We start from the raw sequence: 115,343 nt of genomic DNA on the forward strand, positions 1-115,343 counted from the left end.
AGAGCCCGGTGGTATACCGAGCTCTGATACAAAAAACTTAATTTTGTAAACTGTCTAACTTTTGGGGGTCACATCAATATGATGCAGCCTTTTTTTTTGGCTATGATACGGATGTTTGTTATTGCAACTGGCCCAAGGCTTTTTTAATACGTTTTACGGCTTCTATCAATTTATCTTCGGCGGCGGCATAAGAGATACGGATAGATTTAGGATCGCCGAATGAATCACCGCCAACTACGGCCACGTGTGCTTCTTCCAGCAGGTAAATGCTTAGTTCATCGGCATCGTTAATAACCTTATCATTAAATGATTTGCCAAAGAACGAGGTTACATTAGGGAAGAAATAAAATGCACCTTCGGGCAGGTTAACTTTTAAGCCTTCTACTTCCTGCAATAAACCATAAACCAGGTCGCGGCGTTTTTTAAACGCGGCGCGCATTTCCAATACCGAATCTAACCCACCCATATAAGCCGCAATACCGGCACGTTGGGTAATAGAACAGGTACCTGATGTAATTTGCCCCTGCATTTTGTCGAAGGCCGTAGCCAGTTCTTTGCTCGAAGCACTGTAGCCAATTCGCCAGCCGGTCATGGCGTATGCTTTTGAGAAACCGTTGATGATAATCACTCGGTCTTTAATACTGGCAAACTGCGCAATCGACTCGTGCTTATCTACATAGTTTATGTGCTCGTAAATCTCGTCGGAAATGATGTAAACCTGCGGATGACGCTCAAAAACCTCAGCCAATGCGGCTAATTCGGTTTTGCTATATAAACTACCGGTAGGGTTAGAGGGCGATGAGAACATGAACAGCTTAGTTTTATCTGTTATGGCGGCCTCTAATTGTTCGGCATTAATTTTAAAATTTTGTTCAACCGTGGTATTAATATACACACTTTTACCTTCGGCAAGTTTTACTACCTCAGAGTAGGATACCCAGTAAGGAGTTGGAATAATTACTTCTTCTCCCGGGTTAACCAAACATAGTATGGCGTTGGCAATGGCCTGCTTGGCACCGGTTGATACCACAATGTCGGTAAAATCATAATCGAGGTCGTTTTCTGTTTTGAGCTTATGCACAATAGCCTTTCGCAGTTCGGGGTAACCAGCTACAGGTGTATAGTAGGTAAAATTGTCATCCATGGCCTGTTTGGCTGCCTGTTTAATGTGCTCAGGGGTATGAAAATCAGGCTCGCCAAAGCTGAGGCTAATTACATCAACACCCTTTGCGGCCAGCTCGCGGCCCATTTTTGCCATTTTAATGGTCTGTGATTCAGACAAATTGTTAATTCTGTCACTAAGTGCGCTCATAGTAAAAATTGAAGTTGCGGCAAATATAGAAAATTACTTTACCCGTATTTAAACAGCTTATGATTAAATTTGACCAGAATTTATATCATTGAAGGAAAAACGGAATATTATAATTGTAGCGCTGGTAATGAGCGTGGTATTAATGCTGGCTAAATTCGGCGCTTACTTTATTACCGCATCCAACTTTGTGTTAACTGATGCTGCCGAAAGTATTGTAAATGTAGTTGCCAGTTCATTCGCATTTTTCAGCATATATATATCCTCTCGCCCGCGCGATGAAAACCACCCTTACGGGCATGGTAAAATTGAGTTCTTCTCCGTGTTTTTAGAAGGTGCCTTAATTTCCATCGCCGGGATTGGTATCCTGTTTAAATCGGTTTACGGACTTTTTTATCCGCAGGTAATTCATGATTTGTTAACGGGTGCTGTTATTATTGGTTTAACCGGGGCTGTTAACGGTGCTTTGGGTTACTATATGATTCATAAAGGCAAAGCGTTAAAGTCTGTAACTTTAGATGCCGACGGCCGGCACCTGCTTACCGATATGGTAACCAGTGGAGGCCTGGTTTTAGGCTTAGTGTTGATCAATTTTACCGGGCTTATCTGGCTGGATGGTGTGCTGTCTATTGTGGTGGGTTTATATATTTGTTTTAGTGGTTACCAGCTCATCCGTAAATCGGTTGCCGGGTTAATGGACGAAACGGATTTTGCCGTGGTAGAGCATATTATAAAAGTGCTAAATGATGAGCGCAAGCCCGAATGGATTGATATTCATAACCTGCGTGCACAAAAATACGGACATGAATTGCACCTGGATTGCCACATGACCCTGCCTAACTATTTTGACTTAAACAGGGTACACCAGGAAGTATCATTAGTAGATAAACTGATTAACGAAAAAGCGGGTGTACCCACCGAACTCTTCATACATACCGATCCTTGCGTGCCCGAGTGTTGTCACTATTGCAGCATGCCCAACTGCCCTATACGGTCGGAAGTTAAACGCGTGGATATTGAGTGGACTATGGAGAACATCATCCGCAACAAAAAACATTACGAATAATGTATTTTAACGTACGGGTTTACGGCTTGCTTATTAACGAGCATCGGGAAATTTTATTAAGTGATGAGCAGGTACAAGGCTACCGGTTTATTAAGTTTCCGGGTGGGGGAGTAGAGTTTGGAGAAGGATTAATAGAAGCACTAAAGCGCGAGTTTGTAGAAGAATGTAATACTGAAGTGGAGGTTTTGAGTCACTTTTATACCACCGACTTTTATGTGAAGTCGGCCTTTAACGATTCGCAGATTATCAGCGTATATTATTTGGTAAAACCGGTTGGCAACCTGAATTTTGTAACGAAGACCGATCTGTTCGATTTTGAGGGTAAAGGCGATAGCCTGCAATCTTTCCGTTGGAAAAAACTGGATGAATTGCAGCCCGAAGATGTAACCTTCCGCACAGACCAATATGTAGTTGAACTATTGAAAACAGCTAAATGAATTTAACCGAACGCGATTTAAAAGTTATATGGCATCCTTACACCCAAATGCAAACCGCTATGCCGCCTATTGGCATTGTAAGGGGCGAAGGTGCTTGTTTGTATAGTGAAGATGGAAAGGAGTATATTGATGCCATATCATCATGGTGGGTGAATATACACGGGCATGCACACCCTTATATTGCCGCACAGGTTGCCAAACAATTAAACAACCTGGAACACGTTATTTTTGCCGGCTTTACCCATGAACCCGCTGTTGAATTGGCCGAACGCCTGCTGGCCCTGCTGCCACATAACCAAGCCAAAGTATTTTACTCCGATAACGGATCGACCGCTGTAGAAGTGGCCCTTAAAATGTGTTTGCAATTTTGGTACAATAAAGGTGAGCAACGCAGCAAAATGCTGGCTTTCAAAAACGCCTATCATGGTGATACCTTTGGCGCTATGGCCGTAAGTGGCAGAAGCGCCTTCACCAGCGCATTCGATCAATTACTGTTCGATGTAGAATTTATTGATTTGCCTACGGCAGATAATATAGAAAGTATAAAGGTGCAAATATCGGGTCTCAAAACAGAACTCGCTTGTTTTATTTTTGAGCCACTGGTGCAGGGATCGGCTGGGATGCTTATGTATGAGGCCAATTATTTGGATGAACTGGTACTGCACTGTAAACAGGAAGGAATTTTTACTATTGACGATGAGGTATTTACCGGCTTTGGTCGCACAGGCAAAAACTTTGCCAGCGATTATTTGCAGCATGAGCCCGATATTATGTGCTTTTCTAAAGGGTTAACCGGCGGTACTATGGCACTTGGTATTACCACTTGCACACAACATATCTATGATGCTTTCTTATCGGATGATAAGTTAAAGACCTTGTTTCACGGGCATTCGTTTACCGCAAATCCAATAGCTTGCGCCGCAGCTTTGGCCAGTATGGATTTGTTCGTAGATCCATCAACCAGGCAAAACATACAACGGATAGCCGATAGCCATGCTGCGTTCGCACTGCAAATAAAAGATCATCCGCGTATTAAAACCGTAAGGCAAACCGGTACTATATTAGCTATGGAATGGAATACGCAGAATGATACTTCATATTTTAATAACCTGCGTGATACCTTGTACCGTTTTTTCTTAGCCGAAGGAATTATACTACGGCCTTTAGGCAATATAGTTTACATTTTACCGCCATATTGCATTACCAACGAGCAACTCAGCTATATTTACGGCGCTATACAAAAAGCCCTGCAAACTTTATAACAAGCTGTTTATGGAACTCAAAAAAATATTTGCCACTATTGTAAACAATAATAACCTGCATGCCCGCTGGTTAAATACACTGTCGCTGATGGAGAACACCGGCGCACGTAAAATATCGGCCAGCGAAGACCCTGCAACGGTTACCTATATCATCCTCAAGCATGCTGCCGAAGAGCACCGCCATGCATTCTATCTCAAAAAACAAATAGAAAAAATAGAGGAGGCTGTGATGCCAACTTATGCACCGCAGTATTTATTAGCCGCCACGCATAGCAAGCGTTACCTTAACCAACTGGATGTGGATGTATGCCGTTACCTGAAAGAGAAGTTAGCCTTAACCGGTAAAGAGCTTCGTTTTGCGGCCTACCTGCTGGTAACTTACGCCATTGAGGTACGTGCCGATGAATTGTACCCCATTTATCAGGACGTACTTAGCGAAGCTAACAGCAAGATCAACGTTAAGTCTATCATATTGGAGGAGGAAGGCCACCTGGAAGAAATGATTAACCAACTACAGCATTTTTCGGCCGATTGGCAGTTACATGCAAGCGAAGCTGTGGCCATTGAAACCCACTTGTTTAATACCTGGGTAAAAGCTGTAGGGGAAGAGATTGAAAGCATGGCATCAATGGTACTTTAACGCCAATTTGTTGTCCCGTACGGTAGTGAGGCATCTTTTGGAATTGCCAAGTTACCACATGTGGTTCTGAAAGCATTGCCCGTTATCACTCAAAATTATATAAAATTCGATGTAACAAAAAAGGTCTTTTCGCAAAAGCAAAAAGACCTTTTTTGTTACATCGAAAACGGCTGTTTATCTGCCGCCGCCGCTCATGGCGCTCAATTCGGTAAGAGTCATTTTATCGAAACCTGCAGGGATAGCAAATGTACCGGCAGGTACTTTGGCATCAGAAATAGTTTTTAAAGTGTTGGTTACGTTGCGGCCCATTTGGCTAATGGTAAACTGAACGGGAAAACCGCCAATTTTAGCATATAAATTGCTGTATGCGCTTGCTGGTGCCGAAATATCGGTAGTTACCCAGGCATCGAAAGTATTGCCGCTCTTCGCATCTTTAGCTACTACTTTTTTACAATTGAAACCGGCAATTTGCTTGGTTTCGGTACCTGGGGTAAAAGTAAAGTTCGGAAGTTTAGATAAAGCTTCTTCCAGTTCGCCCGGGGTTGCAATAGCCGCTTTCTTCATGTTGGCCACGGGTACATCAACTAACACGGCCATATAGTCTTCTTTAAATCCAATTACTTTAATGTTGGCAGGGCCTTGTTGCATGGTAGTGGCCGATGAATCGCCTTTGAAAAAAACTTTGGCTTCAACAGTTTGTCCGTTAACGCTGGCTTCGTAAGTAGCGGTACCTTCAGTGTACTTTTTTTGTGCAGTAGCACTTAGGGCAGTTGCGGTAAGGGCAAGGCCCATAGCAGCAGTAAATAGTTTATTCATGATTGTTTGATAATATGCAGTTAATAATTAATTAAAGTTATTGATTTATATATTTAGATGCAACAATAAACGAATTGTTACGCCTTAATATATTTATTTTTAAGTGAAGGCTATCGGCCTCATGCTGTAGTTGGCTTAAATGTTGGGCTAAGTTGTTAGCATCGGCAATTAAAAGCTTAAAGTTATAATTATTATGTATAAATGTGAGATTGCTATGCGGATTGTGGGTAAAAAATAAATAGTCGATGTTGATTTTTGGGGATAAGACTGCCTTTTGCAGTGAAGGATTAAACCATAGCACAGATTTATTTTTAAACTGCATTAAATGTTCTTGCTTCCGAAAAAATGAGTTTTGCATATTTTTAGCCGGTTGACAAATTATTACACTATCTACACCTAAACTATCTAAACAAGGTTGAATGCTGTACGAATAATTCTTGTCTTGAGGTGTGAGATCGGTTACCAATACCGCTTCCCGTCCCGTTTGAAATAAGATGGCCGAGTTCTTTTTTACATTAAAGAAGATAATATGATTGGCCTTGTGCTTTTGAATGCCTTTCCAACTTAAACAGGTACATAAAATCAACAAACATAATAGAGCCGCTGCGAGTTGCTTGGTATGCTTACAAAGCAAGAAGTAAATAAAGCAACCAATGATGAGGTATAACAGCAAATGCTCCCAGGGCGTGAACCAGATTTGGCCAATACTGGCAAAAGGTAAATGCTCTATGTAAATGAGTGCCTTGTTCATGAGTAATATGGACTGTTCTAATACATAGCCCAGGAAGGCGGTCAAAGGCGATAACAATTCAAAACATGAACTCATTAGGAATACCATTCCTCCAATAACGATCACTTCGGCAGGAACAATAATGAGCAGGTTGCTTATCAGGAAATATAATGGAAACTGGTGAAAATAATAGGCACTTAGCGGAAAGGTGACGAGTTGTGCCGCTAAAGACAAGGCGCATAATTTCCAAAACTTTTTTACCCATTTGTTTTTTAACTCCAATTGTTCTTCAATAATGGGTTGTATGGCTACCAGGCCAAATACGGCTATAAACGACAATTGAAAGCCAACATCGGTTATCAAAAAGGGATTATACAGCAAAAGGGCAAATGCCGAAACGGCCAGCACGTTCAAGGCATGGACGGGCCTACCGCTGGCCTGGCTGATGATAAGCATAGTTAACATAACCGCTGCCCTGCAAACCGCGGGTGAAAGTCCGGTGAGGATGGCGTATCCCCAAATTAAAATTAAAGAGAGTAAGGCATTAAACACACGGCCATAACGGTAATGCCTGAAAGGCTTTAGTAAAAAGGCGATCACAACAAAGATGATAGCCACATGCGCACCTGAAACAGACAGCACATGGATGGTTCCTGTTTTGGAATACGCTTGCAAAATATCGGCACTCATATCGGCTTTATATCCTAATAACAGGGTAGAGGCTATTGCCGCCGCATCTTTATCGTGAATATATAGCTTAATGGAATTGACAAGTTGTTGCCTTACCCTGAGTGAATAAGCAATAACCAGATTCCCCGTATGGCGTTGTAATACCCTGAACTGCGCCCTGGTAATAAAGCTTTGATGATAGATATTTTGATGGGCCAGGTATTGTTTGTAATTAAATTCGGCTGGATTAAAAGGTGGATCAACCGGTTTGTAGTTGGCTGGTATAAGCAATTGGTCGCCGTAATTTACCAAATGCGAGTTACTATCGGCTACCAGTGTAACTAATATTTTGCCCGTAGATGATTGGTATTTGCGGGCTGCAATTGTGTTAGTGACTTTTACTGTAAAGCGGGTGTAAATACCTTTTTGTTGTGGCTCATTAATGATCTGGGCTATCAGGAAATTAGCTTTCGCTTTTGAAAAGTGATCGTTTTTAACCAAATCATTATTTAGCTGACAGCTTAACCAGCCTGCGCAAAGCAAAAAAAGATGCATGGCAATACTGCCAACCCATGAAAATTGGTTTCCGTTAATTTTATTATACAGTAAATTTAAACTGATAAAGAGTAAGCATGCAAATACCCCTGTACCAACCCCAATAGGAAACAGGAAGAACCCCTCACTGTATAAACCAAGCACAATACCCGCCATAAAGGGCAACAGCCAATACAAAATAGAAATTTCGCCTTTGTGTGCCCGGAGCATAAGGTTCAGGAAATATTTAAAGCGTGACTAAAAGATTAAGCCGCCTCTAAAATACAATTATCCCGCAGGAAAAGAAATGGAGATTACAACTGGTCGCGTACTTCGAGCAGGAATTTTTTAAGGTTTTCGAGGGATGTAAGGATACTTTGCTGGCTTTTAGTTTCGCCCATGTTATTTTTCAAATGATCCTTGGCGCCCTGTATAGTGTAGCCTTTATCGCGTACCAAATGAAAAATGATCTTTAGGTTCTCAATATCTTCGTTAGTAAAGTAACGATTGCCTTTTTTATTCTTTTTAGGCTGCAATACATCAAACTCTTTTTCGTAATATCTTATCAAAGAGTGATTAACCCCAAACATGGTAGTTACCTCGCCCATGGTGTAATACATCTTGCTGATATCGCGTTCTTTATATGGCATGCGCAAATATAAATAAAAAACAGAAGCCCCCTCTAAATCTCCCCCGGGAGGGGAGACTTTTAATATTTTTAAAGCCCTCCCTCCCGGGGAGGGTTGGGAGGGGCTGTCTTTTTTATATATTTGGCCTATGAGCAAGAAAAATATTGCCCTTTTGGCCGGAGGCTACACCGGCGAATACGAGGTATCTATCAACAGCGCAAAAAACATTGCAGCCAACCTGGATGCTGATAAATATAACGTGTACACCATTTTAATTAACCGCGACCGCTGGTTTTACCAGGCCGATGGTGAACTGGTGGATATTGATAAAAACGATTTCAGTTTAATGCTTAACGGTATCAAAATTAAGTTCGACAGCGTATTTATTACCGTACACGGTACGCCCGGCGAGGATGGCAAACTGCAAGGCTACCTGGATTTAATTGGCTTACCCTACAATACCTGCGATGCCACCACATCGGCCATTACCATGAATAAGGCTTACACTAAGGTTTTGGTGCATGGCATCAGGAATTTAAATGCCGCAAAATCGGTAAAGTTGTTAAAGAACGATTTGCACGATGTAAGCAGCATTGCGGCTACTTTAAATTTTCCGCTTTTTGTTAAACCTAATAATGGCGGGAGCAGTGTGGGGATGAGCAAGGTGCATAGCGTTGCCGAGCTGCCTGCCGCGCTGGAAAAAGCTTTTCATGAAGATAGCCAGATACTGGTAGAAGAATTTATTAAAGGCCGCGAGTTTAGCCGGGGAATTGCCCGCCTGCATGGCAAGCTGGTGGTGTTGCCCGCTACCGAGATCATTAGCTCGAAAGAGTTTTTTGATTACGAGGCCAAGTACACGCCGGGCGTATCGCAGGAAATTACGCCGGCCCACTTAACCAACGAACAAAACCAGATCATCAGCGATATACTGACCGAGATCTATATCCGCCTAAACTGTCGCGGTATGGTACGTATCGACTTTATTTTGCAAGAAGATACGGGGGATTTTTATTTTATAGAAGTAAACACCACACCCGGCCAATCGGCCAATAGCCTGATCCCGCAACAGGTACGCGCTGCCGGTATGGATGTAAAAAACTTTTATGGTGACATTATAGAAGCATCTTCAATAGGATATTAAGTAGAAAGTCATGCCGGATTTATTTCGGCAATTCACCAGAAAGGTACACAAGCGGTAATCAATTAATTACTTAACACGTGGGATGCCGAAATAAATTCGGCATGACGGTGTACAAAAACATCAACCCAAATTCACGCCCATGCTCCGTTTCGCCAACTTTCAAAAATCATACGGTAACTACCCGGCATTAAGCATTCCCGATTTTGCTATTGATGCCGGTATATACTGGATCAAAGGTGTGAACGGATCGGGTAAAAGTACGTTGTTGAAATCAATAGCAGGTATCTTAGCTTTCAATGGCGATATATTATTGAATGATATTAGTATTAAAAAGCAACCGGTAGAATATCGTAAGCTGGTGAACTTTGCCGAGGCCGAGCCGCTGTTTCCTGAGTTTTTAACCGGGCGTGAACTGATCGACCTTTTTGCATCGGCCAAAAATGCAACCGCAGGGCAGGAGCAGCCTTACCTCGAAAGTATGGGGATGGGCGGCTATATCCATAAACCGGTGGGCACTTATTCGAGCGGTATGCTGAAAAAGTTGTCCTTATTACTTGCTTTTTTGGGCAAACCAAAATTTATTTTGTTAGATGAACCCTTAATAACTATTGATACTGCTGCCTTAACGGTGCTTTACCAATGGATAGCCAGCCATCATCAGCAATATGGTACCAGCTTTTTGTTGTCATCGCACCAAATACTGGATTCGATAGCTTTGCCTGCGCAGGTATTACAGATAGAAAATCAATCCCTGAGCGTATTTACCCCTATATGAAGCAGCCGCTTACCCATATTTTAAGCCGGATATTTGTACGAGGATTTTACCAGGCCCACGCCGGTATGTTCCTGTTCTTTTTCCTGTTCATGATAGGTGCGGTGGATCCGGGGCAGTTATTAAATTACCATAAAACACTGATGCTGGCCTTTATAACCAGTCCACTCATGTTGCTTGTAGTTTTTGCCGCTTGGTTGTTATACACTTTTAAATGCTGGCATTATATTTTAGGGCAAATTGCGGCTCCAACACAGCATTTTCTATTTTACAGTATCAATTCGTTTTCGAGAAAAGAGCAGCTTACGGGTTGGTTTATAACGCAGCTCTATGTGCTGTTACCGGTAATTGCGTACGGTTTAATAGCTGTTGGCGTAGGGGTATCGTACAATTATTATGTAACGCCGGTTAGTATTATATTATACCTGTTGTTGTTGGCCGCTGCGAGTGCTTGGTTGTATGTTACTGTGGTGAATAAGTTGGTTGATAGCGGTAATCCATCGTGGCTGCTCAGGTTAAGCAGTAGCTGGAAAAAGCCTTTTTACAGTTTGTTTATTTATAACTTATTAAACCGGCTCAAAATTCCGTACGCTATTACTAAGGCCTTATCTTGGTTGATTATAACCGGCGTATTCCAACTATTTAACGATGTGAAAACCGATTCGCGGGTGGCCGGTATGGCGGTACTTACCATATCTGTTGCACATGCAGTTTTGGTATTTGAGGGCCAGCGTTTCGAACAAACTCAGTTGAGCCTCTCCCGTAACTTCCCTTATTCATTTATGCAACGCTATGGCTACATTTTTCTCAGCTACTTGTTGTTGCTATTGCCAGAGGCAATTTGGCTGTTCAGCCGGTTTAACCCTTTGCTGGCCGTGCAACTTTTGTTCATGACCGCAAGCATGCTTGTGCTGCTGCATTCGCTCATTTATTATATAGGCCTTAACATGGATAAGTACCTGCAATGGGTAATGGGTTTATTTATTGTGCTGTTTTGGGTAATGATGTTTAAGCTGATCCCAATACTCATTATAGGTAATGTGGTAATTTCTTACCTCATTTTCAGCAGGTATTATTATCGGGACATGCCTGTAGTGGCTCAAAAGTAGATTCAGTCTTTCTGCATTTATTTCAGCATCCTATAATAAGCGGCAGGAGGATGCTTTGAGCGAAAGCAGGTTACAATCTTGGCTCTTCATTCTGTACCCTTTACCTATATCCTGTAATGCTCCACAATATCCTGCGGTATCTTCATGCCCCGGCCGGTTTTCATATCTATCATCACATAATCGAAATAACCATCGCAGCATATTTTTTTAGTGGCTTTATTAGTGAGGGTAAAGGCAACCCGGCAACCTTTGTCGTTTACGCTTTCTATACCGGTACGTACTAAAAAATAATCTCCAATAGTAAGCGCACGTTTGTAATTAATGTGTGCGGTACTTACTACCCAGCCAAAGCCGCGTTCCATAAACTTTTCCATGGCCATGCCATAGTAGGTTTCCATTTGCTCGTAACGGGCAGCCATTATATAATCAAAATACCGGCTGTTGTGCACATGCTGAAACATGTCTATATCATCGGGCCGTACACGGTGCTCGGTTTCAAAGGTGCTGTATGTCATGAATAAATAATAAAGGCGAAAGGTAAAAGGTTTCAATTAATCTAAAACTTTATTAAGTATAAAAGGTAAATTGCTCAAGTAAAAAACAGGTTGTACCTCTCAACTTTACGCCCTTAACCGTTCACCTAATAAATCACTTTTTACTTTCAACTTTAAACGTTACATTTGCACCTTAATTAACAAAAATAATTCACGCTTTAATATTATTCACGTAATGTATTTAAGTTCAGAGTGGAAAACAGAGATTTTCACAACACATGGTGGCGAAGCCACTAACACAGGTTCGGCCGAAGGTCAGGTTGCTTTATTCACAAAACGTATCGCACACTTAACCGGTCACTTAAAAAAGAACAAAAAAGACTTCGCTACTCAATTGTCTTTACAGAAATTGGTAGGTAAACGTCGTGCTTTATTAGCTTACCTGTACAAAAAAGACATTCAAAGATACCGTGCTATCATCAAGGCTTTAGAGCTAAGGGATATTATCAAATAGTACTTACAGTCTTTCAAAAAAGCTGTCCGTTAGCGGATGGCTTTTTTACTTTTACATCAGCAAACAAATAAAAGCCGGTACGCTCTAAAAGATGAAAAGCGTACTATACAAAACAAGATGAGTTACAATGCAATTAAAAAGGTTATTGATTTAGGTGACGGCCGCACCATTGAGATCGAAACCGGAAAACTGGCCAAACAAGCCGATGGTTCGGTAGTTATAAAAATGGGTGATACCATGTTATTAGCTACCGTAGTTTCTTCAAAAGAAGCTAAAGAAGGTATCGACTTTTTACCGTTATCGGTAGATTACCAGGAAAAATATGCGGCTACAGGTCGTATTCCGGGTGGTTTTTTACGCCGTGAGGCACGTTTATCAGATTACGAGGTTTTGATCTCGCGTTTGGTTGACCGCGCCCTGCGCCCATTATTCCCTGATGATTATCATGCTGATACGCAGGTAATGATCTCTTTAATATCGGCCGATAAAGACATTATGCCCGATTGCTTAGCCGGTTTGGCTGCATCAGCTGCATTGTCTGTTTCTGATATTCCTTTTAACGGTCCAATTTCGGAAGTACGTGTTGCCAAAGTTGATGGTCAGTTGGTTATTAACCCAACTTTAAGCCAATTACAACGTGCTACTTTAGAATTCATTGTAGCCGGTTCGGAGCACGATATTAACATGGTGGAAGGTGAAGCACACGAAATTCAGGAAGCTGAATTGGTGGAGGCTATCAAATTTGCACATACCGCTATCAAAATTCAGTGTTTAGCTCAAAAAGAGTTGACTATTGAAGTTGGTAAAACCGAAAAACGTACGTACAGCCACGAGCACAGCAACGAAGACTTGAAAAAAGCCATTTATGCTGCTACTTATGAGCAGGTATATGCTATTGCTGGTTCAGCTTCGGCTAAAGATGAGCGTTCGGTTAAGTTTAGAGAAGTACGTGATGCTTACATCGCCACTTTAGGCGAAATTGACGATATTACGAAATCGTTAGCTAAAAAATATTATCACGATGTAGAGTACGACGCTATCCGTAACCTTGTTTTAGATGAAGGTAAACGTTTAGATGGTCGTCAAACTACGCAGATTCGCCCTATATGGAGTGAAGTTGGTTACTTACCATCTGCACACGGTAGCGCGGTATTTACCCGTGGCGAAACTCAGGCTTTAACCACCGTTACTTTAGGTGCTAAGGATGATGAGCAAATGATTGATGGCGCATTTATCAATGGTTACCAAAAATTCTTGTTACATTATAATTTCCCTGGTTTCTCTACTGGTGAGGTTCGTCCTAACCGTGGCGCTGGCCGTCGCGAAATTGGTCATGGTAACCTGGCTATGCGCTCGTTAAAACGTGTATTGCCTGCCGAAGATGAAAACCCATACACTATCCGTATTGTATCTGATATCCTGGAATCGAACGGTTCGTCGTCAATGGCAACAGTTTGTGCGGGTACATTGGCTTTAATGGATGCCGGTATTAAAATTACCGAGCCCGTTTCAGGTATAGCCATGGGCTTAATCACTAACGAAATGGGTACTAAATATGCTATCCTTTCCGATATTTTAGGTGATGAAGATCACTTAGGTGATATGGACTTTAAGGTTACCGGTACTAAAAATGGTATAGTAGCCTGTCAAATGGATTTAAAGATCAATGGTCTTTCTTACGAAGTTTTATCAAACGCGTTAGATCAGGCTAAAGAAGGTCGTTTACATATCCTGGGCGAAATGGCAAAGACCATAGCTGCTCCACGCGAAGATTACAAGCCTTTTGCTCCACGTATTGTCACCCTTAAAATCGACAAAGAATTTATTGGTGCAGTAATTGGTCCCGGCGGCAAGATCATTCAGGAAATGCAACGCGAAACCGGTGCAAACATCAATATCGAAGAAGTTAACAACATGGGTATCGTTCAGATATTCGGTGATAACAAAGAAGCTATTGATGCTGCCGTTAGCCGTATCCGTGCAATTGCTATGCGACCAGAGGTTGGCGAAATTTACGAAGGTAAAGTTCGTTCGATAATGCCTTTTGGTGCATTTGTAGAAATTATGCCGGGCAAGGATGGTTTATTGCACATTTCAGAAATAGATCACCGTCGTATTGAAACGATGGACGGTGTATTTGAAGTAGGTGAGATTGTTCGTGTTAAGCTAATGGATGTTGACAAACAAGGTAAATTAAAACTTTCCCGTAAGGCACTATTACCGCGTCCGGAAAGAAACGATTCTCCAAGAGACTAAATAATTTGCTTTTTAGCAATTAAAACCACATATCTTGAGATTTTATCAAAGGATATGTGGTTTTTCTGTTTGTTTTTTGTTTCTTTGCAAACCCCCTAAGGTCATTAATTAAGCTATTGGATAATTGTAGATATTGCCGAAACATCTAAAGTCCGATCCTATTGAAAATGACATCTACTGCTAATGATGATCCTTTAGATTTTTTGAGTAACAATGTACAGGGTACAACCAGCGGCACACAGGCCGACCTTATACAACTGTTGCTTTATGAAATTATAAGAGTCAAAGATTTAATAAAATACTACGAAGGTATTCCCAATGGTGCAGGCCAGCTGGGTGCATCCATACTTAATGAACTTGTATCTGAAGCTTACCAATCCCTGGTAAATTATGATACTGTGCTAATGCGTAAATATTACGAACTGTTGCAAAACTGCGACTGATAATTTCTATTGCCTTTCTTTTTTACATCATTACAACTACCAGTTTCTTCTTCATTATTAGCTTAACTGTTTACTTTATAGTTTACTGTAATACTTTTGCCGATATGCCTATATTTGACGGCATGAAGCATTTAATTGCACCCTCTATTTTAGCGGCCGATTTTGCCAATTTGCAACGCGATATAGAACTCATTAACCAAAGCGAAGCCGATTGGATCCATGTTGATATTATGGACGGCCTGTTTGTTCCTAATATATCTTTTGGTTTCCCTGTAGTTGAAGCGGTAAAAAAACATGCCACCAAGCCGCTCGACGTTCACCTCATGATCGTAGACCCCGACCGTTACCTCAAAGCTTTTGCCGATGCCGGTGCAAGTCATATCACTGTTCATTATGAGGCCTGTACTCACCTGCACCGTACCATTCAGGCAATTAAAGAATTAGGCTGCAAAGCCGGAGTGGCGCTAAACCCACATACTCCTGTAGCATTGTTGGAGGATATTATTACCGATTTAAACCTGGTGCTCATTATGTCTGTTAATCCCGGTTTTGGCGGGCAAAAATTTATAACCAACACTTATAAAAAGATAGAACAGGTTAAGGGCATGAGCGCAGTAAGCAATCCCGGATTATTTATAGAAGTTGACGGCGGCGTAAATCTGCAAAACACATCACAATTAGTAGCTGCAGGTGCCAATGCATTGGTTGCCGGTAATTTTGTTTTTTCGTCGGATGATCCGTTGCAAACTATTCAGCAACTAAAGCAAGCTTAACAAACAGATTACATTAGCGCCAAAAATAATTCTGAAATTTTACACAATGGCCAAGCGTTATTTATAAAATAATAATTAACTACCAATTTAATAGGGTAATTATTTAACTTCGGCCAAAACTAAGTAACCTTATTGGTCTTGGTAAATTCACTTAAAGCTATGAAACATAATTTCGGTGCCGGACCAGGCATCCTTCCTCACGAAGTATTGAAACAGGCTGCCCAGGCAGTGGTTGATTTTAATGGTATAGGTTTGTCAATTCTCGAAATATCACATCGTTCGGCCGAGTTTGAGGCAGTTTTAGCTGAGGCCGTAAAACTGGTTAAAGAATTGTTAGAAGTACCGGAAGGTTATTCGGTGCTATTTTTACAAGGTGGCGCCAGCCAGCAGTTTGCTATGGTACCTTATAACTTATTGCCTGAGGGTGGTAAGGCTGCTTACCTTGAAACAGGTGTATGGGCCAATAAGGCAGCTAAAGAAGCCAAATATTTTGGTAACATGGAAATTGTGGCTACCTCCAAGGAAAGCAACTTTACCTACATCCCTAAAGATTATATGGTACCTGCCGATGCAGCTTACTTCCACATCACATCCAACAATACCATATACGGTACCCAATTACAGGATATCAAACCATCGCCAGTACCCATGATTGCTGATATGTCATCTGATATTTTCAGCCGTAAAATTAATGTGGCCGATTTTGGTTTGATTTATGCTGGTGCTCAAAAAAATATGGGCCCTGCCGGTACTACGCTCGTGATCATTAAAGATGAGATACTGGGTAAGGTAGATCGCAAGATCCCGGCTATGTTCAATTATCAAACCCAGATTGAGGGTGGGTCAATGTATAATACCCCACCCGTATTTGCTATTTACGTATCGATGTTGACGCTTGGCTGGTTAAAAGCTAAAGGCGGTATAGCCGCTATGGAAAAGGAAAACGATGCCAAAGCAGCCATGCTGTACCGCGAAATTGACCGTAACCCATTGTTTAAAGGTGTTGCTGCCACTGAAGACCGCTCCAAAATGAATGTATGCTTTGTGGTTAACAATCCCGATCACGAAAAAGCGTTCTTGAAATTGTGCGATGATGAAGGTATTGTGGGTATTAAAGGTCACCGCAGTGTAGGCGGTTTCCGTGCGTCAATATATAACGCCCTGCCTACCACCAGCATCCATGTACTGATAGATGCCATGCAGGAATTTGCAGAAAAAAATAAAGGTTAGTTGATTAGTGAGTGGTTGATTAGTTAAGTGGTTGAATTATTATAAATACAACAACTACATAACCAATTAACCACTTAAAACTCACTACTCAACTACTCACCATTCAACTATTCACCAAACCATGATAAAACTACTCGCTAATGATGGTATAGATCCGGTTGGCAAGCAAATGCTTGAGGCTGCCGGTTTTACCGTTGATACCACTTTTATACCGCAGGATGAATTGCCTGTGAAATTACAAGCCTACGATGCCATAACCGTACGGAGTGCTACCAAAGTGCGCAAAGCTTTAATTGACCAATGCCCCAACCTAAAGCTTATTGGCCGCGGTGGAGTAGGGGTTGATAATATTGATGTGGAATATGCAAAGGAGAAAGGCGTAGCTGTGTACAATACCCCTGCAGCATCATCGGCTTCGGTTGCCGAACTGGTGTTTGGTCACTTGTTTACCGGTGTACGTTTTTTACAGGATGCTAACCGCAAAATGCCGGTTGAAGGTGATACGAAGTTTAATGACCTCAAAAAAGCTTATGCCAAAGGTATTGAATTGCGTGGCAAAACTATTGGTATTTTAGGGTTTGGACGCATAGGCCGAGAAACGGCTAAAATAGCTTACGGCCTGGGTATGGAAGTACTGGCCTTTGATGTGCATCCATCCGTAACCGAACTGGAATTGGTTTTAGGCGGCGGTGTAAAAGTAAACGTACCTGTACAATATACCGAAAAAGATGAGGTAATTGCTAAAAGTGATTTCATTTCTCTGCACGTACCATATAGCCACGAACCGGTGATTGGTGCCCGCGAATTTACTTTAATGAAAAAAGGTGCCGGATTAGTAAACTGCTCTCGTGGTGGAACCGTTGATGAAAGTGCTTTATTAGATGCCCTTAACAGTGGCCAGTTAGCTTTTGCCGGTTTGGATGTGTTCGACAATGAGCCAACTCCACGTGCCGAATTACTACAGCATGCTAAGATTTCCTTAACACCGCATATTGGTGCTTCCACAAATGAAGCCCAGGAGCGTATCGGGGTTGAATTAGCTACGTTAATAATTAATCATTTTAAGCAACTTGCTTAACAGAGTTTAAAATAAGAAACAGAGCCTTAACAAATATTGTTGAGGCTTTTTTGTTGGCGGAACGACTTAATATTAAACCAGATCATCGCCTACAGCAAAGGTAATGCCCTCAATGGCCAGCTCGGTTTTGGGGAACACACTGCGGGCTTCGTCGAGTAATTCGTTAAGGCTTTTGTAACGCGCCGAAAAGTGGCCGATGATCAATGATTTGGCACCTGTTTGCAAGGCTACCTGCCCTGCCTGCCAGGCGGTAGTATGAAAAGTTTTATTGGCCCTATCGAGCATGTTGTGCAAAAAGGTAGATTCGTGGTATAACAGGTCTACATTTTTAATCTGTTCAAAATACCGCTCATTGTAAATCGTATCTGAGCAAAAAGCATAAGATTTGGGTTGATCCGAGTCTATAGTCAGTTCGTGGTTTTTATATGTTTTTCCATCGGCGGCGGTAAATGGCGCCCCCTTTTTAAGCAATGCATAATGTTCTACCGGTACTTCTAAAGCTTCTACCTTTTCTTTGATGATCTTGCGCAAGCGTTTCTTTTGTTTGAACAAGAAACCTGTTGTAGGTATGCGATGATCGAGCGGAATGGTTTCTACCGTTACGTCCTGGTTATCGAGGATAACTTCGGGCGTAATGGAGTTGGTTGGATAGAATTGCAGATCGTAGTTTAAGTACGTATCTGAGTATTTAAACTGCAGATCAATAATTTCTTGCAGTGGTGCCGGGCCAAATAACTTTAACGGCTTAATGCGCCCATTAAGTTGCATAGATGATATTAAACCAATAAGGCCGAGGTAATGATCACCGTGAAGGTGGCTAATGAAGATATGATCTATCTTGCTGGCTTTAACATCAAACCGGAGCATTTGCACCTGTGTGCCCTCTCCGCAATCTACCAGGTACAGATGCTCATTAATATTTAGCACCTGCGCCGTAGGGTTTCTGTTGAATATAGGTGTTGCTGAACTGCTTCCAAGTATGGTTACCTCAAATCTCATAATGGGTAAACACACATAAGTCTTATTTTGCTTCTCTTTTCAATTCTTTTTCTATCTCTTCCATAAAAATATGGTCAATAGCTTCTTCGGTAGTTGGTACAATGGTCAACACATTTTCCAACTGAGAAATGCTTACCAGGCGCGATACCGCATCGTTTAAGCAGGCCAGTATAAAACTGCCTTCGGCATTTTTACATAAACGGTGACCAACCAGCAGGCTGCTTAAGCCCGATGAATCAGCAAATTTAACCTGGCAGAGATCTAATATTATATTACGTTGCCCCTCGGTATTAATGAGTATTAACTCAGATTTTAGTTGAGGTGTGATTAATGAATTCAGCTTTGATTCGTTTAATTTAATCAAAACGTACTTTTCATGTTTATCAACAGAGAATTTCATGTTAAAATAATTATAGGGCTAAAGATATAACTTATTTGTCTATTAATAAAATCACAAAGCACGCAGTGAAAGGTTAACCGAATTTTCTACCCTTGCAATTACATCTTGTGTGCTGCTTTTTTCGAAAGTTTTGCCGGTAATTTGTTCAAAAAGCTCTATATAACGCTCAGATATGGATTGCACGATCTCGGGTGTCATCACTGGTACAGTTTGCCCTTCTTTACCCTGAAAGCCGTTTTCAATCAACCATTTGCGTACAAACTCCTTGCTTAACTGCTTTTGTGGCTCGCCGTTTTGTTGTCTGTGAGTATAACCTTCACTGTAAAAATAGCGGGAAGAATCGGGTGTATGAATTTCATCAATGAGGAAAATCTTACCATCGGCTTTACCAAATTCATATTTGGTATCTACCAAAATAAGTCCCTGCGCAGCGGCAATTTCGGTTCCGCGCTGGTACAAAGCACGGGTATATTGTTCCAGTTGCACATAATCTTCTTCACTTACAATGCCCTGGGCTAAAATCTGCTCACGCGATATATCCTCATCGTGCCCTACAGATGCCTTGGTGGTTGGGGTAATAATAGGCTCAGGCAATTGATCGTTTTCTTTTAAACCCTCGGGTAAGGTTACACCGCAAACCTGGCGTTTACCGGCAGCATATTCACGTGCGGCATGCCCGGCTAAATAACCGCGGATCACCATTTCTACCTTAAAGGGCTCACACATTTTGCCAATGGTAACGTTTGGGTCGGGCACGGTAATAACCCAGTTTGGTACAATATCGGTTGTGGCCTGTAAAAAATGTGCCGCAATTTGGTTCAATACCTGCCCTTTATAAGGGATAGGCTCAGGCAATACCACATCAAAAGCTGAAATACGGTCACTCACCACCATTACCAGTAACCTGTTTTCAATGGTATATACATCGCGCACTTTGCCCTTGTAATAAGCAGTTTGCCCCGAAAAATTATATTGTGTTTGTTTAATAGCTTCCATTTGTTAGGGTCAAGAGTACAGAGTCAAGAGTCAAGAGTACAGAGTCAAGAGTCAAGAGTCAAGAGTACAGAGTACAGAGTACAGAGTCAAGAGTCAAGAGTCAAGAGTACAGAGTGAGAGTCTTAAACAAGTCTTGACTCCTGACTCTGTACTCTTAATTCTCTTTTATTGTATATCCCCGTACGCTTCTAAAATACGGCGTACCAGTTTGTGGCGCACTACGTCATCGCCGTTCAGGTAAATAATGTCGATGCCTTTAATATCGGTTAAAATACGTAGGGCCGTGTGCAGGCCCGATTGCTGCTTTTTGGGCAAATCAATCTGCGTAACATCGCCTGTTACAATAAACTTGGCCGATGGCCCCATACGGGTTAAAAACATTTTCAACTGCATATCGGTAGCGTTTTGGGCCTCATCCAATATTACAAAACAGTTATCTAAGGTACGGCCACGCATAAACGCTAACGGAGCAATTTCAATGGTACGGTTTTCCAGGTAAGTTTTCAGCTTTTCGGGCGGTATCATATCGTCTAGCGCATCGTATAGCGGGCGCAGGTACGGGTCTATCTTTTCCTTTAAGTCGCCGGGCAAAAAGCCCAGGTTCTCCCCTGCCTCAACAGCCGGGCGGGTTAATATAATCCGTTTGATCTCTTTATTTTTCAAGGCCCTTACCGCTAAGGCAACCGCCGTGTAGGTTTTACCAGTACCAGCCGGACCAATAGCCAGCAAAATATCGTTCTTCACAATACTATCTACCATGCGGCGCTGGTTAACCGTGCGGGCTTTCACCATAATGCCGTTATGGCCAAATACGATAACCTCACCCATGTTGCCCGGCTTATCGGTTGCCGGGTCGGCAGGTTTAGGCTCAATATGCTTGGTGCCTAAAATCCGCTCGAGGTCGGTTATGTTCAGGGTGTCAAACTTTTCTACGTGCTGTAGCAGTTGTCCAAACTTCTCGTTAAAAAAGGCCAGTTCCTGTTCGTCCCCCAACACTTTCAACTCGCTGCCCCTGGCAACCAATTTAAGTTTAGGATATTGCTTCTTAATGATCTCAAAATGATCATTGTTAGGCCCCCACAGTACCGCGGGGTTGAGGTGTTCAATTGATATTTTAAGTTCGTTCAACAGAAAATGATTTTTATAGTTGCTGATTCGTTATGGTTAAATTTTTGAATATTTGCACCTTGTTAATGCTTTTACAAGATTAGCAATAAATATTTTAAATACGAATGTCAATAATTACTTTAACAACTGACCTGGGCGATAAAGATATTTATCAGGCTGCATTAAAGGGCAGTATTCTGAGGATATTACCCACAGTTAATATTGTTGATATTACCCACTCTGTTGCCGCCTTCAATATACAACAGGCAGCTTTTATTTTAAAGAATAGTTTTTATTATTTTCCTGAAGAAACCGTACACCTCATTGGCATTGATACCGTTTACAGCGATGACACCCGGTTTTTAGCCATCCGTTACCAAAACCACTATTTTGTGGGTGCCGATAACGGTATATTTTCGCTCATTTTTAACGATGAAAGCGAGGAAATGGTGGAGATAGATATTTTACAGGACCATAAATTTTTGCATTTCCCACTGGCCGATATATTTGTAAAAGCCGCTTGCCACCTTGCCCAGGGCAAACCTTTAACCCAAATTGGTATCCCGGTAAATAGTATTGAAAAAAGGGGCACCCTGCAACCGGCCGTTGAGCGTAACCAGATCAGGGGAATGGTTATATATATCGACTCGTTCCAAAACGTAATTACCAATATTACCAAAGAGTTTTTCAACCGCATACAGGAAGGCCGCCGGTTTGTACTTTACTTTAAACGTAACGAAACCATAACCCACCTGAGCTGGCATTATAATGAAGTGCCTGAAGGCGAAAAGCTTTGCCTGTTTGGTATAAGCGATCACCTGGAGATTGCCATTAATAAAGGCAACGCCAGCGGCTTGCTGGGTTTAAACCTGGGCGATAGTGTGATTATTGATTTTCAGTAATATTAAGGCACCAAAACAACGCTTCGGCCCTTTGGGCTCTTAAACCTGTACTATTTTTTCCGGGTGTTGCCTATGGCCCGCGCTATCCGCTCATACTGCACAGGCCTTAGCCACGGGCCTGTATCCGCTTCTATCGCTAACACGAGTTACGGTTAATGAAGTAGTTGAGTAATTTGTTCTCTCAACACCACTTAACTCATCAACAATTTATTATTCTTCACTCATTACTTTACCATTTCATTATAACGTCAATTTTACCAACAATTACCTTTAAACACGCTTTTAAAGCGTACTTTTACCCGTTAAATTAGTTGAGGAAGAAAGTATTTTATGGCCAGATCACGATTGAATAGTGGGAATGCAGCTGAGAAAGAGTTACCTAAAGCAAAGATCAACAAGCAAAGCCTTCAAAAGATCAGTCAACTCATAGGCTACATAAAGCCATACCGTGCTAAGTTTTTCGGCGGGTTGGTGTTTTTGATAATTTCCAGCTTAACCGGTCTGGCGTTTCCAGGTTTATTTGGTGGAATGATAGATGCTGCACAAGGTAAGCAGCATTTTAGCTTTATACCCGCAAACCTGCGTACCATCGGCGAAATTGCCATTGTTATCCTGTTTTTGCAAGGCTTTGTGTCTTACTTTCGTATTACCTGGTTTGTGCAGGTAGCCGAAAAATCACTGGCCGACATCAGGCGCGATACCTATTTTAAACTGGTTACCCTGCCTATGAACTTCTTCTCTAACCGCCGTGTTGGAGAATTGAACAGCCGTATTTCATCCGATCTTTCCCAAATACAAGATACCCTGACCACCACCTTTGCCGAAATGATACGGCAGATTATTATCCTGGTAGGGGGAATTATTCTATTAGCTATATCATCCATTAAGTTAACATTGGCGCTGCTACTGGTTTTACCATTCCTAATCGTAATAGCTATTTTCTTTGGCAAATTCATCCGCAACCTATCGCGCCAGGCGCAAGATAAACTGGCCGAATCAAACACCATTGTGGAAGAAACCCTGCAAGGTATTGCTAACGTAAAGGCTTTTGTTAACGAAGCCTTTGAGGCCGGCCGTTATACCAAAAACCTGAACGAGGTGGTTACACTGGCCGTTAAAGGTGCCAAGTACCGGGGCTTGTTCGGGGCTTTTATTGTGTTCTGTTTATTCGGAACCGTGTTTTGCGAAATTTGGTATGGCTCGTACCTGGTATCCATTCATGATAACGGCTTAACTTTTGGCAAGCTAACTGATTTTATTATTTATGCGGCCTTCATTAGCGCGGCCATGGGCAGCCTGCCCGACTTGTATGCCAATATGCAAAAAGCCATTGGTGCGAGTGAAAGGGTATTAGAGATATTAGCAGAAAAAGGCGAGCAGGTATCGATACATGAAAGTGAAAATTTAATTAAACAAACTATACGCGGCGACTTGACGTTCAACAACGTTAACTTCCATTATCCTTCGCGCCCCGAAGTAGAGGTACTGAAGGGAGTTACCCTTCAAGCAGATGCCGGGCAGCGGGTGGCCATTGTGGGGCCAAGCGGTTCGGGTAAATCCACCATGGCGGCATTAATACTACAGTTCTACCACCCGCAAAGCGGCACTATGCTATTTGACGGAAAACCGGCAGACGAGTATTCGTTAACCGACATACGCAACCAGGTAGCTATTGTACCGCAGGATGTATTATTGTTTGGTGGTACCATTCGCGAAAACATCGCTTATGGTAAGCGCAACGCTACCGAAGCAGAGATCATCCAGGCAGCCAAACGCGCTAACGCGCATCAATTTATCGAAGGCTTCCCCGAAGTTTATGATACTATTGTAGGAGAGCGTGGTGTAAAATTATCGGGCGGACAGCGTCAGCGTATTGCCATTGCACGGGCTTTGTTAAAAAACCCTTCCATATTGATTTTGGATGAAGCTACTTCTTCGTTGGATTCAGAATCGGAACGGTTGGTACAGGAAGCTCTGGAAGAGCTGATGAAAGGTCGAACATCCATCATTATAGCTCACCGCCTATCTACCATACGCGAGGCCGATAAAATTGTAGTATTAGAAAAAGGCCGTATTATTGAAAGCGGCACCCACAACCAACTGATGACCCAGGAACAGGGCCTGTACCGGTACTTGAGCCAATTGCAATTTGATACAAGTGCATAGGGCACTTGGTTCATGGTTTATAGTTGATGGTTCCATGGTATTATAACACCATGGCATGGCTATGAACAATGAACCATTAATAATGAACTAAAAATGAAACTAACCATACACGGGGCGGCCCGTCAGGTTACCGGCAGCATGCATTTGCTGGAGGTTAACCAATATAAAATTTTAATTGATTGCGGGCTTGATTACGAAAAAGACCGCAATGTACAAGCTAACGAAGATTTCCCTTTTAACCCGGGCGAAATTGATGTGGTGATACTTACGCATGCTCATATAGATCATTCGGGCAACCTGCCTACGCTGGTGCGCATGGGTTTTAACGGGCAAATTTTGTGTACTCCTCCCACTGCCGAATTAACCGAACTGTTGCTCATGGATTCGGTAAGTATATTTTTGCATAAGCAGCATAAAAGCCGCAAACATGGCCGTGGAAAACATCATGGTTCACGTCCGCAACCTTTATACCTGCAAAAGCACGTAATGGATACGGTTGAAAGGTTTGTTACTATTGGCTTTAATAGGCCCTTCCGTTTAAACGGTGATGTGGAGCTGAATTTTATACCGGTTGGGCACCTATTGGGCGCTGCCGCTGCCGTACTCAAGATCAACGATAACGGCGAAGAAAAAACGATAGCATTTACCGGCGATATTGGCCGCAAAAATTACCCGGTGTTAGATGACCCGCAAACTTTGCCCCCGGTTGATTACCTGGTAACGGAATCTACCTATGGAGGCCGGTTTCATTCTAAAGACAAAACCATTGAGGAAGTACTGATTGATACTATTGAAAAGGCTTGTATTAAAGAATCGGGCAGGTTAATTATTCCTGCGTTTAGTATTGGCCGTACCCAGGCACTGGTTTACTCGTTAAATAAGATCTTTAGCAGCGGCTTGTTGCCGCCGGTTAAAGTATTTGTAGATAGCCCTATGGCTAACGCATCAACTAACGTTTTCCGTAAGCACCATGCGTTATTAAATACCGAAGCACAGGATTTTTACCGGGCTAAGGGCGATGAGTTTGAGTTTGATAACCTGAGTTATGTAGAGAACCTGAAGGAAAGCCAGCAGATTTCAAATTACTTTGAGCCTTGTATTATCATCTCATCGGCGGGTATGCTTGAAGGTGGCCGTATTCAGGACCACTTGTATAATAATATTCAGAATTATTACTGTACCATACTCTTTATAGGCTATTGCGCCAAAAACACTTTGGGGTACCGCTTATTACGAGGCGACCCTATTGTGCATATTAAAGACCGCGAAATGTCGGTTTACGCCACCATTAAAAAGACGGATCTTTTTAGTGCCCACGGCGATCATGACGATTTGGTGAATACCGTAAAGCAACAACCGGCAAACCGTTTGAAACAGGTGTTTTTAGTACACGGGGAAACTGAGAGCATGCAAGCCATGGCCGATGCTTTGGAGCAGTACGGCTACCGGGTAATACTGCCCGAGAAAGGTTTTACGTACCAATTGTAAATGCTGATTTATATAAGCATATTTACAAAGGCTATACAATAACAAAACAAACTTTTATGAATATTTTTACGGTTAAAAAAAAGTGGCTCAAACTATTTTTGGGATACGCACTAATAGTACCTGTTTTTGCATCTTGTAGTAAAGATCCTGATCCTGCCGTAATTAAAGTTTCATCCGCGCCTTTGGCCGGTGGTGGTACGCCAACTACTCCTACTACTCCAACCACGCCTACAACGCCAGGTGGCGGTACAACTACCGATCCTGGAACAGCGAATACTAACGGAGATGGTGGTGTTGCCATTGGTAACCCAGGTACTATAATTTATAAATTTAAAGGCACCACTTATACTTTAACCAGTTCATCAACTTATTTGGTTAGTGCTATATCAACTTCTGCGTTAGGTATCAGTTTAACTTCTTTAAGCGGCACTGGCAGTGGTGCTTCAAAGTCTGTAACGCTTGTTATTGGCGCCTTAACCAGCGCACAAGGAGTAACTGATGTAAGTGTTGCTAATTTAGCACTGGCAGATGGAACCTCTTACAGCGGCAGCTTTTCGGGGTATGTAAACTTCAATACTTTTACCTTAAATTCTAACAAGGTAACAACGAAGGGTACCTTTGATGTTATATTAGAGAACGACGCTAATGCAGCTGATAAAGTAAAGCTGAGCGGCTCGTTTAACTTAATGTGATCGTTAAATTGGGCATTAAATAATGTTAATTAAATTTACTACTCCTGCAACAATCATAAATTTAATCCACCAGGCAAAAAAATATACAGGATGTTTCATAAATAATACAGCCTTTTATTATATTGCTTAATCAGCTTTGCGGCCAAACACCGAGAAGCTTACGTAACGTTTGGGATGTGCTTTCAGATCGATAAACAGGTTGTTTAAGTTACCCGACGCTTCATTTAAGTTATTATACATCTTATCGTCGTTCAGCAATAAACCTAATGAACCTTTTCCATTATTTATTTTAGCTACCGTAGTTTGCAGATCGGCCATGGCTTTATCGGCGTTAGCTAAAGTTTGCTTGATGTTAGAATTAGCCAGGTCGGCACTCAGTTTTTCAAAATTAGCCGTAGTTGTGTTTAAACGACCCGTGCTTCCGCGTAAACTAACCGTAATAGCTTCGGCATTAGTCATTATTCCGTTAATATGGGTTGATTGTGCGCCAACCAAACGGTCTATTTTTTTAGTAGTACCTTCCAGCGTTTGTAAAGAATTAGCAATACTTAAAAAGCTGCGGTCAACGTTTTTCTGAAATTCGGGGTTTAGTATTTTATTGATAGCGGCCAGGCTCGAGTCCACTTTTCCCATTAGTAACTCGGCTTTACGTTGTACCGGTTGCAGGCTTTGCGCTAAACTACCTTGTATATCGGCACGCAAGGTATCTTTAGTTTCGGCTAATTCGCGGCTATTGCCCAATTCAAATATAATGGCTTTGCTGCCTAAAAGGTCGGTGCTCTCTAAACGGGCAAGGGTATTAGCCGGTATAGGGTATTTAGGATCTACCTTAAATTCTACCACTGTAAAACCGCTTTCGGTTTGCAGAGTCATGTTAGATACATGGCCTATCTGGAAACCATTTACTAATATGGGCTTGGAAAGGGTTAGGCCTTCTACATTTCGGTATATAGCGTAAAACTTGTTCGATCCGGCAAAAACATCGTTACCCTTGAGGTAACTAAAGCCCAGGATTAATATGGCAATACCTATTACGGTTAAAACACCAATTTTAGTTTCGTTAGATATTTTCAAGGTATATGTACTTTAATGTTATTGAATGTTATTGAGCTGTTTGTTCCAACTCGCGTTTATATTGTTTAATAGCTCTTACAATAGAGTTCACTATTTCTGTTTGTCCTTCTTCCGAGTTTAAATAATCCTCCTCTTCAGGATTATTGATAAAGCCGGTTTCAACCAGTATAGATGGCATGGCGGTATTTGCCAGTACCTGTATGCTTTGCTCTATTACACCAAACGTATTTCGTCCGTCGGTATTCACAAATTCGTTGTTCACTAAATTTGCCAGGTGTATGCTTTGTTTACGATACTTATCACGATAAGTGTTTAACACCATGGCTTCAACCGGGTCAAGCTCCTTAACGGGTCTGTTCGAGTATGCTTTTTCTTCCTCTGCAAACTCGTTTTCACGTATAGCCGCTACCTGCTCGCCCGACCTGCGGAAAGTGTTTACCAGCAACAAAACTCCCCTACCAGAACGGTTAGCGACCGAAACTGTTTTTCCATTCACTACTTTTCTAATGTTTGGCAAAGAGTTGCAGTGTAACGATACATAAATGTTTGCCTTATTTTCATTAGCCATTACTGCACGTAAACCGTTATTTACAAAAACGTCGGTAGTACGGGTCATTAAAACATTAACATCTTTTATTTCTTTTTGTACGGCAATTTGCAATTTTAATGCCAAAGCAAGCGTTATGTTTTTTTCCATCGAATAAGCGCCTAATGCACCGGCCGCGCGGCCGCCGTGACCCGCATCTATAACAATGGTTTTAAGTTTAAAACCTGTTGCAGTAACGGTATCTACACTATCGGAAATTGTAAATGCGAATGAAGAATTTATAAAGCAAAATAGTAATGCCAATAAACCATAAATGAATGTTTTGAAAGCTTTATTTTTCATTATTTTTGAACGCCGTTAAACTTTTTATCTGCAAAAATACTATTCATATCCAATTTTGAAATTTATCAGGTTCTTTTTTCTTATTAGTATTGTTTTGATAGCTAATGCCATAGCTTCTGCAAAACGGCATAGTTATCATAAACCCTTATCGGTTGCCGATACCATCATCAAACTCGACTCCGTTAAAGATAAGAAGTTATTAAGACGTTCGCAACGTTTAGACAAGGGTAAAAAAACTGCTACACGCGATACCACTAAAAAAACAGCCCTTACCGATACGACTAAAAAAAAGTCTGGAGGTTTACAGTCGGAAGTAAAATCAAATGCCGATGACTCTACTTATACCGATGCCGAAAACAAAATAACTTACCTGTTTGGTAACGCGAGGGTCACTTATGAAGATTTTTCGCTGGATGCCGATTATATACGCATTGATGAGAAGAACCACCTGATATTTGCAAGCGGGCGCAAAAACCCTAAAACAGGGGCTTATACCTACCGGCCCATAGCAAAAAATAAAGATGAAAGTCCGGTAACACTGGATTCTATTTACTATAACTATCAAACTAAAAAGATTTATTCGTTTAACGCATCCACCGAGCAGGAAGGAAACTTTATAACCGGCGGCGAATCAAAAAAGTTAAATGAAACAGAGGTGGCCTTACACAATGTACTACTAAGTACCTGCTCTTTACCTATGCCTCATACGCATTTTGGTATTGTAGTAACCAAAGGTATAGCCGAAAAAAACCGCATTATAACCGGCCCCGCCTACTTAGAGATAGCAGGTGTACCGTTACCTATAGCTGTGCCGTTCGGGTTTTTCCCCAAGCCCGACAGCCGAACCTCGGGGGTAATCCTCCCATCATTCGGCGAAGATAACCGGCTGGGTTTCTTTTTACGGAATTTTGGGTACTATAAGGCCTTTAGTGATTATCTCGACTTAACCACCATGGCCAGCTTTTATTCTAAAGGCTCGTTCGAGATCGGTACCACCGCCCGTTACTTAAAACGTTATACCTACCAGGGTACGCTGGCCTTAAATTTTGGTTCACACAACTACGGTGTATCGGGCGATCCGTACACCAAAGATTTTAACATACAATGGTCGCACTCGCAGGATGCCAACGCGCATCCCGGGAGTACGTTCAGCGCGTCGGTAAATGCGGCTACCGCATCTTATTACCAAAACAACACGGCCACTACCAACTACAACTTACAACAGTTAACGCAAAATAACCTGCGTTCGAGTATTTCTTACAGCCGAACGTGGGCCGGTACGCCTTTTAATTTAACTACCAACCTTTCGCACAGCCAAGACCTAAGCCGTAAAACCGTTACACTCGAGTTACCTACCTTTAACTTTAATATGACGTCAATCAGTCCTTTCGATAATAAAGACAGGGTAGGCGAACAAAAGTGGTATCAAAAACTTACGGTAAGCTATACCTTGCAGGGAACTAATAAAATTAACGATGTGCCCGAAGCGCAACTTTTTCAAAAAGAAACCTTAACCAGAAGGATGCAAAACGGTTTTCAGCACACCATACCTATTGGCTTAAACTTAAATGTGTTTAAATATTTCCAATTTAACACAAGCGCCAACTACTCGGAACGCTGGTATTTTCAAAGCATTCGTAAAACTTATGCACGCGGGAGTGTTAGGGGTAACGATGTATTACTTACCGATACAGTAGGAGGTTTTACCCGTGCCGGTGAGTATTCTTTAAATGGCGGTTTTTCTACCAAGGTTTACAACCAACTCAGTTTTAGGGGTGGTAACCTGAAGGCAATACGCCACGTAATGACCCCTTCAGTTAGCTTTAACTACCGACCCGATTTCGGAGACCCCAGCTACGGCTATTATCGCCGTGCTGTAAGTGATGCCGTGGTGCCATATCCGGCAACTTCCCAGTTATATTCTATTTACGAAAGAGCTGTTTACGGCGGACCAGGTGCCGGTCGTTTTGCGGGGATCAGTTTCTCGGTTGATAACACTATTGAAGCTAAAACAAAGGCCCGCAGCAGCGATACCTCGGGAGCCGACCGTAAGATCACCATTTTGCAGGGCTTAAGCTTTTCTTCGTCTTACAACTTCGCGGTCGATTCGTTCCGCTTAGCGCCGGTATCATTTAACGCGCACACCGCCCTGTTTAATCAAAAGGTAAGTGTAAGTTTGAACGGTAGCCTCGACCCCTATGTGAACCAATTGCGCGATTCGGTAAGTAACGGGCAGGTAACCCGGTATGTGAGGCGTATTGATCGCTACACGTTTCAAAATGGTGCTTTCCCTACATTGAGCAACCTGGCGTTTTCTATGAGCTTTAGCTTAAATTCGGCAACTAATAAAAAAACACCCGCGCCCAATACGCTGCAAAATATGACCGTTAACCAGGCCGAACGCCTCGCCATGATAGATAACGACCCCAGTAGGTATGTAGATTTTAATGTACCCTATAATATAAGTGTGAATTTTAACTTCAACTATAGCAATCAAATTACCAGCAAAACTACTTCCAGTACCGTGAGCGCCAGCGGCGATGTTAACGTGAGCCCTAAATGGAAAGTACAGTACACTACTAATTACGATATTAAGGCAGCCAAATTGGGTATAACACAATTTTCCATCTACCGCGATCTGCACTGCTGGGACCTTTCTTTCCGGTGGACGCCCTTTGGTTTATACAAATCTTTCAGTGTAGACTTGCGGGTGAAAGCATCTATTTTGCAGGATCTGAAACTCACCAAACGAAAAGATTATTATAACAATTAATCATGCTTGCAGAAATTATAACCATAGGCGATGAGATTCTCATTGGCCAGATCGTAGATACCAATTCGGCCTGGATGGCGCAGCAACTGAATGCGGCCGGCATTCGCATTAAGCAGATCTCATCTATAAGTGATGATAAGGAGCATATCCTTAAAGCTTTAGCCGAAGCTAAACAGCGGGCGGATATTATTTTGATAACCGGGGGCTTGGGCCCAACTAAAGATGATATTACCAAAAAAACCCTGACCGAATACTTTAATGTTGGTTTTGTTGAAAATGAGGAAGCTTTAGAGAACGTAAAACGGATCTTTGCCAAATATAACCGTCCGCTGCTGGAGGTTAATCGCCAGCAGGCACAGGTACCGGCCAACTGCGAGGTGCTCAATAACCAAAATGGTACTGCCCCAGGTATGTGGTTTAATCAGGAAGGCAAAGTATATGTATCTATGCCGGGCGTACCGCACGAAATGATGTATATGGTAGAGCAACAGGTGTTGCCCAAACTAAAAGCCACCTTTAAACTACCTTTTATCATTCATAAAACCTTATTAACGGTAGGTGAGGGCGAATCGTTTTTAGCTGAACGCATTGCTGATATTGAAGACGCTTTGCCGGCGCATATTAAATTAGCTTACCTCCCTAAGCTTGGCCAGGTACGTTTAAGGTTGAGCGGTTATGGTGATAATGAAGCTGCCTTGCAACAGGATATAGACAACTATGCCGCTTTATTAACAGACCGCTTAGGCAAAGTAATAGCCGCAGAGGATGATATAGCACTCGAAAAAGCCATCATGAATAAACTGGAAGAGCGCGGTCAAACCGTATCGGTAGCCGAAAGCTGTACCGGTGGTTACATTGCGCACTTGTTTACCCAACATGCAGGTTCGTCGGCTACATTTTTAGGAGGTGCGGTATCTTACTCATACGAATTGAAAGAAAGCATATTAGGTGTTAAGAACGAAACACTATGGCAGCATGGTGCTGTAAGCGAAGAAACGGCTACCGAAATGGTGGAGGGTGCGTTGCTGAATTTTAAATCGGACTATGCCATTGCGGTTACCGGTATTGCTGGTCCGGGTGGTGGTACCGACGATAAACCGGTGGGAACCATTTGGATAGGTGTAGCCGGTAAAGGTAAAACACTGGTAAAAAAGTTTACATTTGGTAATAAACGCAAACAAAACATTGAACGCACGGCCATTACCGCGCTGGGTATGTTGAATACTTTACTGACAAGGGAATAAAACTAACAGATAAATAAGTAATTTTACCACCCATCAACTGTAGATACTAAACATGGCCAAATACCAGCTCCTGCTACCTAAAATGGGCGAAAGCGTTGCCGAAGCAACTGTAATAACCTGGCTTAAAAACCCGGGCGACAAGATTGACGCTGACGACGCGGTAGTAGAAATTGCCACCGATAAGGTAGATTCGGATGTGCCATCGCCGGTTAATGGTGTGTTGATAGAGCAGCTTTACCAAAAAGATGAAGTGGTGCAGGTAGGCAGCCCTATAGCTATTATTGAAACAGATGAAGAAGAACCGGCACCTGTTGCCAAGGCTGCACCAGCTGAGCAGCATGAACCGGTAATGGATCCTGAACCTATATCAGAGCCGGAAATACCAGCCGTTGAAAATATTCCGGGCTTAGAACAGTTACCAAAAGTAGATGCCCCGGTTGCGCCAGCAGTGCAATCATCATCGGTACGTTTTTACTCACCCTTGGTACGCAATATAGCTAATCAGGAAAACGTAAGTCAGGCCGAACTGGATGCCATTCCCGGTACCGGTGCCGAAGGTCGTTTAACTAAAGACGATTTGCTAATATACCTGGAAAACCGAAATGCAGGACAGGAAGGTGAAGCATACCCCGCAACCCCGCAACCTTCAACCCCGTACCCCGCAACTACATCCTCGCAACCGACAGCTTTCTCGCACCCGTCCGCACCCATCCGCACCTCTGCTGGCGATGAGATCATTGAAATGGACCGTATGCGCCGTTTAATCTCCGATCACATGGTAATGAGCACACATACATCGGCCCATGTAACCTCATTTGTGGAAGCTGATGTAACCAATTTGGTTTACTGGCGCGAACGCATCAAAGCTAAATTTGAAAGCCGGGAAGGAGAAAAGATCACCTATACCCCAATATTTATTGAAGCAGTGGCCAAAGCCATTGCCGATATGCCGATGATCAATGTATCGGTTAATGGTACGCAGATCATCAAGAAGAAAGACATTAATATAGGTATGGCCACAGCCCTGCCAAACGGTAACCTCATAGTTCCGGTTATCCGCCGCGCCGATACGCTGAACCTGGTAGGTTTGGTAAAAAGCGTGAACGATTTGGCTGGCCGTGCCCGTAACAATAAACTAAAACCCGATGATGCCGCCGATGGTACGTTTACTGTAACCAACATTGGTATGTTCGGTAATATTATGGGTACACCTATCATTAACCAGCCGCAGGTAGCCATACTCGCAGTGGGTACTATTAAAAAGAAACCTGCCGTACTGGAGACTCCAACCGGTGATGTGATAGCTATACGGCACATGATGTACCTATCTATGTCGTACGATCACAGGGTAGTAGATGGAGGTTTGGGCGGTTCGTTCCTGAAACGCGTTGCCGATTATTTAGAGAACTGGGATTTAAACAGGGAAATTTAGATAAAGCCTGTTTAAAATTCAGATAATATTTGTATATTATTTGATGTACTTGTAAAATGTAAGCTTTTTACTTTGTGCGTTTATTTCTATATAGCCGCCTGTAATACCTACATAAATATGCTTTTTATCTTTAACGGCCACCGAGTTTGGATGAAAACCGTACCAAGAAAGTTCTTTAAATATTTCAGTCTGCTGCCAGTTTTCAATCATGTAAAAACAACGGTTAGTAGCCAAATAAATAACATTTTGATGAACAGCCAAGGCCATGGGCGCTTCATTATACTTTTGCATTAATATCCCGTTAATAGAATCATTCCTAAAATTGATTTTATAAATAGCGCCATAACTCAAACTCAAATGTGCCAGCCCTTCCATAAAATATATGCTATCACGATATGTGAAGATATCTTTTACATTACCGTTTTTAATAATCATAGCTTGTTTAAGCTGTTCTTTTAAGGGATCGTTTGTGGCTGTGATTTGTAAGCCAAAAAATGGATCGCCTTTGGTACCAAGCTTACGTGCTTGTCCATTTACATAATATTGCTTACGAGTGGTGTCGTTGGGTTTGTAGTAAAGGCCGCCGCCCCATTCGCCACGGTTAATGCCTAATAGTTTACCTTGCGGTAAAGTAAACTCTTTAACAGATGAGTAAATATACTTGCCAATGTGCAGCTTCCCATTTTCAACTTCAACGGTGTAAGCCTTTCCCGAACGATTTAAATCATACCACTCTTTGGTCTTAACTTCGGGCAGCGGCGTTTTTACAAAGTCGGCTAAGGCGTAGGTTTGGGCTGCTGCAGTTAAACTATAGAATGTCATCACCATACATACTATACACTTGATTTTTCTCATGATGTTGCACTAAGATTCAATGAACAGTAAATCCTTTATTTACACAATTATTTTGCCAGCTGTCTTTTTATTCCCTGTACAAAATCACCCGTTCGTGCAAACTCATACCCTTTGGCCAATCCCCAACTTATAAAATCACTTATGCGTTTGATGAAAGCATCACCTGTATTGCGCACCACATAGCCGGGAAAGTTGAAACGTTCGGGCTGGTCGAGATCGGTAAACTCCCAGGGATGAAAGTAAAGATTTAAGTAGCCATCCTTGCGATGCGTTGCCGCACTTAAAGTTTTAAGTAAGCTCATAGGCAAGTTATGAAAGCTTAACCAAAATAAAGGGAACCTGATCAGCGGCGATACCGACGAGGGCAGTTGCAGCACATTATGATGGTAAAACCAGGTACGTGGCTTGCTGAAATTGTTATACCTGCCCGGCAGCCAGGTAGGGTTGATGGATGAATTATAAACATAACCTGCCTTTTCAATTTCGCGTTCATCAACCGGCATCATGCGGGCCATGCGGTAACCTGTAACGGGTACGCCAGCTATTTCTTCCAGCTTTTCTTTGGATTGCAACAGATGTTGCGGCTTAAAATCGGAATGATAATAGCCGTGCGATGCCAGTTCATGACCCTCGTTTACGATTTGCATTACTATCTCAGGTTTATGCTGGGCATAGTTGGCCGTAGTATAAAACGTGGCCTTAATACCGGCCTGTTTTAAGATTTGTAAGATGCTTAAAGTACCGGCGGTAGATATGGAAAGCTGATCTTCGAACGAGATGGTTTTGCCATACTCAAAGGGCATGTCAAATTCTTCAATATCAAAGCTTAACAGTATCATGGTTTATGCGTTGCAGGTTGGTAGATCGTATAATATAATTAGGGCGCTGTTTGGATTGCATGAAGAGTTTGCCCAGGTACATGCCAATAATGCCCAATACCATGAGTTGTACGCCGCCAAAGAAAACGATGGTAGCCAAAATGGATGTCCAGCCCGATACCACATGACCGGTGAAATAGCTGATAAGAATGTAAGGAATATAGAGCACTGCCACCACAGAAAAGAACAAGCCCACGCCGGTAGCCATGTACAAAGGGCGCACACTAAATGCAGTGATCCCTTGTACGGCAAACTTCACCATCTTTTTTAAATTGTACTTGCTTTTACCCGAAAACCGAGCTTCGCACTGGTAGTGAATGGCAAATTGCTTAAAGCCCAGCCATTTTACCAGCCCGCGTATAAACAAACCGTTTTCGTTCAGGCTGGAGAGAACGTTGGCTACATTGCGGTCTATCAGCCTAAAATCGGCAGTGCCTTTTTCCAGTTTAGTGTCCGACAGCGAGTTCATCATTTTATAGAACAGGTCGGATGTTTTGGTTTTAAAAATGGTAGCCTCATCCTGGTATTCGCGGCAGGTGTACACCACATCATACCCTTCTTCCCATTTCTCTAAAAACTGGGGTATCAATTCGGGCGGGTGCTGCATATCGCCATCCATGCTAATCACGCAATCGCCATCGGCATAATCGTAACCAGCTTTAAGGGCGTTTTGGTGACCGAAATTTCGCGACAATTCCAGGTAGAACAAATTGTTATCAAGGCCCGACAAAGTTTTTAACCGCTCAAGCGTACCGTCCGAACTTCCATCGTCCACAAAAATCACTTCGTAGGTGTAAGGCACGGTTTTCAACACATTTATTAATCGGCTTGCCAATACCTCAATATTACCTTCTTCGTTAAAAGAGGGAATCACTACAGAAATCTTTCTTCTCATTTATACAGCTGCGTAAACAGGTTGCCGGTCAAATTTCCGGGTTAAAGTTTCAAAAATTATTTTGAGCCAAATAATAAAGCAAGGTAGTGCTTTTAAGGCATAAGGTTTAATGTATTCCCGGTTGATTAATTTGGGGAACAAGTCGGATGGGGATAGGCTGGTTACAATTAAAGCAAAAACAAGCAGACTAATTTCCAGCTTGCTTACCGGCCGGTTTAAATTCATAAACCAAACAGCCACGCCCACAAAGGCTATTATATAGGTAGGCGACTCAGACCCGGTACTGAATATCACTGTGAACATCAAAGTAGAAGCCAATAGCAGTAACTGATAGGAGACCTGTTTGTAACTTTTAATATTTAAATAGGAAGCACCGAATAAAGCCAGCGCCGGTAGCATTACTAATACGTTGGAGAGCTGCGGATAATGAAAGATCCGTCGTATCATCCCCATTACGCTGATATCCTGCATGGTGGAGGTCGCGTTTAATGCATTTTTCTCTACCAAACTGGCGTACCAGTCGTAATAGCTTTGAATCACAAAACTGGGCGATGAAAACGGCATAGGCAATATAAAAAGTACAACTCCCCAAAATATAAGCGATAATATAAACTTGATTTTATGCTCCGAAAAGAAGAAAAATGCCAAACCAACAATACCGTATAACTTGATGTAAGTACCGGCCACAATTATAAGCGCGGCCCAAAAATCGTGTTTGTTTTTAATGAAGATATAGCTTAAAGTAATAAACCCTGCCATCATAGGGTTAAACTGCACATTAAAAGAAGCGGTCATTAGTTCATGTGCGCATATAAGCAAAACTACATTCCGTTGCAGTGCGGTAATTGGTAATAGCAGTATAGCACGGTATAACACCCAGGCGTTGAGCATTACCCAAAGTATGGCTCCCAAACCATCGGGCAACAGGGTAAAGGGTGCTATAAACAGGGCAAAAAGGGGACCGTAGTGGTTGGTATCTAAAAAGTACTTTGGCTGCGGAGCATATAAATTAACCTTATGAACCAGGTTTACAAAGGTGTATTTATAGATGTAATAGTTATTAATGTGCCCGTGTAGTACTTGTTTGAGGATGGCAAAAAAGCTTAAACCAAACCAAATTACGGTAACAAAAATACGGTTAGTAAAGAGTTTAAGGTATTTAGACATTGAAGGGGCGCTCGTCATTTACTTGTTACAAATATAATAAAAAAGCCCCAAGCCCCCTCTAAATCTCCCCCGGGAGGGGAGACTTTTAATTTGATTTTGAATTCCCTCCCTCCCGGGGAGGGTTAGGGAGGGGCTTAAACAACAAAAGGTTTCATTGCTGAAACCTTTTGAACTCATAATCAGGAGAAATTCATTAAAAAACTTCTGACTGTAAATTAATATGCCGAGGCTAAACTGACCCCCGTTAGCTGGTCGGCGAAGGCTACGAAAGCCTTACTATCAGATATACGTTGTTGATGGGTGATCAGATTTTGTAAGTTTATTTTTCCGCAAACGTATTTAAAACTATCAGAAGTATAACGTTCGTGGATATGTTTAAAGCCCAATTCTTCTACCAGCTGCTCATCATCGTAACGCAGATAAATGTTCAGTTCCACATGGTTAGTAAAGGTTAAGCCTTGCAGTTCACGCGCTTTTTTGTATTCGTAAGCATAGCCGTAGCGTAAGGCTGCAATGTCTGAAAGTACTGCCGAACCGGTAGGGTAACCACCCGCACCTTTTCCAAAAAAGAACTGCTGATCGGCAAATGCGGCTTGCACCGTTACGCCATTGTACTCGTATTCTACATTATACAAAAACTCGGTTTCATTTACAAATTTAGGAAGCACAAATAAGGTCACATGTTTATCGTCAAGTTCTTTGGCAACCGGTACTAGTTTGATCTTTAACCGTTTTTCGCGGGCGTATTGCAAGTCATGGGCCGATAGGTTCTGAATACCTACGTTGATCACATCATCGGGGTTGATCACAATACCGTAAGCGTGCGCTGCTGCGATAACCAATTTGTATTTAGCATCAAAGCCACCCACGTCTGAAGTAGGATCGGTTTCGACAAAACCTAAATCTTGAGCTTGTTTGAGCGCCGTATCGTAGTCCATGTTTTCAAGGAAACCTTTAGACAAAATATAGTTCGACGAACCGTTAAAGATGCCACTAATGGAGTGCAGCAACTCGTTATCATAATATTCTTCCAGGTTACGGATGATGGGAATACTTCCGCAAACCGCTCCTTCGTAAAGCAGGGAAGTTCCATGCTCATGCTGCAGGTCTAAAAGTTCTTGTAAGTGCAGGGCCAGCATCTTTTTACTGGCCGATACCACATTTTTACCAGTAGAAAGCGCGGTGGATACAATTTCAAAAGCCGCTTCGGTATCGTTTATCAACTCAACCACGGTATTAATTTCGGGATTGTTCAGGATCTCATTTTTATCGGTAGTAAATATATCACCCGGCAGACTACGCTGCTTTTCCGGGTTCTTAATAGCGATCTTTTTGATTTCAATATTCAGGTTTTTGGTTCTGATAATGTCGTACAGGCCTTGTCCAACCACGCCAAATCCAAATAACCCAATAGTTAGTTTTTTACTCATTAAGCAATCTTTTGTAATTCTATGATCTTTCCGCGTACGTCAGTTTTTAAGAACGAGGAAATTATTTTTGTTAAGGTTTCAGTTTCAATTAAAAAGGCGTCATGAGCATAATAGGAGTCGAACTCAGCGTATGCCGCCTTAGGTATATGCTGGAACAGGTATTGCTGTTCTTCAATAGGAAATAAGATATCGGATTTAATGCCGATAACCAGCGTTTGCGCTTTGATAGTGCTCAGCGCATTTTCCAAACCACCACGGTTGCGGCCCGCATGGTGCGAATCCATTACCTTAGTTAAATACCAGTAACTGTAAGCGTTGAAGCGGTTGACCAGTTTTTGTCCTTGGTAACTTTGATAGCTCGCTGCCCGGTAATCGTCGGTTATGGTATCATCGTCTTCGTGCTGTTTAATGTTGTAGGCCTTGTAGCCACGGTATGATAGGAGAGCCATGCTGCGGGCCGCCTTTAAACCGGCGCTGCCACCATCGGGTGTTTCGCTTTGAAATGTAGCATCGGCCTGCAAGGCTAACCTTTGCGATTCGTTAAAGGCAATGCCCCAGGGCGAGTGTTTAGCGTTGGTAGCAATCAGGACCAGTTGTTTAATACGATCGGGTTCCATAATGCTCCACTCTAAAGCCTGCTGGCCGCCTAGCGAACCACCCATTAAAATGTAGATATCTTTAATGCCCAGTTCGGCAGCCAGCAACTGATGCACCGCAACCATATCGCGCGTGGTGTATTGTGGAAAGGTGAGGTAGTAGGGTTCGCCGGTAGCAGGGTTAATGCTCAGCGGATTAGTAGTGCCGTAAGCAGAACCCAGTACGTTGGCACAAATAATAAAATGCTCGTCGGGGTTAAAAAAATCACCTTCGCCAACAAATCCTTTCCACCAATCAAAAACATCAGAGTTGGCGGTAAGCGCATGGCATATCCATACCACATTATCTTTAGCCGCGTTAAGCCGGCCGTAGGTATGGTAACCGATCTCTAAATCGTCCAGCGTTTCGCCCGATTCGAGTTGTAATGTGCCCTGGTGCCTGTAAACTTGTGTACTCATTTCAAATTTTAAAAGCCTCCCCGGTATAATGGGGAGAGACTCTATACTAATCACTAAAAAACTATTTTACCTCTCCCCAGCCCTCTCCTTTGGAGAGGATTATGCGCTAATAATATATTTTCATAGGCACACATGAGGGCTTTGCCGTTTAGGTGAGGTTAGCCAACTCCGCCTCTTGCTGTTTAACCTTAGCAAAGGCCTGTTCAAAGTCGGCTTTAATATCATCAATATGTTCAATGCCTACCGCCACGCGTAATAACGATGGTGTTACACCGGCTGCGGTTTGTTCATTATCTGATAATTGCTGATGCGTGGTTGCCGCTGGCTGAATGATCAGCGTTTTTGCATCGCCCACGTTTGCTAAATGGCTCACCAGTTCCAGGTTATTAATGAGGTGAGATGCATTTTCTTTGCTGCCTTTCAGTTCGAAAGAAAGCACCGCGCCAAAACCGTTCTTTAAATATTTTTTAGCCAGGGTGTGGTAAGGTGATGAAGTTAAGCCCGGATAATTTACCTTTGCCACCTGCGGGTGCTGCTCCAGCCAGGTAGCCAGTTCCAGCGTGTTATCTACGTGGCGTTGAACGCGAAGGGATAGTGTTTCCAATCCTTGAATGAGTAGGAAAGAGTTAAAAGGTGATTGTGAAGGTCCAAAATCGCGCAGACCTTCCACTCGTGCCCTGATGATGTACTGGATGTTACCGAATGGTCCGCCGATGCCAAACACGTCCGAAAACACCAGTGCATGGTAACCTTCGGATGGTTCGCTGAACTGCGGAAACTTGCCGTTGCCCCAGTTATAGTTGCCGCCATCCACAATTACACCGCCTATAGTAGTGCCATGTCCGCCTATCCATTTTGTGGCACTTTCTACCACCACGTTAGCACCATGCTCCAGCGGGCGGAACAGGTAACCACCTGCGCCAAAGGTGTTATCAACAATCAGCGGCAAATCATACTTACGGGCAAGGGCAGCAATCTTGTCAAAATCGGGCACGTTGAAACCGGGGTTGCCAATGGTTTCCAGGTAAATGGCTTTGGTTTTTTCGTTAATCAGCGGTTCAAAGCTTTCGGCCTGGTCGTCTTTAGCAAAGCGGGCTTCGATGCCTAAACGTTTAAAGCCTACCTTAAACTGGTTGTAACTGCCGCCGTATAAAAATGGGGAGGTCACAAAATTATCGCCCACCTGTAAAATGTTGTTCAGCGCAATAAACTGCGCCGCCTGACCCGATGCCGTGGCCAATGCAGCTACGCCACCTTCTAAGGCCGCAATGCGTTTTTCGAATACATCGGTGGTAGGGTTCATTAAGCGGGTATAAATGTTGCCAAACTCTTTCAGCGCAAACAAATTGGCGCCGTGCTCGGCATCTTTAAATACATAAGAAGTGGTTTGATATAAAGGTACGGCACGTGCGCCTGTGGTAGGATCAACCTCCTGACCTGCGTGCAACTGTAGCGTTTCGAATTTTAATGGTGATGCTGACATCGTATAATGATTTAAATGAATATTAAGAATTGAATATGAAGCTACGTGCAGAGGTGGCATGCAAACGGGATATAGCGGTGCCCGGCGCATAAACACGTTACATTATTGCAGTAATTTGCAGTGAATGTGGTTACGTGTTATTGCCTTTAACAGCAGCAACACATGCAAATACAACCGTTGGTTGAGTTGTATAAATGTAATTTACCCGTTTGGGCAACTAACAAATTTGCAGTAGTAAAGTAGTTAACTTGTATCATGGCTATTAACTTATATCCCCCGGCCGTCATATCCTAAACCGGGACAGGAATTGGCACCTTCTCCGCCTATCGGAGGGTTGCCAGCGGGTCATTGAGCCTGATCTCTCGCCGCTTCTTTATAAATCAAAACCTGTTGAGGGGTAATTGATTAATGATGTTTAAATCGTATTCACAAATGTAAGGCGTAATTATTCAAATTTGCAAGAATTATTTGAAAATTTGTTGAGTAGTGGGTAGTTGCTCGAGTTAAGTGGTTGATTACGTTAGTTTTTAAATGTATGATTTAGGGAAGTAATCATGTGAAAGCTTAATATCTACTTCATAGAAATCGTCAAAAAAATTGTCTACTTTGGGTCTTTGCTAAGTACAATCACTGCATACCTGCTAAACAAAGAGCAAGTATCTGGTGCCACTTTTTGATACGCAACGGCGAATCACACATTCTATCCCCACTAACATTGCTAACACAACAACATTATGGAATTGAATTACAGTTTTATTGTAATAGCGGCGATAGCGGCTGTTGCCTTGATCGCCTTCCTGATATGGCGCAACCAAATAGATAAAAAAGATATGGAAGATGAAATCATACGATCGGAATCTAAACCCGAAGGACCTGAAGAGGATGATAGTAGAGTTTAATAGGGAAGTATTAAAGGCATCTGAACCAACTCTGATAGTTACCCCGAACGAGAATGAAAGCAGCCCTCCCGCATCTTTCCCAATAAATATTCTTTAATTTTTTTTTCCGGCAGGGTTTGGAAGAGCTTATTTATCGTAGCAGTTGTATAATACTGCTTTTAATTTGTGATTTACATTAAACAAGTTTCAATGCTGCTTCCATATCTTCCATTAAATCGTCAATATGCTCTAAACCAACCGAAACGCGCAGTAGGTTTTGCGGCGTTTTAGTATCCGGGCCTTCAATGGCGGCACGGCGTTCTATGAGGCTTTCTACACCGCCTAAGCTGGTGGCCGGTGTAAATAGGGTTAGGTGGTTAAGCACCTTTTCTGCAGCCTCGGCACCTCCTTTAACCAGGAACGATAACATACCACCGAAGTTGAGCATTTGTGCTTTTGCCAGCTCATGTTGCGGGTGCGATGGAAGGCCAGGGTAAAGAACCTGTTCTATATTGGGATGCTGTTCTAAGTATTCGGCCAGTAATTGTGCATTTTGTACGTGGCCGCGCATGCGGTAAGGTAGGGTTTTAATACTGCGTACCAGCCAATAGCAATCGGTTGGGGAAGGTATGGCACCACCCATCTGCTGAATGTGTTGTATTCTTTCCCACCAGTCATCTTTTCGCGCAGTAATCAATGCACCACCAGTCAGGTCGCTGTGACCGCCTAAATATTTAGTAGTAGAATGCATTACTATATCGGCACCCAGTATAAGCGGCTGCTGACCCAGCGGACTGGCAAACGTATTATCGCAAGCCACTTTAATACCGTGCTGTTGAGCAATGGCTACCACTTTTTTAATATCAGTGATCTTTAATAATGGGTTCGATGGGGTTTCTAACCAAATAAGGCCTGTATTTGGTTTAATGTGTGCTGTAAGTTCTTCTTCGTTCGTAACGTCTATAAAATCTAATTCGAGTATGCCGGTAAACAGGAGCTTAATTTGGTTGCGCAAACCGTGGTACATATCGTTAGGTGCTATCACATGCGTACCCGGTTTAAGCGATTGAAAAACCGTCATGCCAGCCGCATTGCCCGATGAGAAGGCCGCTGCTTCTGCACCATCTTCCAGTACGGCCAGTACGGTTTCTAAGGCCTGCCGGTTAGGGTTGCCTGCCCTGCTGTAACTGTAACCTTTGCTGTAACCACCGTCTTTGTCGCGCTCAAAAGTTGTAGCCAATACTATAGGCTGTATAACGGCAGCGGTTGATCCATCGGTATGGTTAGCGGCATGGATAGCCAGGGTCTCAATTTTCATTTTGCTGTTGAAGAATCAGGTACGGCAGCAAATGTAATTTTTAAGATCTTGAGTTCAAAGTAAGTGAGGGTAAGTCTTTATATAGTTACATAAGCGCTGGTGCCTGTATGCCCAAATGCAAATCAATTTTGTAACATTAGGCAGTAATAATGCAATATTGTTGGCGGGTTGAATTAATAATCAATTAATATGAATTATACTTTTAAATAATTTAAACTGCTACCAAACCCTCAAGGTTCATACTTTTACAAAAAGTTTATTTTTTTCCTCAAAAAATTAAATAAACTTAGGCTGTTCTTTATTTTCTTTCTACTTTTCGGGCAGTTCTTGCGTATAAAGTATTTGATAGAAAGTTTTACCCTGATGTGGCTAAATTATAGGTGATAAAAACCATTATGATGCTGCTTTTGAGGTTACGTATTTGCTAAAACTCTAATTAATTTAAATGGAAGAGAATATACCTTCAACAGAACCCATCCCCGAGTCGCCTGCTGTAAAATTAACTGAACAGGAAGAGGAGGTTTTTCAACACATTAATAACCCGGTGTTAGGTTTAAAGCCCATTGTAAAGAAATATTTGGGCACACCTAAAAGCGTTGAGCAAAAAGAGAACAAATTCTTTTTTAGTGATGGCGAGGCAACCGTAGAGGTAACCGTTGTTACGGATGAAATAATTAAGGTACGCATGGCTCCGCACGGCGTGTTTCTCGAAGAATTTTCGTATGCCGTGCCTAAATTAAATACCAAAGTTTCGGTGTTTCATTTGCATGACAATGCCGATGAGTACCGCATTTCTACCAACACGGTTAACTGCCATATTAATAAAGCTGATTTTTTCATTTCGTTTTCTGATAGCCAAAACCATGTGACCAGTGCCGATGCCGTGCAGATGCATTGGGAAGAGAATGTGAAGTTTGGAGGATATTATGTTTTCGGTACTAAAGTATGCCATTCCAAAGAAGCATTTTTTGGTTTAGGCGATAAACCCACCGACCTTAACCTGCGTGGTAAACGCTTTGTGAACTGGAATACCGATGCATATTCTTTTGCCTGGAACCAGGATCCCATTTATCGGAGTATTCCGTTCTATATCAGCTTAAACGAAGGGATCTCGCACGGGATATTTTTCGACAATACATTTAAAGCACACTTTGATTTCGGTGCTGAAGACCGTAGCAAAACCAGTTTTTGGGCCGATGGGGGTGAGCTGCAATACTATTATATACACGGCCCTAACATGATGGATGTGGTAAAACGCTACCATTTATTAACGGGCACACACCCTATGCCACCGTTGTGGGCCTTGGGTTATCACCAGTGCCGCTGGAGTTATTACCCCGAATCGAAGGTGATGAAGGTGGCCAAAGGTTTCCGCGAAAACCAGATTCCCTGCGATGGGATTTATCTCGACATAGATTATATGGACGGTTACCGCTGCTTTACCTGGAACCGCAAGTATTTCCCCGATCCTAAAAAGATGATCAAGGAACTGGCTGCCGATGGTTTTAAAACGGTGGTGATTATTGATCCGGGTATTAGAGTGGATGACAACTATTCGGTGTTTAAAGAGGGAAAGGCGAAGCGTTATTTTTGTCGCCGTAGCGATGATTATTTTATGGAAGGCCACGTATGGCCGGGCCGTTGCCAGTTCCCCGATTTTACCAACCCCGAAGTACGGGAGTGGTGGGGTACCTTGTTCGACGAGCTGGTACAGATAGGCGTGGCCGGTGTTTGGAATGATATGAACGAGCCTGCCGTATTTGGTGCCGGTACGTTCCCCGATGATGTGCGTCACCAGTATGACGGTTACCGCGGGTCGCACCGGAAGGCACACAATATATACGGCATGCAAATGGTGCGTGCCACCTACGAGGGTATGCGCAAGCTCATGAAAAATAAGCGTCCGTTTACCATTACCCGTGCGGGTTACTCGGGTGTGCAGCGTTTTACCTCGGTATGGACGGGCGATAACGTGGCCTCATGGGAACACCTGCGTTTAGGTAACGTGCAGTGCCAGCGCTTATCCATGTCGGGCATACCGTTTTGCGGTACCGATATTGGCGGCTTTAGTGGTGAGCCCGATGGCGAACTCTTTACCCGCTGGATACAGATGGGCACCTTTTCTCCATTTATGCGAGCCCACTCGGCCGGCGATACCAAGGAACGTGAGCCTTGGAGTTTTGGCGAGCCCTTTACCGCTATTAACCGCAAGTTTATCGAACTGCGATATAAATTGATTCCTTATTTATATTCCACATTTTGGGAACATCACCGCTACGGTTTCCCTATACTGCGCCCGGTGGTAATGCAGGAGCAGGAGGAGATCAATAACCAGGCTCGGCAGGATGAGTTTACCTATGGAGATAAAATTTTGGTTTGCCCCGTAATGGAGCCTGGCCAAAAGAGCAGACTTGTGTACCTGCCTAAAGGTAACTGGTATTATTACTGGGATAATGAAATGGTGGAGGGTGGTCGCGAAGTGGAGGTTGCAACCCCGTTGGAAACTATTCCGCTGTTCGTTAAGGCAGGTTCGGTAATACCCGAATACCCGGTAATGCAGTACGTGGGCGAAAAGGAAATTGAAGAAGTGCAGTTAAACGTCTATTATAGCGATTTACCTGCCAATTCTTTCTTTTTTGAAGATTATGGTGAAACCTTTGCTTACGAGCAGGATATTTATTCGGAAAAGAAGTTTGTGGTAAGCGGTAAAGGTACTTCCATGACCATACTGCAAAGCATGGAAGGTTTATACACGCCGCGTTATGATAACTATGCTTTTAGCGTAGCCGGTTTACCATTTAAGCCGGTTAAGATTATAGCCGATGGTAAAGAGGTAACTGAGTTTACTTACACCGAGCAAAAGGTATTAGAATTTAAATTCACTAAAACTTTTAAGCATATAGAGGTGATGTAATATAAAACACCATCGTGCTTTGTTATTACTCATAATAATCAGCGAGGTCTAAATAATATCAAAAGGTGTTCTATAAAGGAGCACCTTTTTTGTTTGTATTCTGTTTGAATATCAAACATAGCCCACATCTCACAAAGTAGAATGAATTTTATTGAGGTAACTATGATGTTACCAAGTGCTGGAATATGTATTTAAAAGCTTTAAATGCATATTCCGTTTAAAAACGACCAGTTCACAAAAGACAAAAGAGTAAAGATATAAAAATAAATTAAAATAGTTGTAACGTTTTGTATGTGGTGTCGTCTTATGGATATACAACAAAAATATAAAATATCAAATTACTGATAATCAAAACATTATAATCATGAAAACTCAATTTTTAACCCTTATCACTTTAGTAGCTTTAGTAATATCAACCAGCAATACCGCGTTTGCAACTACCCATACAGAAGATAAAAATGCCATCGTTTTAACCGAAGCAGCCAACTTCAGCAAAATAGAAGTTCGTGGTAATGTGGAAGTATTTATTTCGGATGGTGTAACCGACCAGGTGAAAGTTTATAACAAATATTACAGCGAAAGCGCCATGGTGCAAAACCGTAACGGCGTACTGCGCATCGCCTCTTACAAAAACGAAAAATTAGTGGTTTGGATAACTGTAAGCGATCTGCGCTCGTTAACCGCTTATGATAATGCTGAAATTAAAACTTTTGGTAAACTATCGGCCATTAACCTGGACCTTAACCTGTATAACAATGCAACCGCAAAATTAGATGTGAATATGTTTACTGCTAACATCAACATAAACGACCGCGCTAAAGCCGACATTAAAGGTGATGTACAAGAATGTTATTTAACTCACGATCGTTCGGCTACAGTAAACAGTACTGCGTTAAAAACCGGCAAAATGATATTAAACAACATAGCATATATTGCACCTAAAGCCCAGGAATTAGCCGGCATCTAATCCGCACTTTTAAAGTTCTATATATATTTATGAAAAGCTATCCTTTGTGGGATGGCTTTTTTTATTTTTGGTGTAACTTCAACCGCAAATTAATCGTCACACTACAAAAATATAGTATGAAAAAGCATATCTCATTCATCGCCATTATATTAGCCGGTATCAGCCTTTCTATAATTTCATCCTGCCACATGGGTTGTATTAAAGGGTCGGGCAATAAGGTAACCGAAAACCGTAAGATCGCCAACTTTAGTAAGATCGATATTTCGGGTGGTTTTAAGATCAATATTAAACAAGATAGCTCATTGTCGTTAACCGTTATGGCCGATGATAACATTATGAAATATGTACGCACCCAGGTAAATGGCAATAAGCTGCGCATTTATACCCGTAAAGACTTTTGCGGCGACGGGCCCATTATTGTAAATGTAGGTATTAAATATCTGGAAGAGATCAAAAGCGCGGGTGCAGTTGAACTAACAGCTGAAGGACGTATTAATGTGCAAAACATTAACCTGGATTTTTCGGGAGCCAGTAAAATAGATATGGACCTGAGTGCCGCCGAAGTTCGTACAGAGGCCCGTGGTGCCACAGAAATATTTTTAAAAGGCCAGGCTGCATCGCACCATGTTAAGGTATCGGGCGTGGGCAAACTACATGCGCTCGAATTTATAGTAGGCAATTACAATATTAACTCTTCGGGCTCATCCAACTGCCAGATCAATGTGCTCAAAGAATTAAAAACCGATACCAAAGGTGTATCTGCTATAGAATATCGTGGAAATCCATCTAAAGTAGAAGAGCATAAATCGGGTGCTTCCTCTTTGAATAAGGTACAGTAACCTCACCCCGGCCCTCTCCAAAGGAGAGGGAGTTAAGATTGTATTTTTAAAGTCCTCTCCTTTGGAGAGGATTTAGGTGAGGTTACATAGGCGGATTTGGCGGTGGTGGATTTGGAATAGGGTTGGGCCTGGTATTAGGTACCGGCGATGGCGTTAGCTTTATACTGGGCGATGTGCCGCTCGAATCGGTATTGCTGGTATTGGCCGGCACAGCACTATTTTTTGCAATGGTACCCGAACGGCGCATTTTGCACCCCTCAAATACCGATACAGTTATAATAGTGGCTAAACAAAGCCATAAAACAAATTTTTTCATGTTGTAATTTATAATAAGTTAACACTTAATCTTTATTTAAGTTTACAGCGATATAAACTCAATAATGAAAAATCTGTGTTAAGGAACTGTTGATAAATTAATCTAAATAAAAAATTAATTACATACCTTTGCACTCCAAAACCACAACTGGCTATGGCTGGTATCCGCTGGTTAGTTAAATACTATTATCAAGGTATAAATTATGAATATATCACAGGAAAAGAAAGATAGCCTCAACGCAGTTATCAGGATCAACATAGACACCGAAGATTATCAGGCGCGTGTAGAGAAGGCAATGAAAGACCAGGCTAAAAAAGCCGCTATCCCTGGTTTTCGTAAGGGTATGGTGCCGGTTTCGCATATTAAACGCATGTATGGCAAAAACATACTGGTTGAAGAGATCAACACCCTGTTATCGGATACGCTTAACAATTATCTGAACGAGCAGCAACTGGAGGTTTTAGGTCAGCCCTTACCACAGCTTAACGAAAATAAAATTTATAATTGGGATTTTAATGACAAATTTGAGTTTAACTACGAAGTAGGCTTAGCTCCAGAATTTAATGTTGATTTTTCATCGCAAGATAACCTGCCTGTTTATAAAATTAAAGTAGATGACGAAACGTTAGCTTCACGTATTAAAAACCTGCGTAAGAGCTATGGTAAAATGACAAACCCTGACGTATCGGCAGATGATGACGTGCTATATGCCGAGTTAAAGCAACTTTCGCCGGATGGTTCTGTTTTTGAAGACGGTATTAGCAACATTACCTCTGTACGTTTAGATCAGATTAAAAATGAAGCTGTAAAAGCAACTTTAATTGGTTTAAAGAAAGATGATGTTGTTGAAATAGATCTTCAGGAAGCTTTTGATAACGATGCTGCTAAAGTAGCAGGCTTATTAAAAATTGAAGAAACAGAAGCTGCTGATTTAAAATCGAAGTTTGAGTTAACGGTTAAAAACGTGAACCGTTTATCAGAAAGCGATCTGGACCAGGCGTTCTTTGACAAAATATTTGAAGAAGGTACGGTAACTACTGAGGAAGAGTTCCGTGCTAAGATCACCCATGAACTGGAAAGTATGATGGTTCAGGATGCAGATAATAAGCTGCAAGCAGAAATGTACACTTATGTGCTTAACAAGATCAACTTTGAACTGCCCGACGAATTTTTGAAACGCTGGTTAAAAGCCACTAATGAAAAATTGAGTGACGAAGAATTAGCCGGCGGGTATGATGATTTTGCCAAAAACCTGAAATGGACATTGATAGGTAACAGGATCATTCGCGATAATAACATTAAGGTAGAATATACCGACGTGTTAGACCTGGCTAAACAACGTATAGATGCCCAGTTCAGGATGTACAGTCCGCAGCCTATTGGCGAAGAGCAGTTAGGCCAGTACGCTGTACAATTTTTACAGGATAAAGAAAACGCCAACCGTATTTTTGAGGAGGCAAAATCTCTTAAAGTGTTTCAATACCTGAAAAGTATTGTAACCCTTAATGAACAAGATATCACTTTTGACGAGTTCAGTAAATTATAACCCCACTCAACCCTCCCCTGAAATGGAGGGCTTTAAGTAATATTACAAAAGCAACCTCATTACAGGTTGCTTTTGTTTTTTTCACAACTTAGTTTGCCTGCAATGGTTAGGGTTACGTTTTTTGGAAATAATATATTTCTGTAACCCAATATGTCATTTCGAGTGCTAACGAGAAATCTTGTTCAAACGATAGTTCGAAACTTTGCTAATTGCCCAAGATCTCTCACTGTCGTTACGGGATAACAAACAAGCATTTTTTCTTCAAACAACTTTTGTAGTTTTAAGGTGATATTTTCAAATATTAATGCACTATATAGCTATAAAGTTCAACTAAAAACTATATTTACCGCATGCGCCGGATTGCGCATTTAAATTTAAATATCTTAACATACAATGAACATTGATAAAAACGAATTCCGTAAATACGCGGTAAAGCACCACCGTATCAACAGCATTTTTGTTGATAAATATATTTCGAGCGTGGAGCACAAACAAATGCCTATGGCTATTGCCCACCCGGTTGATATGACGCCTTACATTATTGAAGAGCGTCAATTGAACGTAGCTCAAATGGACGTGTTCTCGCGTTTAATGATGGATCGTATCATCTTTTTAGGAGATGCCATTTATGAAAACATTGCCAATATCATTCAGGCTCAATTGTTGTTCTTACAATCGGCGGATGCCAAACGCGATATACAGATTTATATTAACTCACCGGGTGGTTCGGTTTATGCAGGATTAGGTATATATGATACCATGCAATACATCTCTAACGATGTAGCAACCATTTGTACAGGCATGGCCGCTTCAATGGCTGCGGTATTGTTGTGTGCAGGTTCGGAAGGTAAACGTTCGGCTTTGCCGCACTCACGTGTAATGATCCACCAGCCTTTGGGTGGCGCGCAAGGTCAGGCCTCAGATATTGAGATTACCGCCCGCGAAATTCAGAAACTGAAAGTTGAGCTTTATGAGATTATCGCTAAACACAGTGGCGCACCTTACCAAAAAGTTTGGGATGCATCTGATCGTGACCATTGGATGATAGCGTCTGAAGCCAAAGAATTTGGCATGGTTGATGAGGTATTAGGTCGCAATGGCGATAAATAATTATTGTTAAAAAATTAAACCGGTTTATTTTAGGTTTGTACTTAAAATAGACCGGTATTTATATTTACTTTTGATTACCAAATCTCAATCAGATGACCAAAAACAGCAAGGAAATCAGGTGTTCGTTTTGTGGAGCCGGAAAGCAGGATTCCCTTATGCTGATAGCTGGACTGGATGCACATATTTGCGATAAATGCGTGAACCAGGCCAATGAGATCTTAGCCGAAGAACTGAAAGTTCGTAAGGTTAAATCTTCTTCATCTGCACCTACTGTGCTTAAACCTTCTGAAATTAAAGCCCACCTCGATCAGTATGTAATCGGTCAGGACGATGCCAAAAAGGTATTGGCCGTAGCTGTTTACAACCATTATAAACGCCTTAACCAGCATGTGGAAAAAGACGAGGTAGAGATTGAAAAATCGAACATTATGATGGTAGGCGAAACCGGTACGGGTAAAACCTTACTGGCCAAAACCATTGCTAAAGTATTAAATGTACCTTTCTGTATATCTGACGCTACAGTATTAACCGAAGCCGGTTACGTGGGCGAGGATGTGGAAAGTATTTTAACACGTTTATTACAAGCAGCAGATTATGATGTGGCCGCTGCCGAGAAAGGCATTGTTTATATTGATGAGGTAGATAAAATTGCCCGAAAAAGTGATAATGCTTCCATCACGCGCGATGTATCGGGCGAGGGTGTGCAACAAGCCTTATTGAAAATATTAGAAGGTACCATGGTAAACGTACCGCCGCAAGGTGGCCGTAAACACCCCGATCAGAAAATGATCTCAGTGAATACCAGCAACATCCTGTTTATTTGCGGTGGTGCATTTGACGGTATCGACCGTAAAATAGCTAACCGCCTGCGTACTCAAACCGTTGGATATAGGTTAAAGCACGAGGATAACGATATAGATACCAAAAACCTGTACAAGTATATTACCCCGCAAGACCTTAAATCATTCGGTTTAATTCCTGAATTGATTGGTCGTTTACCGGTACTAACGCATTTGAACCCATTGGATAGGGAAGCTTTATTCAATATATTAACCCAGCCTAAAAATTCATTATTAAAGCAATATAAAAAGCTGTTTGAATATGAAGGTGTAAAGCTGGAGTTTGATAACGATGTGCTCGATTTTATTGTTGATAAGGCTATGGAGTTCAAATTAGGCGCACGTGGTTTGCGCTCTATATGCGAAGCCATTATGATTGATGCCATGTTCGAATTTCCATCTAAAAAGGATGTAAAAAGGCTTGTTGTTAATTTAGATTACGCTTTAGATAAATTTGAAAAATCGGATTTGAAAAAATTGAAGGTAGCTTAATACAAGTTGACTCTTAATTGCGTATATTTGTAAAATCTCATATACAAAACACGAACCCTGGTGAAACGCCGGGGTTTGTCGTATCTATAGATTTTTGAAGGGAAATATCCTTCATAACTGGTTACAAAAGCGCTCATAATGCCCGCCGAATTATTGTAACCAATACATTATAACAACGCTCAGCTAACAGTGATGTCTTAAAATTGTCCGGTAAACCCGGAGGTTTTCGTGTACACCTAACACTTAGCGGCAACAAAACATTAATTAAAAAAGGAGAAAGAATATGAATGAAGAAATGGATGTGAACAAGGATGCTGCGATAGTGGAGCAATCTAAAAAGGTAAAGGAAGTGCAAACGCCTATAAAGAATGGTTTGAAAACCAAGGAATCGATAGTGGAGAACTGGTTACCACGCTACACAGGAAGAACTTTGAAGGATTTCGGCGGATACATTATTCTCACTAATTTTTCCAAGTACCTCACCCTGTTTTCACAATGGCATGATGAGGCGCCTATTATGGGTTTGGATAAACCTATGCAAAGCGTATCGGCCAATGGCATCACCATGATCAATTTTGGTATGGGGAGTTCGGTTGCCGCTACGGTAATGGACCTGCTAACCGCTATACACCCTAAAGCGGTTATATTTTTAGGCAAATGTGGCGGCCTAAAAAAGAAAAACAATGTAGGTGACCTTATTCTGCCTATAGCAGCCATCCGCGGCGAGGGTACATCAAACGATTATATGCCTGCCGAAGTACCCGCACTGCCTTCGTTTGCGCTACAGAAAGCCATCTCAACCACTATACGCGATATGGGCAAGGATTACTGGACAGGTACCTGCTACACCACTAACCGCCGCGTTTGGGAACATGATAAAGAATTTAAGAAGTATTTGAAAGTACTGCGTGCCATGGCCATTGATATGGAAACCGCCACTATTTTTACTACAGGTTTTGCCAATAAAATACCTACCGGCGCATTGCTGCTCGTATCCGATCAGCCAATGATCCCTGAAGGTGTTAAAACAGCCGAAAGCGATTCAAAAGTAACCGAACAGTATGTAGAAACACACCTGAAGGTGGGTATTGAATCGTTGAAGCAACTGATCAATAACGGTTTAACGGTAAAGCACCTGAAGTTTTAAACTTATTTCTATTCCCCTCTTGAGAAGGGTAGGGGTGTGTTAATGGATAACACATCCACATATTTGTCATCTCGAACAGTTATGAGAGATTTTGTTTAAGTAGACTCGGCGTGCCCGTCAGTCAAAACAAGGTTTCTCGTTATCCATTCGAAATGGCATTTTTTGTTTTAGGGAGTAATCGAAAATCAAAGTCCTCCCTCCCGGGGAGGTTTTAGGAGGGGGCTTAACACCTGCAAAATAGCCTGCGCTTTCAATAAGCATTCCGCATATTCCTGCTCGGCATCTGCGTCAAAAGTAATGGCACTACCCACCTGAAATGATAAGTATTGATTAGCTGAATTATACAAAATTGTACGTATTACCACGTTAAAATCGAAATTATCATTAGGGCCTATATAACCTATAGCCCCAGAGTAAACTCCTCGGCGTGTGCGCTCATAATGCTCCATTAATTGCATAGCGCTTAGCTTGGGTGCCCCGGTCATGCTACCCATAGGGAAAGTATTACGGATAGCTTCCACTGGTGAAAGCCCCTCTTGCAACTGGCAGGTAACCGTAGAAATCATTTGGTGTACCTGTTCAAAACTGTAGATGCCAAATAATTCTTCAGTTCGTACAGTTCCGGCTTCTGCCGATCTGGTTAAATCGTTACGTACCAGGTCAACTATCATCACGTTTTCCTGCTGCTCTTTGGTATTACTACGAAGTGCGAGTTTAATCTCTTCATCTTCCTCTATTGTTCTACCCCGCTTGGCCGTACCTTTGATAGGCTGTGAAATAAGTTTATTACCTCGTTTGGCCATAAACCTTTCGGGCGAAGCACACAAAATATATTGCTGGTGATATTTAAAAAAGCTGGCAAAAGGGGTGGGGGAGAGCCGGTTCAGTTCCTGGAAGATTGTTAAAGGATCAACAAAGGCTTCTTCTGCAAAAAACTCCTGACAAAAGTTGGTGACATAAATATCACCGCGTATAATGTGTTGCCTGATGTGGTCAAACGTATCTATATATTCCTGCTTGCTAAAACGCGATTGTAGTTTAAGTTTAGGAAAATGATAGGGAGTCGCAATGTTTTGCTGATGGATAAGTTCCCATACCTGCTGTGTATTATCTGCAATAATCTCTACTTCGTTACTACGGATAATCAACAAATATTTTGGAACAAAAAAGTATAGATCGGGAAATTGGAGGTTGTCCGAGTTTTGAGAGGTTAACTGTTCAAGTTCGTTTTTAAGATCATACCCCAAGAAGCCGGTTATCCAACCGGTATATTTTTGCCGGAATTGTGCCAAAGCTTTAAACGCTTCCCCTGCTTGGGCTGTTACCTCATTTGTTACCCCAACGGCTATTAATGCATCAAATTCAGCGTAAGCACCAGTATGATGATTGCTGTCTAAATAACAGCACACCTCAAACGAGGCAGCCCATTGCATGGCCTGCTGTTTAAAAAGTTGAATATTAGCTGCCTGAAAGATCATTTATGCAAAAATAGTACTTACATTAAAAGGCCGGAGTTCCGGCCTTTTAATGTATTTGGTTGTCATTACTTTGGTACTTGCATGAGGCAGCTTGTGCTGTAAGTATGCGCTTGTTGAACACTTGGCAATGTATAAGCTATTTACAAGCTCAGACACTGACAAACTTACATAGCTGTCATTTTACGTTTTAACTCATGGATTAAAACTCGCATTAACAGGTTGGTTAAACTAATGTAAAACCAAAGTTTGAACCCTATTCGGGCCAACAGACAAATATTTAACCGGCACTTCTAATTCCGCCTCTAAAAAATCGATGTAAGATTGCAGCTTGGCAGGAATCTCATTTAATTCGGTAATGCTGGTAATATCTTCGTGCCAGCCATCTATCTCTTTTAATACCGGCTCGGGCTTTATAGTACAAATATCGTACGGCATGTAATCAATCACTTCGCCCTGGTAGTTATAGTGGGTACAAGCATAAATTTTTTCAAAACCGCTTAATACATCAGCTTTGGTCATTACCAATTGGGTAACACCGTTAAGCATAATGGCATACTTTAAAGCCGGAAGATCTATCCAGCCCGTGCGGCGCGGACGACCGGTAGTTGCACCAAATTCGTGACCTATCTGGCGCAATTCTTCGCCCAAATCATTATCTAACTCGGTAGGGAAGGGGCCGCCACCTACACGGGTGCAATAAGCTTTAAAAATGCCTATCACTTCGCCTATTTTGCTCGGAGCAATACCTAAACCGGTACAAGCGCCGGCTGTAGTAGTGTTTGAGGAGGTTACAAAGGGGTACGATCCAAAATCAATATCCAGCAAAGCGCCTTGTGCACCTTCGGCTAAAACTTTTTTACCTTGTTTCAGGTAATCGTTCACCAAATGCTCCGAATCAACCAGCGGGAACTGTTTCAGCAATTCCAAAGCCTCAAAAAATGCTGCTTCACGCTCGCTGAAATCCACCACATCGCCATACAAGGCTTCTAACATAGACGTGTGTTTTTGTACGAGTTTGTCATAACGTTCTTTAAAATCGGGCAGGGTAATATCGCCTATTCGTAAACCGTTACGTCCGGTTTTATCCATATATGTTGGGCCAATACCCTTTAAGGTAGAACCAATTTTGCCTTCGCCCATTTTTTTCTCGTTGGCGGCATCCAGCAATTGGTGAGTAGGAAGGATCAAATGCGCCTTTTTAGCGATCATCAAATTCTTTTTGGCCAACAGGTCATGACCGGCGTCTTTCAGCTTGTCCAACTCCTTTTTCAGGGTAATAGGGTCAATTACCACACCATTACCAATCAGGTTCATGGTGTTATCGAAAAATATACCCGAAGGGATGGTGTTCAGTACGAATTTTTTGCCGTCGAACTCTAAGGTGTGCCCGGCATTTGGGCCGCCCTGAAAGCGGGCGATCAGGTCATATCCTGCACTCAATACATCAACAATTTTTCCCTTGCCTTCGTCGCCCCATTGGAGGCCTAATAAAACATCAACAGCCATTTAATTTTTTGTCTTAATATATATATTAATTTGTTGTGTAATTTCTTTCTTGATCTTTTTCCATTCTAAATTTTTGAAGCAATGCGGATCAGGTTGCATGTCTGCTTCAACAAAATAAGTCATGGACTTTAATACCATCATTAAGGAATTATTAGGATACCTGTTCTCATAAAAGCTGAGCATTTTGTTAAAATCATAATGATTTAACAATTCGTAAATATCCCAAAAGTCTTTTTTAGCACCACGGCCGGCAATAGCATTGAGTTTGAGTGCAATAATATCTTCTACCGATGCAAATCTAATATCTTCTTGTACATCGCTATTATATGTAAACTTTTCAAAGGTAGTTACAAAGTCTACTTTAACGTTGTTAATGTAAGCGAAAAATAAACGGGGACTTTTTATTTCCTGAAAGGTGAAGGAAGCGTATTTGCTTGAGAGTTCAAAAATAATGTTTTCTTTGTCGAAAGCCGTGTCGGTAAACAGGTCTAAATCTATTGAACTTCGGTGGCCTAAAAATAAAGATAATGCCGTGCCACCAACTAATCTGAATTGTTCCAGTTCCGGTAGTTGCATTAATTCTTTCAGTAAACCCAAAGTTCCGGGTTCAACTGTTTCTTTATGTAGCATTTAAAGTCTCTTGGTTCAAGATCAAATATTGCACAGCAAAAGTAAATTTCTTTATCGCCAATCCAACTTGCATTTACAATTTCTTTCCTGATTTTTTCATTACCGTAAAAGTTTTTTAATGCCAGGAAATCATCAAACGAACCTCGGTCAATTACCTTTTCAATAACGTACCGCGCATGCTTATTATAGTCAATATTGTTCATATCAACATCCCAAAAAGCTTGCTTCGATAGCGTTGGTTTATCCATTATGGCTTAATTTCTTCTATCGCAGTAACCCTCTTTTAATTTACTGCAATTGCCGTATAAATTTAAAGAGTGGTGCTTAATTTCAAACTTCAACAAATCGCCCATCATGCTTTGTATTTGCTGAATGCGAGGGTCGCAAAACTCTACCACTTTACCGCAATCAATGCAAATAATGTGATCGTGCTGTTTGTAGCCGTATGATTTTTCGAACTGGGCCATATTTTTACCAAACTGGTGCTTGGTCACCAAATCGCACGATACCAACAGTTCGAGGGTGTTATATACCGTGGCGCGGCTTACCCGGTACTTTTTATTTTTCATGTGGATGTATAACGATTCCACATCAAAGTGATCACTTCGCGAGTAAATTTCTTCCAGAATGGCAAAGCGCTCGGGCGTTTTACGCAAACTTTTATTTTCGAGATACGCCTCGAAAATTTTTTTAACCATATCAATGGTTTCCTGTAGAGGCATAATATTAAAGTAGGTTAACGAGATTCAAAGGTAGAAAATATACAATAGAATAAAGAGTACAGAGTCAAGAATCAAGACAGGAGAATGTAAAATCGATTAGTGGGATGCATACCCTGCTCTGTACTCTTGATTCTGTATTCTATACTCTTTTTACGACGCTTTTTCGAACGGCCTGGCGCTGGCAGCCGAATCAAACCGGGTTACGCCGGTTACGCCTTTAATTTGTTTGAGGTGTTTAATAAGATTGTCCAGGTGATGAGTATCGTTCACATAAACCATTATGGTACCCTCAAAAATACCGTTATCGCTGTCAACGGTAATAGAACGCATATTCACCTTAAAATCGTGTGATATAACGGTGGTTAGTTTGTTAATTAATCCTACATCGTCTATACCGGTAATGCGTAGGCCTGTTAAAAAGGCCAGTTCATGCTGTGTGGTCCACCGGGCTTTTAAAATGCGGTAACCGTAATTAGCCATTAATTTTGCGGCGTTAGGGCAGTTAGTGCGGTGTACTTTAATACCTTCGCTTACTGTAATAAAGCCGAACACATCATCACCTGGTATAGGATTGCAACACGAAGCCAGTTTGTAATCTATCTTTTGCATGTCTTCGCCAATAAGCAGTATATCACTGTCTTTAGCTTTAACATTACGCATCAGGCTTTGCACCTGTTCCGGGTCTATTTTATCTTGTGGTTTGTTTTCTACCGCACGGTCAATAGCCTGGTATTCTTTCAGGTCTTTAAGGTCGATAATACCCTTAGCCACGTTGTAAAACAAATCCTGGGTAGAAGATAACTTGAAATGATAAGATAACTTATGGATATTATCGGAGTTATAAGTGATTTTTAGCGACTTGAGTTTACGCTCTAATATCTCCTTACCATCCTCCGCTATCTTGCGCTTTTCTTCTTTTAACGATGATTTGATCTTTGCTTTGGCCTTAGCCGTAACCACAATATTTAGCCAGTCTTCCTTGGGTGTTTGCTTACTGGAGGTGATGATCTCCACCTGGTCGCCGTTCTGTAGGTTATAGTTCAGCGGAACCAGTTTATGGTTTACTTTAGCGCCTATACAACTGGCACCCACATCAGAGTGGATCTCAAATGCAAAATCGAGCGCAGTGGCGGTGGATGGCAATTGGATCAAGGCACCTTTCGGTGTAAAAATGAAGATCTCGTCGCTAAACAAGTTCATTTTAAAATCATCCAGAAAGTCGAGCGCGTTACTATCAGGGTTACGTAATAGTTCGCGTACCTTGTGGATCCACAGATCTAAACCGCTATCGCTTGATGACTCTTTATATTTCCAATGTGCGGCAAAACCTTTTTCAGCAATCTCGTTCATGCGCTTGGTTCGGATCTGTACTTCTACCCATTGGCCACGCGGACCCATTACGGTGGTATGTAACGATTCGTAACCGTTTGCTTTAGGTGATGATACCCAGTCGCGCAACCTGTCGGGGTTCGGGCGGTACGAGTCGGTTACTATAGAATATGCCTTCCAGCAATCAGCCTTTTCCATGTCTGTGGCACTATCTAAAATAATACGGATAGCAAACAGATCATATACTTCCTCAAACGGAATAGCCTTTTTCTTCATCTTATTCCAAATGGAATGGATGGATTTAGGGCGGCCGAATATATCGGCGTGCAGCCCCTGGCTTTCCAGCACGCTTTTTATGGGTTCAATAAAATCCTGAACAAACTTTTCGCGTTCGGCCTTTTTCTCGTTGAGCTTTTTCTTAATGAACTGGTAGGTTTCCTGTTCCATATATTTCATAGAAAGGTCTTCCAGTTCCGACTTAATGGCATACAAGCCCAGGCGATGTGCCAATGGGGCATACAAATACACCGTTTCCGATGAGAGCTTGAGCTGCTTATCGCGCGGCATAAACTCCATGGTACGCATGTTATGCAGGCGGTCGGCCAGTTTAATCAAAATCACCCGCACATCATCGGCCAGGGTAAGCAGCATCTTGCGGAAGTTTTCGGCCTGCAGCGAACTATTGGTATCAAAAACCCCCGATATTTTGGTTAGGCCATCTATAATTTTGGCTACTTTTTTACCAAACTCGCGTTCAATGTCTTCTAAGGTGATATCGGTATCTTCTACCACATCGTGCAGCAAAGCGCATACAATAGAGGTGGTACCCAGGCCTATTTCTTCGGCGGCAATTTGTGCTACGGCAATAGGATGGTATATATACGGCTCGCCCGATTTGCGGCGCATGGCAGCATGGCTTTCCAGGGCAATATCAAAGGCCTTACGTATCATTGTTTTGTCCCCTTTTTGCAGGGTAGACTTTGATGCACGCAGTAAAGCACGGTATCTTTTTAATATTTCCGCTTTTTCGGCTTCCAGATCAATCACTAAATCTTTCATTACTAAGCGTTTGTTATCTTTATATCATTTTACCGCAACAAATAAATTAATTGCAGGTTATTTTTAAAACACTAAAAAATAGCACTAATTTTGTATAAGTAAATATATGAAATATATCGGTTTGATGCTATTGTTTTGCTGTGTACTGGGGCCTGCCATGTCTCAAAATCAGCCGCCTCGCCTTAAGGTAGGCAAAAATGATACCATACAAACATATTTAACCGACCTTGACGGGGAATTGGTTCCATGGGTAGTGTTACATGAAGTACCTGTTAACGGCGTAAGGATCTTTAAAACCGAAGCCGACCGCAAAGCTTTTTACCGTTTAAAATACAATGTTTTTAAAGTAATACCTTATGCCCGCATTGCCGGTGATAAATACCGCCAGTTGCAACGCGACCTGGCCGTTACTGCCGATAAGGGTAAACAAAAAGAATTAATTAAAGCATGTGAAACACAAGTAAAAGAGTTGTTTAATACAAAAGTTAAAGACTTAACCATTACCCAGGGCGAAATTTTGATCAAACTAATTGACCGCGAAGTGGGTACTACCAGTTACGAACTGGCCAAGCAATTAAAAGGAGGTTTTCATGCCTTTATGTTTCAATCGGTAGCACGTATATTTGGCCATAATTTAAAAGAAACTTACGACCCTGATCAGGAACGTGATATTGAAGCCATATTACGCCAGGCCGGCTATTATTCCAACAGATACAATTAAATGAACGAACAAAGTATTTACCAGTTTAGCGTTCAAAAGCTAAACGGTGAAGAAGTGAACTTGAACGATTATAAAAACAAAGTTTTATTAATTGTTAACACAGCCTCGCAATGCGGCTTTACCCCACAGCTTAAAGAGCTGGAAACACTCAGGCATGAATTTGAAGGTCAGGACTTTGAAATACTGGCTTTCCCTTCCAACGATTTTGGGGGACAAGAGCCATTAACAGATTCTACCATTGGTAAATTTTGCAGTATCAACTACGGCGCACATTTCCCTGTATTCCGTAAATTGCGTGTAAAGGGGCTTAATGCACATCCTTTATTTCGCTTTTTGGGAAGCAAAAAAGAAAACGGGCGTGTTCAATCGGCACCTATATGGAACTTTCATAAATACCTGGTAGACCGTAACGGACATGTAATAGATTTCTTTTATCCTTTTACTAAACCTACATCTGGCAAAATCAGGAAAAAAATAGGTCAACTGCTATCGGCACAAGAGGTTTATGCAACAACATGATTAAGCTTGATATTTTAGTATTGCCGGTTCACCCCGATGATGCTGAGCTGGGCTGCGCCGGTATTATCCTGAAGCACAATGCTATGGACAAAAAATCGGGTATCGTTGATTTAACCCGGGGCGAACTGGGCACCCGCGGAACGCCCGAAATACGTGCCAGGGAAGCCGAAGCAGCAAGTAAAATCTTGAATTTGGCTGTACGCGATAATTTAGGCTTGCCCGATGGTTTTTTTCAGAATACGCCCGAGTACCAGCTTAAAATAGTGGAGGTTATACGCCGCTACCAGCCCGAAATTGTGATCACCAATGCCTATTTTGATCGTCACCCCGATCATGGCCGGGCGAGCGACCTGGTGCAAACGGCCTGCTTTTTAGCGGGCTTACGTAAAATAGAAACCTTTGATAACGGTAAATTGCAAGAGGCATGGCGACCAAAGCAACTACTGCACTTTATACAGGATATGTATATAAAGCCCGATATTTTAGTAGATATAAGCGATTATTGGGATACGAAAATAGCGAGTATTATGGCATTTGGTTCACAGTTTCATAATCCCGATTGGGAAGATGAACCACAAACCTACATTTCCTCGCCAGAGTTTATCAATAATGTTGAAGCGCGCGACCGCGAATTTGGGAGGTCTATACAAGCCAGGTATGCCGAAGGGTTTACCTCACGTAAAATATTAGGCGTTGAAAGTTTGTTTGACTTGAAATAGAGGAAGGAAAGAGACAAGATACAAGAACCAAGAAAAGGTTCAGTAAAAATTTCTTGTCTCTTGTTTCTTGTCTCTTATTTCTATGTAATTTTTGAGCTTTAAGATGCTCTCACGTATTCAAAACGGTTGTTCTCTTCACTTCGTTCGCGGCGCAACTTACTTTCGTTAGATAATTTTAATAGAATACCCGAAAGTTCAGAAGTTTTAAATTCTGAATCGTATTGGTCTTTACAGTAGGTGGCTATATCGGCAATAGAATGCGGCTTATCAAAAAAATCGGTTTGCAGCAACTGGTTTAAAACTTTAGTAGCACCTGGTTTACGACTACTGGAGTCTTTTTGATGTGCGCCTTCATCACTATAATTTCGTGTTTTTCTACCGAACGGTTCGTCACCATTATCCCACTCTATCATATTATCTAAAAGCCTGTCAATTATTTTTACTTGTACGGCTTCAGATTGGAATGTATTAATTACATCAGAAATTTCGAGAAGCTGTTTTTTCAATTTCTCCGTTTGTTTGCTCATTTTTTACAGGTAGTAGTAGATCCTTAAATTATTTTATTAGTTAAAGTAGCATAACGAATTATGCAATATTGCAATTAGCAGGTATTAAGAATGAATACCATATATTCACTAATAAAACGTGAAAGCACAATAATAGTATCTTACAAATAGAAAAAAGTGGAATGTGTTGTTTAAATAGCAACCTGTAGAATATTATTACAAATAACAGGTGTATAACGACTATTATACATTCTCTGAAATATGGTTAACTAACAATACGTTAAACAAGAATTTTAAACAAATAGAGCTATCGCTATTATATTTGGTAGATAACCTGTTTTTTTATGTCCAATTAATAAATTATACTAACAAAGCATACTTGAATTTGATTGAAGCAGAATTAGATTTTAAGTTATTATAATATGATAAGAGAGTATAATTGATTAATCTGGTTCGGGCATCATAACTGGGGTTGCATAAACATGAAGTATTAATATGCTTAAAAGTTAAACTTGTTTTTCATGCCTAATAGCCCCCATAGGCCGCCGCTATGCACAGCTAAAATATTACTGCCGGGCAAAAAGTAATTGTCAGCAGCCATGTTGAGCAGGGCATAAAGCATTTTACCCGTATAAACAGGTTCTATCAAAATGCCGGTGGTGGTTACAAAGTGGTGTATGAAAGTTATTAGTTCTGGTGTGGTTTTAGCATAGCCGCCAAAGTGGTAGTTGGTGTGCAGTTGATAATCTGCATCAAAATTTAAGTAGCGGTCAATTTCCTGCCTTATAAAACTGCCATTCTTAAAAACTGGTACGGCATGAAATTGAGTAGGTAGCTGGTTGTGATGTAAGCCGGTAATAATGCCGGTAGCGGTAGTACCTGTACCGCAGGCACAAATCATGTGATCGTAAACCTGTGGCAGTTCGGCCACTAATTCACTACAGCCTTGTACGGCCTCGGTGCAAGCCCCGCCTTCATCAATGAAAAAAGCCTGTTCATCTTCACCGAAATGTCTTTCAAAAAAAGCAGGTTTGTCGCGGTAGCTATCACGGTTGGTAAACAGGAGTTTCATACCATGCATTCGGCATAAAAACAGGGTGTCGTTTTGTACTTCTTCACCACGTACTATACCGGTCGACTGAAAGCCGAACCTGGCCGCCGCAGCCGCGGTGGCCAATAAATGGTTAGAATAAGCCCCTCCAAAAGTAACTAAATGAGTTTTGTTTTCGGCTTGTGCTTTGCGCAATATATATTTAAGCTTACGCCATTTATTGCCCGATATTAAGGGATGGATCAGGTCATCGCGCTTTATGAAAACATGAAGCCCCTTTGCGGCAAACAGCGGGTGCTGCCATTGCTGAACTGGGCTGAAAATTTCAAGATCTATATTCATTAATTGGTTTAGATGCCTATACCCAAACCGGCAGTAACCGATTTATACTGACCTAAGCTACCCGAAGCATAAAACTTTAAGAAAGCCATGTCTAACTGGAAACCGGCATCCACTTTAAAATTGCTGATGCTGTTTTTATTGATATTAACAGGATCGGTATAAACGGTGTACGTAGCTAAGCCATTGCTCACAGGGAAATTACCGCGCAGGCCCACATCTGTTTTAGCCGTATTAAAACCTACAGCGGCAAACGGGGTAAAGAACAACAACTTTTTAGAGATAATGGCCTGTACATTAAACCCGCTGAAGTGTCCTTCAAAACGTTGGTTGCTAAAATCGGTTTTAGTGGTGCTGGCTGCATCGGGTACCCTATTGCCGCTTGGTTTTACATCTAAAGGCAGTTCATAGTTAAAACGGGTGTAACCGGCTGCAATGGCTAAATCAAAAGGTACCAATTTGCCGCCTACTCCACCAAAAATGTCATCCATCAGGTTATGTTTTAAGCCAAAACCTATCATGCCAACCGAGCCTATATTATCGCTTAGCTTAGCCTTAGGAATATAACGCAGGGTTAGATCGGTGCTTTTAATCAAGCCCACTGTTAACTGAATTTGCGGTGCGGGAACAATGGAAGTAACCCGGCCAGGCAATTTAAATTCATCAACTTTAACGTTCTGATCATTGTAAATTCCTAAAGTAGCAGGATTCATATCATTACTACCACCAATGGTAGGCGTAATGGTTGGGCTTCCGGCAACCGGGCGAATATTGCTGTTTAGCCCAAGCTTGGTTACATCGAACGATTTATCGCTGGAGGGTACAAACACACCCGATAGTGAAATTCGTGCTTCAAAATGCAGTAATCCTTTGGTTTTTGCGGTGTTGGTCCAGCCATTGTTTAAGCCGGTACCAAATCCTTTAAATAAGGGGTCGGCATAAGCGTTAATTAATTTAGTGGCATCTCCAGGAGCGGTTTTCAATAACTGCGATATACCATCGCCCTGGGCTTGTGCTTTTAACGATGCGAGTGAAACTAAAGTGATAAGGGATAGTAGAAGTTTTTTCATAGCCAAATGTAATAAAAATTTTACGCCCGCGTTAGCCGTAAAAAAACCATTATTTTTGCGTTAATGATAAACGATAACGCACTTAACGAACCCAACGAGCAGGATTTGTACGAGCACCTGCGTATTGTGGTTGATAAGGGCCAGTCGCTGTTGCGCATGGATAAATTTTTGATGCACCGCATTGAAAACGCATCGCGCAACCGCATCCAAAATGCCATTGAACTGGGTAATGTGCTGGTGAACGATAAGCAGGCCAAATCGAGTTATAAGGTTAAACCGATGGATATAATATCGGTAGTATTGCCTCACCCACCGCGCGATACCGAGGTGTATCCCGAAAACATTCCGCTGAATATTGCCTACGAAGATGATGATGTATTGGTAGTGAATAAACCGGCAGGTTTAGTGGTACACCCTGGTTTTAATAATTACACGGGCACGCTGGTGAACGGACTGGTTTATCATTTTCAGCAGCTGCCTACCTTGCCGGGTAACGACGGCCGGCCAGGACTGGTTCACCGCATTGATAAGGATACTTCAGGTTTATTATTGATTAGTAAGAACGAACGTGCCATGACCTGGCTTGCCCGCCAGTTTTTTGAACACACCATTGCCCGTAAATACCTGGCCCTGGCCTGGGGCGATCTGGAGCATGATGGCACCGTAACCGGCTATATAGGCCGCAGCGTTAACGACCGCCGGGTAATGGCCATATATGATGATGAGGAGAAAGGAAAATGGTCGGTAACACATTACAAGGTGCTGGAACGCTTTGGTTATGTTACCTTAATTGAATGCCAGCTGGAAACCGGCCGTACACATCAAATACGGGCGCACATGAAACATATTGGACACCCTTTGTTTAGCGATGCTATGTATGGTGGCGATAAAATATTAAAGGGTACCACCTTTACCAAGTACAAGCAGTTTATAGAAAACTGCTTTGAAATTATGCCAAGGCAGGCACTACATGCACAAAGCCTGGGTTTTATACACCCTACAACCCGCAAGTTCACTTATTTTGAGGCACCATTGCCCGCCGACTTTGATGGGGTACTGCAAAAATGGCGAAAATATATTGCCACCTCGGTAGAGCAAAATGCCTGAACCGTTGTTTAAACTACCAAATGATGCCTTTGTTTATTAATTTTAATGGCCAGCTTTTAGCGGCCGATAGTGCTTTGCTTACGGTGAGTAACCGTGCGTTTAAATATGGCGACGGCCTGTTTGAAAGTATGCGGCTGGTTAACGGGCAGCTTAAATTTGTCGATCTGCATGCTGCACGCCTTCAGGAAGGAATGAAAGCTTTGAAGCTGGAAGGCTACTCTAATATGGATAGCTGGTTTTTGAAAGAGAAAGCTGAGGAATTAGCCGTATGGAACAAAGCCAGAAACGGCCGTTTAAGGCTAACCGTTTACCGTGATTCGGGTGGTTTATACACGCCCAACGGAAACCAATCGGGGTGGTGCCTGGAGCTGGTTCCTGATGAAGTGACGGGATACCGTATTAACCAGAAAGGGCTCATTATGGATGTGTACACCGAAATGCTGAAACCGGTTAATTTCTTGTCAAACTATAAAACTTGTAACGCCTTAACCTATGTAATGGCGGGTTTGTACAAAACCGAGCACAAACTGGATGATGTATTTTTACTGAACCAGCAAGGTTACTTGTGCGAGAGCATTAGCTCTAACGTGTTTGTATGGTATCAGGACCACTTATACACGCCTGCCCTTAACGAAGGGTGTGTGGCAGGTATAATGCGGCAGGTAATTATTGATATTTGTGTAGCCCGAGGCATCCCGGTAACCGAAGCGCAAATAAATCCCGATATATTGCACCAGGCCGAAGAGGTATTTATAACCAATGCAACCCGGGGCATACAATGGGTAATTGGTTATGGTATTAAACGATACTTTAACGGTTTAAGTAAAACGTTAATAGATGAGCTGAACAAGCTTTTGGTTTAGTAGCACAATGCGTACTACTTCAATTATAGAATAAATTAATTGCCACTATTACCTGCCACTCATCTACTCTTCCTGCTTAAAATAAACCTTGTAAAAGCTCATGGCTTTGGCATCGTCAAAACCTTTTTCAATCAATTCCTTATCGCCGTGTATATAAATGTGAAAATTCTTATCCAGCTTTAATACACTTTTGTAAACCCGGGCTTGCTTTTTAACGGCATTGTCCGAGATCTCGAATGTGTCGGGTATCTTAGTTTCAAATTCCTGCTCGTACTGGTTTTTATAATTCTTGAAAGATTCCGCAGCTTCTTTGTTGCCCAGTACTTCGCCCGTAAACTCGTCCAGCTCAAAAGTGTCCTTCTCCTTAAAATACTTCATGGAGCGGTTAAGCAGGTCAATTTTATCGGCCTTGCTCATTTCAAACTCATCGTCCAGCTTTTGGGTGACAAAGTTTTTATAGATGCTAAGGGTATTGCTGGTTTGGTTAAAGTTATCGTTACGGATCTTGAGCTTTAAAAAATCGTCTTTCCAATACACGGCCTCATTGCTGCCGTTAATTTTATCGATCACTACAACCTTATAACCGTCTATTTTATGGGTATTAAAAATTAGGCAGCCTTTATCCAGCTTATTAATGTTAATGGCGTTCTCCTCGTAATCCATTCCAAAGCCGCCTTCCTGCGGGTACACCTTCAAAAAGGTTTCCTTGTTTTCCGATTTAAAAATACCAATGACATCCAGTTGTTCACCTTCCAGTTGTACACCATTAAAATAGCCTATATATACCTCACCGGCCTTAATTTTGGGATGGCCCGATACGCTGTACAAATGCTTGGCAATTTGCTGCGATAGTTCATGAAACTTAGTATCGTCGTCAAAAATACCGGTACAATAATGGTAGATCTCGTTCAGTTCCAGGTCGCCGCCCGGGTGCATCAGGTGGTAAACTTCGTTGGTTTTTTCAAACGGGGTTAAAAAGTACTGCATCAGCAGGCCGGGGATAATCTCGTCTTTTAACGAAAGAGGAGTGTCTGATAGCGCATAGCGTTCATCCTGTAAAGGATTACCCACATGATGAACCGAAATTGATTGGAGCGAAGCCTCGAAATAACTAACCATAATAGAGGCGACAAATAAACAAATATTTAACGAGTAAGGAGCGAAGAGTTGCCTGTTAATTAACCGGTCTGCTGTGCCGCATCCACCTGCTGGTTACGCAATTCGTTCAGTTGTAGCTCGTAAGCACGCATGCGGGCATGTAAAATGTCAACCTCGGTACGCAGCATTTGTATTTCGGTAATAAGCTTGGGCGATTCGGCTTTGTGAACTTTATGATCGCCGCTGCCCAGTATCAGCCATTCGGGCGAGTATTTAAGTTGAAAGCAAAGCTTACGAATAAGATAATAGCTTATTTCCTGCTTGCGGTTAATTACTTTACTAATAAAGCCCTGGTCAACCTCAATGGCTTTAGCCAGGCCTAACTGTCCGCCGTGTTCTTTCACAATAACTTTAAGCCGCTTGATCAGTGCATCGTCAGACATAAAAATGCTTTTCTGCAATTATAAATTATTATTTGCAATAAAAGCACATTAAGTTGGTTAAGTGAAATCAGCAACTCTTCTTCAACTGCTCCATTAAATGATCGAGGCCTTTATTGTAGGTTTTAATACAGATGGTTTCGTTTCTGAAATTTACAGCCAGTTCCTCTAATTTCGATTTGATTTTTTCGTGATGCACGCTCGGCACATTAGGTAATTTGGTACGTATAGTGTTAAATTTATGTTGGGTGGCTCTTTGTAAAAATAGTGGAGGAACATCTTTATTAAGCTGCATTAAATCGGTTACCTTGTTATGCTGGCGGGTAAGTATATAGGTAATGAAAACAATACCGGCAAAACCGGTTACGAAAAAAGCGATGATGATATTATTTACGGTGAACATATTAATTTGATTTAAAAATAAGCAATATTTATTTCTTGGTAAAAATTTATTATACAATTACCTTAAACGATAGTTATACTTAACGGGTTACAAGTATTTCAAAATATTTTTAAATACATTCATATTAAAATATCAGTAAAAAAAACTGATGGTAAGGGTTTAAATGTTGTTGTACATTTAAACTTTACAATGGCGTTGTGGTCTTAAATTAACTTATGTTTAAACTCATGGTTAAGATTGGTTTGTTGTGTAGTACAGCCTTGCTTGTATTAACAGGTGCAAGCGGCATTAAGCCAACTACCGTTAACGAAATATTTAAGAACGAATTTTTAAACCGCATTAATAAAGTAAGGCAGCAGGGTTGTAAATGCGGTACAGTGTACATGCCGCCTGTAGGGCCGTTGGTATGGAACGATGTTTTAACCGATGCCGCCGAAGGGCATGCCAAAGACATGAGTAAGCGAAGTTACTTTAGCCATACCGGTAAAAACGGATCGAGCATAGAAGACCGTATAAAAACCGCCGGTTACACTTATAACGGCTATAAAAGTTTTGCTATTGGCGAAAATATAGCCTTTGGACAAGAAACCATTGCAGAGGTATCGAACGGTTGGTTTAAAAGCGTTGGCCATTGTAAAAATTTAATGAACGCTGACTTTAAAGAAATTGGTATAGCCGAATACAATAAGTATTGGGTGCAGGATTTTGGCGGCCGGGAGGCTTTTACAGTACGCGAAAAGGAGCTCATTAAAAGTGGCCGACTCATTATTCGGCGTAGCGCTGTAAAAAATTAATAGTATAAATATTGGCGTTACTCATATTTATTCAAGTATGGTTATAAAAACTAAACGTATTAAAGTTAAAGTAATCTTATTTTTAATTTTAGCCATATTTGTTTGTGTTTCTTTCAGGCAAATGCCTGTTGATTCTCCAGGCTACTACCACTCTACACCATTTAAGTTTAACTTGCAGCAAAGCGCCTCAACCAGTGCCGGTGTATTTACCGCAAATGGTGTATTGGTGCGCACCTTGTGGAGCGGCATAAAATATGAGGCAGGCACGCATCATGCGGTTTGGGATGGTACTAATAACGATGGTAATTTAATGCCTGCCGCGCCTTATCAAATTAAAGTGCTTTCTAATAATGTAAAATATACCTGGGAGGGTGTGTTAGGAAATACATCGGGCAGGTTTACCGGGCCTACTATATTTAGGGGGCATAATGCTATACAGGGTATAGCTATTGCTGGTAACACTGCATATTACACAGTTGGTTACAACGAGCAAGGCAGTAGCTGCCAAAAATTTAATACCCAATACCCGCAAGGAAAAACAACTTTGGGTAGCGGGGGCATCGAAAGCAATGCCGTAGCCACCGATGGTAAACTGGTGTACTGGGTTTCGTACGAGATTAAAACCAACAGTAATTTTATACAAGCCACCAGCGTAGTTAATGATACACCGGTTTCTTTTGCCGAAGGGCAGGATTTAACAGTTTTCAAGAGCAAAGCCCGTTTGAATGTTTTGGAGAAAGCACTGATGCCCGACAGGATAAAAGCGCTGGCTGTACAAAACACCGGGCAATATCTTCTTTCGGCCCACTCCAACCTTAACCAGGTACATGTTATCAACAAAATAACCGGTAAGTTCATCAGTTCTATCAACATTACCAACCCCAGCGCTATAGCCGTCGATAAAAAAAACCATGTCTGGATATTAGGTATAAACAATGGTAAGCCGGCCGTATTAGGCTACCAAATAGGCAATGATGGCACACTGCAATATGTGAATAAAGTGCTACCAGATTTGGTAAAGCCCTTGGCTATAGCCGTATCGCCCGATGATGCCACGGTTTTAGTGGCCGATGGAGGCGAAAGTCAACAATTAAAGTCTTACAGCACTCAATCGGGGAAATTAATATGGACGCTCGGCGACTTAGGCGGGTACAGCCAGAATGCTACAGTTAGTAACACTAAATTTTATTTCAGCGATATGCGTAGCGAACCCGGAACCTGCCTTGCCTTTGAGCCCGATGGTTCTTTTTGGGTAGAAGACACGGGTAACGCCAGGTTACAGCATTATTCGGCCAGCCGTATTTTCATGAACCGGGTGATGTATTTGCCTACTTCTTACAGTGTAACGGTTGACCGTACCGATGCCGCCCGGGTGTTTTCCGACTACCTGGAGTTTAAAATTGATTATGCTAAAACTTTAGGCCCTCATAACGGTTCGTGGACGCTGGTTAAAAACTGGGGCGCTATGGTACCTAAAGAATGGGACCGTAAATACACCAGGCTAAAGGATATTATTACCCTCAAAAACAGACATACGTATGCGCTTATTGGTGGAGAGGGTAAAATAGTTAGGCAGGTTATAGAACTTACAGCACAAAGTGCGCTAAGGTTTACCGGCAAAATGGTAGCTATGAATTATAGCATGGATAATGATGGAAACCTTTACCGTATCTCCAACTTTAAGCATGGTACACCTAACACCTGGTATAAACAAACATTAAATGGTTTCGACCAGGCTAATAATCCTTTATGGGGCAATGATGCGGCAGTGGCCAGCACCCAACCCGCAACCAACAACGATCCTCTTAATGAAGGGAACGGAACAGTGCTTTACACCGGAGAAAAAACATCTACCGATGTGTTTGTTGCTTTTAACCCGCGGGCATCAGTAGTGAATAATACCAAACCTCATTTGGGTGGTGTACGTATGGGTGATAATAAGTGGCTCTGGCAAACAGCTGCCGGTACCCACCGGGGTTACCGCGGAGATTTTCCTCCAGATGGTTCTTTTGATAATGGAAACGGGGTGCGCTATGCCGGAGGTGCGGCTTTAGCACTTGGGCGCAGTATTTTTTGGGGCTATTACGGAGAGTTTTGGAAAGGTAGCGAAACTAACAAATGGAACCAGGTACATGATGATGGTCTTTTTATAGGGCAGTTTGGTATTACCGGCCCGCAAATGAGCGAAAAAGAGGGGGCTGCATTAATGGCGGGCAACGCTATGGCGGCCAGTGTAGTAAAAGGTGCTAACGGCAATTTATATCTATATCATAACGATGAAGCCACACATAGCGGTGTACACCGGTGGAAGATAAGTAATATTAGCAGTATTGCCGGGCAGGTTATTAAGGTATTTCTCAACTATAAAAAACAAGGTTTGCTTACCGAATGCTTCAACGGTACCCAGCTAAACAACCTGAACCTATTTTATACAGGTTTGAATGCTTCAGCATCGTTTAACACAAGGCAGGTTCCGGCATCGGCTTTAATTCTTAATAAAAATCAGGAAACATCGGTTAGGTTAACCGGTTTTATACAACCAGTCAATACGGCATCATACACCTTTGCAACCGGTTCATTGGCTAATATACGCCTGTGGATAAGTGGTAAACTGGTGTTAGATAATTGGGCGGGTAAAACAAATACTCAAACCAGCACACCTGTACCGTTAAATAACGATGTTGCTTACCCTGTTAAAATAGAGTATAAGCAGGCTGTAGGGTCAACGAGTTTCTCGTTGTTATGGTCGGTAAGTGGAAAAATGCCAACTATCATTCCAACAGCGTGTTTATGGCCGGCAGAGCAGCCCTCGCAAACAACTAATATAGATTTACTGGCGGGATTACCTTTCGACGGAATTGTGGAAAATAATATTTATGGCTGGGAGCGGGGTACATCTGCCGAAGATTATACTAACAAATACAGCCAGTTTTGGACTGTGCGTACCAACAAGCGGGTGTATGATAAAAGATCATCTCCCGATTTGCATGCTACTTTCCGGCAGGCCAACACCGTTAAAACCATTACCCGAAATTTAGGTAATGCTTTACTGCCACTTAAACAGTGGAAAATAAGCGCGGTAGTGAATTTTGAAGACAACTATGCCAATGGCGATAAAGACCTGAGCGAAAAAGGGGGCGGAGGTAGCTATATAGAAGTATTAGACAAATACGGCAGAATAATAACCCGGTTATTTTTTCATGCAGACAATGCTACCGATGCCGGCCGTATGTATGCCAATAATCAGGTTGTTTTTAAAACTACGCGTAATGGCATCAGTAATATAATGCATACTACTCAGCCTTTAACTATTGGGGCAGAGAATGGAATATGCACTTTTCAATATGGCTCTTACCCGGTAGTAAAAACTCCGGTATTTGACCCGGCCAGCCATTGGGAAAAACCTGAAACTTTCAGGATTTATTTTTGGTGTAAAACACAAAACAGCAACCGGGCTATCGACATTGAAAAGATGAGCTATTCATTTAAGTAAGTATTACTGGAGGCAACGCGGTTGTATCATTATCGAACAACTATTGTAGCACATACGAACGATTATTACCTTTAATATTTTATATATGTTATTGATTAATAATGGTTTAAATTTTTGGTATAGATATTTCTTCATACCTGTTATATCGAACTTATAAAAATTTCAACAACTATAAATCTCAATCCAGCTTTATGAAAAAGTATGCAATTATTTTATTTCTGGCTTTAGGTAGCGTTGCTGCAAAAGCGCAGGACAAGTGGAGTACCGAGCCTTATCTCACCAAGTCATTAGCAAAATCGGCTATTAATAATGTGTTTGTAAATACTTCGGGTGGAAGCATATCGGTTATCGGTACAGATGCATCAGAAGCCCGTATAGAAGTATATGTAAGACCCAATAATGATAAGGGAGATGTAAGTAAGGAAGAACTCAAGCAACGCCTGGAAGAGAATTACACATTGGAAATAACCGACAATGATCATGAACTGCATGCTAAAGCTAAATCCAAACAAAATAACATGAACTGGCGCAACTCGGTAAGTATATCTTTTAAAATATTTGTTCCTCGGGTTGTTGCTACTAATTTAACTACCAGCGGTGGCAGCATCAAATTAGCCGGTATTACCGGCGAGCAAAATTTTACCACCAGTGGCGGTAGTTTGCACATAACCAATGTAAGCGGAAAAATTAAAGGCCGCACCAGTGGCGGCGGCATTCAGGTAGAGGGTTCAAAACAGGATATTGACCTGGTTACCAGCGGTGGCAGCATAACCGCCAGCAATTGTGAAGGCCGTATAAACCTGGTTACCAGCGGCGGATCGCTTAAATTAAGCCAGCTTAAAGGTAATATAAGTGCTACTACCAGCGGCGGCAGTGTACAAGGCGATCATATATCGGGCGAACTATTAACCAGTACTTCAGGCGGCAGCCTTAACCTTACACAATTAGCCTGTAGTGTGGAGGGTTCTACCAGTGCAGGTAGCATCCATGTGCAGCTTAACGAATTGGGTAAGTACGTCAAACTAAATACCAGCGCAGGCCATATAGACCTGAAATTACCGTCACAAAAAGGACTTGACCTTGATTTAAAAGGCGGCCGCGTTAGTGCCGAAGTTAGCGGACGTTTTCAGGGTACTAACGAAAAAGACCATGTGGAAGGCAAGCTTAACGGCGGAGGTGTACCGGTTAACGTAAACGCCTCTAATGGCAGGGTTAGCTTGGTTTTAGAGTAACAACTACACGATTGTAAAACAAAAACACCGATGCCATTTGCGTAGGTGTTTTTTGTTTGTAACAGGTATCTCCGATATATAATCAATTAAAGCAACCGCAAGTAAGGTTCATCATAGTTGAACTTACCTTATTTGTTTTAATTTAAATAGATCGTAAAAGAAATATCAAAGGTATTTCTGATTGCCTTATCGCCCAAGCCAGAAAAAAAGTTTCCGGAATTGTAAATGATACCATACGCGGTACGGTCTATAATAACATCTCCTGATACTGTATATTTTCCGTTGTTATGCTGTACGGTCACCGCACAATGAAATGGCAGCTCTTTTTTTCTGATCGTCAGCTTTCCTATAGCTTCCCCATTTACGATTCGGTCGATCACAATCGTGCTGACTGGGAATTTTTGCACATCAAAAAAATCCTCACCGGTCAAATGTCCGAGCAATTGTGCGTTCTCTGTTTTCATGCTCTTCATATCGATCGTAAATTTAGCGTTTTTGATACCTCCCTGATCAATGCGTGCCTCACCATCTTTAAAATGAAGTGTACCTGTAGGCGCGTATTTGCCGATCTCGGCATGCCCCGTCCATTTTACGATGCTGTTTTTTGTGTCTATGTTAAGTTTCTTTTGGGCAAACAGGCTGTTGGCGGCGAGCATAAAAAGTATTACGATGGTATAAGAAGTTTTCATAATTGTTATTTTGAGGTTGATATAGTAGATTCTGTTTCAATTAGTGCGATGCCTTTGTATAACTTACCGGCTTTGTCTTTAGCTATGATATACCAGAGCGCATCTCCGCCATAGGCTTGTTTACCATACCTTGTATTTTTCTGATAAGTGAACGTCCGACCTTTTTTCAGGATTGCGCCGGGGCAGTTAAAGGCTTTGGCAAAATCAACCGGCGAGTAATGCATGTTGTCGTGCCATCCGCTGTCATCGTACCAGATAAAGCTCCCGCATTCCACCACGCTCAGTTCCCGATAAACGGCAGTAGCCTTAGTATTGTGAATCCAATAGAAGGTATCACCGGTTTTGACCGGATAGCAGGGGTTAGGATCGTGTGACATTAAAATGCCCACGGGTAGTAAACGTAGTTTGTCGGGCAACAGGCGCGATTTGTTCGTCCAGGTAGTTTGCGCCTGAACGCTTCCTGTAAATAATAGCAGGGTAAAAAAGAAATTTAGTTTTTTCATCTCCATTTAATTTTGATCAAAGGTGCCTCTTTCACGAAGGCGCATCGCCCCAAAACAGGAATTGGGACGTGCCAAAATAGCTTTGGTACTACTTTTTTATAAAATTGGAGGGCGAGGAACCTGTAAACTCCTTAAAGATTCGGTTAAAGGAGGTCTTGGAGTTAAACCCTGATTCGTAGGCAATACCGAGCAGCGTAAACTTTTCCAGATCGGCCGATTGCAGACGGTTTTTGATCTCTTCAACCCGGAAGCCATTGACATAGGTATTAAACGGTTTACCAAATGCGGCGTTGACAGTAAACGAAACGGTCTTAGCCGGCAGGCCGATATGCGCAGCAAGATCGGCCAGGGTTAGTTCGGGGTTGAGGTACAATCTATCCGTCACCATAGCTGTGCCTATCTTTTCAACAAAAAGGGAGTCAACTTCGGGCAAAGATTCTGGCTGAGCTGGCAATTCTTCCTCTTTAAATTCTACGCTGATAGCTGCCTGCTGCTTACCCAATACGCCAATGCAATAAATTACGATGCATAATAAGTTGGTAGAAATATCGTACTGGTAATAAGTATTCCTGAAATCCCGCAGGAAAGCTTCGAACAGCCAGGCTCCGCACACCAGGATGAGGGTAATGAGCGAGAACTTCAGCCAGTTGAGCAGCTTGCGGGATAGTTCAGAATAGTTATTGGCCAGCCAGGACTGGTATTTCAGGAAATACCGGATAGCTAACGACAAATAAATAACCAGCGAAAGCCAGGTGCCATCATACTCTAACCGGTAAGTATAAGGCTGGTGAACGTAAAACCATACCTCATACTTGAATTGATAGTTTTGCAAAGCCAGATACCCATAAAACGCCGCCTGTATAAATACCGGGAAAAAATGTAACAATTGCCTCCTATCAAACTTAAAGCCTTTATCAGTAATGGCACGTACATAAAAGTAAAGTAGCGGCCCGAAAGCAAAGGAATAATAAATTGGTAGAAAATAGAGATCTGGCCGCTGCGCATATATTCCAGAGGCTCTTAAAAAGGCATCGGTTATCCAACCGGTGATCGCCAGCATCAGCAGAGAGAGGATTCGGTTGGCCGTTTTATTATGCACAGAAAACAAAAGCATGATCGAAGTGTACATCCCGATACTGATCGCCGCAAAATATAGGATGACATTTAAGTCGAAACTGATCTTCATTTCACCTGAAAAGTAGCAAAATCCATTTAGTTCTGCAAACGGTTTAAACCACGCCGCATTTTATTTCGCTACCAATTTTGTTACTTTCCGATACAGAACTTAGAAAATATATTATCCAGCAGATCATCGGTAGTAACGGCGCCGGTAATTTCGCCCAGGTAATACAGGGCCTGTTTAATGTCGAGCGCTATAAAATCTGATGTGATCTGCCTATCAATACCTTGCAGGGTTTTAATAAGGGCCTGCTCGGTTTTTTGGAGTGCTTCAAGGTGGCGTATATTGGTCACTAATGTTTCATTTCCGTTAAGTTTACCCTGAATGGTTTGGTTGTAGATCAACTCTTTAAGCTCGTGAATATGCAGCTTTTCTTTGGCCGATATAGCCAGTAGTACGGCCCCATCGGGTAAATATGGATGAAAAGTATCATGGAAATTTTGAGCCAGATCTATTTTATTAGCCACTACAATAGCCGGGATGCCGGGCTTGTACAAACTATTAATATCCTGCTGTAATTCTTCGGCAGTAATATTTTCTACATCAAATACATAAAGCAATAAGGCCGTTTGGCTGATCTTCTCCATGGTTTTTTGAATACCAATTTGCTCAATGGCATCGGTGGCTTCGCGGATACCGGCGGTATCTATTAGCCTGAAATTGATGCCGTTAATGTTTAGCGTTTCTTCAATGGTATCACGGGTGGTGCCCGCAAGGTGGCTAACAATGGCGCGTTCTTCGTTTAAAAGAGCATTAAGCAAGGTAGATTTACCTGCATTGGGCCTACCTGCAATTACTGTATTTATACCTTGTTTAACCGCGTTACCCAACTCAAACGACAGGATCAACTTGCCTATAATCCGTGTGAGATTGTGGACCAATTGTTTTAACTGGCCTCGGTTGGCAAACTCCACGTCTTCTTCCGAAAAATCCAGTTCCAATTCAATCATCGAAGCAAAATGTACCAGTTGCTCACGAAGTTGCTGTAGTTCAGTGCTGTATCCACCACGAAGCTGCTGTAGGGCAACCTGTTGTGAGGCTTTAGAATCGGCCGCAATGAGATCGGCCACGGCCTCGGCCTGCGATAAATCGAACTGCCCGTTGAGGAATGCCCGTAAGGTAAATTCACCCGGTTTGGCCGAGCGCGCTCCCTGGCGGATAAGCAGCTTAATGATAGACTGAATAATGTAGTTTGACCCATGGCAGGAGATCTCCACCACGTTTTCGCGGGTGTAGGAACGAGGGGCCACAAAAAGGGATGCCAGTACCTCGTCCAGTACCAGGTCGCCGTCTGTAATGGTGCCGAAATGGATGGTATGTGAAGCCTGTTTAATTAAATTTTTGCCTTTAAACACACTATTAGCTATTTGTACGGCATCCGGCCCCGACAGGCGGATAACCCCGATTGCACCCGTTCCGTTGGGGGTAGCCAATGCTACAATAGTATCTTGATTAAATTGATTCATGGTATAATAGCCACAAAAATGCTGAATTATAAAGTGATTTGTGTTGTAAAGTCGTAAAATTTACGGCATTCGTTTAATTACAAGATTCTTCATTAAAACTTAAAAAGTTAGATATTTCTTCATTTTTCCTGAAATTTTTAATGTAACGGCATGAAACACTTGAAACGATGTGTGAGACCCTGAAAAATTATACAGAACTGGACTATAAAATATAAAAACAATCTTTACAACAAAAGATTTATTAGACAACCGACAACCGACAACCGACAACCGACAACCGACAACCGACAACCGACAACCGACAACCGACAACCGACAACCGACAACCGACAACCATGCCTAACGCTCCGTTCAATTATACCCTCAACTTTAAGGAGACCAACTTCAGGCAGCAGCCCGGGTTATACCGTATAGGTAAGGGTGAGCAAGGCGTATTACTGGTTGAGCCTTATAAAAGTGAGATCCTTCCTTATTGGCGGTTTAAAACCCCGGACGTGGCGCAAAAATCGGCGGAGAAGATTTACCAGTTATTTTTGGATTACCAGCAAGCCGGTGATTTTGTAGGAACAGATATGGCGCGCAAGTTTTTGCAGATGGGCTACACCCGGTCGCGCCGGTATGCTAACCATAAAAGCGGCAAAAAGTACAACGGACCTGTACCCGACGATAAAAAGGGCAAAAGTGGTGCTCATGGCCGTAACCAGTTACCGCAGGTGGTTGATGAGGTAAAGGCAGCATCGGCCCGTGTATTTTATGAGTATTGGCAAAAAGCAAAAAACGATGCTGTTTACCGGCAAATGATAATCCAACACCGTGAAACTTATGAGCGAGGTTAGCACTGTTGTTAGTTAACGACAGGCATTACTGCTTGGTGTAAGTAAGTTTGCCTATACAATTGGCGTTGGGAGGGCAATCAATAGTTATATCTAACTCCTTACCTCCTGCATTAATGAAGTAAGTATAATCAGTAGTTGCATTGGTAGATCTGGCTATTAGATCTGCTTCGGCAGCATACGGCCCTTTAGTAGGATCATTGGAATAATTGGTTACGTTGTAAAGTTGTAACCTGTTAGTTCTGAGTTTTTTATATCTGCCAATTGTTTTTAAATAATAACCGAGTACTTTCCCTGTTGCGGCATCTGTATAGTAAATTGAAAATTGCATGGTGCCGTTGTTCTTAAATTGAAATTCCCATGTTCGGGTATTATCAACAATACTGGGTAGGGGAAGTTTCCATGTACCAACTAAAGAGGGATCCGTATTAATTGTGTCGCCCTTTTTACAAGCCGAAAAGCCTAAGCTCACTAATACTAACAGCAGTAAAAATCGTCTTTTCATCACAACAATTGGTTTACTATATAATACGTACATTGGCTTTTATATGTAACAGTTAGTTAATGTTAAAATTTAAATCATGATATAAAATGAAATGAGCATAGTGCCATTTATAATTACAATGTCTACGCGTCAAATAATAACTTACGGGCAACTATGAATAATACTGTTTTGAAATATGAATAAGCAGTTTAGCTATAACGCTGTATATCAAAACTATTACAATGCCAAATGCCGCTTATGGCATTAAACGTGTAGGTAAGTGTACGATCGCCAGTAAGGGGTCGATAAAATTGCTCATGAAAATTATTTATAGCACTCTATTAGCAGGAACATTGTTTCTGACAGCATGCAATTCGCCTGTTAAAAAGCAGCATAACGATAAGCGCGATAAAGTTAACAGACTTGAAAATAACAGTGCCGAAGCTACCGCCGATCCCGAAAACAGTATAGGAAGCGGCAACCTTACCGATAGTACCCGTACCGATACCGGCGGCCGGCAGTAATTACAACAGCTCTTGTAATTCGCTAAACTTGTTTATAATAGCTACCGGTTGTCCGCTGGTTGTACCAAAGCCGTAGGTGGCAAATATAATGGGTACGCCTGCTTTGGTAGCACTGTCGTAATCACCCTGGGTATCACCTACATAAACCGGGTTGTTTAGCTGGTTATCAGCCACTATATCTAATATGTTTTGAAACTTGGGCAGGCTTTTGGTGCCGTAACATTGGTGGGCAACAAAGGTGCTGTCCAAATCATTCAGCCTTAAAAAGGTTTCTATATAACCGCACTGGCAGTTGCTAACTATAAAAAGCTTGTATCTGCTTTTTAAATATTCCAGGGTCGGTTTCAAGTCAGGATAAAGTTCGCCACCTTTTGCGTTTAGTATCTCCAGTTCGTGTTTAGCGCTTAATGCTTTAAACTCGTTTCGCAAATCAGGTTCCAAATAGGGGTATAGCTTATCAAAAATAGCATCGTAAGCCATGCCGGTTATAGAGCGTACAGTTTGCTGGGTAACATCATCTTTAATATAATCTACTTCTTCCTTTGCTTTTTGCCAGGCCATAGCCACGTTAGCAGTCGAGTCCCAAAGTGTACCGTCAAGGTCGAAAATTATACTATCGAAAGTGTTTTTCAAATCGGTGGTCATGTTAACTTATTAAGCGGCAAAAATAAAGTTTAATAGGCATGCTGCGGTTTTAAATTATTAAAACTTACAACAGCGCAACAAAAAAAGCAGTTTACTCTTGTATATTGAGTGCGTTTACAATAAGCATCACCACAAAGTATTTGTAGTGCTGGTGTGAGGTTTGGTTAACTTAGCTACACGGATTGTAATCGCTGATTTTATCATCAATATAATAATATTCGTATGCGTCATGGAGGTATCTTTAACCTTGCTTTAATATTAGTAATTATAAGCTTATTAATGGATTGGTACATACACCAGGGCATCCGTACCTTGTTAGCCGATTCGGATGCTAAAGTAAGGCGTGCCGTGTTGGCGGTATATTGGTTAATTTCTGTAGTAACAATAATGCTGCTGCTGGTAAATACAAGCAAAGCCAGTAAACCACCGGGTATGACCCCATATCACCAGTGGGTACTCAGCATTTTTTTAACCCTATTAATTACCAAAGTCGTATTTATAGTAGTGCTGATGTTCGGCGATATTTACCGGCTGTTTGCAGGTTTAACCAATTTGGTTCGTAAATCCCCCCGTGCTAATGGAAGCTACTTTCCCGAAAGACGGAAACTGATAAGCCAGGCTGCTGTTGTATTAGCCGCCGTACCGTTTGCCTCTTTTTTTTATGCCATGCTGAAAGGAAAATACGATTATAAGGTACACCGACAAACCATATACTTTGATGACCTGCCCGAGGCCTTTGATGGCTTTACTATTACGCAGTTATCCGATATTCATTCGGGCAGTTTTGATAACCCCGAAGCTGTTCAACGAGGTATAGACCTGGCAAAGGCGCAAAAATCTGATCTGTTTGTTTTTACCGGAGACCTGGTGAATAACGTAGCCGGAGAAATTGTGCCTTATATAAACCGCTTTAACCAGTTAAAGGCACCCTACGGGCAGTACTCCATATTGGGTAACCACGATTATGGCGATTATATTGAGTGGGGCAGCAGCGAAGAAAAGGCGGCCAACCTGCAAAAATTAAAAGATCACCATAAAACTTTAGGCTATAAACTTTTACTGGACGAAAATATAGCGTTGGAAAAAGACGGGCAGAAAATTGTCCTAATTGGTGTACAGAATTGGGGCCGGGATTTTATCAAAGTGGGCAACCTGGATAATGCCATGCAAGGCGTACAGCCAACTGATTTTAAGGTTTTGCTGTCGCACGATCCTACGCATTGGGAAGAAATAGTACGTTACCATCCGTCACTCATTCACTTAACCCTATCGGGTCATACGCATGGTGCGCAGTTTGGGGTAGAAACTGATAAATTAAGGTGGAGCCCGGTAAAATCGCGCTACCTGGACTGGGCTGGCCTGGCCGAGCATCATAAACGCTACCTGTATGTGAACCGGGGCTTTGGCTTCCTGGCATTTTCGGGCAGGTTGGGTATTTGGCCCGAAATTACGGTTATTGAGTTGAAGAAGGGTAACCCCTCTTAAACTGCATAGCCTTGAGAAGTGCCTTTGAGAAATACTACAGGAATAATATTACCTGGTAGTAATGGTTTATAATTAGCACAGCGGCGAATGCTGCAACAAGCTCAGGCTGGTTGGTTAGCGGTATATTATTACACCTTTAGAGGCCACTGAATTTAAAAACCGCAAATACATGATAATACCGGAACTATATTAAACCAAAAAGAGCCACTGGTTAGTAGCGGCTCTTAGTATATATAGAGGAGATTATAGTTATAACGCTGCTGTTTTCAGGCTATCGGCAGGTGTACTGCTCATTGGTATTTCCCAGTTAATAGCGGGTTTAGTTAACCTGATGCTTTCACCGCGGGTTACATTAGCAACCAGCATTTTCTTTTTGGTTAATACTTTTTTGGCCGGCTTCATATTAGCAGCTAATTTTTTTTGACGTGCGGCGTAAGCCAGTTCTTCTTTTCTAATAGATTCATCAAGTCCCTGAAAAACGTTTTCGCTCGGCGGAACCTGTAGATAAGTGTATAAGCGGGTATAGCTCAGCTTCACTACCGAATCCTGCACAATTAAGTTATTAGCCATAGCTAAGCGATGAGCCTCTTTCAGGTCTTTTTTAGCCAGCTTATAATCTTTTATATCTATTTTAATTGCAGCCAAATCAACCAGGGTAGTTATAATAGCCGGTATTGAGTTTTGCCTGCGCGATAGCGTGTTGGCCTGCAATATAAACCATTTGGCTTGCGCATATTTATACTGCGCCCTGTAAGCCTTTGATAGGTTACTGTAGCTGCTTACCAATCCTGTGGTATCGTCTTTACGGTAATAAACTTTCATAGCCAGCATGGTATAGTTTATAGCATTTTCCTGGTTAATGCGTTTAGTATAAGCGTTTGGGGCATTTTGTGGCTCCATGTAACAGGCGGCCAGTTGCAGGTATATACTTGCTTTTTGTGTATCGTCGGTTGTTAATTGTAATTGCTGTTTAAGGCTATCTAACGGGTTAGAAAAACCAGCTAAGGCAACCAGTAACAGGTATGCTGTGAGAAGTAAAGTCTTTTTCATTTGCAGTAGTATTATTGCAAATAGTTATTTGCAAATAGCATGCCTGTTTATGCTAAAATTACCTAACACTACCGAATGTTAGTAACTCGCAAAAAAGGTGCATAACTTACTGAATAATTGCTTCATACCGGTTGAGCCAGCGACGAAGCGGTTTTACAGAGACCACCATAAAATTGAACAGGGCAATACCCGTAGTGGCGGTTAAAATGCCGGCCAAAACATCTAACACATAATGGTGACTGGTGTAAACGGCCGAAAACCATATACCCACCGTTACGGTAATAAAAAAAAGATTTCCCCAGCCTAAACGGTTTTTAATGGAATAGTACACTACAATAAGCGGGTAACTGGAGTGTAAAGACGGCATGGCTGCAAAAACATTAGAGCCCTTTGCGTAAATAGACCTAAACAGGTTGATATGAAAAAATGCATCGAACCTGGCTAAGCCGGCTGTATTGCCGGCAGTGGCCTGGTAAAATTGAAAACCATGGTACTGTACATACCAGGGCGGTGCGGCAGGGTAGGTATAGTACACCACAAAACCCAACAGGTTAACCACTACAAAAGTTAAGGCAAAGTACAGGAACTGCCGGTGGCGGCGGGTAAAAAACAAATAAGCGGCAAAGCCGAATGGTACAGGTATCCAGCACAGGTAAAAGAAGCCGGTAAGCAGATCTAAAAACGTAACGCCGTTTATACGCCAGTATTCGTTTGGGGTAATAAGGTGCCCCCCGTAATTAAAACCGAAAATTTCTTTCTCTAAATTATAAAGTGAGGCTATATGTACCTGGTTATAGTGGTAATTAGGAAAAGCCTTCATGTAATCAAAGATGATCCAATACACAATGAAGATGGAAAAACCCAAAACGAACTTACGGGTAACTGATGAAGCGAAGTACAGGATGAAAAATATGGTTATCAGAAACAATTGATCGGTTTTAAAGCCAACCAGCGCATAGGATAAAGATAAATATACAGCAGATACCAGTACAACAGTGAAGATATTTTTAAATGTAACTGTTGAGCCTTTGGTGAGGGCGATATTCATTTTATTTTTTAACAAAATCCGAACGGAACACTTTATCCCAGATGGGTGAGCTTACACCGTAACCTTTAGATGGATCTTGGTAATGGTGCAGCATGTGGTGTTGTTTAATGCGTTTCCATAAACCGCCTTTAAAATTAAAGTGGTGTATGGCATAGTGCGAAATATCGTAAACTAAATAGCCTATTAAAAACCCCGGGAAAAAAGAATAGATATAAGTTTCGGGCAGCATCCAGTCAAACAAAAAGAATAAGATCAACGCCATAGGTACACTGGCCGATGGCGGCATTACCAAACGTTTAGCATCGCTGGGGTAATCATGATGTACGCCGTGAAATATAAAATGGATACGTAAAGCCCATTCGGCCTTGGGTACAAAGTGAAAAACAAAGCGATGTAAAATGTATTCGGCAAAGGTCCATACGGCAAGGCCTCCTATGAACAAAGCAAAAAAGCCGGGAATGCTTGCCGTGCTTTGTGTAAAAGCAAGATAACAAAAATAGCTTATAACAGGTATGTAAACGTAAAGAGGCACTGTCCAGTGTACTTTAGATAAAGCTTCTAACAAGTCGCTCTTAAACATTCTTACAGACTCACTCGAGTTGGAAACGTAATTCTTTTTCATCACTAATCAGGGTTTGAAACGTTCAGTCACTTCTTTACCGGTTGCAGCATCCGTTCCTTTAAATTCCACAAACCGCACGTTGGGTACCCAAAACGATCCTCCTTCAATTTTAACAAAAATTTGGTTAACTATGAATTGCCTTTGTGAAATTGTTGCAAAGATATGGTATTTCCCGTCAGTACCCTTCATTAATGTAAGCGGAAATTTTTTGTATGACACAAACCTGATATCATATTTGCCATTTCCCAGCGGCTTGGAAGTTATACCATAGGCAAACTTACGTTGTATATAGCTCAGCTCTTCTTTCTGGCCTTTTTCGTTATACCTTATCCAATAAGCATGTACGGGTGTTTCGGCATCCGGCTTTTCATCGCTGCTTAAATTAAGCTCGTAAATAATGGTATTGGCATTGGGGGTACGTTGCACGTAAAATAAACGGTTTACGCTGGCGGGTAAAGGCGGGTTTGGATTTCCAGGTAGCCGGTAAAGGTTTTTAACCGTATCGGCTGGTGATGTTTTTGCAAATAAAGAAGATGCTGAAAACAACAGCACTCCAAAAATTAATGTGTAAAAGATAAATTTCATTAAATGTTTCACGCTTGATCTCCGGCCCCAAGCAAGGCTTTTTTTGCGTCCATTAAACGTTTGAACGCAGTAATATTTGTTAATACGGCTAATATGGTTATAGGTACGGTAAACAGGGATATGGTTTCAAATACATGGTATTTTATACCGGGTATAAAAAGCTTAAAATCGCCGCCAATATAGTTGGATGATATACCGCATATTAATGCGCACAAGCCAATAGTTACTACGCGCTCGGGGCGTTGCATTAAGCCGCCTTTAATTTCTACACCCAATCCTTCGGCACGGGCACGTACGTAACTCACCATCATAGATCCTATTAGTGCTACAAAAGCAAATATGGAACTCAGGAAATAAGCTTGTGCCACCAGGTAATAGCAAATACCCAAAAACATCACCAGTTCGCTGTAGCGGTCTAAAACCGAATCGAACAGGGCGCCGAAAACCGATTTCATGTTACCCAGGCGGGCAACCTGCCCGTCTAACATATCAAACAAGCCGGCAAATAAAATTAAGGCACCCGCCCAGCCCACTTCCGAAAGGTCATTACGGGGTTTTTCTTCGGCACCAAAAATAAAAATGGCCGCAACGCCGATGTTGAGCACAAAGCCAATAAGCGTTACTGCGTTGGGGGTAAGCCCTACCTTAATTAATACTTTTACAAAAGGATCAATTATTTTATAAATACCTAACTGAAGGTTTGTACGCAATGAAGGTTGCTGTGCCATTATCCGTGTGAAAATTTGCCTAAATTAACTAAAAAATAAATTGTATCCGGGTACGAATACCCCAGTCGGCAATGTTTGCATGGTCGAGGTAATTAAAACGCCTTACCAGGTCAACCCTGAGTATCTTAAATATATTTTCGATCCCTACACTGCCCTCCACATAAGGTTTGCTGCCCAGTGCATAGGTAATGGGTGCGCCTGAACCGTCTTTAGGAAACTCGTACAAAGAAGGATGTATAGTTGGGTCGTTCTCACTACGTACCCCTCCCCATAATGATTTAACAGAAGCAACTTCGCGCCATTTTAATTTTTTTAATAGGGGTACCCGGTTCAAAAACAACCCGCTGAAATGCTGATCGATGTTGATACTGGCATAGTGGTCGGTTACAAACTCTAAAAAATTCATTAAGTTATACGACAGCGGATCGTAAGCGAAGGTTTGGTTTGCGCGGTGTATTGTGAGCAATGGATAAGGTACCTGGCCAAACAAGTTTCCACCCTCTAAAGTAACATCGGCGTAGCCAAATTTTTTAAGAAAAAAGTGTTTATACAGGTTCACATTTACCTTGTTATAACCAAATTCGCTGCCTAATACGTTTTTTAAGCCGGCGGTGTAAGTTAAGGTGAGTACCGGGTACTTATTCAAAAACTGTTTACGGTAAACCTTGCCCTGATAAAACTCCTCGTGCGGTGCGTAGCGTAACTGCAGGCTGGCTTCGGAGGTAGTTAAGTTTTGTACCTGGTTAGGCAGGCCGTTTTGTAAATTATTAAAGTATAACGAGCCGGCCGGGGTTTGAGTTAGCCTGCGTAAGCCAACGGCATACGAAAAGTGGCTTGGAAACTCCTTTACGTAATCTATACGGTAGGTATCGTTATACAAATATTTATCATTGTTGCCGCGTTTAAATGATAACAGGAAATTGTCTTCGCGTACAAATTGCAGTTCCTGCCCGGGTATGCGGGTATCGCGCTGAAAACTGGCTTTGATATAATTTTGCGGAAAGCGGTAAACGGAATTTTTGTTGAATGAATATAAGCCGCTTAAAAAGAACTTCCATTTTTCATCCTTAAAACCATAGGCTGCGTATGTTTCTAATAATATGCGCTTGCTGAAATCTATATTAGTACGCCCACCAACACGCAGCCTAAACCCTTCTACCGGGTTGAAACTGTAAAAGGCATTGGCCGGGCCCAAATCAACCGGACCGAAAGACTTGTAACCGAACAAAAATAGCTGCGCAATATCCACCGTACGGCGGAAAGATTTCATACGGCCCAGGCTATCGATATTGGCATAAACCTTTGATTCGGCAACGCTCAACGTGTCCTGACGGTTTTTGGCCCAAAATTCATCGCTGCGGTGTTTAACCTCGTCGGATGTAATGGCCAGCTGGCCTTCGTAAGTACTATCGGGCCGGGCTACGTTGGTAGCATAGTTTTGAAATGTAACGTAACGCTGACCGAAGATGCCACCTTTCCTGCTTTTGGATGCGCCAAAATCGGCCATGGTATTACTTTTGCTAAGGTGGTAACGGCCATCGGCATTTTTAGCAAACTCCAGGTTAATGTGCATTTCTTTAACCCAGTTCAGGTTAATATTGCGGTTAAGTGTCAGTTCGGCTTTTTGAACGGCATAGTTGCCATCCAGCGTAATGTATATGCTTCCCTCATATAACATATCGTTGGTGTTACGCGGGGTAAAACTCAGTTCCACCAGCTTGGTGTTATCTACCACAATGGTATCGGTGATGAAAAACTTGTACTGGGCCGGGGCATTGTCCGATATGGGACTTAAAAATTCGTTGGTAACCAGTACGGCACTGTTGGCATAAATATCAATATCCTGGTACAGGTGCTTAAAGTACACACCAATACCTTCACTATCTATAAAACTACCGAAATTTACTCCCTTTTCGCCTAAAACCTTGGTTTTTTTACGTTCGGGGTTTTTGCTGTAATAGTAGCTGTAAACCTTTTCGTTCAAATAAATAGGTAATAGGTTTTTACCGGGTACGGTGGTGGTATCGCGGTTATCTAACAGGAACTTGTATTTGCGGAAAAACTTTTTGTCGCTAAACTCGGCCGATACGTTGATGAAGGAAAAGTTCAACCGCTCATAGGCTTTGTACTCTACGTAATTATAGCTTTCGGGGCGGTTCTTTTCTTTATTGGCAATAACCTTACGAATCAGTTCAACCGCCGGGTTATCCTTATTGGTGTACTTTTTCTTCTTGCCCGATTTTACCAGCACCTCGTTCAGCTGCCTGCTATCGGGCTGCAGGCGCACATTAATCACCTGTACAATACCGGGCGTAATAGCTACTATGACCGTTTTGTAACCCACATACGATACCTGTATGCGGGCATAAGTAGTATTGGGAGTAGCTAAACGAAATTTACCATTGTCGTTAGTATTAGTACCCGTTGTAGTAGCCGGAAAGCTGACCGTTACAAACGAAAGCGGCTCACCGTCGGTAGCATCGGTTACAATGCCGCTTACAACGGTGCCTTGCGCAAATGCGGTAAGCACACCGCAGGTTAGCAATAAAACAACGAATAACTTTTTGATATGATATTTATAATACATTATATTTATTATCCATCGGTACAAACTTATAAGCATCAGCTACAGAAATATTATAAATTATCAGTTTTGCGCTTTTTTGAAGCATTGATTGTAAATAATTTAACCTAAGATGTTGTTTAATATAATATGTTACGTAAATTATGAGCTAATTAGTTTGCACTATGCAACAAAAATAAATAATTAGATGACACTACTTGTTTATGAAAAGTAAAAATTAATCAATTGATTAACTTTATTGGCGATTACAAAATATATTCACATTATATAGCACACGTTACTGTAATGTATGCTGAAATAAAGTTTGATGGTTAAATTCAGATAAAGTAGCGAAATGATATCGAAGGGTGAGTTAAAAGAGGTGTATTTTAAAAATGACGGTGTTGATTTAAACGCTTATCCATTTTCGCTGCGGTTTTTCAAGCATCAGGAGAGGCTCAAAGTTCACCCAAAGGTCACCTATTTTACAGGGGAGAACGGCACCGGAAAATCAACCTTATTAGAGGCTATTGCCGTGGCATCGGGTTTTAACCCCGAAGGTGGCTCCATTAATTTTAATTTCAATACCCGTCAATCGCACTCTCCGTTACATCAACATATCGGCACATCCAGAGGCGTACACCGCCATACCGACGGCTTCTTTTTGCGAAGTGAAAGCTTTTTTAATATGGCTACAGAAATTGAAAATTTGGATGCGGAGCCAGGTGGTAGTAAAATTATAGACTGTTATGGTGGCGTTTCATTGCACGAGCAATCGCATGGCGAATCCTTTTGGTCACTATTTACACACCGGTTTTCGGGTAACGGTTTTTATATTTTGGATGAGCCCGAATCGGCTTTATCACCTTCCAAACAAATGGCTATGCTCTTGAGGATGCACGAACTTTTAGATGACAATTCGCAGTTTATTATTGCCACGCACTCGCCTATATTGATGGCCTGCCCTGATGCTTTAATTTATGAGTTTAGTAATGAAGGGATGAAAGTAAAAAGCTATGAGCAAACACAGTTATTTCAAACCTATAACGATTTTTTTAGAAACCCGGCTTATGCGGTAGAGCGGTTGCTGAGGGAGTAGATCAAAAGATTTAAGTGTATATGTTGAAAATAAAAAGCTTTCTATTTTTAGAATCGAAAGCTTTTTATTGTTTATTATTAGGATGGTGGGTTCTCGGCGGGTGCCATTCGTATGATTTTAGGAACCGGGCCACCACAGGTGTTAAGCGACTCCGCATATTCAACAACCTGTTGATAAATTTCAGCGGGTGACCCATAAAACCATGCACCGCCAGAATTATTACATGATGATTCAAAGTAATAATACTCTCCATCATCGCTGCGTGCAAAGGCAGGTGATACTACTGTAGCCATTAAACCAAAGGCTACAAAAAATACAGCTAATTTTTTTTTCATTTGAATAACGATTAGTATTATGCAATATAATATCTAATTTTAAATTAAACAATAATTAATTTTAGATTAATTATTGGCATTCCTTTGCATTTTAACTCTACTCGTATATTCACAATTGAGGGCACTACGATGATAGCATAACCACTTAATAAGCCGAACAACAATACAGACCCTGGTTTGTTGTTCTCCCTACCATGACCCATGATGTTTCACTGATATACCGGTACAAGCAACTCCTAAATGATGTGTTACCCGCTACGTTTACCCAGCCTGTGCGCCACAACCATTGCTTTAACAGGATTGTGTTAGACTGGCTATTTGGCGGTGTATGGTACCATCATCTCAATAGATCTAAAACCGCAATAAACCAGTTAACCGATAAGCAACTGCAAAAAATGATTAGCCGCATGGAACTATGGCTGCAACAGCCCGAAATGCTTTTTCAGGATAACACAAACTCGTTAGCCTGGCGTAAAAAAGCGGCGCAGTAACAACACCAACCACAAGTCCGAAACTTTATGCATGTTAGGGTTGTTAATAATATACTTACAGATAAAAATTTAATATTTACCGATCATGAAGTTTTTTAATCATAAACTACTTTTAACAGCGATTATAATGGTGTACACGTTTACTGCGGGTGCCCAGGATATGGGCCAGGTTTTTATGGATAACGCGGCCGCCACACAACAGGCTTATATGACTTCGCATATTAACGGTCTTATATTAAAGAACGTTATAAAAGGGGGTAAAAGCACAGCTGAAAGCCATTTAACATATAATCCTTCATTAAAGATACGTAACCAGGTGATAGACCGTATGGCTGCAAAAATGAAATCGAACAGCAGTAACATAGTTGCTTTAAAACAATACGATTTTAATAAAATATTTACCGGAATAACGGCGCCTTACCATTTACAATATAACGATGCGGCCGATATTGTTACCGCCTACCAGGTGTTAAACTGGATGATAGCTAACAACGCTGCCGACCCTAAGCCAACGGCGGTGAACGCAGTAAAAAGTTCAACCATTTTGGCGTTACAACAAAACAGGGAAATAGCTCAAGATGCCGGTAACCGGGCCATGCTGGGCGAAGAAATGAAGATCTTATTTGTTATGCTTCACGCCGGATGGCAGGAAGCGAAAAAAACCGGAAAGGTTGCCAATTACAGTACTACTTTAGCGCAGCAATATCAGCAACAATTTAAGCAGGACCTGCGTAGCTTGAGGTTGGATGATAAGGGACTGCATTTGTAAGCGTTGGTCGAAAATTATTGAAATGTAGAACAGAACCGAGTAGTGGCTTGTGGTTAAAACCCCTCCCTGCCCTCCCCAAGGAGGGAACTGTCACGCAGTAAATAACAAAAAAGCCGTCTCAAAAAATGAGGCGGCTTCCATATATCAGTTAAACTAAAATTACATGGCGTCAACCACATCCTGGTAGTAATCTAAGCCCAGGTGGGTGATCAGATCTTCGCCCATCATGTGGCGCAGGGTGTTTTGTAACTTGGTTAATTGTTTAAATATATCGTGCTCTGCTGGTAAACCAGGTGCAGTTTGAGGCGATTTTAAGTAGAATGACAACCATTCCTGAATGCCGCTCATGCCTGCACGTTTAGCTAAATCGCTAAACAAGGCCAAATCTAAAGCAACTGGTGCAGCTAAAATCGAATCGCGGCAGAGGAAGTTGATCTTGATTTGCATTTTGTAGCCTAACCAACCAAAAATATCGATGTTATCCCAGCTTTCTTTGCTATCACCGTGTGGAGGGTAGTAGTTGATTCGTACTTTGTGGTACATATCGCCATACAAATCGGGGTTAGCTTCCGGTTGAAAAATTTCTTCCAATACGCTTAATTTCGATACTTCCTTAGTTTTAAAGTTATCAGGATCGTCTAACACATAACCATCGCGGTTACCTAAAATGTTGGTACTAAACCAGCCGTTAACTCCTAATGCGCGGGCAGCCAAACCTGGGGCAACAATAGTTTTCATTAAGGTTTGACCCGTTTTAAAATCTTTACCTGCAATAGGGGTTTCGGTGTATTTAGCCAATTCCACCATAGCAGGAATGTCTACGGTTAAATTAGGAGCACCATTTACAAACGGGACACCTAATTTTAATGCGGCATAAGCATATAGCATACTTGGAGCTATCAGTTTATCATCGGCGGCTAAACCTGCTTCAAAAGCTACAATATTCTGGTGAACTTCCGATTCTTCAAAGTAAATTTCGGTAGAACCACACCACAATACCACAACACGATCTAAACCGTTTTTTTCCTGGAAGTTTTTAATGTCTTCCATCAGCTCGTTAGCCATTTGTAAACGGGTACCGGTTTTAACATGTGTACCATCTAAGTTTTTAGCATAGTTTTTATCAAACGCGGCTTTCATTGGTACAATGGCTTCTAACTCGGCTTTAACAGAGTTTAACAAGCCCGGCTCTAATACTGCAGCGTTAACGGCTGCTTCGTACACGTTATCAGCGTACACATCCCATCCACCGAATACAATATCGTTCAAATCGGCCAGGGGTACAAATTCTTTAATTTTGGGGTAGCGGTTTTCGGTTCTTTTACCTAAACGGATATTTCCCATTTGGGTAAGGGCGCCAATGGGTTTCGACAATCCCTTGTTTACTGCTTCAACACCGGCAATTAGGGTAGTAGCAACTGCACCCAATCCCGGAATTAGTATGCCAAGCTTGCCATTAGCAGGTTTAACGTTGTTTTCCATGTTTTGTTGATTTTTCTTCTATCTGTTAATCTAATAAAATGGCAGTGCCATTTATTTTTGTTGTAATGCGGCTTTAGGTTGGTATTGTAAAGCAGCATCAAATGTATTTCAAAAAAGTTTTATCCCTGTAAGCGCTTTGTATATTGTATGAACATATAGCTCAAATAATGCGGTTAAGCTTGTATTGCTTTTTCGTAAATACGGTACTTTTTATAGGGTTGGCCGTTAATAGCCTTAATGGCGTTATTTACCAGGTCATTATGTTCTAACGTCCAAGATGCTTCGGCGTATTTTAAGTTTTTGCGTCGGTATTCTTTAATAATGGTACCATATAAACAGGCTTCAATACCTTGCTTGCGGTAGCCGTCAATAACCCCCAATATCATAATACGGATGCCCTGAATCTTCTTTTTACCTAACAAGATCTTAAAAATACCGGTGGGCAGTAAGCGGCCTCTTTTCACTTTAATTAAAACTTCGTTGAGGTTGGGGATGGCTAACCCAACGCCTACAATTTTACCTTCCTGCTCGGCAATCACACAAAAATCGGGATCGAGCAGCATCTTCAGGTCTTTAGCCAGGTAGTCGAACTCCTTTTTATTCATAGGCACCGAAAGCGTATTATGCTCCCATGCCGAGTTGTAAACCGAGGCAATGGCATCGGCTTCTTCCTGAAACTTTTTCATGTTGATCTTGCGGATCACAATTTTGTTGCGCTGCAAACGCGTTTGCAAAACTTCCAGCAAGCGTAACGATTTATCGTCGTAGCCTTCGGCACCAAAACTGAAAGCAATTAGGTCTACCTTTTTAGTTAAACCGGCATTTTCAATCAGGTGGGCGTAATAAGGCGCGTTATAGGTCATCATCACCATAGGCGGCGAATCAAAACCTTGTATCAGCAAGCCACAGGTTTCATTGGTAGAAAAATTAACCGGACCTATCATCGTGCTTACCTTTTTATTAAGCAGCCATTGGGTAGCCGTATTAAAAAGTGCTATTGCAACCTCAGTTTCGTTAATACAATCAAAAAAGCCAAAAAAGCCATCATTGGCTTTATTAAATTCGTTGTGGGTATTATTGAGTATGGCAGTAATACGGCCAACAAGCTGCTTGCCTTTGTAGGCTAAAAAGCATTGCAGGCTGTTATGTTCGTGAAAGGGGTGGGTAGTGAGCAGATCGCGCTGGGCGATAAACAGTTCCGGTACATAATTTGGATCATTTTTGTACAAATCATGTGGAAAGTCAATGAAAGCGGCAAGTTCTTTTTTAGAACTTACCGCAATTATCTTGATCATATTTTTTCTTTAACGGTAGTTACGCCTACCTCTTTAAATACTTTTGCAATTTTATCAACAGCTTCGTCTATTTGAGCAAAAGTATGCGTTGCCATTAACGAGAAGCGAAGTAAAGACGAATCGGAAGGCACTGCAGGTGATACCACAGGGTTAACAAATACACCGGCATCCTGCAGGTATTTGGTCACCATAAAGGTTTTGGCGTTATCGCGTACGTATATAGGCAATATCGGGCTTTCGGTTGGGCCAAGGTCAAAGCCTTCTTCAAGCAGTAATTTCATGGCGTAATTGGTATTGTCCCATAATTTTTCAATACGTTCCGGCTCGCTTTCAATAATATCGAGTGCGGCAAGTACGCTGGCTGCTGATGCCGGTGTCATACTGGCACTAAACATCAACGAACGGGCACGATGCTTTAAATAGTCAATTGTTGTAGCATCGCTGGCAACAAAGCCGCCTAATGATGCAAATGACTTACTGAAAGTTCCACCTATAATATCCACATCATCGGTCATGCCAAAATGGGAAGCTGTACCGGCACCTTTGTGGCCAATAACACCTAAGCTATGTGCATCATCAACCATAATGTTGGCTCCGTACTGGTCGGCAATGGCGGCAAGCTCCGGTAGCTTAACAATATCGCCTTCCATGCTAAATACACCATCAACGGCAATTAATTTAACTGCTTCTTCGGGCAGCATGGCAAGTTTCCTGGCCAAGTCCTGCATATCATTATGCGCGTATTTAATAACCTTTGAAAATGATAACCGGCATCCATCAATAATAGAGGCGTGGTCATACTCGTCAAGTATTAAATAATCATTACGGCCGGTTAGGCATGATAATACGCCTAAATTAACCTGGAAACCGGTACTGAAAAGTACGGCAGCTTCTTTGCCTACATAGGCAGCTAATCTGTTCTCTAATTCTATGTGTATATCAAGTGTTCCGTTCAAAAACCTTGAACCGGCACAACCTGTACCATATTGATTTGTTGCCCTGTTAGAAGCTTCTTTGATTTTAGGATGGTTGGTTAAACCTAAATAAGAGTTAGAACCAAACATCAGCACCCGTTGTCCATCAATAATTACTTCAGTATCCTGTCCAGAAGTGATTGGTCTGAAAAACGGGTACAAACCCATCTTTCGGATGTCATCGGCATCTGTAAACTGAGCAATTTTATCATGTAGTTTTTTACGCATGTATTAACCCTGCTTAAATTTTTTGTAAAAATACCAATCATAAAGTTTAAAATTTATACTTGATATGTAAAATTTTAAAATAATGTGGTTAACTTAATATTAACTAAAGTTTATTATATCGGTATTGCACTTTATAATCTATCCGGCAAAGTAATCAAAAATTTTATAATTCACTATCACAGAATTTTAAAAAGTGATAAAAATGCTAAACTTTTTAACACTGAGTGTAATTGCATCTCAATGTAAAATTTTTGTGCAATCAAGCCGTTTCTTTACTAAAACCGCAAGTTTGTCCCTCATCAAATTCTAATTTACGAAAAACTTATATTTATTACTTACGTTCTGTAGGTGTTCATGGATGTTATTTTATGAAAAACATTAATCGATATTGCTTTCTAATTTTTTCTTTGTTTATCTCGCAAACGGTTTTTGCACAAACAACCAGGGATTCATTGAGTGCTTCTTTAACACTTCAGCAGTGTATTGACTATGCCTTGCGCAATCAACCTGCGGTACGCCAGGCTAATATTGATGAAGATATTAACGAGCGCGATATAGGTATTAGCCTATCGGCATGGTTACCTCAAATCAATTCATCAGGTAGTTATCAGCGTTACCTTCAAAGAGCCACTATTGGAGCCGGAACCGGTACTACTGGTGGCACAGGCACCGGCGGAACAGGCACCGGCGGTACAGGTACGGGTGGTACGGGTACAGGCACCGGCGGTACAGGTACGGGTGGTACGGCCGGAGGAATTCAGCAAGCTAATTTAGCCCTGGCCAATAACGTTTCGTCATTAGGTTTGCAAGCCAGCCAGGTGTTATACAATAACGATGTGTGGCAAGCTTCCAAGGCCTCTAAGTATTCCCGCCAATACTATAAAAAAAATACACAAAGTGCTAAAATTGATGTCGTATCTAACGTAAGCAAGGCATTTTATGATGTACTGCTATCGCAACGTCAGCTGGATATCATCAATGGAGACATCGCCCGTTTGCAACGCAATTTAAAGGATGCCAATTCGCGCTATACAGCCGGTGTTACCGATAAAATAGATGCCAAACAAGCTACTATCGGTTTAAATAATTCTTTGGCTACGCGCAAGCAATTACAGGAAAGCGTGAATAGCCGCGTTGCTTATTTAAAGCAGCTCATGGGTTATTATCCGCAAAAACCGTTGAACGTAATATATGATTCTACCCGCTTACAGCGTGAAATAGCTGTAGATACCAATCAAAACCTTAACGTAAATAACCGCATTGAATACAGCTTGCTGCAAACACAAAAGAATTTGCAGAACGTTAATGTGAGTTATTACAAATACGGTTTTCTTCCATCACTTTCGGCTGTAGGCTCATATAATGTATTGTACTTTAATGATCAGTTTTCTAACCTGTACAGCAACGCCTATCCAACATCGCTGGTTGGCCTGAGTATTGCCCTGCCTATATTTCAGGGCGGGCGGCGTTTAAAGAACCTAAGTAAGGCCCGCTTGCAGGTTGAACGTGTTGACCTCGATTTGGAAAATACACGAAATGCTATCAATACTGAATACACACAAGCGTTGGCTAACTATAAAAGTAACCTGAGCAACTATCGCTTTTTGGGGCAAAACGTAGAGCTGGCGCGCGATGTTTACAAAGTGGTAAGCCTGCAATACAGGGAAGGTATTAAAACCTACCTGGATCTTATTGTAGCGCAAACCGATTTGCGTACCGCAGAGCTTAATTATTACACCGCCTTGTTCCAGGTACTATCCAGTAAAATTGATTTGCAAAGAGCATTAGGTACTTTACCGGTACAATAACCATAAAACATTTATGAAAACAATATATACCTTATCAGCCGTTCCGTTAGCCATGTTATTGTGGGCCGGCTGCAAAAGCAAAGAAGATAAAAGTGCAGCCGCTGCCGGCCCGCCGCCTACCTCGGTGAGTGTTGCCGAAGCCAAAGTGGTTAATGCTACTTATTACGATCAATACCAGGCCACCGTGGTAGCGCTAAGCAGCGTTGAACTCCGTGCGCAGGTTACCGGTTTTATAACCGCAATTAACTTTAAAGAAGGGGAAGTGGTACCTAAAGGTAAAATACTTTATGAGATAGACCGCCGCAACTTTGAGGCTGCTTACCAGCAGGCCAAAGCTAACCTTTCGAGCGCCCAGGCTAACCTGGTTCGCGCACAGAAAGATGCAGACCGTTATGCATTTTTGCTGAAGCAAGATGCGGTAGCCCGTCAAACATACGACCAATCGGTAGCTACTTTGGCTACAAACCAAGCTCAGGTAGAATCGGCCAGGGCAGGGGTTACTACGGCTCTAACTAACCTTTCTTATTCACAGATCAGGGCACCGTTTACCGGACGTATAGGTATTTCGCAGGTAAGGCTGGGTGCGCAGGTAACACCAGGTACAACGCTGTTAAATACCATATCGAGCGAAAACCCTATTGGTGCCGATATAACTATCAACGAACAAAATGTTGACCGCTTTTACAAATTGCAACGCAAAACAACCGACAGTACTTTTCGCTTAAAGTTGAGCAGCGGCGGTATGTATAACCAGGTAGGCCGCATTTACGCTATAGATCGTGGTGTTAACAGTTTAACAGGTACGGTTAAAGTAAGGGTTAAGTTCAGTAATCCGCAAGATAGCTTGCGCGATGGCATGAGCGCGGTATTAAACGTACTCAACGATGAATCGGGCGATAGGGTGCAGATCCCATATAAAGCAGTAACCGAGCAAATGGGTGAGTACTTTGTATTTGTTACCCGTGATACAGTTGCCGCGCCGCCTCAGGGCAAAGATGAAAAGGCTGCTCCGCAAAACAAACGCGATACCATAGCCCAGCAACGTAAAATTACCTTAGGCCCCCGTATTAGCGATAAAGTAGTGATTATGACCGGCCTAAAAGAAGGGGAAAAAGTGATAACTGATGGCTTTCAGCGTTTAAAAGATGGGGGTAAGGTTACTTTAGGTGCGGCACCGGCACAAGGCGGTGCGGCTGGAGGCAAACCAGCCGAAAAACCTAAACAATAAGCCACTCCCAAACCCTCCCCGGGAGGGAGGGCTATAAATATTTATTAAAGTCTCCCCTCCCGGGGGAGATTTAGAGGGGGCTAAAAAGATTATTATTATGATCGCAGATGTATTTATAAAACGGCCTGTTACTGCTATTGTCATCTCCTTAGTGATTGTAATAGTAGGTATATTGGCTATAATGAGCCTGCCCATTGGGCAATACCCTGATATTACACCGCCAACCGTACAGGTTACGGGTAACTATACCGGGGCCGATGCCTTAACGGTAGAGCAAACCGTTGCCACACCTGTAGAGGTACAGGTTAACGGTACACCAGGCATGACCTACCTGCAAAGTAACAGTACCGGTAACGGCCAAATGAGCATGACGGTAAACTTTGAAGTAGGTACCGACATTAATATTGCCGCCCTGGATGTGCAAAACCGGGTAAGCATAGCGCAGCCAACCTTACCGCAAGAAGTACAGCGTTTGGGTTTAACCGTACGTAAGCGTAACCCGAGTATATTGATGCTGGTAGCCATTTACGCCCCGAAAGGAACGCATGATGTTACTTATATTGACAACTATACCAACGTTTTTGTACGCGACGCACTATTGCGTACCAAAGGTGTGGGCGACGTGTTTACCCGTGCCGATGACTTTAGTATGCGTATTTGGCTGAAGCCCGATAAACTGGCCTCGTACGGCATGACCGCTGCCGATGTAACCGGTGCTTTGCAAGAACAAAACGTACAGGTAGCAGCCGGTACCGTAGGTGCGCCCCCACAGCTTAACGGACAAACTTTTGAGTACACCGTACTTACCAAGGGCCGTTTGGTGAAGCCCGAAGAATTTGAAAATGTTATTGTACGCACCCAGCCGGCCACTGGTGCACTGGTACATTTAAAAGATGTAGCACGCGTAGAGTTGGGTAAGTTTAACTATAGTGGTAACTCATTTGTTGATGGCAAAAGGGCATCTTACCTGCTGGTTTACCAGGCGCCAAATAGTAACTCGCTCGAAACAGCCGAAGGGGTTTATGCTACCATGGAAACCTTGAAAAAGACTTTCCCGGCCGATGTGGATTATATAGTTCCATTTGAATCGGTAACGGTGGTAAAGGTATCGGTAGAGGAAGTTATACATACTTTGGTGGAAGCCTTAGCGCTGGTAATTATCGTGGTATTCCTGTTTTTGCAGAGCTGGAGAGCAACATTGATCCCCGTACTGGCTATCCCGGTATCTATTATAGGTACGTTCATCTTCTTTATTCCGTTGCATTTTACTATTAATACACTAACCTTGTTTGGTTTCGTACTGGCTATTGGTATAGTGGTGGATGATGCCATTGTGGTGGTGGAAGCCGTGCAGCATTATATGGATGAAGAGGGTATGTCGCCGCGGGAGGCTACCGAGCATGCCATGCGCGATATATCGGCACCGGTAATAGCTATCGCCTTAATTTTGGCGGCAGTGTTTGTACCTGTAGGCTTTGTGCCGGGTATTGTGGGCAGGTTGTATCAGCAGTTTGCTATCACCATCGCTATTTCGGTTTTAATATCGGCTTTTGTGGCTTTGTCCTTAACACCGGCACTGTGTACCATCTTATTAAAGCCTCACAAAATAGATGAAAACTCTACCGGTTGGCTGGATAGGTTTTTCCATAAATTTAACGTTTGGTTTGGCAAGGTTACCAATCGCTATGGTAACGGGGTAGATAAAAGCATAAAGGCATTTAAACTGGTGATCATATTATTGGTTTGCGTTATTGTAGGAACCGTACTGCTATTTAAAGGTAAACCGTCCGGGTTTTTACCTATTGAAGATGAAGGCCGGATCTTTGTTACGTTCGATTTGCCTGAAGGCTCGTCATCACAACGAACGGTTGATATGCTTAAACGGGTTATGGGTACGCTGGATAGCATACCGGGTGTTGGGCATTATGCAGGTTTGGGCGGTTTAAATGCGGTTAACTTTGCTACCAAATCAAACAGTGCTACCGTTTTTGTGCAGCTGAAACCCTGGGACGAACGTAAAGGCGATGGTGAAAATGCGGCCGGAATTGTTGCTAAAATGCAGCAACGACTGGCAAAATACAAAGAAGCGAGTGTGGTAGTTATTCAACCACCAGCCATACCGGGTTTGGGTAACACCGCAGGTTTCTCGTTTATATTAGAAGAAAAACAAGCAGGTGGTGATATTAAGGTGTTTGAAAAAACATTGCAGGGCTTTATTGCTGCTTTGAGTAAACGCCCCGAAATTGCAAGATCGTTCTCTTTCTTCACTGCCCGTACGCCCGCCTACCAGTTAATAGTTGACCGCGAAAAGGCGAAACGTTTGGGTATTCAAATTTCTGATATTAATAATGCAATTCAAACTTATCTGGGTAGCGCGTACATTAACGATTTCACCACTTATGGACGTAATTTTAGGGTAGTTGCCCAGGCCGATACCGCGTACCGAACCAGTATTCAGAACCTGGGGCAGTATTTTGTGCGTAACTCTACCGGTACTATGGTGCCGTTAAGTACGTTAACTTCATACAAAGTAATTGAAAATGCGCCATTGATCTCGCACTACAACTTGTTTCGTTCTGCCGAAATTAACGGTAGTCCTAACGCCGGTTATAGTAGCGGCGACGCTATTAAGGCTTTGGAGGAAACCGCGGCACAGTATTTACCCGAAGGTTATGGTTACGAGTTTTCGGGCCTGAGCCGCGAGGAAATGTTATCGGGTTCTAAAACAGTGTATATTTTTGCCTTATCAATAGGTTTTGTGTTCCTATTTTTAGCCGCTTTGTACGAAAGCTGGTCGGTACCGTTTTCGGTACTGTTAGCCGTACCGTTGGGCGCGTTCGGGGCCATCTTGTTTTTAACATTTTTACCAAGTTTGAACAATAACGTTTACGCACAAATAGGTTTAATTACGCTCATCGGGCTTTCGGCCAAGAACGCGATTTTGATCGTAGAGTTTGCCAAGGAACGGGTAGATGCCGGGCATGAACTGGAACAGGCCGTGCTGGAAGCGGTAAGGCTGAGGTTAAGGCCCATCATTATGACCTCGCTGGCCTTTATATTAGGTGTGGTACCGTTGCTGTTTTCGGCAGGTGCAGGCGCCGAGGCGCGTAAAACTATTGGCTGGACAGTGTTTGGCGGTATGTTAGCTGCTACATCCATGGCTATATTTATTGTACCGGTATTGTATTATCTCATTACTAAGTTTGCTTACGGTAAAGAGAAACTGGCCGAACTGCAAAAAAATAAGGAAGACCGTGACAGCAAGGATGGAGAAACGCCAGCCGTTCATGGGGCTTGATCTTAAATGAAATTTACTGTAAGCGCCATTGCAAGCCTGCAATGGCGCTTTTTTTATGTGCTTTAATTTGAATGTTATCCATCAGGGTGTTCACGCTTCAAGGCAAACATATATTATGGGCGATTGCCCTTACCTGAGCGTGGACACCTCAACAGGTGAAAATAATTAACCATTATGCCGATGAATGTCGGCATCGCATTTAAAATGGCCAGCACTGGTATGGTCTATGGCTTATTGCGTGCGATACCGATATTCATCGGCATAACTGGGCATAGCTCAGGTAAGTTTGCGTAAGGGATTGGCGCGGATACCGGCCCCTATGGCTAAGGCCTGTGAAGTATAAGCATAAAGCCCGGCCCGCAGGGAAACGCCCTCACTTCAATTATACCAATAGTTATTTGCCTGTATATTTCCTGATTACATCCCAGGTAGCGGCATCACTATTAAATACCGAATATAATCCCTGTTCTTCCTGCGGCGGATCGCCCATGTAATCATCGCCGGGTTTCCACCAGTACTTTTGCGCAGAATTTGCTTTGGCAATACCGCCTGCCGCCCAAAAGTTAACCCCGTTAATTACGCCTGCGTTTACTGTGCTGTTTTTCCATAAGGAAAATATGTAGTTATAATACTTATTACGCCAGGTGGTGCCAACCTCGGGGCTAAAGCTATGTGTATCGCGGGGCAGGCCAAATTCTTCTATTACCAGAGGTTTGTTTAACTGTTGGGCAATAGCTACATGGCGGTCTATATAATCTTTGGTGTTTTTTAGTACATCGTTAAAACCCGCATTTATAGAAGTGTCCTTATACCAACTCCAGTTTTTCGGCCATATATGAATGGTCAGATAGTCGATGCTCTTATTGCTGTGGGCTTTAGTAAATATGTCTTTGTCAAAATCGCTCGCTATATCGCCCTCGCTGCCTGTGGTAACCAAATGGTTTTTGTCCAGGCTTTTGATTAAACCGGCTGTGTTGCTTATCCAGTTTAAATAAGCATCGTTACTATTGCTCATCATGGGGCGTGGCTCGTTAGCCAGTTCCCAGGCCATAATGGCGGTATCCTCGATGTATTTTTTACCGGTGTAGCTATTGGTGCGTTTTATAATATAAGTTATATAGTCATTAAGCGCTGTTTTACAAGGGTCGCAAGTGTAAAATTTGGAGGTGTATGCTTTGTTTTTGTCCCACGTATAACCCGCGGTATTAGGTAAGGGGCCGGGTCCGTAGCCATTCCATTGTAAATACTGATCGAAACCGCCGCTCCATTGCCAGTTATTGGTTAAAAACAATATGGCCGTCATCTGGCGTTTGCCTAACTGCTGTAAAAAGTAGTCTAAGCCTTTCAGTATTTGATCATTAAATTTGCCCTGTTCGGGCTGTGCGGTTTCGGCTACGCTATAAAAATAATTACCCGGTTTGCCTTCGGCCGCTACCAATACCCGCAAGTTGGTAATTCCGTTCTTTTTCAAAAAATCAAGCTCTTGTTGCAGGCGAATTTTACCTGCCTCGCCTTTAACTGCGCTTAGCAAGCCGCCATACCAGTAGTTGGCGCCCAAATAGGAGTAAGGCTTTGAGTCTTTATAAAATTGATGTCCTTTAACGCTTACAAAACTGCGCTGTGCAAAAACAGTACAGCTGATGAATAGCAACGTTACAATGAAAAAGCTATTCCTTATATATTTTAACATTACCATGATGCTTTACAAATTGCCCTAATATAAAAATATTAACCCACCTGAATATCAACCACATGCTTATAAGCATTAATGGAATAAAATTAAGTAAAAATTTCAAACAAAGCATTGCAGGCTGGGTTTAAGGGTTTGCCGTAACTAATGGCAAAGTATTTGTTAAGTGCAGTGTGTACAATATTGTACGTTACTTGAAAAACAAACAATAATCTAAGAAACACAATTATGAAAAATTTATCGAAAATTATAGCAGCTGCTACATTTGCCGTTGCCTCTTTATTTACAGCAAATACTGTAAGCGCACAAAGTACTACTCCTGCTAATGCCTGGAGATTTGGCATTGGTGTTGAAGCCGGCGTACCTACAGGTGACCTGAAAGATTACTCGAACTTTGCCCTGGGTGGTACTGCGCGTTTACAATATGGAATTAATAACAGCACAGCATTTACATTAACCAGCGGATATTATAACTTTTTTGCTAAAACCTATTCGAGCACTATAGGTAATGTTACTTATTCACAAAAAGGACAGGATATAGGTATGGTGCCAGTAAAAGCAGGTATTAAAGCTTATACAGGTTCAGGCTTTTATGTAGGTGGCGAGGTAGGTGCCGGTTTTGAAACAAACAGCGGTGGCAGCACTAAATTAATATTATCGCCTGGTGTTGGTTATTCTTGGACCAATGTTGATTTAGGTGTTCGTTATGAGAACTACTCGGGACAAAACTTTAACTACGGTATGGTTGCTGCACGTTTAGCATATGGCTTTAAATTGTAATAGCTGTTCAACGTATTTTAAAACGGCCATTGTTTTTGCAATGGCCGTTTTTTTGGTTTTATAACTGTTAGTTAATTGTTAAGAAATCAGATGATAATGGCAAATTACATCTATATGCATACTTTATTGATAAAATTCTAATTAGAAGTTACAATTTTAGTATTTTCTACAATAAAAATAAATATTTTATGCAAATGTTAATTATTACGATTACATTCGTATTATAAATCATCACATTTGGCCATGAAGAATTATTTACGTTTACTAATCCTATTTGCCGCCATTTTAAGCGCAACCACTGTTAATGCTCAGCTACTTGGTAATAATGAGCGTTACAGTCAATACGAATTTCACGTTAACGCGGGTGTCGATGGATTATACAATATCAATCCCGGCAGTAAAACTTATAATCCGGGCATCGGCATATCGGCGAAATTTCAGTATGATGTTACACAGAATTTAGGTTTAACCTTTGGTTTAGGATACGCGGTTATTACAGCTGATAACAGCCGGGTATATGGTACCAACCCTACACTTCGTCCCGATCTTAAATTAATACCTGTACGCTTAGGAGCTAAAGCATATTTCTTACCTGAGTTTTATTTAGGTGGCGAAGTGGGTATAGCTTTTGCCGATCCTTATATCGATGCCAGATCGGGCTCAAATTTCAGTAAATTTTTAGCACCTTCAATTGGCTATGAAACCAACCACCTTGATTTTTCTTTTCGTTACGAAAACATCAATCATCAAAATAGCTACGTAAGCTTTATAGCTTTGCGTGCTGCTTACGTATTTAACTTTTAACAACTACACTAACTTACCCCTTTGTTAGTTTTTTATAAATAAAACAGGTTGTATCACCAATATATGATACAGCCTGTTTTATATTTGCAGCATGTCTGTAGTTTTTCAAAAGCATGAAACTATTCATTGCGACCGTTGCAACGCCCCTTTTGAATGCAAAGCTAATTCTTATACCAAATGCCAGTGCAGCAACGTGTACCTCACCATTAACGAGGTACAATACGTAAGCGAACTATACGATGGTTGTTTGTGTGTTAATTGTTTGCGGGATCTGCAGAAAGAATATCAGGGTACATTGTAGATTAACCAATTGTCAAATTATTGAAAGCTGTCAGTCTGAGCCTGTATAAGGCTTAGCAAGGCGGTGAGTGCTTCACCAAACTCAGCACGAGTGAAAAAGAATTTGGGCGTTGCCTCCGGCCGGGCTATCCCTAACGCAAATTGCACTTATGTTGATGGGTCATAGTGGTCGATATACCTTAACTCACCCTGTCATTTCGAGTGATAACGGGAAATCTTGCTTGTATGACAATTGGTATGCATACTTTAACAAGATTTCTCATAATAGTTCGAGATGACCATGTATTATAAAGTTTAGCATGTTGCCAGTGTAATTATTTAACCATAATATGTTATTCTTTACTGCTGCTTCCAATGCCTCGAACTACCTCACTCAGCCACTGTATAGCGGTGAGCATACGCTTTTGACGGGTAGCCTCGGTTTTAGCTTCGGTGATCCATTCCAGGTATTCTTTTTTGTGGGAATAGCTGTAGGCGTTAAACTGGATTTCAGCCTGTGGATGCTCTTTTAAAAGATCTGCAAAGTAACCGGGAACAACCAAGGGAGTTTTAACTGTGCTTTTAGCTTTAACGATCTTGACACCCTTTTCATTCAATTCCACCGCTTCTTGAATATACTGTATCAGGATCTCATCTGTCGGCAAACCGGCCAAAGTAGTAATACGGCCTAAGTGGCCCATGGCCTCGCTTCTTTCCAGTATGTTATGCTGGTCGGATAAAAGCGAACCTTTCCAAAAACCGAACGTGCAGTGCTGTTTAAAGCCAGCTAACTGGCAAACCGGCCCTTTGTAATCATAAAAAGGCATACTCCACTTCATGGTTTCTTGTATTTGCGGGGCGGCATCATGGATCAGCTGGCGTAAATGAATCAATATAGGCTGGGCAAATTCGGCTGCATTGGCAATGTAATCGTCCTGGCGTATGTCGTAAGTTTCCATAGTTTAAGGTTGGTTTGGAGTAACAAGTTAGGGAAAGGTTTTAAGTTACGCAACTCGTTTGAACCGGAATTAGAGCAATTAAAGAATTTTCAGAATTGATTTGCGGTTGGTAATCCAAAACACTGAATGTTTGCTGCTGGAAGCTGCGTTAAGGATAGCAGTGGAAAGCCCGGAATGAAGCGTAGCGCAATGAGGACTTGCAACGGATAGCCTGACCCGGAGGGTAACGCCCAAAATGTTTTTTCTATTATAGTCTCGAGTTGCAACTTGCGCCAGCAGAGGATTATACAGCATATTCTTGCTTATTGATGAATTTGCTTAAATAAGCTTTTTTTTCATCTATTAAGCTAATCGTCGTCTTTGCTAACTTTTGTGCTTCGTCTTCATTATCCAAAACACTATCAGTAAAATCAATTAAATCAATTTGATATTGAATATCATTCGGATAATATTTTATTAATAACTGGTATAACGTTTTATATCACTCAGATCAAATGATTTTAATCTCTCTTTATTATTAACCATTTGCATAGCATCTGCTATAATATTTATTGCTTTATTATCAAGCAATACGGCTTTGTCCATCGCCTCTACTTTTAACCAAAATTCATTTTCATCGTTGAAAGATGATTTTAAAGAGCTAATATGAGTATTTACATTGGCTCTCAACTTTGAAAATTCACTAATAAGATTGATAATGTCCATTGTGATTTGGGTTTAAATCTTAAATTGAATCATCCCCTACAACACATGACCCAACCTGTTCGAATCCAGCTTAATCAGGATAAACAGTAATATCGTAAAGCTCCACAAAGATGATCCGCCGTAGCTGATGAAGGGCAGGGGTATGCCAATAACCGGCACCAAGCCTATGGTCATGCCTACATTGATAATAACGTGGAAGAAAATAATGGAGGCCACCCCGTAGCCGTAAATGCGGGAGAAGGGGGATCGCTGTCGTTCCGCCATAATAATGATGCGCAGGAGCAGGAACATGAACAAGCCGATAACCACCACCGAACCGGCAAATCCCCATTCTTCGCCTATGGTGCAAAAAATAAAATCGGTGCTTTGCGCCGGAACAAACGAGTATTTGGTTTGGGTACCCTGCAAATAACCCTTGCCCCATAACTTGCCCGAACCTATGGCTATTTTACTTTGGTTCACGTTATAGCCGGCACCACGTAAATCGCTGGAAATGCCCAACAGCTCATCGATACGCGATTTTTGATGCGGTTGCAGTACGTTGTGATATAAGAAATTTACACTGAATATAAAAGCTATAGCGAGCACCAAGCCCCCAACCAAGCCAACAACACTTTCGCGGCGCAGGCGGAACAGGAAGATGGCTCCTACCGTTAAAACGACCAGGATACCGATTAAATAAAGCTGGTTAAACAGTAAAGAAAATACGAACAAGGCTATAAGCAAGCCGGTAATAATCAAAAACCAGGGTGATAAGCCTTCACGGTATAATACGAAAATGAGCGAACAAAACACCAAGGTAGAACCCGTATCGGGCTGTAGCATTATGAGCAGCATAGGCAGGGCAATAATACCGGCAGCCATAAAAAAAGATTTAATCTCCGTAACACGGATGTTTACGCCACTGAGGTAACGGGCCAGCAGTAAACAGGTGCTGAATTTGGCAAACTCGGAGGGCTGCAGCCGGAACGATCCTAAGGGAATCCAGGCTTGGTTGCCACCCACATTACGGCCAACCACCAGCACAATTATTAGCAGTATTACCGTGCCGCCATAAAAAACGGGTGCCAGGCCATTAAAAAAGCGGCTATCGAGTAATAAGATGACTATACCTAATATAATACCCGTTATAATAAAAATGAACTGCTTGCCATAATTGGTGTCGAGGTCAATAATATTGGGATGCGTATCATCAAACACGGCGGCATGGATGTTAAACCAGCCAACAGTGCATAGACAAAGATATATAAGCACCGTTAACCAGTCTACGTTAAAAAAAAAGCTGCGCTGGTTATTCATCTTCTTTACGCTTAGGTTGGTAAGCAAGGATCTTATTTATACTATCGTTCCTGCTTTTACGGGAGGCCGATTTCAGTTCGATTTTCTTTTGGGTAGTATCGGCTTTGAGTTTTTTAAGGCTGTCTTTACGGATACTATCATGGCGTAAACTATCTTTACGGGTTAGTTTTTTAACCGGAGGTTTCCATCCCGGCGGCGGCGGCAGCAGGTTGGCGTTTATAATATACTCAACCTCTGCCCTGGGTTTGGTGATGGTATCGCGCAGGTATTTTTCAATCATATAACTGGCTATAGGCGCTGCCCATGATGAACCGTAGCCGCCATTTTCCACAATTACGGCAATAGCTATTTTAGGATTATCGCGCGGGGCGAAGGCCACAAATACCGAATGGTTTTTACCACGCGGGTTTTGCACGGTACCGGTTTTGCCACACATCACTATACCAGGAATGCGTGCCTGAACTGCCGTACCCCGGTCAACCACATCCTGCATACCATCAATAATGGGCTCAAAGTATATAGGATCTATCCCTACCTCATTTTTGGTGGTGTATTCGGTTTTGGTTATTTTTTTATCGCCAACGGCCTTAATTAAATGGGGTTTGTAGTAAAAGCCGCGGTTGGCAATGGTAGCTTCGATGTTAGCCATTTGCAAGGGGGTGGAGAGGAGTTCGCCCTGACCTATGGCTAACGATATAATGGAACTCGATCGCCACTTGTTTTTGCCGAATACATTATCGAAGTGTAAAGGGGTGGGCACGTTACCCCGTGACTCGAAGGGCAGCTCTACATCCAGTTTTACTCCAAAACCAAACTTGTTCACTTTCTCCTTCCAGGCAGTAAGGTTGGAGCGTATATTACGGGCACCGTTAGCGTTCATCAACCTATCGAAAACGTAGCAAAAATAGGTATTGCATGATTGTGCTATGGCCTTACGCAAATCGGTTACCCCATCATAATGTTCACATTTTACCGGGTGATTGCCGGCCTGATAGTAGTGCGGACAAAAGAACGTAGTTTGAGGGGTTATAATACCTTCCTGTAAAGCAATTAAGCCATCTAAGGGCTTAAATGATGAACCCGGAGGGTAACGCGCCCCTATTGGCCGTACCAGCAGCGGACTGTAGGGGTCTTTATACATTTTTGAAATATTATTTCCCCGTTCGCGGCCAACCAACAGGTTAGGATTATATGTAGGGCTGCTTATAAAGGCCAGGATCTCGCCGGTTGCCGGTTCAATGGCTACAATACTGCCCACTTTGTTATGCATCAGTTGCTCACCCAGCTTTTGTATCCGCAAATCTAACGAGGAGGTTAATGGCTCACCTGCCACAGCGGCCGTATCGTAAGCTCCGTTGGCAAATTGTCCTTTAGCTACATTGCGCGAATCTACCATCTGGTTTTTTACACCCCGCTGCCCGCGCAGTACATCTTCAAATGATTTTTCAACACCGGCTATACCAATGTAATCGCCGGGGCGGTAATAGCCTCCCGAGCGTTCAATGGCTTTGTCGCTCGCCTCGCCAATGTAACCTAAAAACTGTGCTGCAACAGAGTCGGGGTAGGTACGTACAGTACGTGGCTGTACATAAAAACCTGCAAAGTCAGACAGCCGTTCCTGAAAAGGGGCGTAAACCCGTACAGAAATTTGCTTCTCAAAAATGGAGGCACGGTAAGGAGAGTATTTTTTAGCTTTAGAAAAGCGTTTATCGAAGCCTGCCTTATCAATCCCTATCATGCGGCAAAACTCCAGTGTATCAAAAGGCACTACCTGTTTAGGTATTACCATAATATCGTACACGGGTTCGTTTTGTACCAGTATTTTACCGTTACGGTCTAATATAGCGCCACGGGCAGGGTACACAATGGTGGTACGCAGCACATTACGGTTAGCGAACAGGGTATAACGGTCGTCAACAATTTGTATATAAAATAACCGGCCAAGCAATATAATGGTAAGAGTTATAAATATGCCGGTAATTACGTAGCGTCGCTCGAAATAATTATTCATTTATAAGTTATTCTTATAATATTTTCAATTAAATGTGTCGGTTTGAGAGCCTGTCAAACACCTGTATGCGTTGCAATCCTTCAACAAGTTCAGGATGACATCCAAAAATAACCGCTTATATTTAAATTTGCTTTTAGCGTTCTTTTCTTCTGTAAAACAAGAAGCTTGATATTAACACCAAAAATAGCGTAAAAACCGAACTTGATATAAAACGCAGTAAGGTAAATTGTATTTCGGATAAGCGAAATACTTCGAGGTTGAACAAAAAGAAATGATGGAACAAAATGAGCACGGCGGCATAAGTGAAAAACCAGCGAAATCCCATATTGCCTAAAGTAGGCTCGGGTTCGTTATCAAAGCCGTCTTTTTGTACGGTGATGCTAATGAACAAAATCCTCACAAAGGCCAGTACCACACAAGCTGCGGCATGTAAACCGGGCGTATCATAAAAAGCATCGATGGTTAAACCGAGTATAAACGATAGCAGGAACAATAAAAGGTTAGGTATTTCAAAGGGTAGCAGTAAAACAAACAGAATGTACAGGTAAGGTACCGACAGGTTATACAGGCTGATATTCTTTAATAAAAAAACCTGCAGCAATACCAGCACCACAAAGCGTATGAGGTTAAAAAGCAATACTCTACTCATCTTGTTTTTCCTGAGCCTCCAGTCCCGCCCGTTCTAAGGCCAGTTTATTGTTCACAACGTAAACGTATTGCAGTTTATTGAAATCAACCGAAAAATCGATCTCCATATTTAAAAAAAAGCCGCCTCCTTTAGCATGAAGGTTGCTTACCTTGCCCAGGGATATACCTGCCGGGTACAAATCGGAGTAAGTAGAGGTAACCACCCGCTGGCCTATACGTGGCTTAACATGGTTAGGCACATCGGTTAGCAGGCCTTTACGCGGGTTAAGATCGTCGCCCCAAATTAAGCTGCCAATATCTTTGGTATCGGCCAGCATGGCACTCACTTTGGCATCTTTATGTAAAAGGGACTGTATTAAAGATATATGTTCGCCGGTATAAATAATTTTACCAACCACACCCGCATTGCTAATTACCCCCATGCCTTTTGCAATACCATCTTTACTTCCTTTTAAAATAGTAATGTAATTATTACGCTTGTTTACGGTATTGTTAATTACCCTTGCTTCGGTATATACATACTGTTGCTTGTAGGTGCTGTCAATCACCGTGTGTCTAGCCAGTGTATCAATATAATACGATGATTTGAGCGAGTTACGTAACCGGGCGTTTTCGGTAGCCAGGCTGTCGTTCACTTCTTTTAGGGCCAGGTAGCTGTTGAGCTCGCTAACGCGGCCATATAAGTTACCGGTAACCTGGTTGGTGGTATTAATGTAAGTAGCCCGCTGAAAAGAATTGTACTTTACGTAAATAACCAGCGCCGAAATTTCAAATATAAGGAACAAAAAAAATGCGTTGTACTTGCTAATGAAAATCAAGAGGTTACGCATGGAATGGAGAGTGGTTGATTAGTGAGTGGTTGAGTAGTTGAATGGCTCAGCTAAAAGTTTTAACAACTACTTAACTAATCAACCATTCAACCACTCACCAAACTATTGCATTAAAAATTTATAATTACCGATGTTTTTAAGAGCTGTACCTGTACCGCGTACCACAGCGCGCAGCGGATCTTCGGCTACGTGTACGGGTAGTTTGGTTTTGGCGGCTACACGTTTATCCAGGCCACGCAGCAAGGCGCCACCGCCGGTTAAGTAAATACCGGTTTGGTAAATATCGGCCGATAGCTCAGGAGGGGTGATCTCCAGCGCTTTAAGGATAGCTTCCTCAATTTTTGAGATAGATTTATCCAGGCAATGGGCTATTTCGGTGTACGATACGGTGATCTGTTTGGGTACGCCGGTCATCAGGTCGCGGCCCTGTACCGCAAAATCTGCCGGTGGATCGGCCAGTTCGGGCAAGGCGGCACCCACTTCAATTTTGATTTTTTCGGCCGTACGGTCGCCGATCATTATATTATGCTGACGGCGGATGTACTGAACAATATCGGAGTCGAAGTTATCGCCCGCCACGCGGATAGACTGATCGCATACGATACCGGATAAGGCAATAACTGCAATTTCGGTAGTACCACCACCAATATCAATAATCATGTTGCCCATAGGCTCCTCTACATCAATACCTATACCTACCGCGGCAGCCATAGGCTCGTGTATAAGGTACACTTCCTTAGCGCCTGCAATTTCGGCACTTTGGTGTACGGCGCGTTTTTCTACCTCGGTAATACCCGATGGGATACAGATCACCATACGTAACGACGGGAAAAACCAGCCCTTACCTTTGTTAATCATTTTGATCATACCCCGTATCATGTGCTCGGCGGCGTCAAAATCGGCAATTACACCATCTTTTAAAGGACGTACAGTACGTATATTATCATGGGTTTTACCCTCCATTTGCATAGCCTGGCGGCCAATGGCTATAACTTTATTGGTCTTTCGATCAAAAGCTACAATGGAAGGTTCATCAACCACCACTTTATCGTTATGTATAATCAGGGTATTCGCAGTTCCTAAATCAATAGCAACCTCTTGTGTAAAAAAATTAAATAAACCCATGGATGTTTTGTGTCAAATAATCTGTAAAGATCAAAAAAATTATGTGTAAGTATATCAATAAGCGTTCGCATTTCAAAGCAAAAACTCAAGAGACAAGAGTCAAGAACCAAGAGCTTAGATAAAGCCCTTTGCTGTTTTAATATACTTGTTAAAATCAGCATCTTGTTTCTTGTCTCTTATTTCTTGTCTCTCTTTTTAGTGTTTAAAATGCCTAACACCGGTAGTCACCATGGCTATTCCTCTTTCATTAGCCATGTTTATCGAATCCTGGTCTTTAATGGAGCCTCCTGGTTGTAAAACAGCGGTTATGCCCGCTTCAGCCGCAATCTGCACACAATCCGGGAACGGGAAAAACGCATCAGAGGTCATTACCGCACCGTTTAAATCGAAGCCAAAACTGTTGGCTTTTTCAATGGCCTGGCGCAAAGCGTCAACCCTTGAGGTTTGCCCCACGCCGCTGGCCAGTAACTGGTTGTTTTTGGCCAGCACTACCGTGTTCGATTTGGTATGTTTAACCACTTTGTTGGCAAAAAACAGGTCTTTCAGTTCCTGCTCGGTTGGGTGCTGGTTAGTTACCGTGGTCATTTTATCCGGTCCTTCAATCACCAGGTCCTTATCCTGTTCAATAACGCCGTTCAGCAAAGTTTTAAATTGTTTAATCCCTAATTCAACAGGTTGGCGAATGAGTATAATACGGTTCTTTTTGCTTTTTAGTATCTCTATGGCCTCATCGGTATAAGCGGGTGCTATCAGTACTTCGTAAAATAGTTTGCTTATTTCGGTAGCTGTATCTGCGTTAATTTCATCGTTGGCAATAATTACACCACCAAATGCCGATACCGGGTCGCAGGCCAGCGCATCTATCCAGGCCTCTTTAATGAAAGAGCGGGTGGCAATACCGCAGGCATTGGTGTGTTTTAATATGGCAATGGTTGGGTCGGTAAACTCATCAATTAAAGCAACGGCGGCATCAACATCCACTAAATTATTGTAAGATAGTTCTTTGCCATGCAGTTTTGTGAACATGGCATCCAGGTTACCGTAAAAGGTGCCCTGCTGGTGCGGGTTTTCGCCATAGCGCAGAGTTTGGCTGGTTTGTATGCTTTGCTTAAACACAGGTAATACTTCGCTCTGTTCGTTTTGTTCGATATTGAAGTATTGGAAAATAGCGGTATCGTAGTGCGAGGAGATATTGAAAGCCTTTTGGGCAAAGCGGCGGCGCTGATCGAATGTGGTTTCGCCGTTTTGGGTTTTTAATAAGTCTTCCAGTTCCTGGTAATCATCTTTGGAGGCTACGATCACCACATCTTTGAAGTTCTTGGCAGCTGCACGAATCAAAGATATACCACCAATATCTATCTTCTCAATAACATCGGGCTGTTCTGCACCCGAACGTACGGTTTCTTCAAATGGGTAAAGGTCAACTATAACCAGGTCTATCTCCGGTATGTTGTATTCGGCCAATTGCTGCTCGTCACTTTCAAAATTACGCCGGGCCAGTATGCCGCCAAACACTTTGGGATGCAGGG

At 42.0% G+C, this 115,343-nt stretch carries 105 protein-coding genes and 1 riboswitch (1 of these 106 running past the window's edge); of the genes, 48 read left to right on the forward strand and 57 right to left on the reverse strand.

Annotation, left to right across the window (positions count from 1 at the left end):
• Nucleotides 1-118: 118 nt before the first annotated feature.
• Nucleotides 119-1,312 (reverse strand): pyridoxal phosphate-dependent aminotransferase, encoded by a 1,194-nt coding sequence (locus ACFQ3S_RS02005; protein ID WP_377160689.1) that lies wholly within the window; start codon nucleotides 1,310-1,312, stop codon nucleotides 119-121.
• A gap of 88 nt (nucleotides 1,313-1,400) precedes the next feature.
• On the opposite strand from ACFQ3S_RS02005, the gene ACFQ3S_RS02010 reads away from it, so the two are divergent.
• Genes ACFQ3S_RS02010 through ACFQ3S_RS02025 form a run of 4 tightly spaced genes read left to right on the forward strand, consistent with a single transcriptional unit; the run spans nucleotide 1,401 to nucleotide 4,714 of the window.
• Complete coding sequence (locus ACFQ3S_RS02010; RefSeq protein WP_377160692.1) at nucleotides 1,401-2,375, forward strand: cation diffusion facilitator family transporter; 975 nt, start codon at nucleotides 1,401-1,403, stop codon at nucleotides 2,373-2,375.
• Nucleotides 2,375-2,812 carry an NUDIX domain-containing protein gene (locus ACFQ3S_RS02015; RefSeq protein WP_377160695.1) on the forward strand — a complete coding sequence of 146 codons (438 nt, stop codon included), beginning with the start codon at nucleotides 2,375-2,377 and terminating at the stop codon, nucleotides 2,810-2,812. The genes ACFQ3S_RS02010 and ACFQ3S_RS02015 overlap by 1 nt, the downstream gene beginning before the upstream one ends.
• Nucleotides 2,809-4,074 carry an adenosylmethionine--8-amino-7-oxononanoate transaminase gene (gene bioA / locus ACFQ3S_RS02020; protein WP_377160698.1) on the forward strand — a complete coding sequence of 422 codons (1,266 nt, stop codon included), beginning with the start codon at nucleotides 2,809-2,811 and terminating at the stop codon, nucleotides 4,072-4,074. The genes ACFQ3S_RS02015 and bioA overlap by 4 nt, the downstream gene beginning before the upstream one ends.
• 10 nt (nucleotides 4,075-4,084) lie before the next feature.
• The gene (locus ACFQ3S_RS02025) at nucleotides 4,085-4,714 is read left to right on the forward strand and encodes a hypothetical protein (RefSeq protein ID WP_377160700.1); all 630 of its coding nucleotides are present in this window, start codon (nucleotides 4,085-4,087) and stop codon (nucleotides 4,712-4,714) included.
• A gap of 174 nt (nucleotides 4,715-4,888) precedes the next feature.
• Here the strand turns inward: ACFQ3S_RS02025 and ACFQ3S_RS02030 are convergent, their stop codons facing one another.
• The 3 genes from ACFQ3S_RS02030 to ACFQ3S_RS02040 form a co-directional block, all read right to left on the reverse strand.
• Complete coding sequence (locus ACFQ3S_RS02030) at nucleotides 4,889-5,530, reverse strand: hypothetical protein (protein ID WP_377160703.1); 642 nt, start codon at nucleotides 5,528-5,530, stop codon at nucleotides 4,889-4,891.
• A 37-nt stretch (nucleotides 5,531-5,567) separates the two neighbouring features.
• Nucleotides 5,568-7,694, reverse strand: coding sequence for a ComEC/Rec2 family competence protein (locus ACFQ3S_RS02035; protein ID WP_377160705.1), 2,127 nt, complete (start codon nucleotides 7,692-7,694; stop codon nucleotides 5,568-5,570).
• An 83-nt stretch (nucleotides 7,695-7,777) separates the two neighbouring features.
• Nucleotides 7,778-8,113, reverse strand: coding sequence for a MerR family transcriptional regulator (locus ACFQ3S_RS02040; RefSeq protein WP_377160708.1), 336 nt, complete (start codon nucleotides 8,111-8,113; stop codon nucleotides 7,778-7,780).
• A gap of 127 nt (nucleotides 8,114-8,240) precedes the next feature.
• Between ACFQ3S_RS02040 and ACFQ3S_RS02045 the strand changes: the two genes are divergently transcribed.
• The 3 genes from ACFQ3S_RS02045 to ACFQ3S_RS02055 all read left to right on the forward strand — a co-directional run bounded on the left by ACFQ3S_RS02045 (nucleotide 8,241) and on the right by ACFQ3S_RS02055 (nucleotide 11,114).
• A complete protein-coding gene (locus tag ACFQ3S_RS02045; RefSeq protein WP_377160711.1) occupies nucleotides 8,241-9,233 on the forward strand; it encodes a D-alanine--D-alanine ligase in 993 nt (330 codons plus the stop codon).
• A gap of 139 nt (nucleotides 9,234-9,372) precedes the next feature.
• The gene (locus ACFQ3S_RS02050) at nucleotides 9,373-10,008 is read left to right on the forward strand and encodes an ABC transporter ATP-binding protein (protein ID WP_377160713.1); all 636 of its coding nucleotides are present in this window, start codon (nucleotides 9,373-9,375) and stop codon (nucleotides 10,006-10,008) included.
• Nucleotides 10,005-11,114 (forward strand): hypothetical protein, encoded by a 1,110-nt coding sequence (locus ACFQ3S_RS02055; protein ID WP_377160716.1) that lies wholly within the window; start codon nucleotides 10,005-10,007, stop codon nucleotides 11,112-11,114. The genes ACFQ3S_RS02050 and ACFQ3S_RS02055 overlap by 4 nt, the downstream gene beginning before the upstream one ends.
• A 104-nt stretch (nucleotides 11,115-11,218) precedes the next feature.
• Here the strand turns inward: ACFQ3S_RS02055 and ACFQ3S_RS02060 are convergent, their stop codons facing one another.
• Nucleotides 11,219-11,629 (reverse strand): acyl-CoA thioesterase, encoded by a 411-nt coding sequence (locus ACFQ3S_RS02060; RefSeq protein ID WP_377160718.1) that lies wholly within the window; start codon nucleotides 11,627-11,629, stop codon nucleotides 11,219-11,221.
• Nucleotides 11,630-11,843: 214 nt separating this feature from the next.
• Here ACFQ3S_RS02060 and rpsO point away from each other — a divergent pair, with 214 nt between their 5' ends.
• The 6 genes from rpsO to ACFQ3S_RS02090 all read left to right on the forward strand — a co-directional run bounded on the left by rpsO (nucleotide 11,844) and on the right by ACFQ3S_RS02090 (nucleotide 17,902).
• Nucleotides 11,844-12,122: a 30S ribosomal protein S15 gene (gene rpsO, locus ACFQ3S_RS02065; protein ID WP_377160720.1), complete on the forward strand. Its 279-nt coding sequence runs from the start codon at nucleotides 11,844-11,846 to the stop codon at nucleotides 12,120-12,122.
• Nucleotides 12,123-12,239: 117 nt separating this feature from the next.
• Nucleotides 12,240-14,378, forward strand: coding sequence for a polyribonucleotide nucleotidyltransferase (gene pnp, locus ACFQ3S_RS02070; protein WP_377161834.1), 2,139 nt, complete (start codon nucleotides 12,240-12,242; stop codon nucleotides 14,376-14,378).
• Nucleotides 14,379-14,545: 167 nt separating this feature from the next.
• A complete protein-coding gene (locus tag ACFQ3S_RS02075; protein ID WP_377160723.1) occupies nucleotides 14,546-14,821 on the forward strand; it encodes a hypothetical protein in 276 nt (91 codons plus the stop codon).
• Nucleotides 14,822-14,943: 122 nt separating this feature from the next.
• Nucleotides 14,944-15,594, forward strand: coding sequence for a ribulose-phosphate 3-epimerase (gene rpe, locus ACFQ3S_RS02080; protein WP_377161836.1), 651 nt, complete (start codon nucleotides 14,944-14,946; stop codon nucleotides 15,592-15,594).
• A gap of 159 nt (nucleotides 15,595-15,753) precedes the next feature.
• The gene (gene serC / locus ACFQ3S_RS02085; RefSeq protein WP_377160725.1) at nucleotides 15,754-16,824 is read left to right on the forward strand and encodes a 3-phosphoserine/phosphohydroxythreonine transaminase; all 1,071 of its coding nucleotides are present in this window, start codon (nucleotides 15,754-15,756) and stop codon (nucleotides 16,822-16,824) included.
• Nucleotides 16,825-16,945: 121 nt separating this feature from the next.
• Nucleotides 16,946-17,902, forward strand: a complete 957-nt coding sequence (locus ACFQ3S_RS02090; protein WP_377160728.1) for a D-2-hydroxyacid dehydrogenase — start codon at nucleotides 16,946-16,948, stop codon at nucleotides 17,900-17,902.
• Between the two features lie 72 nt (nucleotides 17,903-17,974).
• On the opposite strand, the gene ACFQ3S_RS02095 is transcribed toward ACFQ3S_RS02090, so the two are convergent.
• The 4 genes from ACFQ3S_RS02095 to ACFQ3S_RS02110 form a co-directional block, all read right to left on the reverse strand.
• The gene (locus tag ACFQ3S_RS02095; RefSeq protein WP_377160730.1) at nucleotides 17,975-18,901 is read right to left on the reverse strand and encodes a ribonuclease Z; all 927 of its coding nucleotides are present in this window, start codon (nucleotides 18,899-18,901) and stop codon (nucleotides 17,975-17,977) included.
• Nucleotides 18,902-18,923: 22 nt separating this feature from the next.
• Nucleotides 18,924-19,301 (reverse strand): STAS domain-containing protein, encoded by a 378-nt coding sequence (locus ACFQ3S_RS02100; protein ID WP_377160732.1) that lies wholly within the window; start codon nucleotides 19,299-19,301, stop codon nucleotides 18,924-18,926.
• A 51-nt stretch (nucleotides 19,302-19,352) separates the two neighbouring features.
• On the reverse strand, nucleotides 19,353-20,297 hold the full coding sequence (locus ACFQ3S_RS02105; protein ID WP_377160735.1) for a phosphoribosylaminoimidazolesuccinocarboxamide synthase: 945 nt from the start codon (nucleotides 20,295-20,297) through the stop codon (nucleotides 19,353-19,355).
• A 165-nt stretch (nucleotides 20,298-20,462) separates the two neighbouring features.
• A complete protein-coding gene (locus tag ACFQ3S_RS02110; RefSeq protein ID WP_377160737.1) occupies nucleotides 20,463-21,425 on the reverse strand; it encodes a PhoH family protein in 963 nt (320 codons plus the stop codon).
• 104 nt (nucleotides 21,426-21,529) lie between these two features.
• Between ACFQ3S_RS02110 and ACFQ3S_RS02115 the strand changes: the two genes are divergently transcribed.
• The 4 genes from ACFQ3S_RS02115 (at nucleotide 21,530) to ACFQ3S_RS02130 (ending at nucleotide 26,652) form a co-directional block, all read left to right on the forward strand.
• Complete coding sequence (locus ACFQ3S_RS02115) at nucleotides 21,530-22,306, forward strand: SAM hydrolase/SAM-dependent halogenase family protein (RefSeq protein ID WP_377160739.1); 777 nt, start codon at nucleotides 21,530-21,532, stop codon at nucleotides 22,304-22,306.
• 330 nt (nucleotides 22,307-22,636) lie between these two features.
• Complete coding sequence (locus ACFQ3S_RS02120; RefSeq protein ID WP_377160742.1) at nucleotides 22,637-24,472, forward strand: ABC transporter ATP-binding protein; 1,836 nt, start codon at nucleotides 22,637-22,639, stop codon at nucleotides 24,470-24,472.
• A 93-nt stretch (nucleotides 24,473-24,565) separates the two neighbouring features.
• On the forward strand, nucleotides 24,566-25,960 hold the full coding sequence (locus tag ACFQ3S_RS02125; RefSeq protein ID WP_377160744.1) for an MBL fold metallo-hydrolase: 1,395 nt from the start codon (nucleotides 24,566-24,568) through the stop codon (nucleotides 25,958-25,960).
• A gap of 56 nt (nucleotides 25,961-26,016) precedes the next feature.
• Complete coding sequence (locus ACFQ3S_RS02130) at nucleotides 26,017-26,652, forward strand: hypothetical protein (protein ID WP_377160747.1); 636 nt, start codon at nucleotides 26,017-26,019, stop codon at nucleotides 26,650-26,652.
• A gap of 126 nt (nucleotides 26,653-26,778) precedes the next feature.
• Here the strand turns inward: ACFQ3S_RS02130 and ACFQ3S_RS02135 are convergent, their stop codons facing one another.
• Entirely contained in the window at nucleotides 26,779-27,726 is a 948-nt protein-coding gene (locus tag ACFQ3S_RS02135; RefSeq protein WP_377160750.1) for an MlaD family protein, read from the reverse strand.
• A 28-nt stretch (nucleotides 27,727-27,754) separates the two neighbouring features.
• Nucleotides 27,755-28,615 (reverse strand): N-acetylmuramoyl-L-alanine amidase family protein, encoded by an 861-nt coding sequence (locus ACFQ3S_RS02140; RefSeq protein WP_377160752.1) that lies wholly within the window; start codon nucleotides 28,613-28,615, stop codon nucleotides 27,755-27,757.
• A gap of 55 nt (nucleotides 28,616-28,670) precedes the next feature.
• On the opposite strand from ACFQ3S_RS02140, the gene ACFQ3S_RS02145 reads away from it, so the two are divergent.
• From ACFQ3S_RS02145 to ACFQ3S_RS02155, 3 genes are read left to right on the forward strand one after another with little or no spacing between them, the layout of a single operon-like run.
• Nucleotides 28,671-31,388 (forward strand): putative LPS assembly protein LptD, encoded by a 2,718-nt coding sequence (locus tag ACFQ3S_RS02145; protein ID WP_377160754.1) that lies wholly within the window; start codon nucleotides 28,671-28,673, stop codon nucleotides 31,386-31,388.
• Between the two features lie 2 nt (nucleotides 31,389-31,390).
• Nucleotides 31,391-32,632, forward strand: coding sequence for a competence/damage-inducible protein A (locus tag ACFQ3S_RS02150; RefSeq protein ID WP_377160757.1), 1,242 nt, complete (start codon nucleotides 31,391-31,393; stop codon nucleotides 32,630-32,632).
• A 52-nt stretch (nucleotides 32,633-32,684) separates the two neighbouring features.
• The gene (locus tag ACFQ3S_RS02155; RefSeq protein ID WP_377160760.1) at nucleotides 32,685-34,064 is read left to right on the forward strand and encodes a dihydrolipoamide acetyltransferase family protein; all 1,380 of its coding nucleotides are present in this window, start codon (nucleotides 32,685-32,687) and stop codon (nucleotides 34,062-34,064) included.
• A 36-nt stretch (nucleotides 34,065-34,100) separates the two neighbouring features.
• Here the strand turns inward: ACFQ3S_RS02155 and ACFQ3S_RS02160 are convergent, their stop codons facing one another.
• The 7 genes from ACFQ3S_RS02160 to ACFQ3S_RS02190 form a co-directional block, all read right to left on the reverse strand.
• Nucleotides 34,101-34,919: a hypothetical protein gene (locus ACFQ3S_RS02160; RefSeq protein WP_377160763.1), complete on the reverse strand. Its 819-nt coding sequence runs from the start codon at nucleotides 34,917-34,919 to the stop codon at nucleotides 34,101-34,103.
• 47 nt (nucleotides 34,920-34,966) lie between these two features.
• Nucleotides 34,967-35,758 carry a polysaccharide deacetylase family protein gene (locus ACFQ3S_RS02165; RefSeq protein ID WP_377160766.1) on the reverse strand — a complete coding sequence of 264 codons (792 nt, stop codon included), beginning with the start codon at nucleotides 35,756-35,758 and terminating at the stop codon, nucleotides 34,967-34,969.
• Nucleotides 35,739-36,692, reverse strand: coding sequence for a glycosyltransferase family 2 protein (locus tag ACFQ3S_RS02170; protein ID WP_377160769.1), 954 nt, complete (start codon nucleotides 36,690-36,692; stop codon nucleotides 35,739-35,741). Before ACFQ3S_RS02170 ends, ACFQ3S_RS02165 begins: the two co-directional genes overlap by 20 nt.
• Nucleotides 36,693-37,859 carry a glycosyltransferase family 87 protein gene (locus tag ACFQ3S_RS02175; protein ID WP_377160771.1) on the reverse strand — a complete coding sequence of 389 codons (1,167 nt, stop codon included), beginning with the start codon at nucleotides 37,857-37,859 and terminating at the stop codon, nucleotides 36,693-36,695. It abuts the gene before it with no gap.
• A gap of 215 nt (nucleotides 37,860-38,074) precedes the next feature.
• The gene (locus tag ACFQ3S_RS02180; protein WP_377160773.1) at nucleotides 38,075-39,289 is read right to left on the reverse strand and encodes a homoserine dehydrogenase; all 1,215 of its coding nucleotides are present in this window, start codon (nucleotides 39,287-39,289) and stop codon (nucleotides 38,075-38,077) included.
• Complete coding sequence (locus ACFQ3S_RS02185) at nucleotides 39,289-40,344, reverse strand: homoserine O-acetyltransferase family protein (protein ID WP_377160776.1); 1,056 nt, start codon at nucleotides 40,342-40,344, stop codon at nucleotides 39,289-39,291. The genes ACFQ3S_RS02180 and ACFQ3S_RS02185 overlap by 1 nt, the downstream gene beginning before the upstream one ends.
• 148 nt (nucleotides 40,345-40,492) lie before the next feature.
• Entirely contained in the window at nucleotides 40,493-41,827 is a 1,335-nt protein-coding gene (locus tag ACFQ3S_RS02190; RefSeq protein WP_377160779.1) for an O-acetylhomoserine aminocarboxypropyltransferase/cysteine synthase family protein, read from the reverse strand.
• Between the two features lie 264 nt (nucleotides 41,828-42,091).
• Nucleotides 42,092-42,209, reverse strand: a riboswitch (SAM riboswitch).
• Nucleotides 42,210-42,561: 352 nt separating this feature from the next.
• On the opposite strand from ACFQ3S_RS02190, the gene ACFQ3S_RS02195 reads away from it, so the two are divergent.
• Entirely contained in the window at nucleotides 42,562-42,726 is a 165-nt protein-coding gene (locus tag ACFQ3S_RS02195) for a hypothetical protein (RefSeq protein WP_377160781.1), read from the forward strand.
• Between the two features lie 175 nt (nucleotides 42,727-42,901).
• Here ACFQ3S_RS02195 and ACFQ3S_RS02200 read toward each other — a convergent pair whose 3' ends face one another.
• Nucleotides 42,902-44,023 (reverse strand): trans-sulfuration enzyme family protein, encoded by a 1,122-nt coding sequence (locus tag ACFQ3S_RS02200; RefSeq protein ID WP_377160783.1) that lies wholly within the window; start codon nucleotides 44,021-44,023, stop codon nucleotides 42,902-42,904.
• 445 nt (nucleotides 44,024-44,468) lie between these two features.
• Here ACFQ3S_RS02200 and ACFQ3S_RS02205 point away from each other — a divergent pair, with 445 nt between their 5' ends.
• The 3 genes from ACFQ3S_RS02205 to ACFQ3S_RS02215 all read left to right on the forward strand — a co-directional run bounded on the left by ACFQ3S_RS02205 (nucleotide 44,469) and on the right by ACFQ3S_RS02215 (nucleotide 48,743).
• A complete protein-coding gene (locus ACFQ3S_RS02205) occupies nucleotides 44,469-46,937 on the forward strand; it encodes a glycoside hydrolase family 31 protein (RefSeq protein WP_377160785.1) in 2,469 nt (822 codons plus the stop codon).
• Nucleotides 46,938-47,301: 364 nt separating this feature from the next.
• The gene (locus ACFQ3S_RS02210; RefSeq protein ID WP_377160788.1) at nucleotides 47,302-47,904 is read left to right on the forward strand and encodes a GIN domain-containing protein; all 603 of its coding nucleotides are present in this window, start codon (nucleotides 47,302-47,304) and stop codon (nucleotides 47,902-47,904) included.
• Between the two features lie 116 nt (nucleotides 47,905-48,020).
• A complete protein-coding gene (locus ACFQ3S_RS02215; RefSeq protein WP_377160790.1) occupies nucleotides 48,021-48,743 on the forward strand; it encodes a head GIN domain-containing protein in 723 nt (240 codons plus the stop codon).
• An 82-nt stretch (nucleotides 48,744-48,825) separates the two neighbouring features.
• Here the strand turns inward: ACFQ3S_RS02215 and ACFQ3S_RS02220 are convergent, their stop codons facing one another.
• Entirely contained in the window at nucleotides 48,826-49,059 is a 234-nt protein-coding gene (locus ACFQ3S_RS02220; protein WP_377160793.1) for a hypothetical protein, read from the reverse strand.
• 202 nt (nucleotides 49,060-49,261) lie between these two features.
• Between ACFQ3S_RS02220 and tig the strand changes: the two genes are divergently transcribed.
• The 4 genes from tig (at nucleotide 49,262) to ACFQ3S_RS02240 (ending at nucleotide 54,193) form a co-directional block, all read left to right on the forward strand.
• A complete protein-coding gene (tig, locus tag ACFQ3S_RS02225; protein WP_377160795.1) occupies nucleotides 49,262-50,605 on the forward strand; it encodes a trigger factor in 1,344 nt (447 codons plus the stop codon).
• A 393-nt stretch (nucleotides 50,606-50,998) separates the two neighbouring features.
• Nucleotides 50,999-51,715, forward strand: a complete 717-nt coding sequence (gene clpP, locus ACFQ3S_RS02230) for an ATP-dependent Clp endopeptidase proteolytic subunit ClpP (RefSeq protein ID WP_377160798.1) — start codon at nucleotides 50,999-51,001, stop codon at nucleotides 51,713-51,715.
• Between the two features lie 92 nt (nucleotides 51,716-51,807).
• Nucleotides 51,808-53,046 carry an ATP-dependent Clp protease ATP-binding subunit ClpX gene (gene clpX, locus ACFQ3S_RS02235; protein WP_377160801.1) on the forward strand — a complete coding sequence of 413 codons (1,239 nt, stop codon included), beginning with the start codon at nucleotides 51,808-51,810 and terminating at the stop codon, nucleotides 53,044-53,046.
• Nucleotides 53,047-53,329: 283 nt separating this feature from the next.
• Entirely contained in the window at nucleotides 53,330-54,193 is an 864-nt protein-coding gene (locus tag ACFQ3S_RS02240) for an AMP nucleosidase (protein WP_377160803.1), read from the forward strand.
• A 185-nt stretch (nucleotides 54,194-54,378) separates the two neighbouring features.
• Here ACFQ3S_RS02240 and ACFQ3S_RS02245 read toward each other — a convergent pair whose 3' ends face one another.
• The 6 genes from ACFQ3S_RS02245 to ACFQ3S_RS02270 all read right to left on the reverse strand — a co-directional run bounded on the left by ACFQ3S_RS02245 (nucleotide 54,379) and on the right by ACFQ3S_RS02270 (nucleotide 60,917).
• On the reverse strand, nucleotides 54,379-55,671 hold the full coding sequence (locus ACFQ3S_RS02245; protein WP_377160806.1) for an anthranilate synthase component I family protein: 1,293 nt from the start codon (nucleotides 55,669-55,671) through the stop codon (nucleotides 54,379-54,381).
• A 228-nt stretch (nucleotides 55,672-55,899) separates the two neighbouring features.
• Complete coding sequence (locus tag ACFQ3S_RS02250) at nucleotides 55,900-57,177, reverse strand: adenylosuccinate synthase (protein WP_377160809.1); 1,278 nt, start codon at nucleotides 57,175-57,177, stop codon at nucleotides 55,900-55,902.
• On the reverse strand, nucleotides 57,178-57,807 hold the full coding sequence (locus ACFQ3S_RS02255; RefSeq protein WP_377160811.1) for a nucleotidyl transferase AbiEii/AbiGii toxin family protein: 630 nt from the start codon (nucleotides 57,805-57,807) through the stop codon (nucleotides 57,178-57,180).
• Entirely contained in the window at nucleotides 57,762-58,055 is a 294-nt protein-coding gene (locus ACFQ3S_RS02260) for a DUF6922 domain-containing protein (protein WP_377160813.1), read from the reverse strand. Before ACFQ3S_RS02260 ends, ACFQ3S_RS02255 begins: the two co-directional genes overlap by 46 nt.
• Nucleotides 58,056-58,061: 6 nt before the next feature.
• Entirely contained in the window at nucleotides 58,062-58,529 is a 468-nt protein-coding gene (locus ACFQ3S_RS02265) for a Fur family transcriptional regulator (RefSeq protein ID WP_377160815.1), read from the reverse strand.
• Between the two features lie 150 nt (nucleotides 58,530-58,679).
• A complete protein-coding gene (locus ACFQ3S_RS02270; protein WP_377160818.1) occupies nucleotides 58,680-60,917 on the reverse strand; it encodes a RelA/SpoT family protein in 2,238 nt (745 codons plus the stop codon).
• Nucleotides 60,918-61,074: 157 nt separating this feature from the next.
• Here ACFQ3S_RS02270 and ACFQ3S_RS02275 point away from each other — a divergent pair, with 157 nt between their 5' ends.
• Genes ACFQ3S_RS02275 through bshB1 form a run of 3 tightly spaced genes read left to right on the forward strand, consistent with a single transcriptional unit; the run spans nucleotide 61,075 to nucleotide 62,876 of the window.
• Nucleotides 61,075-61,638, forward strand: a complete 564-nt coding sequence (locus ACFQ3S_RS02275) for a DUF4294 domain-containing protein (RefSeq protein ID WP_377160821.1) — start codon at nucleotides 61,075-61,077, stop codon at nucleotides 61,636-61,638.
• Nucleotides 61,639-62,157 carry a glutathione peroxidase gene (locus ACFQ3S_RS02280; RefSeq protein ID WP_377160824.1) on the forward strand — a complete coding sequence of 173 codons (519 nt, stop codon included), beginning with the start codon at nucleotides 61,639-61,641 and terminating at the stop codon, nucleotides 62,155-62,157.
• On the forward strand, nucleotides 62,157-62,876 hold the full coding sequence (gene bshB1 / locus ACFQ3S_RS02285; RefSeq protein ID WP_377161838.1) for a bacillithiol biosynthesis deacetylase BshB1: 720 nt from the start codon (nucleotides 62,157-62,159) through the stop codon (nucleotides 62,874-62,876). Before ACFQ3S_RS02280 ends, bshB1 begins: the two co-directional genes overlap by 1 nt.
• A gap of 98 nt (nucleotides 62,877-62,974) precedes the next feature.
• Here the strand turns inward: bshB1 and ACFQ3S_RS02290 are convergent, their stop codons facing one another.
• The 3 genes from ACFQ3S_RS02290 to ACFQ3S_RS02300 all read right to left on the reverse strand — a co-directional run bounded on the left by ACFQ3S_RS02290 (nucleotide 62,975) and on the right by ACFQ3S_RS02300 (nucleotide 65,842).
• The gene (locus tag ACFQ3S_RS02290) at nucleotides 62,975-63,403 is read right to left on the reverse strand and encodes a hypothetical protein (RefSeq protein ID WP_377160826.1); all 429 of its coding nucleotides are present in this window, start codon (nucleotides 63,401-63,403) and stop codon (nucleotides 62,975-62,977) included.
• 478 nt (nucleotides 63,404-63,881) lie between these two features.
• A complete protein-coding gene (locus ACFQ3S_RS02295; protein ID WP_377160828.1) occupies nucleotides 63,882-64,775 on the reverse strand; it encodes a 1-aminocyclopropane-1-carboxylate deaminase/D-cysteine desulfhydrase in 894 nt (297 codons plus the stop codon).
• A gap of 8 nt (nucleotides 64,776-64,783) precedes the next feature.
• The gene (locus ACFQ3S_RS02300; protein ID WP_377160830.1) at nucleotides 64,784-65,842 is read right to left on the reverse strand and encodes a DUF6588 family protein; all 1,059 of its coding nucleotides are present in this window, start codon (nucleotides 65,840-65,842) and stop codon (nucleotides 64,784-64,786) included.
• A 63-nt stretch (nucleotides 65,843-65,905) separates the two neighbouring features.
• Between ACFQ3S_RS02300 and ACFQ3S_RS02305 the strand changes: the two genes are divergently transcribed.
• Together ACFQ3S_RS02305 and ACFQ3S_RS02310 are read left to right on the forward strand one after the other, a co-directional pair.
• The gene (locus tag ACFQ3S_RS02305; protein ID WP_377160832.1) at nucleotides 65,906-66,949 is read left to right on the forward strand and encodes an RluA family pseudouridine synthase; all 1,044 of its coding nucleotides are present in this window, start codon (nucleotides 65,906-65,908) and stop codon (nucleotides 66,947-66,949) included.
• A 20-nt stretch (nucleotides 66,950-66,969) separates the two neighbouring features.
• Nucleotides 66,970-67,812: an aminotransferase class IV gene (locus ACFQ3S_RS02310; protein WP_377160835.1), complete on the forward strand. Its 843-nt coding sequence runs from the start codon at nucleotides 66,970-66,972 to the stop codon at nucleotides 67,810-67,812.
• Between the two features lie 63 nt (nucleotides 67,813-67,875).
• Here the strand turns inward: ACFQ3S_RS02310 and ACFQ3S_RS02315 are convergent, their stop codons facing one another.
• The 3 genes from ACFQ3S_RS02315 to ACFQ3S_RS02325 form a co-directional block, all read right to left on the reverse strand.
• Nucleotides 67,876-68,931 carry a nucleoid-associated protein gene (locus ACFQ3S_RS02315; RefSeq protein WP_377160838.1) on the reverse strand — a complete coding sequence of 352 codons (1,056 nt, stop codon included), beginning with the start codon at nucleotides 68,929-68,931 and terminating at the stop codon, nucleotides 67,876-67,878.
• A 59-nt stretch (nucleotides 68,932-68,990) separates the two neighbouring features.
• Nucleotides 68,991-69,353, reverse strand: coding sequence for a hypothetical protein (locus tag ACFQ3S_RS02320; protein WP_377160840.1), 363 nt, complete (start codon nucleotides 69,351-69,353; stop codon nucleotides 68,991-68,993).
• Nucleotides 69,354-69,420: 67 nt separating this feature from the next.
• A complete protein-coding gene (locus ACFQ3S_RS02325; RefSeq protein ID WP_377160843.1) occupies nucleotides 69,421-69,753 on the reverse strand; it encodes a hypothetical protein in 333 nt (110 codons plus the stop codon).
• A gap of 227 nt (nucleotides 69,754-69,980) precedes the next feature.
• Between ACFQ3S_RS02325 and ACFQ3S_RS02330 the strand changes: the two genes are divergently transcribed.
• The 3 genes from ACFQ3S_RS02330 (at nucleotide 69,981) to ACFQ3S_RS02340 (ending at nucleotide 75,272) form a co-directional block, all read left to right on the forward strand.
• Complete coding sequence (locus ACFQ3S_RS02330) at nucleotides 69,981-70,547, forward strand: CAP domain-containing protein (RefSeq protein WP_377160845.1); 567 nt, start codon at nucleotides 69,981-69,983, stop codon at nucleotides 70,545-70,547.
• Between the two features lie 37 nt (nucleotides 70,548-70,584).
• Nucleotides 70,585-74,040: a PA14 domain-containing protein gene (locus tag ACFQ3S_RS02335; RefSeq protein WP_377160847.1), complete on the forward strand. Its 3,456-nt coding sequence runs from the start codon at nucleotides 70,585-70,587 to the stop codon at nucleotides 74,038-74,040.
• A gap of 191 nt (nucleotides 74,041-74,231) precedes the next feature.
• Complete coding sequence (locus ACFQ3S_RS02340; protein WP_377160850.1) at nucleotides 74,232-75,272, forward strand: DUF4097 family beta strand repeat-containing protein; 1,041 nt, start codon at nucleotides 74,232-74,234, stop codon at nucleotides 75,270-75,272.
• A 137-nt stretch (nucleotides 75,273-75,409) separates the two neighbouring features.
• Here ACFQ3S_RS02340 and ACFQ3S_RS02345 read toward each other — a convergent pair whose 3' ends face one another.
• The 4 genes from ACFQ3S_RS02345 to mnmE form a co-directional block, all read right to left on the reverse strand.
• Nucleotides 75,410-75,961 (reverse strand): YceI family protein, encoded by a 552-nt coding sequence (locus ACFQ3S_RS02345; RefSeq protein WP_377160853.1) that lies wholly within the window; start codon nucleotides 75,959-75,961, stop codon nucleotides 75,410-75,412.
• A 5-nt stretch (nucleotides 75,962-75,966) separates the two neighbouring features.
• On the reverse strand, nucleotides 75,967-76,464 hold the full coding sequence (locus ACFQ3S_RS02350; protein ID WP_377160854.1) for a hypothetical protein: 498 nt from the start codon (nucleotides 76,462-76,464) through the stop codon (nucleotides 75,967-75,969).
• Nucleotides 76,465-76,552: 88 nt separating this feature from the next.
• The gene (locus tag ACFQ3S_RS02355; RefSeq protein WP_377160856.1) at nucleotides 76,553-77,650 is read right to left on the reverse strand and encodes a helix-turn-helix domain-containing protein; all 1,098 of its coding nucleotides are present in this window, start codon (nucleotides 77,648-77,650) and stop codon (nucleotides 76,553-76,555) included.
• A gap of 80 nt (nucleotides 77,651-77,730) precedes the next feature.
• Complete coding sequence (mnmE, locus tag ACFQ3S_RS02360) at nucleotides 77,731-79,110, reverse strand: tRNA uridine-5-carboxymethylaminomethyl(34) synthesis GTPase MnmE (protein WP_377160858.1); 1,380 nt, start codon at nucleotides 79,108-79,110, stop codon at nucleotides 77,731-77,733.
• Between the two features lie 335 nt (nucleotides 79,111-79,445).
• Between mnmE and ACFQ3S_RS02365 the strand changes: the two genes are divergently transcribed.
• The gene (locus tag ACFQ3S_RS02365; protein ID WP_377160860.1) at nucleotides 79,446-79,946 is read left to right on the forward strand and encodes a DUF4385 domain-containing protein; all 501 of its coding nucleotides are present in this window, start codon (nucleotides 79,446-79,448) and stop codon (nucleotides 79,944-79,946) included.
• 25 nt (nucleotides 79,947-79,971) lie between these two features.
• Here the strand turns inward: ACFQ3S_RS02365 and ACFQ3S_RS02370 are convergent, their stop codons facing one another.
• Nucleotides 79,972-80,448 (reverse strand): hypothetical protein, encoded by a 477-nt coding sequence (locus ACFQ3S_RS02370; RefSeq protein ID WP_377160862.1) that lies wholly within the window; start codon nucleotides 80,446-80,448, stop codon nucleotides 79,972-79,974.
• A gap of 296 nt (nucleotides 80,449-80,744) precedes the next feature.
• Here ACFQ3S_RS02370 and ACFQ3S_RS02375 point away from each other — a divergent pair, with 296 nt between their 5' ends.
• Complete coding sequence (locus ACFQ3S_RS02375) at nucleotides 80,745-80,951, forward strand: hypothetical protein (RefSeq protein ID WP_377160864.1); 207 nt, start codon at nucleotides 80,745-80,747, stop codon at nucleotides 80,949-80,951.
• Here the strand turns inward: ACFQ3S_RS02375 and ACFQ3S_RS02380 are convergent, their stop codons facing one another.
• Nucleotides 80,952-81,596, reverse strand: coding sequence for an HAD family hydrolase (locus ACFQ3S_RS02380; protein ID WP_377160866.1), 645 nt, complete (start codon nucleotides 81,594-81,596; stop codon nucleotides 80,952-80,954).
• A gap of 279 nt (nucleotides 81,597-81,875) precedes the next feature.
• On the opposite strand from ACFQ3S_RS02380, the gene ACFQ3S_RS02385 reads away from it, so the two are divergent.
• On the forward strand, nucleotides 81,876-83,081 hold the full coding sequence (locus ACFQ3S_RS02385) for a metallophosphoesterase (protein ID WP_377160868.1): 1,206 nt from the start codon (nucleotides 81,876-81,878) through the stop codon (nucleotides 83,079-83,081).
• Nucleotides 83,082-83,330: 249 nt separating this feature from the next.
• Here the strand turns inward: ACFQ3S_RS02385 and ACFQ3S_RS02390 are convergent, their stop codons facing one another.
• From ACFQ3S_RS02390 to ACFQ3S_RS02415, 6 genes are all read right to left on the reverse strand, one after another.
• Nucleotides 83,331-84,131, reverse strand: a complete 801-nt coding sequence (locus ACFQ3S_RS02390; RefSeq protein WP_377160870.1) for a hypothetical protein — start codon at nucleotides 84,129-84,131, stop codon at nucleotides 83,331-83,333.
• A 106-nt stretch (nucleotides 84,132-84,237) separates the two neighbouring features.
• Nucleotides 84,238-85,179, reverse strand: a complete 942-nt coding sequence (locus tag ACFQ3S_RS02395) for a phosphatase PAP2 family protein (RefSeq protein WP_377160872.1) — start codon at nucleotides 85,177-85,179, stop codon at nucleotides 84,238-84,240.
• 1 nt (nucleotide 85,180) lies between these two features.
• On the reverse strand, nucleotides 85,181-85,801 hold the full coding sequence (locus ACFQ3S_RS02400) for a sterol desaturase family protein (protein ID WP_377160874.1): 621 nt from the start codon (nucleotides 85,799-85,801) through the stop codon (nucleotides 85,181-85,183).
• A gap of 6 nt (nucleotides 85,802-85,807) precedes the next feature.
• Entirely contained in the window at nucleotides 85,808-86,386 is a 579-nt protein-coding gene (locus ACFQ3S_RS02405; RefSeq protein WP_377160876.1) for a DUF4833 domain-containing protein, read from the reverse strand.
• A gap of 8 nt (nucleotides 86,387-86,394) precedes the next feature.
• Nucleotides 86,395-87,114 carry a CDP-alcohol phosphatidyltransferase family protein gene (locus tag ACFQ3S_RS02410; RefSeq protein ID WP_377160878.1) on the reverse strand — a complete coding sequence of 240 codons (720 nt, stop codon included), beginning with the start codon at nucleotides 87,112-87,114 and terminating at the stop codon, nucleotides 86,395-86,397.
• A gap of 28 nt (nucleotides 87,115-87,142) precedes the next feature.
• Nucleotides 87,143-89,644, reverse strand: a complete 2,502-nt coding sequence (locus ACFQ3S_RS02415) for a DUF5686 family protein (protein WP_377160880.1) — start codon at nucleotides 89,642-89,644, stop codon at nucleotides 87,143-87,145.
• Between the two features lie 388 nt (nucleotides 89,645-90,032).
• Here ACFQ3S_RS02415 and ACFQ3S_RS02420 point away from each other — a divergent pair, with 388 nt between their 5' ends.
• Nucleotides 90,033-90,776, forward strand: coding sequence for an AAA family ATPase (locus tag ACFQ3S_RS02420; RefSeq protein WP_377160882.1), 744 nt, complete (start codon nucleotides 90,033-90,035; stop codon nucleotides 90,774-90,776).
• Nucleotides 90,777-90,853: 77 nt separating this feature from the next.
• Here ACFQ3S_RS02420 and ACFQ3S_RS02425 read toward each other — a convergent pair whose 3' ends face one another.
• Nucleotides 90,854-91,111 carry a hypothetical protein gene (locus ACFQ3S_RS02425; protein ID WP_377160884.1) on the reverse strand — a complete coding sequence of 86 codons (258 nt, stop codon included), beginning with the start codon at nucleotides 91,109-91,111 and terminating at the stop codon, nucleotides 90,854-90,856.
• A 194-nt stretch (nucleotides 91,112-91,305) separates the two neighbouring features.
• On the opposite strand from ACFQ3S_RS02425, the gene ACFQ3S_RS02430 reads away from it, so the two are divergent.
• Both ACFQ3S_RS02430 and ACFQ3S_RS02435 read left to right on the forward strand, forming a co-directional pair.
• A complete protein-coding gene (locus ACFQ3S_RS02430; RefSeq protein ID WP_377160885.1) occupies nucleotides 91,306-91,602 on the forward strand; it encodes a hypothetical protein in 297 nt (98 codons plus the stop codon).
• 85 nt (nucleotides 91,603-91,687) lie between these two features.
• Entirely contained in the window at nucleotides 91,688-92,371 is a 684-nt protein-coding gene (locus tag ACFQ3S_RS02435; RefSeq protein WP_377160887.1) for a hypothetical protein, read from the forward strand.
• Nucleotides 92,372-92,530: 159 nt separating this feature from the next.
• Here the strand turns inward: ACFQ3S_RS02435 and ACFQ3S_RS02440 are convergent, their stop codons facing one another.
• The 3 genes from ACFQ3S_RS02440 to spt form a co-directional block, all read right to left on the reverse strand.
• On the reverse strand, nucleotides 92,531-93,853 hold the full coding sequence (locus tag ACFQ3S_RS02440) for an inositol-3-phosphate synthase (RefSeq protein ID WP_377160889.1): 1,323 nt from the start codon (nucleotides 93,851-93,853) through the stop codon (nucleotides 92,531-92,533).
• 173 nt (nucleotides 93,854-94,026) lie between these two features.
• Complete coding sequence (locus ACFQ3S_RS02445) at nucleotides 94,027-95,148, reverse strand: hypothetical protein (protein WP_377160891.1); 1,122 nt, start codon at nucleotides 95,146-95,148, stop codon at nucleotides 94,027-94,029.
• A complete protein-coding gene (gene spt / locus ACFQ3S_RS02450; RefSeq protein ID WP_377160893.1) occupies nucleotides 95,145-96,350 on the reverse strand; it encodes a serine palmitoyltransferase in 1,206 nt (401 codons plus the stop codon). The genes ACFQ3S_RS02445 and spt overlap by 4 nt, the downstream gene beginning before the upstream one ends.
• A gap of 452 nt (nucleotides 96,351-96,802) precedes the next feature.
• Between spt and ACFQ3S_RS02455 the strand changes: the two genes are divergently transcribed.
• From ACFQ3S_RS02455 to ACFQ3S_RS02465, 3 genes are all read left to right on the forward strand, one after another.
• Nucleotides 96,803-98,158, forward strand: coding sequence for a TolC family protein (locus ACFQ3S_RS02455; RefSeq protein ID WP_377160895.1), 1,356 nt, complete (start codon nucleotides 96,803-96,805; stop codon nucleotides 98,156-98,158).
• Between the two features lie 13 nt (nucleotides 98,159-98,171).
• On the forward strand, nucleotides 98,172-99,386 hold the full coding sequence (locus tag ACFQ3S_RS02460; protein ID WP_377160897.1) for an efflux RND transporter periplasmic adaptor subunit: 1,215 nt from the start codon (nucleotides 98,172-98,174) through the stop codon (nucleotides 99,384-99,386).
• Nucleotides 99,387-99,483: 97 nt separating this feature from the next.
• Complete coding sequence (locus ACFQ3S_RS02465) at nucleotides 99,484-102,684, forward strand: efflux RND transporter permease subunit (protein WP_377160899.1); 3,201 nt, start codon at nucleotides 99,484-99,486, stop codon at nucleotides 102,682-102,684.
• A 394-nt stretch (nucleotides 102,685-103,078) separates the two neighbouring features.
• Here ACFQ3S_RS02465 and ACFQ3S_RS02470 read toward each other — a convergent pair whose 3' ends face one another.
• Complete coding sequence (locus ACFQ3S_RS02470; RefSeq protein WP_377160901.1) at nucleotides 103,079-104,374, reverse strand: glycoside hydrolase 5 family protein; 1,296 nt, start codon at nucleotides 104,372-104,374, stop codon at nucleotides 103,079-103,081.
• Between the two features lie 228 nt (nucleotides 104,375-104,602).
• On the opposite strand from ACFQ3S_RS02470, the gene ACFQ3S_RS02475 reads away from it, so the two are divergent.
• The 3 genes from ACFQ3S_RS02475 (at nucleotide 104,603) to ACFQ3S_RS02485 (ending at nucleotide 106,259) form a co-directional block, all read left to right on the forward strand.
• A complete protein-coding gene (locus ACFQ3S_RS02475) occupies nucleotides 104,603-105,154 on the forward strand; it encodes a hypothetical protein (RefSeq protein WP_377160903.1) in 552 nt (183 codons plus the stop codon).
• A 243-nt stretch (nucleotides 105,155-105,397) separates the two neighbouring features.
• The gene (locus tag ACFQ3S_RS02480; RefSeq protein ID WP_377160905.1) at nucleotides 105,398-105,958 is read left to right on the forward strand and encodes an outer membrane beta-barrel protein; all 561 of its coding nucleotides are present in this window, start codon (nucleotides 105,398-105,400) and stop codon (nucleotides 105,956-105,958) included.
• A gap of 91 nt (nucleotides 105,959-106,049) precedes the next feature.
• On the forward strand, nucleotides 106,050-106,259 hold the full coding sequence (locus ACFQ3S_RS02485) for a cysteine-rich CWC family protein (protein WP_377160907.1): 210 nt from the start codon (nucleotides 106,050-106,052) through the stop codon (nucleotides 106,257-106,259).
• A gap of 331 nt (nucleotides 106,260-106,590) precedes the next feature.
• On the opposite strand, the gene ACFQ3S_RS02490 is transcribed toward ACFQ3S_RS02485, so the two are convergent.
• From ACFQ3S_RS02490 to purH, 8 genes are all read right to left on the reverse strand, one after another.
• Nucleotides 106,591-107,196, reverse strand: coding sequence for a YdeI/OmpD-associated family protein (locus ACFQ3S_RS02490; protein ID WP_377160909.1), 606 nt, complete (start codon nucleotides 107,194-107,196; stop codon nucleotides 106,591-106,593).
• A 456-nt stretch (nucleotides 107,197-107,652) separates the two neighbouring features.
• The gene (locus ACFQ3S_RS02495) at nucleotides 107,653-107,901 is read right to left on the reverse strand and encodes a hypothetical protein (RefSeq protein ID WP_377160911.1); all 249 of its coding nucleotides are present in this window, start codon (nucleotides 107,899-107,901) and stop codon (nucleotides 107,653-107,655) included.
• 36 nt (nucleotides 107,902-107,937) lie between these two features.
• Entirely contained in the window at nucleotides 107,938-109,200 is a 1,263-nt protein-coding gene (gene rodA / locus ACFQ3S_RS02500; protein WP_377160913.1) for a rod shape-determining protein RodA, read from the reverse strand.
• Nucleotides 109,193-111,211 carry a penicillin-binding protein 2 gene (gene mrdA, locus ACFQ3S_RS02505; RefSeq protein WP_377160915.1) on the reverse strand — a complete coding sequence of 673 codons (2,019 nt, stop codon included), beginning with the start codon at nucleotides 111,209-111,211 and terminating at the stop codon, nucleotides 109,193-109,195. The genes rodA and mrdA overlap by 8 nt, the downstream gene beginning before the upstream one ends.
• 133 nt (nucleotides 111,212-111,344) lie before the next feature.
• Nucleotides 111,345-111,860: a rod shape-determining protein MreD gene (locus ACFQ3S_RS02510; RefSeq protein ID WP_377160917.1), complete on the reverse strand. Its 516-nt coding sequence runs from the start codon at nucleotides 111,858-111,860 to the stop codon at nucleotides 111,345-111,347.
• Nucleotides 111,853-112,689, reverse strand: coding sequence for a rod shape-determining protein MreC (gene mreC, locus ACFQ3S_RS02515; RefSeq protein ID WP_377160919.1), 837 nt, complete (start codon nucleotides 112,687-112,689; stop codon nucleotides 111,853-111,855). The genes ACFQ3S_RS02510 and mreC overlap by 8 nt, the downstream gene beginning before the upstream one ends.
• Before the next feature lie 102 nt (nucleotides 112,690-112,791).
• Complete coding sequence (locus ACFQ3S_RS02520; RefSeq protein WP_188413107.1) at nucleotides 112,792-113,814, reverse strand: rod shape-determining protein; 1,023 nt, start codon at nucleotides 113,812-113,814, stop codon at nucleotides 112,792-112,794.
• A gap of 195 nt (nucleotides 113,815-114,009) precedes the next feature.
• Nucleotides 114,010-115,343, reverse strand: partial view of a bifunctional phosphoribosylaminoimidazolecarboxamide formyltransferase/IMP cyclohydrolase gene (gene purH, locus ACFQ3S_RS02525; RefSeq protein ID WP_377160921.1) — the 3' portion only. It continues 208 nt past the right edge of the window; 1,334 of the gene's 1,542 nt are visible here — the last part of the coding sequence; the start codon falls outside the window, past its right edge; its stop codon occupies nucleotides 114,010-114,012.

Source organism: Mucilaginibacter terrae (assembly GCF_042679325.1).
Classification (GTDB): Bacteria; Bacteroidota; Bacteroidia; order Sphingobacteriales; family Sphingobacteriaceae; genus Mucilaginibacter; species Mucilaginibacter terrae.

Excerpts from the sequence above, each read along its gene's own strand:
- ACFQ3S_RS02005 (WP_377160689.1), bottom strand. The coding sequence starts at position 1,312 with ATGAGCGCACTTAGTGACAGAATTAACAATTTGTCTGAATCACAGACC.
- ACFQ3S_RS02015 (WP_377160695.1), top strand. The coding sequence starts at position 2,375 with ATGTATTTTAACGTACGGGTTTACGGCTTGCTTATTAACGAGCATCGG.
- bioA (WP_377160698.1), top strand. The coding sequence starts at position 2,809 with ATGAATTTAACCGAACGCGATTTAAAAGTTATATGGCATCCTTACACC.
- ACFQ3S_RS02025 (WP_377160700.1), top strand. The coding sequence starts at position 4,085 with ATGGAACTCAAAAAAATATTTGCCACTATTGTAAACAATAATAACCTG.
- ACFQ3S_RS02030 (WP_377160703.1), bottom strand. The coding sequence starts at position 5,530 with ATGAATAAACTATTTACTGCTGCTATGGGCCTTGCCCTTACCGCAACT.
- ACFQ3S_RS02035 (WP_377160705.1), bottom strand. The coding sequence starts at position 7,694 with ATGCTCCGGGCACACAAAGGCGAAATTTCTATTTTGTATTGGCTGTTG.
- ACFQ3S_RS02040 (WP_377160708.1), bottom strand. The coding sequence starts at position 8,113 with ATGCCATATAAAGAACGCGATATCAGCAAGATGTATTACACCATGGGC.
- ACFQ3S_RS02045 (WP_377160711.1), top strand. The coding sequence starts at position 8,241 with ATGAGCAAGAAAAATATTGCCCTTTTGGCCGGAGGCTACACCGGCGAA.
- ACFQ3S_RS02050 (WP_377160713.1), top strand. The coding sequence starts at position 9,373 with ATGCTCCGTTTCGCCAACTTTCAAAAATCATACGGTAACTACCCGGCA.
- ACFQ3S_RS02055 (WP_377160716.1), top strand. The coding sequence starts at position 10,005 with ATGAAGCAGCCGCTTACCCATATTTTAAGCCGGATATTTGTACGAGGA.
- ACFQ3S_RS02060 (WP_377160718.1), bottom strand. The coding sequence starts at position 11,629 with ATGACATACAGCACCTTTGAAACCGAGCACCGTGTACGGCCCGATGAT.
- rpsO (WP_377160720.1), top strand. The coding sequence starts at position 11,844 with ATGTATTTAAGTTCAGAGTGGAAAACAGAGATTTTCACAACACATGGT.
- pnp (WP_377161834.1), top strand. The coding sequence starts at position 12,240 with ATGAGTTACAATGCAATTAAAAAGGTTATTGATTTAGGTGACGGCCGC.
- ACFQ3S_RS02075 (WP_377160723.1), top strand. The coding sequence starts at position 14,546 with ATGACATCTACTGCTAATGATGATCCTTTAGATTTTTTGAGTAACAAT.
- rpe (WP_377161836.1), top strand. The coding sequence starts at position 14,944 with ATGAAGCATTTAATTGCACCCTCTATTTTAGCGGCCGATTTTGCCAAT.
- serC (WP_377160725.1), top strand. The coding sequence starts at position 15,754 with ATGAAACATAATTTCGGTGCCGGACCAGGCATCCTTCCTCACGAAGTA.
- ACFQ3S_RS02090 (WP_377160728.1), top strand. The coding sequence starts at position 16,946 with ATGATAAAACTACTCGCTAATGATGGTATAGATCCGGTTGGCAAGCAA.
- ACFQ3S_RS02095 (WP_377160730.1), bottom strand. The coding sequence starts at position 18,901 with ATGAGATTTGAGGTAACCATACTTGGAAGCAGTTCAGCAACACCTATA.
- ACFQ3S_RS02100 (WP_377160732.1), bottom strand. The coding sequence starts at position 19,301 with ATGAAATTCTCTGTTGATAAACATGAAAAGTACGTTTTGATTAAATTA.
- ACFQ3S_RS02105 (WP_377160735.1), bottom strand. The coding sequence starts at position 20,297 with ATGGAAGCTATTAAACAAACACAATATAATTTTTCGGGGCAAACTGCT.
- ACFQ3S_RS02115 (WP_377160739.1), top strand. The coding sequence starts at position 21,530 with ATGTCAATAATTACTTTAACAACTGACCTGGGCGATAAAGATATTTAT.
- ACFQ3S_RS02120 (WP_377160742.1), top strand. The coding sequence starts at position 22,637 with ATGGCCAGATCACGATTGAATAGTGGGAATGCAGCTGAGAAAGAGTTA.
- ACFQ3S_RS02125 (WP_377160744.1), top strand. The coding sequence starts at position 24,566 with ATGAAACTAACCATACACGGGGCGGCCCGTCAGGTTACCGGCAGCATG.
- ACFQ3S_RS02130 (WP_377160747.1), top strand. The coding sequence starts at position 26,017 with ATGAATATTTTTACGGTTAAAAAAAAGTGGCTCAAACTATTTTTGGGA.
- ACFQ3S_RS02140 (WP_377160752.1), bottom strand. The coding sequence starts at position 28,615 with ATGAAAAATAAAGCTTTCAAAACATTCATTTATGGTTTATTGGCATTA.
- ACFQ3S_RS02150 (WP_377160757.1), top strand. The coding sequence starts at position 31,391 with ATGCTTGCAGAAATTATAACCATAGGCGATGAGATTCTCATTGGCCAG.
- ACFQ3S_RS02155 (WP_377160760.1), top strand. The coding sequence starts at position 32,685 with ATGGCCAAATACCAGCTCCTGCTACCTAAAATGGGCGAAAGCGTTGCC.
- ACFQ3S_RS02160 (WP_377160763.1), bottom strand. The coding sequence starts at position 34,919 with ATGAGAAAAATCAAGTGTATAGTATGTATGGTGATGACATTCTATAGT.
- ACFQ3S_RS02165 (WP_377160766.1), bottom strand. The coding sequence starts at position 35,758 with ATGATACTGTTAAGCTTTGATATTGAAGAATTTGACATGCCCTTTGAG.
- ACFQ3S_RS02170 (WP_377160769.1), bottom strand. The coding sequence starts at position 36,692 with ATGAGAAGAAAGATTTCTGTAGTGATTCCCTCTTTTAACGAAGAAGGT.
- ACFQ3S_RS02175 (WP_377160771.1), bottom strand. The coding sequence starts at position 37,859 with ATGTCTAAATACCTTAAACTCTTTACTAACCGTATTTTTGTTACCGTA.
- ACFQ3S_RS02180 (WP_377160773.1), bottom strand. The coding sequence starts at position 39,289 with ATGAGTAAAAAACTAACTATTGGGTTATTTGGATTTGGCGTGGTTGGA.
- ACFQ3S_RS02185 (WP_377160776.1), bottom strand. The coding sequence starts at position 40,344 with ATGAGTACACAAGTTTACAGGCACCAGGGCACATTACAACTCGAATCG.
- ACFQ3S_RS02190 (WP_377160779.1), bottom strand. The coding sequence starts at position 41,827 with ATGTCAGCATCACCATTAAAATTCGAAACGCTACAGTTGCACGCAGGT.
- ACFQ3S_RS02195 (WP_377160781.1), top strand. The coding sequence starts at position 42,562 with ATGGAATTGAATTACAGTTTTATTGTAATAGCGGCGATAGCGGCTGTT.
- ACFQ3S_RS02200 (WP_377160783.1), bottom strand. The coding sequence starts at position 44,023 with ATGAAAATTGAGACCCTGGCTATCCATGCCGCTAACCATACCGATGGA.
- ACFQ3S_RS02205 (WP_377160785.1), top strand. The coding sequence starts at position 44,469 with ATGGAAGAGAATATACCTTCAACAGAACCCATCCCCGAGTCGCCTGCT.
- ACFQ3S_RS02210 (WP_377160788.1), top strand. The coding sequence starts at position 47,302 with ATGAAAACTCAATTTTTAACCCTTATCACTTTAGTAGCTTTAGTAATA.
- ACFQ3S_RS02215 (WP_377160790.1), top strand. The coding sequence starts at position 48,021 with ATGAAAAAGCATATCTCATTCATCGCCATTATATTAGCCGGTATCAGC.
- ACFQ3S_RS02220 (WP_377160793.1), bottom strand. The coding sequence starts at position 49,059 with ATGAAAAAATTTGTTTTATGGCTTTGTTTAGCCACTATTATAACTGTA.
- tig (WP_377160795.1), top strand. The coding sequence starts at position 49,262 with ATGAATATATCACAGGAAAAGAAAGATAGCCTCAACGCAGTTATCAGG.
- clpP (WP_377160798.1), top strand. The coding sequence starts at position 50,999 with ATGAACATTGATAAAAACGAATTCCGTAAATACGCGGTAAAGCACCAC.
- clpX (WP_377160801.1), top strand. The coding sequence starts at position 51,808 with ATGACCAAAAACAGCAAGGAAATCAGGTGTTCGTTTTGTGGAGCCGGA.
- ACFQ3S_RS02240 (WP_377160803.1), top strand. The coding sequence starts at position 53,330 with ATGAATGAAGAAATGGATGTGAACAAGGATGCTGCGATAGTGGAGCAA.
- ACFQ3S_RS02245 (WP_377160806.1), bottom strand. The coding sequence starts at position 55,671 with ATGATCTTTCAGGCAGCTAATATTCAACTTTTTAAACAGCAGGCCATG.
- ACFQ3S_RS02250 (WP_377160809.1), bottom strand. The coding sequence starts at position 57,177 with ATGGCTGTTGATGTTTTATTAGGCCTCCAATGGGGCGACGAAGGCAAG.
- ACFQ3S_RS02255 (WP_377160811.1), bottom strand. The coding sequence starts at position 57,807 with ATGCTACATAAAGAAACAGTTGAACCCGGAACTTTGGGTTTACTGAAA.
- ACFQ3S_RS02260 (WP_377160813.1), bottom strand. The coding sequence starts at position 58,055 with ATGGATAAACCAACGCTATCGAAGCAAGCTTTTTGGGATGTTGATATG.
- ACFQ3S_RS02265 (WP_377160815.1), bottom strand. The coding sequence starts at position 58,529 with ATGCCTCTACAGGAAACCATTGATATGGTTAAAAAAATTTTCGAGGCG.
- ACFQ3S_RS02270 (WP_377160818.1), bottom strand. The coding sequence starts at position 60,917 with ATGAAAGATTTAGTGATTGATCTGGAAGCCGAAAAAGCGGAAATATTA.
- ACFQ3S_RS02275 (WP_377160821.1), top strand. The coding sequence starts at position 61,075 with ATGTCTCAAAATCAGCCGCCTCGCCTTAAGGTAGGCAAAAATGATACC.
- ACFQ3S_RS02280 (WP_377160824.1), top strand. The coding sequence starts at position 61,639 with ATGAACGAACAAAGTATTTACCAGTTTAGCGTTCAAAAGCTAAACGGT.
- ACFQ3S_RS02290 (WP_377160826.1), bottom strand. The coding sequence starts at position 63,403 with ATGAGCAAACAAACGGAGAAATTGAAAAAACAGCTTCTCGAAATTTCT.
- ACFQ3S_RS02295 (WP_377160828.1), bottom strand. The coding sequence starts at position 64,775 with ATGAATATAGATCTTGAAATTTTCAGCCCAGTTCAGCAATGGCAGCAC.
- ACFQ3S_RS02300 (WP_377160830.1), bottom strand. The coding sequence starts at position 65,842 with ATGAAAAAACTTCTACTATCCCTTATCACTTTAGTTTCACTCGCATCG.
- ACFQ3S_RS02305 (WP_377160832.1), top strand. The coding sequence starts at position 65,906 with ATGATAAACGATAACGCACTTAACGAACCCAACGAGCAGGATTTGTAC.
- ACFQ3S_RS02310 (WP_377160835.1), top strand. The coding sequence starts at position 66,970 with ATGATGCCTTTGTTTATTAATTTTAATGGCCAGCTTTTAGCGGCCGAT.
- ACFQ3S_RS02315 (WP_377160838.1), bottom strand. The coding sequence starts at position 68,931 with ATGGTTAGTTATTTCGAGGCTTCGCTCCAATCAATTTCGGTTCATCAT.
- ACFQ3S_RS02320 (WP_377160840.1), bottom strand. The coding sequence starts at position 69,353 with ATGTCTGACGATGCACTGATCAAGCGGCTTAAAGTTATTGTGAAAGAA.
- ACFQ3S_RS02325 (WP_377160843.1), bottom strand. The coding sequence starts at position 69,753 with ATGTTCACCGTAAATAATATCATCATCGCTTTTTTCGTAACCGGTTTT.
- ACFQ3S_RS02330 (WP_377160845.1), top strand. The coding sequence starts at position 69,981 with ATGGTTAAGATTGGTTTGTTGTGTAGTACAGCCTTGCTTGTATTAACA.
- ACFQ3S_RS02335 (WP_377160847.1), top strand. The coding sequence starts at position 70,585 with ATGGTTATAAAAACTAAACGTATTAAAGTTAAAGTAATCTTATTTTTA.
- ACFQ3S_RS02340 (WP_377160850.1), top strand. The coding sequence starts at position 74,232 with ATGAAAAAGTATGCAATTATTTTATTTCTGGCTTTAGGTAGCGTTGCT.
- ACFQ3S_RS02345 (WP_377160853.1), bottom strand. The coding sequence starts at position 75,961 with ATGAAAACTTCTTATACCATCGTAATACTTTTTATGCTCGCCGCCAAC.
- ACFQ3S_RS02350 (WP_377160854.1), bottom strand. The coding sequence starts at position 76,464 with ATGAAAAAACTAAATTTCTTTTTTACCCTGCTATTATTTACAGGAAGC.
- ACFQ3S_RS02355 (WP_377160856.1), bottom strand. The coding sequence starts at position 77,650 with ATGAAGATCAGTTTCGACTTAAATGTCATCCTATATTTTGCGGCGATC.
- mnmE (WP_377160858.1), bottom strand. The coding sequence starts at position 79,110 with ATGAATCAATTTAATCAAGATACTATTGTAGCATTGGCTACCCCCAAC.
- ACFQ3S_RS02365 (WP_377160860.1), top strand. The coding sequence starts at position 79,446 with ATGCCTAACGCTCCGTTCAATTATACCCTCAACTTTAAGGAGACCAAC.
- ACFQ3S_RS02370 (WP_377160862.1), bottom strand. The coding sequence starts at position 80,448 with ATGAAAAGACGATTTTTACTGCTGTTAGTATTAGTGAGCTTAGGCTTT.
- ACFQ3S_RS02375 (WP_377160864.1), top strand. The coding sequence starts at position 80,745 with ATGAAAATTATTTATAGCACTCTATTAGCAGGAACATTGTTTCTGACA.
- ACFQ3S_RS02380 (WP_377160866.1), bottom strand. The coding sequence starts at position 81,596 with ATGACCACCGATTTGAAAAACACTTTCGATAGTATAATTTTCGACCTT.
- ACFQ3S_RS02385 (WP_377160868.1), top strand. The coding sequence starts at position 81,876 with ATGGATTGGTACATACACCAGGGCATCCGTACCTTGTTAGCCGATTCG.
- ACFQ3S_RS02390 (WP_377160870.1), bottom strand. The coding sequence starts at position 84,131 with ATGAAAAAGACTTTACTTCTCACAGCATACCTGTTACTGGTTGCCTTA.
- ACFQ3S_RS02395 (WP_377160872.1), bottom strand. The coding sequence starts at position 85,179 with ATGAATATCGCCCTCACCAAAGGCTCAACAGTTACATTTAAAAATATC.
- ACFQ3S_RS02400 (WP_377160874.1), bottom strand. The coding sequence starts at position 85,801 with ATGAAAAAGAATTACGTTTCCAACTCGAGTGAGTCTGTAAGAATGTTT.
- ACFQ3S_RS02405 (WP_377160876.1), bottom strand. The coding sequence starts at position 86,386 with ATGAAATTTATCTTTTACACATTAATTTTTGGAGTGCTGTTGTTTTCA.
- ACFQ3S_RS02410 (WP_377160878.1), bottom strand. The coding sequence starts at position 87,114 with ATGGCACAGCAACCTTCATTGCGTACAAACCTTCAGTTAGGTATTTAT.
- ACFQ3S_RS02420 (WP_377160882.1), top strand. The coding sequence starts at position 90,033 with ATGATATCGAAGGGTGAGTTAAAAGAGGTGTATTTTAAAAATGACGGT.
- ACFQ3S_RS02425 (WP_377160884.1), bottom strand. The coding sequence starts at position 91,111 with ATGAAAAAAAAATTAGCTGTATTTTTTGTAGCCTTTGGTTTAATGGCT.
- ACFQ3S_RS02430 (WP_377160885.1), top strand. The coding sequence starts at position 91,306 with ATGACCCATGATGTTTCACTGATATACCGGTACAAGCAACTCCTAAAT.
- ACFQ3S_RS02435 (WP_377160887.1), top strand. The coding sequence starts at position 91,688 with ATGAAGTTTTTTAATCATAAACTACTTTTAACAGCGATTATAATGGTG.
- ACFQ3S_RS02440 (WP_377160889.1), bottom strand. The coding sequence starts at position 93,853 with ATGGAAAACAACGTTAAACCTGCTAATGGCAAGCTTGGCATACTAATT.
- ACFQ3S_RS02445 (WP_377160891.1), bottom strand. The coding sequence starts at position 95,148 with ATGATCAAGATAATTGCGGTAAGTTCTAAAAAAGAACTTGCCGCTTTC.
- spt (WP_377160893.1), bottom strand. The coding sequence starts at position 96,350 with ATGCGTAAAAAACTACATGATAAAATTGCTCAGTTTACAGATGCCGAT.
- ACFQ3S_RS02460 (WP_377160897.1), top strand. The coding sequence starts at position 98,172 with ATGAAAACAATATATACCTTATCAGCCGTTCCGTTAGCCATGTTATTG.
- ACFQ3S_RS02465 (WP_377160899.1), top strand. The coding sequence starts at position 99,484 with ATGATCGCAGATGTATTTATAAAACGGCCTGTTACTGCTATTGTCATC.
- ACFQ3S_RS02470 (WP_377160901.1), bottom strand. The coding sequence starts at position 104,374 with ATGTTAAAATATATAAGGAATAGCTTTTTCATTGTAACGTTGCTATTC.
- ACFQ3S_RS02475 (WP_377160903.1), top strand. The coding sequence starts at position 104,603 with ATGAAAAATTTATCGAAAATTATAGCAGCTGCTACATTTGCCGTTGCC.
- ACFQ3S_RS02480 (WP_377160905.1), top strand. The coding sequence starts at position 105,398 with ATGAAGAATTATTTACGTTTACTAATCCTATTTGCCGCCATTTTAAGC.
- ACFQ3S_RS02485 (WP_377160907.1), top strand. The coding sequence starts at position 106,050 with ATGTCTGTAGTTTTTCAAAAGCATGAAACTATTCATTGCGACCGTTGC.
- ACFQ3S_RS02490 (WP_377160909.1), bottom strand. The coding sequence starts at position 107,196 with ATGGAAACTTACGACATACGCCAGGACGATTACATTGCCAATGCAGCC.
- ACFQ3S_RS02495 (WP_377160911.1), bottom strand. The coding sequence starts at position 107,901 with ATGGACATTATCAATCTTATTAGTGAATTTTCAAAGTTGAGAGCCAAT.
- rodA (WP_377160913.1), bottom strand. The coding sequence starts at position 109,200 with ATGAATAACCAGCGCAGCTTTTTTTTTAACGTAGACTGGTTAACGGTG.
- mrdA (WP_377160915.1), bottom strand. The coding sequence starts at position 111,211 with ATGAATAATTATTTCGAGCGACGCTACGTAATTACCGGCATATTTATA.
- ACFQ3S_RS02510 (WP_377160917.1), bottom strand. The coding sequence starts at position 111,860 with ATGAGTAGAGTATTGCTTTTTAACCTCATACGCTTTGTGGTGCTGGTA.
- mreC (WP_377160919.1), bottom strand. The coding sequence starts at position 112,689 with ATGCGTAACCTCTTGATTTTCATTAGCAAGTACAACGCATTTTTTTTG.
- ACFQ3S_RS02520 (WP_188413107.1), bottom strand. The coding sequence starts at position 113,814 with ATGGGTTTATTTAATTTTTTTACACAAGAGGTTGCTATTGATTTAGGA.